The 115,343-nt window shown below is 68.8% G+C and carries 89 protein-coding genes and 14 pseudogenes (1 of these 103 running past the window's edge); 53 read left to right on the top strand and 50 right to left on the bottom strand.

Annotation, left to right across the window (positions count from 1 at the left end; translation table 11 throughout):
- Positions 1 to 230 (top strand): annotated as a pseudogene (locus tag ACZ69M_RS46300) (IS3 family transposase); its annotated part reaches 349 nt to the left of the window's first position; the annotation flags it as partial.
- 209 nt (positions 231 to 439) lie between these two features.
- Here ACZ69M_RS46300 and ACZ69M_RS46295 read toward each other — a convergent pair.
- The 6 genes and pseudogenes from ACZ69M_RS46295 to ACZ69M_RS46270 all read right to left on the bottom strand — a co-directional run.
- Entirely contained in the window at positions 440 to 1,669 is a 1,230-nt protein-coding gene (locus tag ACZ69M_RS46295; RefSeq protein WP_470059742.1) for a M20 metallopeptidase family protein, read from the bottom strand.
- A complete protein-coding gene (locus tag ACZ69M_RS46290) occupies positions 1,666 to 2,871 on the bottom strand; it encodes an amidohydrolase family protein (protein ID WP_470059741.1) in 1,206 nt (401 codons plus the stop codon). The genes ACZ69M_RS46295 and ACZ69M_RS46290 overlap by 4 nt, the downstream gene beginning before the upstream one ends.
- Positions 2,861 to 4,222, bottom strand: coding sequence for a glutamine synthetase family protein (locus ACZ69M_RS46285; RefSeq protein WP_470059740.1), 1,362 nt, complete (start codon positions 4,220 to 4,222; stop codon positions 2,861 to 2,863). The genes ACZ69M_RS46290 and ACZ69M_RS46285 overlap by 11 nt, the downstream gene beginning before the upstream one ends.
- Positions 4,219 to 5,676 (bottom strand): APC family permease, encoded by a 1,458-nt coding sequence (locus ACZ69M_RS46280; protein WP_470059739.1) that lies wholly within the window; start codon positions 5,674 to 5,676, stop codon positions 4,219 to 4,221. The genes ACZ69M_RS46285 and ACZ69M_RS46280 overlap by 4 nt, the downstream gene beginning before the upstream one ends.
- Before the next feature lie 149 nt (positions 5,677 to 5,825).
- On the bottom strand, positions 5,826 to 6,665 hold the full coding sequence (locus ACZ69M_RS46275) for a MurR/RpiR family transcriptional regulator (RefSeq protein WP_470059738.1): 840 nt from the start codon (positions 6,663 to 6,665) through the stop codon (positions 5,826 to 5,828).
- 784 nt (positions 6,666 to 7,449) lie between these two features.
- Positions 7,450 to 7,945, bottom strand: a pseudogene (locus tag ACZ69M_RS46270) (IS5 family transposase); the annotation flags it as partial.
- A 187-nt stretch (positions 7,946 to 8,132) separates the two neighbouring features.
- Here ACZ69M_RS46270 and ACZ69M_RS46265 point away from each other — a divergent pair.
- Entirely contained in the window at positions 8,133 to 11,840 is a 3,708-nt protein-coding gene (locus tag ACZ69M_RS46265; protein WP_470059737.1) for an nSTAND1 domain-containing NTPase, read from the top strand.
- A 7-nt stretch (positions 11,841 to 11,847) separates the two neighbouring features.
- On the opposite strand, the gene ACZ69M_RS46260 is transcribed toward ACZ69M_RS46265, so the two are convergent.
- The 3 genes and pseudogenes from ACZ69M_RS46260 to ACZ69M_RS46250 form a co-directional block, all read right to left on the bottom strand.
- Positions 11,848 to 12,483, bottom strand: a complete 636-nt coding sequence (locus ACZ69M_RS46260) for a hypothetical protein (RefSeq protein WP_470059736.1) — start codon at positions 12,481 to 12,483, stop codon at positions 11,848 to 11,850.
- 90 nt (positions 12,484 to 12,573) lie between these two features.
- Complete coding sequence (locus ACZ69M_RS46255; RefSeq protein ID WP_470059735.1) at positions 12,574 to 13,230, bottom strand: hypothetical protein; 657 nt, start codon at positions 13,228 to 13,230, stop codon at positions 12,574 to 12,576.
- A gap of 581 nt (positions 13,231 to 13,811) precedes the next feature.
- Positions 13,812 to 14,623, bottom strand: a pseudogene (locus ACZ69M_RS46250) (IS701 family transposase); the annotation flags it as partial.
- A 21-nt stretch (positions 14,624 to 14,644) separates the two neighbouring features.
- Between ACZ69M_RS46250 and ACZ69M_RS46245 the strand changes: the two are divergent.
- From ACZ69M_RS46245 to ACZ69M_RS46220, 6 genes and pseudogenes are all read left to right on the top strand, one after another.
- The gene (locus ACZ69M_RS46245) at positions 14,645 to 15,109 is read left to right on the top strand and encodes a hypothetical protein (RefSeq protein ID WP_470059756.1); all 465 of its coding nucleotides are present in this window, start codon (positions 14,645 to 14,647) and stop codon (positions 15,107 to 15,109) included.
- 38 nt (positions 15,110 to 15,147) lie between these two features.
- Complete coding sequence (locus ACZ69M_RS46240) at positions 15,148 to 15,768, top strand: helix-turn-helix domain containing protein (protein WP_470059734.1); 621 nt, start codon at positions 15,148 to 15,150, stop codon at positions 15,766 to 15,768.
- Positions 15,769 to 15,852: 84 nt separating this feature from the next.
- Positions 15,853 to 16,065: a hypothetical protein gene (locus ACZ69M_RS46235; RefSeq protein ID WP_470059733.1), complete on the top strand. Its 213-nt coding sequence runs from the start codon at positions 15,853 to 15,855 to the stop codon at positions 16,063 to 16,065.
- 104 nt (positions 16,066 to 16,169) lie between these two features.
- Positions 16,170 to 17,171 (top strand): cellulase family glycosylhydrolase, encoded by a 1,002-nt coding sequence (locus ACZ69M_RS46230; RefSeq protein WP_470059732.1) that lies wholly within the window; start codon positions 16,170 to 16,172, stop codon positions 17,169 to 17,171.
- Positions 17,172 to 18,647: 1,476 nt separating this feature from the next.
- Positions 18,648 to 21,086 (top strand): SpoIIE family protein phosphatase, encoded by a 2,439-nt coding sequence (locus ACZ69M_RS46225; protein ID WP_470059731.1) that lies wholly within the window; start codon positions 18,648 to 18,650, stop codon positions 21,084 to 21,086.
- Positions 21,087 to 21,193: 107 nt separating this feature from the next.
- A pseudogene (locus ACZ69M_RS46220) lies at positions 21,194 to 22,003 on the top strand (IS5 family transposase).
- A 375-nt stretch (positions 22,004 to 22,378) separates the two neighbouring features.
- On the opposite strand, the gene ACZ69M_RS46215 reads toward ACZ69M_RS46220, so the two are convergent.
- Positions 22,379 to 22,999 (bottom strand): TetR/AcrR family transcriptional regulator, encoded by a 621-nt coding sequence (locus ACZ69M_RS46215; RefSeq protein WP_470059730.1) that lies wholly within the window; start codon positions 22,997 to 22,999, stop codon positions 22,379 to 22,381.
- A gap of 102 nt (positions 23,000 to 23,101) precedes the next feature.
- Here ACZ69M_RS46215 and ACZ69M_RS46210 point away from each other — a divergent pair, with 102 nt between their 5' ends.
- The 4 genes and pseudogenes from ACZ69M_RS46210 to ACZ69M_RS46195 all read left to right on the top strand — a co-directional run bounded on the left by ACZ69M_RS46210 (position 23,102) and on the right by ACZ69M_RS46195 (position 25,143).
- Positions 23,102 to 24,583, top strand: coding sequence for an aldehyde dehydrogenase (locus ACZ69M_RS46210; RefSeq protein WP_470059729.1), 1,482 nt, complete (start codon positions 23,102 to 23,104; stop codon positions 24,581 to 24,583).
- A gap of 145 nt (positions 24,584 to 24,728) precedes the next feature.
- Positions 24,729 to 24,863, top strand: coding sequence for a hypothetical protein (locus tag ACZ69M_RS46205; RefSeq protein WP_470059755.1), 135 nt, complete (start codon positions 24,729 to 24,731; stop codon positions 24,861 to 24,863).
- A pseudogene (locus ACZ69M_RS46200) lies at positions 24,860 to 24,979 on the top strand (hypothetical protein); the annotation flags it as partial. The gene ACZ69M_RS46205 and the pseudogene ACZ69M_RS46200, both read left to right, overlap by 4 nt.
- A 29-nt stretch (positions 24,980 to 25,008) precedes the next feature.
- Positions 25,009 to 25,143, top strand: coding sequence for a hypothetical protein (locus ACZ69M_RS46195; protein ID WP_470059754.1), 135 nt, complete (start codon positions 25,009 to 25,011; stop codon positions 25,141 to 25,143).
- Positions 25,144 to 25,239: 96 nt separating this feature from the next.
- Here ACZ69M_RS46195 and ACZ69M_RS46190 read toward each other — a convergent pair whose 3' ends face one another.
- The 3 genes and pseudogenes from ACZ69M_RS46190 to ACZ69M_RS46180 all read right to left on the bottom strand — a co-directional run bounded on the left by ACZ69M_RS46190 (position 25,240) and on the right by ACZ69M_RS46180 (position 27,232).
- Entirely contained in the window at positions 25,240 to 25,962 is a 723-nt protein-coding gene (locus tag ACZ69M_RS46190; protein ID WP_470059728.1) for a S1 RNA-binding domain-containing protein, read from the bottom strand.
- A gap of 161 nt (positions 25,963 to 26,123) precedes the next feature.
- Positions 26,124 to 26,611: pseudogene (locus tag ACZ69M_RS46185) on the bottom strand (helix-turn-helix domain-containing protein); the annotation flags it as partial.
- Between the two features lie 240 nt (positions 26,612 to 26,851).
- Positions 26,852 to 27,232: a MerR family transcriptional regulator gene (locus ACZ69M_RS46180; protein WP_470059727.1), complete on the bottom strand. Its 381-nt coding sequence runs from the start codon at positions 27,230 to 27,232 to the stop codon at positions 26,852 to 26,854.
- 140 nt (positions 27,233 to 27,372) lie between these two features.
- Here ACZ69M_RS46180 and ACZ69M_RS46175 point away from each other — a divergent pair, with 140 nt between their 5' ends.
- Positions 27,373 to 27,837 carry a nuclear transport factor 2 family protein gene (locus ACZ69M_RS46175; protein WP_470059726.1) on the top strand — a complete coding sequence of 155 codons (465 nt, stop codon included), beginning with the start codon at positions 27,373 to 27,375 and terminating at the stop codon, positions 27,835 to 27,837.
- Positions 27,838 to 27,883: 46 nt separating this feature from the next.
- Here ACZ69M_RS46175 and ACZ69M_RS46170 read toward each other — a convergent pair whose 3' ends face one another.
- The 3 genes and pseudogenes from ACZ69M_RS46170 to ACZ69M_RS46160 all read right to left on the bottom strand — a co-directional run.
- Positions 27,884 to 28,147 (bottom strand): hypothetical protein, encoded by a 264-nt coding sequence (locus ACZ69M_RS46170; protein WP_470059725.1) that lies wholly within the window; start codon positions 28,145 to 28,147, stop codon positions 27,884 to 27,886.
- Between the two features lie 295 nt (positions 28,148 to 28,442).
- Positions 28,443 to 29,238: pseudogene (locus tag ACZ69M_RS46165) on the bottom strand (SDR family oxidoreductase).
- 16 nt (positions 29,239 to 29,254) lie between these two features.
- Positions 29,255 to 29,893: pseudogene (locus ACZ69M_RS46160) on the bottom strand (phytanoyl-CoA dioxygenase family protein); the annotation flags it as partial.
- Positions 29,894 to 29,897: 4 nt separating this feature from the next.
- On the opposite strand from ACZ69M_RS46160, the pseudogene ACZ69M_RS46155 reads away from it, so the two are divergent.
- Positions 29,898 to 30,503: pseudogene (locus tag ACZ69M_RS46155) on the top strand (substrate-binding domain-containing protein); the annotation flags it as partial.
- 206 nt (positions 30,504 to 30,709) lie between these two features.
- Here the strand turns inward: ACZ69M_RS46155 and ACZ69M_RS46150 are convergent.
- From ACZ69M_RS46150 to ACZ69M_RS46110, 9 genes are all read right to left on the bottom strand, one after another.
- Entirely contained in the window at positions 30,710 to 31,726 is a 1,017-nt protein-coding gene (locus ACZ69M_RS46150) for a zinc-dependent alcohol dehydrogenase (protein WP_470059724.1), read from the bottom strand.
- 92 nt (positions 31,727 to 31,818) lie between these two features.
- Positions 31,819 to 32,583, bottom strand: coding sequence for a sugar phosphate isomerase/epimerase family protein (locus tag ACZ69M_RS46145; protein ID WP_470059723.1), 765 nt, complete (start codon positions 32,581 to 32,583; stop codon positions 31,819 to 31,821).
- 180 nt (positions 32,584 to 32,763) lie between these two features.
- Positions 32,764 to 33,480 (bottom strand): SDR family NAD(P)-dependent oxidoreductase, encoded by a 717-nt coding sequence (locus ACZ69M_RS46140; protein ID WP_470059722.1) that lies wholly within the window; start codon positions 33,478 to 33,480, stop codon positions 32,764 to 32,766.
- Positions 33,481 to 33,544: 64 nt separating this feature from the next.
- Positions 33,545 to 34,591: an ABC transporter permease gene (locus ACZ69M_RS46135; protein WP_470059721.1), complete on the bottom strand. Its 1,047-nt coding sequence runs from the start codon at positions 34,589 to 34,591 to the stop codon at positions 33,545 to 33,547.
- Entirely contained in the window at positions 34,588 to 36,150 is a 1,563-nt protein-coding gene (locus tag ACZ69M_RS46130; RefSeq protein ID WP_470059720.1) for a sugar ABC transporter ATP-binding protein, read from the bottom strand. Before ACZ69M_RS46130 ends, ACZ69M_RS46135 begins: the two co-directional genes overlap by 4 nt.
- Positions 36,147 to 37,214, bottom strand: a complete 1,068-nt coding sequence (locus ACZ69M_RS46125) for a sugar ABC transporter substrate-binding protein (protein WP_470059719.1) — start codon at positions 37,212 to 37,214, stop codon at positions 36,147 to 36,149. Before ACZ69M_RS46125 ends, ACZ69M_RS46130 begins: the two co-directional genes overlap by 4 nt.
- A gap of 49 nt (positions 37,215 to 37,263) precedes the next feature.
- Entirely contained in the window at positions 37,264 to 38,337 is a 1,074-nt protein-coding gene (locus ACZ69M_RS46120) for a zinc-dependent alcohol dehydrogenase (RefSeq protein ID WP_470059718.1), read from the bottom strand.
- Entirely contained in the window at positions 38,283 to 38,831 is a 549-nt protein-coding gene (locus tag ACZ69M_RS46115) for an SDR family NAD(P)-dependent oxidoreductase (protein WP_470059717.1), read from the bottom strand. Before ACZ69M_RS46115 ends, ACZ69M_RS46120 begins: the two co-directional genes overlap by 55 nt.
- Positions 38,832 to 38,947: 116 nt before the next feature.
- On the bottom strand, positions 38,948 to 39,805 hold the full coding sequence (locus ACZ69M_RS46110; protein WP_470059716.1) for a sugar phosphate isomerase/epimerase family protein: 858 nt from the start codon (positions 39,803 to 39,805) through the stop codon (positions 38,948 to 38,950).
- A gap of 532 nt (positions 39,806 to 40,337) precedes the next feature.
- On the opposite strand from ACZ69M_RS46110, the gene ACZ69M_RS46105 reads away from it, so the two are divergent.
- Complete coding sequence (locus ACZ69M_RS46105) at positions 40,338 to 41,279, top strand: hypothetical protein (RefSeq protein ID WP_470059715.1); 942 nt, start codon at positions 40,338 to 40,340, stop codon at positions 41,277 to 41,279.
- A 112-nt stretch (positions 41,280 to 41,391) separates the two neighbouring features.
- Here the strand turns inward: ACZ69M_RS46105 and ACZ69M_RS46100 are convergent, their stop codons facing one another.
- Entirely contained in the window at positions 41,392 to 42,288 is an 897-nt protein-coding gene (locus ACZ69M_RS46100) for a LysR family transcriptional regulator (RefSeq protein ID WP_470059714.1), read from the bottom strand.
- Between the two features lie 188 nt (positions 42,289 to 42,476).
- Between ACZ69M_RS46100 and ACZ69M_RS46095 the strand changes: the two genes are divergently transcribed.
- The 8 genes from ACZ69M_RS46095 to ACZ69M_RS46060 all read left to right on the top strand — a co-directional run bounded on the left by ACZ69M_RS46095 (position 42,477) and on the right by ACZ69M_RS46060 (position 51,050).
- Positions 42,477 to 43,649, top strand: a complete 1,173-nt coding sequence (locus ACZ69M_RS46095) for an iron-containing alcohol dehydrogenase (RefSeq protein ID WP_470059713.1) — start codon at positions 42,477 to 42,479, stop codon at positions 43,647 to 43,649.
- 73 nt (positions 43,650 to 43,722) lie between these two features.
- Positions 43,723 to 44,616 (top strand): intradiol ring-cleavage dioxygenase, encoded by an 894-nt coding sequence (locus ACZ69M_RS46090; RefSeq protein ID WP_470059712.1) that lies wholly within the window; start codon positions 43,723 to 43,725, stop codon positions 44,614 to 44,616.
- Positions 44,613 to 45,686 (top strand): maleylacetate reductase, encoded by a 1,074-nt coding sequence (locus tag ACZ69M_RS46085; RefSeq protein WP_470059711.1) that lies wholly within the window; start codon positions 44,613 to 44,615, stop codon positions 45,684 to 45,686. The genes ACZ69M_RS46090 and ACZ69M_RS46085 overlap by 4 nt, the downstream gene beginning before the upstream one ends.
- A gap of 39 nt (positions 45,687 to 45,725) precedes the next feature.
- Positions 45,726 to 46,103 (top strand): nuclear transport factor 2 family protein, encoded by a 378-nt coding sequence (locus tag ACZ69M_RS46080; protein ID WP_470059710.1) that lies wholly within the window; start codon positions 45,726 to 45,728, stop codon positions 46,101 to 46,103.
- Between the two features lies 1 nt (position 46,104).
- On the top strand, positions 46,105 to 46,860 hold the full coding sequence (locus ACZ69M_RS46075; protein ID WP_470059709.1) for a CoA transferase subunit A: 756 nt from the start codon (positions 46,105 to 46,107) through the stop codon (positions 46,858 to 46,860).
- Entirely contained in the window at positions 46,860 to 47,507 is a 648-nt protein-coding gene (locus tag ACZ69M_RS46070) for a CoA transferase subunit B (RefSeq protein WP_470059708.1), read from the top strand. Before ACZ69M_RS46075 ends, ACZ69M_RS46070 begins: the two co-directional genes overlap by 1 nt.
- Before the next feature lie 8 nt (positions 47,508 to 47,515).
- Positions 47,516 to 48,718, top strand: coding sequence for a thiolase family protein (locus ACZ69M_RS46065; protein ID WP_470059753.1), 1,203 nt, complete (start codon positions 47,516 to 47,518; stop codon positions 48,716 to 48,718).
- A gap of 31 nt (positions 48,719 to 48,749) precedes the next feature.
- Positions 48,750 to 51,050, top strand: a complete 2,301-nt coding sequence (locus tag ACZ69M_RS46060) for an ATP-binding protein (RefSeq protein WP_470059707.1) — start codon at positions 48,750 to 48,752, stop codon at positions 51,048 to 51,050.
- Positions 51,051 to 51,480: 430 nt separating this feature from the next.
- Here ACZ69M_RS46060 and ACZ69M_RS46055 read toward each other — a convergent pair whose 3' ends face one another.
- The 9 genes and pseudogenes from ACZ69M_RS46055 to ACZ69M_RS46015 all read right to left on the bottom strand — a co-directional run bounded on the left by ACZ69M_RS46055 (position 51,481) and on the right by ACZ69M_RS46015 (position 62,971).
- Positions 51,481 to 51,663 (bottom strand): hypothetical protein, encoded by a 183-nt coding sequence (locus tag ACZ69M_RS46055; protein ID WP_470059706.1) that lies wholly within the window; start codon positions 51,661 to 51,663, stop codon positions 51,481 to 51,483.
- Between the two features lie 59 nt (positions 51,664 to 51,722).
- Positions 51,723 to 52,898: pseudogene (locus tag ACZ69M_RS46050) on the bottom strand (DUF4158 domain-containing protein); the annotation flags it as partial.
- A gap of 344 nt (positions 52,899 to 53,242) precedes the next feature.
- On the bottom strand, positions 53,243 to 54,013 hold the full coding sequence (locus ACZ69M_RS46045) for a hypothetical protein (RefSeq protein WP_470059705.1): 771 nt from the start codon (positions 54,011 to 54,013) through the stop codon (positions 53,243 to 53,245).
- 55 nt (positions 54,014 to 54,068) lie between these two features.
- Entirely contained in the window at positions 54,069 to 54,515 is a 447-nt protein-coding gene (locus tag ACZ69M_RS46040; RefSeq protein WP_470059704.1) for a DUF6262 family protein, read from the bottom strand.
- Positions 54,505 to 56,781 carry a tyrosine-type recombinase/integrase gene (locus ACZ69M_RS46035; protein WP_470059703.1) on the bottom strand — a complete coding sequence of 759 codons (2,277 nt, stop codon included), beginning with the start codon at positions 56,779 to 56,781 and terminating at the stop codon, positions 54,505 to 54,507. Before ACZ69M_RS46035 ends, ACZ69M_RS46040 begins: the two co-directional genes overlap by 11 nt.
- The gene (locus tag ACZ69M_RS46030; RefSeq protein WP_470059702.1) at positions 56,778 to 57,893 is read right to left on the bottom strand and encodes a tyrosine-type recombinase/integrase; all 1,116 of its coding nucleotides are present in this window, start codon (positions 57,891 to 57,893) and stop codon (positions 56,778 to 56,780) included. The genes ACZ69M_RS46035 and ACZ69M_RS46030 overlap by 4 nt, the downstream gene beginning before the upstream one ends.
- A 113-nt stretch (positions 57,894 to 58,006) precedes the next feature.
- Positions 58,007 to 58,168, bottom strand: a pseudogene (locus ACZ69M_RS46025) (DUF4158 domain-containing protein); the annotation flags it as partial.
- 535 nt (positions 58,169 to 58,703) lie between these two features.
- Positions 58,704 to 61,028 carry a pectinesterase family protein gene (locus ACZ69M_RS46020; RefSeq protein WP_470059701.1) on the bottom strand — a complete coding sequence of 775 codons (2,325 nt, stop codon included), beginning with the start codon at positions 61,026 to 61,028 and terminating at the stop codon, positions 58,704 to 58,706.
- 80 nt (positions 61,029 to 61,108) lie between these two features.
- Complete coding sequence (locus tag ACZ69M_RS46015; protein WP_470059700.1) at positions 61,109 to 62,971, bottom strand: LamG domain-containing protein; 1,863 nt, start codon at positions 62,969 to 62,971, stop codon at positions 61,109 to 61,111.
- 546 nt (positions 62,972 to 63,517) lie between these two features.
- On the opposite strand from ACZ69M_RS46015, the pseudogene ACZ69M_RS46010 reads away from it, so the two are divergent.
- A pseudogene (locus ACZ69M_RS46010) lies at positions 63,518 to 63,646 on the top strand (IS5 family transposase); the annotation flags it as partial.
- Between the two features lie 586 nt (positions 63,647 to 64,232).
- Here the strand turns inward: ACZ69M_RS46010 and ACZ69M_RS46005 are convergent.
- The 3 genes from ACZ69M_RS46005 to ACZ69M_RS45995 all read right to left on the bottom strand — a co-directional run bounded on the left by ACZ69M_RS46005 (position 64,233) and on the right by ACZ69M_RS45995 (position 67,181).
- Positions 64,233 to 64,916, bottom strand: coding sequence for an ISAs1 family transposase (locus tag ACZ69M_RS46005; protein WP_470059699.1), 684 nt, complete (start codon positions 64,914 to 64,916; stop codon positions 64,233 to 64,235).
- Positions 64,917 to 64,925: 9 nt separating this feature from the next.
- Positions 64,926 to 65,114, bottom strand: a complete 189-nt coding sequence (locus tag ACZ69M_RS46000; RefSeq protein WP_470059752.1) for a response regulator transcription factor — start codon at positions 65,112 to 65,114, stop codon at positions 64,926 to 64,928.
- Between the two features lie 654 nt (positions 65,115 to 65,768).
- The gene (locus ACZ69M_RS45995) at positions 65,769 to 67,181 is read right to left on the bottom strand and encodes an ATP-binding protein (RefSeq protein WP_470059698.1); all 1,413 of its coding nucleotides are present in this window, start codon (positions 67,179 to 67,181) and stop codon (positions 65,769 to 65,771) included.
- A gap of 694 nt (positions 67,182 to 67,875) precedes the next feature.
- Here ACZ69M_RS45995 and ACZ69M_RS45990 point away from each other — a divergent pair.
- The 8 genes from ACZ69M_RS45990 (at position 67,876) to ACZ69M_RS45955 (ending at position 75,831) form a co-directional block, all read left to right on the top strand.
- Positions 67,876 to 70,143 carry a LuxR C-terminal-related transcriptional regulator gene (locus ACZ69M_RS45990; RefSeq protein ID WP_470059697.1) on the top strand — a complete coding sequence of 756 codons (2,268 nt, stop codon included), beginning with the start codon at positions 67,876 to 67,878 and terminating at the stop codon, positions 70,141 to 70,143.
- Positions 70,144 to 70,325: 182 nt separating this feature from the next.
- On the top strand, positions 70,326 to 71,300 hold the full coding sequence (locus ACZ69M_RS45985) for a hypothetical protein (protein ID WP_470059696.1): 975 nt from the start codon (positions 70,326 to 70,328) through the stop codon (positions 71,298 to 71,300).
- 71 nt (positions 71,301 to 71,371) lie between these two features.
- Positions 71,372 to 73,036 (top strand): LamG domain-containing protein, encoded by a 1,665-nt coding sequence (locus ACZ69M_RS45980; RefSeq protein WP_470059695.1) that lies wholly within the window; start codon positions 71,372 to 71,374, stop codon positions 73,034 to 73,036.
- A 19-nt stretch (positions 73,037 to 73,055) separates the two neighbouring features.
- Positions 73,056 to 73,358 (top strand): TIGR02391 family protein, encoded by a 303-nt coding sequence (locus ACZ69M_RS45975; protein ID WP_470059751.1) that lies wholly within the window; start codon positions 73,056 to 73,058, stop codon positions 73,356 to 73,358.
- Positions 73,359 to 73,395: 37 nt separating this feature from the next.
- On the top strand, positions 73,396 to 73,524 hold the full coding sequence (locus ACZ69M_RS45970; protein ID WP_470059694.1) for a hypothetical protein: 129 nt from the start codon (positions 73,396 to 73,398) through the stop codon (positions 73,522 to 73,524).
- Between the two features lie 73 nt (positions 73,525 to 73,597).
- Entirely contained in the window at positions 73,598 to 73,756 is a 159-nt protein-coding gene (locus ACZ69M_RS45965; RefSeq protein ID WP_470059693.1) for a hypothetical protein, read from the top strand.
- A 4-nt stretch (positions 73,757 to 73,760) separates the two neighbouring features.
- Positions 73,761 to 74,441: a DUF6308 family protein gene (locus ACZ69M_RS45960; protein ID WP_470059692.1), complete on the top strand. Its 681-nt coding sequence runs from the start codon at positions 73,761 to 73,763 to the stop codon at positions 74,439 to 74,441.
- Between the two features lie 688 nt (positions 74,442 to 75,129).
- Complete coding sequence (locus ACZ69M_RS45955) at positions 75,130 to 75,831, top strand: hypothetical protein (RefSeq protein ID WP_470059691.1); 702 nt, start codon at positions 75,130 to 75,132, stop codon at positions 75,829 to 75,831.
- Between the two features lie 328 nt (positions 75,832 to 76,159).
- On the opposite strand, the gene ACZ69M_RS45950 is transcribed toward ACZ69M_RS45955, so the two are convergent.
- The 5 genes from ACZ69M_RS45950 to ACZ69M_RS45930 form a co-directional block, all read right to left on the bottom strand.
- Positions 76,160 to 76,468, bottom strand: a complete 309-nt coding sequence (locus tag ACZ69M_RS45950; RefSeq protein ID WP_470059690.1) for a CocE/NonD family hydrolase C-terminal non-catalytic domain-containing protein — start codon at positions 76,466 to 76,468, stop codon at positions 76,160 to 76,162.
- Positions 76,469 to 76,588: 120 nt separating this feature from the next.
- Positions 76,589 to 77,287, bottom strand: coding sequence for a response regulator (locus ACZ69M_RS45945; RefSeq protein ID WP_470059689.1), 699 nt, complete (start codon positions 77,285 to 77,287; stop codon positions 76,589 to 76,591).
- A gap of 60 nt (positions 77,288 to 77,347) precedes the next feature.
- On the bottom strand, positions 77,348 to 79,363 hold the full coding sequence (locus tag ACZ69M_RS45940; RefSeq protein ID WP_470059688.1) for an FtsX-like permease family protein: 2,016 nt from the start codon (positions 79,361 to 79,363) through the stop codon (positions 77,348 to 77,350).
- A gap of 19 nt (positions 79,364 to 79,382) precedes the next feature.
- Positions 79,383 to 80,066 carry an ABC transporter ATP-binding protein gene (locus tag ACZ69M_RS45935; RefSeq protein ID WP_470059687.1) on the bottom strand — a complete coding sequence of 228 codons (684 nt, stop codon included), beginning with the start codon at positions 80,064 to 80,066 and terminating at the stop codon, positions 79,383 to 79,385.
- Between the two features lie 17 nt (positions 80,067 to 80,083).
- Positions 80,084 to 80,455, bottom strand: coding sequence for a DUF4333 domain-containing protein (locus tag ACZ69M_RS45930; RefSeq protein ID WP_470059686.1), 372 nt, complete (start codon positions 80,453 to 80,455; stop codon positions 80,084 to 80,086).
- Positions 80,456 to 80,606: 151 nt separating this feature from the next.
- Between ACZ69M_RS45930 and ACZ69M_RS45925 the strand changes: the two genes are divergently transcribed.
- Together ACZ69M_RS45925 and ACZ69M_RS45920 are read left to right on the top strand one after the other, a co-directional pair.
- Positions 80,607 to 81,788, top strand: a complete 1,182-nt coding sequence (locus ACZ69M_RS45925; RefSeq protein WP_470059685.1) for a sensor histidine kinase — start codon at positions 80,607 to 80,609, stop codon at positions 81,786 to 81,788.
- 502 nt (positions 81,789 to 82,290) lie between these two features.
- Positions 82,291 to 83,835, top strand: coding sequence for an alpha/beta hydrolase (locus ACZ69M_RS45920; protein ID WP_470059684.1), 1,545 nt, complete (start codon positions 82,291 to 82,293; stop codon positions 83,833 to 83,835).
- Between the two features lie 38 nt (positions 83,836 to 83,873).
- Here ACZ69M_RS45920 and ACZ69M_RS45915 read toward each other — a convergent pair.
- Positions 83,874 to 84,767, bottom strand: a pseudogene (locus ACZ69M_RS45915) (MFS transporter); the annotation flags it as partial.
- Between the two features lie 174 nt (positions 84,768 to 84,941).
- On the opposite strand from ACZ69M_RS45915, the gene ACZ69M_RS45910 reads away from it, so the two are divergent.
- The 4 genes from ACZ69M_RS45910 (at position 84,942) to ACZ69M_RS45895 (ending at position 89,881) form a co-directional block, all read left to right on the top strand.
- Complete coding sequence (locus ACZ69M_RS45910) at positions 84,942 to 86,288, top strand: AAA family ATPase (protein WP_470059683.1); 1,347 nt, start codon at positions 84,942 to 84,944, stop codon at positions 86,286 to 86,288.
- A gap of 103 nt (positions 86,289 to 86,391) precedes the next feature.
- On the top strand, positions 86,392 to 88,032 hold the full coding sequence (locus tag ACZ69M_RS45905; RefSeq protein ID WP_470059750.1) for a Mu transposase C-terminal domain-containing protein: 1,641 nt from the start codon (positions 86,392 to 86,394) through the stop codon (positions 88,030 to 88,032).
- Positions 88,029 to 88,772, top strand: coding sequence for an AAA family ATPase (locus ACZ69M_RS45900; protein WP_470059682.1), 744 nt, complete (start codon positions 88,029 to 88,031; stop codon positions 88,770 to 88,772). Before ACZ69M_RS45905 ends, ACZ69M_RS45900 begins: the two co-directional genes overlap by 4 nt.
- Positions 88,773 to 88,789: 17 nt before the next feature.
- Positions 88,790 to 89,881 (top strand): hypothetical protein, encoded by a 1,092-nt coding sequence (locus ACZ69M_RS45895; protein ID WP_470059681.1) that lies wholly within the window; start codon positions 88,790 to 88,792, stop codon positions 89,879 to 89,881.
- A gap of 20 nt (positions 89,882 to 89,901) precedes the next feature.
- On the opposite strand, the gene tpg (ACZ69M_RS45890) is transcribed toward ACZ69M_RS45895, so the two are convergent.
- Complete coding sequence (gene tpg / locus ACZ69M_RS45890) at positions 89,902 to 90,456, bottom strand: telomere-protecting terminal protein Tpg (protein WP_470059680.1); 555 nt, start codon at positions 90,454 to 90,456, stop codon at positions 89,902 to 89,904.
- A 1,051-nt stretch (positions 90,457 to 91,507) separates the two neighbouring features.
- Between tpg (ACZ69M_RS45890) and ACZ69M_RS45885 the strand changes: the two genes are divergently transcribed.
- From ACZ69M_RS45885 to tpg (ACZ69M_RS45845), 9 genes are all read left to right on the top strand, one after another.
- Positions 91,508 to 92,863 (top strand): AAA family ATPase, encoded by a 1,356-nt coding sequence (locus tag ACZ69M_RS45885; RefSeq protein ID WP_470059679.1) that lies wholly within the window; start codon positions 91,508 to 91,510, stop codon positions 92,861 to 92,863.
- 82 nt (positions 92,864 to 92,945) lie between these two features.
- A complete protein-coding gene (locus ACZ69M_RS45880) occupies positions 92,946 to 94,781 on the top strand; it encodes a transposase (protein WP_470059678.1) in 1,836 nt (611 codons plus the stop codon).
- Positions 94,778 to 95,530, top strand: a complete 753-nt coding sequence (locus ACZ69M_RS45875; protein ID WP_470059677.1) for an AAA family ATPase — start codon at positions 94,778 to 94,780, stop codon at positions 95,528 to 95,530. Before ACZ69M_RS45880 ends, ACZ69M_RS45875 begins: the two co-directional genes overlap by 4 nt.
- Positions 95,531 to 95,615: 85 nt before the next feature.
- Complete coding sequence (locus ACZ69M_RS45870) at positions 95,616 to 96,245, top strand: hypothetical protein (RefSeq protein WP_470059676.1); 630 nt, start codon at positions 95,616 to 95,618, stop codon at positions 96,243 to 96,245.
- A gap of 184 nt (positions 96,246 to 96,429) precedes the next feature.
- Complete coding sequence (locus tag ACZ69M_RS45865) at positions 96,430 to 96,813, top strand: hypothetical protein (protein ID WP_470059674.1); 384 nt, start codon at positions 96,430 to 96,432, stop codon at positions 96,811 to 96,813.
- Positions 96,814 to 96,831: 18 nt separating this feature from the next.
- Positions 96,832 to 99,042 carry a telomere-associated protein Tap gene (gene tap, locus ACZ69M_RS45860; protein WP_470059672.1) on the top strand — a complete coding sequence of 737 codons (2,211 nt, stop codon included), beginning with the start codon at positions 96,832 to 96,834 and terminating at the stop codon, positions 99,040 to 99,042.
- 15 nt (positions 99,043 to 99,057) lie between these two features.
- Positions 99,058 to 99,615 (top strand): telomere-protecting terminal protein Tpg, encoded by a 558-nt coding sequence (gene tpg / locus ACZ69M_RS45855; RefSeq protein WP_470059670.1) that lies wholly within the window; start codon positions 99,058 to 99,060, stop codon positions 99,613 to 99,615.
- A 345-nt stretch (positions 99,616 to 99,960) separates the two neighbouring features.
- Complete coding sequence (locus ACZ69M_RS45850; RefSeq protein ID WP_470059668.1) at positions 99,961 to 101,211, top strand: hypothetical protein; 1,251 nt, start codon at positions 99,961 to 99,963, stop codon at positions 101,209 to 101,211.
- 132 nt (positions 101,212 to 101,343) lie between these two features.
- The gene (tpg, locus tag ACZ69M_RS45845; protein WP_470059667.1) at positions 101,344 to 101,823 is read left to right on the top strand and encodes a telomere-protecting terminal protein Tpg; all 480 of its coding nucleotides are present in this window, start codon (positions 101,344 to 101,346) and stop codon (positions 101,821 to 101,823) included.
- Positions 101,824 to 101,969: 146 nt separating this feature from the next.
- Here tpg (ACZ69M_RS45845) and ACZ69M_RS45840 read toward each other — a convergent pair whose 3' ends face one another.
- The 3 genes from ACZ69M_RS45840 to ACZ69M_RS45830 form a co-directional block, all read right to left on the bottom strand.
- A complete protein-coding gene (locus ACZ69M_RS45840; RefSeq protein WP_470059665.1) occupies positions 101,970 to 102,215 on the bottom strand; it encodes a hypothetical protein in 246 nt (81 codons plus the stop codon).
- Positions 102,216 to 102,273: 58 nt separating this feature from the next.
- Positions 102,274 to 103,050, bottom strand: coding sequence for a hypothetical protein (locus tag ACZ69M_RS45835; protein WP_470059663.1), 777 nt, complete (start codon positions 103,048 to 103,050; stop codon positions 102,274 to 102,276).
- A 199-nt stretch (positions 103,051 to 103,249) separates the two neighbouring features.
- On the bottom strand, positions 103,250 to 104,218 hold the full coding sequence (locus ACZ69M_RS45830; RefSeq protein ID WP_470059661.1) for a hypothetical protein: 969 nt from the start codon (positions 104,216 to 104,218) through the stop codon (positions 103,250 to 103,252).
- A 97-nt stretch (positions 104,219 to 104,315) separates the two neighbouring features.
- Here ACZ69M_RS45830 and ACZ69M_RS45825 point away from each other — a divergent pair.
- The 4 genes and pseudogenes from ACZ69M_RS45825 to ACZ69M_RS45810 all read left to right on the top strand — a co-directional run bounded on the left by ACZ69M_RS45825 (position 104,316) and on the right by ACZ69M_RS45810 (position 109,596).
- Positions 104,316 to 104,545 (top strand): annotated as a pseudogene (locus ACZ69M_RS45825) (hypothetical protein).
- 474 nt (positions 104,546 to 105,019) lie between these two features.
- Positions 105,020 to 105,649: a hypothetical protein gene (locus ACZ69M_RS45820; RefSeq protein WP_470059659.1), complete on the top strand. Its 630-nt coding sequence runs from the start codon at positions 105,020 to 105,022 to the stop codon at positions 105,647 to 105,649.
- Positions 105,646 to 107,583: an AAA family ATPase gene (locus ACZ69M_RS45815; RefSeq protein WP_470059657.1), complete on the top strand. Its 1,938-nt coding sequence runs from the start codon at positions 105,646 to 105,648 to the stop codon at positions 107,581 to 107,583. Before ACZ69M_RS45820 ends, ACZ69M_RS45815 begins: the two co-directional genes overlap by 4 nt.
- 66 nt (positions 107,584 to 107,649) lie before the next feature.
- On the top strand, positions 107,650 to 109,596 hold the full coding sequence (locus ACZ69M_RS45810) for a hypothetical protein (RefSeq protein WP_470059655.1): 1,947 nt from the start codon (positions 107,650 to 107,652) through the stop codon (positions 109,594 to 109,596).
- Between the two features lie 77 nt (positions 109,597 to 109,673).
- On the opposite strand, the gene ACZ69M_RS45805 is transcribed toward ACZ69M_RS45810, so the two are convergent.
- Positions 109,674 to 112,328 carry a helicase associated domain-containing protein gene (locus ACZ69M_RS45805; RefSeq protein ID WP_470059654.1) on the bottom strand — a complete coding sequence of 885 codons (2,655 nt, stop codon included), beginning with the start codon at positions 112,326 to 112,328 and terminating at the stop codon, positions 109,674 to 109,676.
- A 1-nt stretch (position 112,329) separates the two neighbouring features.
- On the bottom strand, positions 112,330 to 113,121 hold the full coding sequence (locus ACZ69M_RS45800) for a hypothetical protein (protein WP_470059652.1): 792 nt from the start codon (positions 113,119 to 113,121) through the stop codon (positions 112,330 to 112,332).
- Between the two features lie 224 nt (positions 113,122 to 113,345).
- On the opposite strand from ACZ69M_RS45800, the gene ACZ69M_RS45795 reads away from it, so the two are divergent.
- Positions 113,346 to 113,822, top strand: a complete 477-nt coding sequence (locus ACZ69M_RS45795) for a PDDEXK family nuclease (RefSeq protein WP_470059650.1) — start codon at positions 113,346 to 113,348, stop codon at positions 113,820 to 113,822.
- 87 nt (positions 113,823 to 113,909) lie between these two features.
- The gene (locus ACZ69M_RS45790) at positions 113,910 to 114,944 is read left to right on the top strand and encodes an HNH endonuclease (RefSeq protein ID WP_470059648.1); all 1,035 of its coding nucleotides are present in this window, start codon (positions 113,910 to 113,912) and stop codon (positions 114,942 to 114,944) included.
- The last annotated feature ends 399 nt before the right edge of the window (positions 114,945 to 115,343 follow it).

Below are 115,343 nucleotides of genomic sequence, written 5' to 3'. Positions count from 1 at the left end.
GCGTCGGCTCAAGTTATGACAACGCCCTCGCCGAATCGTTCTTCCAGGGCCTCAAGCGCGAGTTGCTGCACGGAAGGCGCTGGACCTCGAAGGCGCAGACACGGCTGGAGCTGTTCAGGTGGCTGTCGTACTACAACCGGCGCCGCCGCCACTCCGCCCTCGGCTACCTCGCGCCAGCTGAATACGAACAGCAATTGATCACGTCACATACGCTGTCACTCGTCGCGTGAAACCCGGTGTCCACCCCCGGGGACCAACCTCAGTTGTGTGCTGCCCTTCCCATGCATGCCTGTGGGAGGGCACGTGCCGGCCGGCAGACGGACAAGACAGTGACGGGACCTTTGGCCGGGCTCCCATGAAGTCACAGACGCCCGACCGGCCACGTGCCAAGCGGTACCGCTCGGCAGGCCGACGATTCCCGAGAGGGACAGCCGAAGCGTCAGTCAGTCGAGGAGTCAGCCCCCCGAGCGATGCCATCGCCAATCCTCACTGTCAGTCGACCAGCGGCTGCGACGTATCCGGCCAGCAGGGCGTGGGCGACGTCGTGGACAGCCTGGTCCGGGGGCAGGAATGTCGGTGAGTGCAGCCGCTCGGTGCCGCCGTGAGTGCCGACGAACATCATCAGTGACGGCATGCGCTCGGAGAAGTAGGAGAAGTCGTCGGAGCCTGCGGACCGCAGGGCCGGCACGACGGTGAGGCCCAGCGAGCTCAGCAACAGTCCGGTGGTCGCCGCCAGTGCGGCGTCGTTGTCCAGCACCGGCTCGCCGCGGATCACCTCGACCTCGGCGGTGCAGCCGTGGGTGCGGGACACCAGGTGCGCCGTGTGCGCGAGCCGCTCCAGGAGGGTGTCGCGGTCCGCCGTACGCATGGCCCGTACGGTGCCGCGGGCGACCGCCTGGCCCGGTACGACGTTGGCGGCCGTGCCGGCTTCGAGCGTGGTGACGCTCAGCACCACCGAGGACATGGGGTCGATGCCGCGGCTGACCACGCTCTGCAGGGCGACCACGACATGGGCCAGGGCCGCCACAGGGTCGTGGGTGAGGTGGGGGTATGCGGCGTGACCGCCGGTGCCCCGGACCGTCACCGTGAACTCGTCCGAGGAGGCGTTGACGACTCCCGGGGTGCAGGCGACCGTCCCCTCGGGCAGCAGTGGCTGCACGTGCGCGCCGACGGCGGCCCGGCACTCCTCGCGCTCCAGCACACCGTCCGTGGTGATGTCCTTGGCGCCCGACGGGTAGGTCTCCTCGCGCGGTTGCAGGACGGCCAGCAGCGGCGCGGGCCCACCGACGTGGTGCACGGCCCGGGCCAGGGCGACGACGGCTGCGAGGTGGACGTCGTGGCCACAGGCGTGCATCACGCCCGGACGGCGGGACGGCCAGGGTGCGCCGGTGCGCTCGGTGACTTCCAGGGCGTCCAGCTCGCCGCGTACGGCGATGGCCGGTCCGGGGCCGCCCACTCGGACGATCGCGCCGGTGTCGGCGACTTCGGTGACCCTGCTGGAGGCCGGCAGCGCGGCCAGCACGAGGTCCCGTGTGGTGCTCTCGTCGCCCGACAGGCGAGGTTCGGCGTGCAGCCGGTGGCGCAGGGTGACGGCGTCCGGGAGCTCGCGCGCCAGCGCGGCCCGCAGGACGTGCTGGATGCCGGTGTCCATGGCGGTGTCGGTGTTCATCGGCCGGCTTCCGTTTCTCCCGCTCCTGGTGTGTCGGCTTGCAGTCGATAGACCCGGCGGGCGTTGTCGCGCCCGATCATATGGGCCACCCGGACGGCGTCGCTGACGGTCCATTCGCCGCTGTCGACCCAACGTTCCAGGGCCCGGAGCATCCCCCGCCGCCACAGGAGGGCACCAAGGTGGTGCAGCTCCGGCGGCCCCCAGGCGTCGGAGGAGAAGAGGATCTTCGCGAACGGTGCCAGCTCCAGCGACTCGGCGACGACCGCGTCGGAGCGCGCGCCGGTGTAGTTCACTCCGAGGCCGACGTCGAAGTAGACGTGCGGGAACACCTGCGCCAGATAGCCGGCATTGCGGTGGAAGGGGTAACAGTGCAGGAGCAGCAGGTCGGTCCCGTGCGGCTCGACGTTCTTGATGAAGCGGGTGAGCAGCAGCGGGTCGCAGCGGTGCAGTTCGACGTCCGGGTCGCCGTAGCCGGCGTGCAGTTGAATGGGCAGGCCGCGGTCGACACCGCACCACAGGGCGAAGCGGAGCAGCACCGGGTCGTCGACGCGGGCCGAGCCTGTCGCGTCATGCCTGCGCAGCCAGCCACCGGCCGCCCGCACCACCTCCTCGTCCGTCGGCCGCTCGGGGTCGAAGTCGAAGCCGTGCCGGTAGGCGACGATGCTCTTGAGGCCGACAGCGTGGGCGGCGCGGGCCGCCAGCGTCCGCCGGAACCGCTCGGGTACGTCGCCTGCGGATACGCCATCGGCGGCGAGCTTTTCCAGGACCGCTTCGAGCCGGACCACCTCGTCGACGCGGCGCTGCGAGACCTCCGCCATCTGTGCGACGTCGAAGATCTCGTCGCCCTTGTAGCCGGTTTCCAGGAGGTAGTGGTCGATTCCGCTGGCCGCAAGCAGCCGACGGGCGACCTCACGGGCGCCCAGTTCCCGGCGCGCGGCCACATAGGCGTCCGGGTCGGCGTGCGGGTGCAGGCCCAGCACGGGGGCGCACCAGCGTCGTACCGCGAAGCCGATCTGGGAGTCGAACTGCGTCATCCACTGCGGTATTGGGCGGTCGGACTCGGTGAGCATCTCCTCCAGGGCCGTCCGGCCGACGTCGTTGCGCAGGGCGCCGTGGACGTGGTGGTCCACCAGGGGGAGCGACCCGATCGCGGTCGCGAGTGGGCCGGCGGGCGCGTCGCCGACGAACGCATCAGTAGACATCGCAGACCTTCCGGATACGTGCCGGTTCGTCGAGAGCGTCGAGTTGCGCCAGTTCGTGGCGCTTGACGGACAGGTGGGTGGCGAGCAGGTTCGGGTCGAACCAGGAGCGGACGACGTCGTCGGACTCCAGTGCGTCCAGCGCCAGCTCCAGGGAGGCGGGCAGAGCAGGTACGTCGGCCAGGTCGGACTCCTTGGTGTCCTCGGGCCACACGGTCGGTTCCGGGTAGTCGCGGGTCAGGCCCTCCAGGCCGGCGCGGACCAGAACGCCCAGGGCCAGCCACGGGTTCGCGGTTGCGTCGGCGGCCCGGTACTCCAGGTTGAACTGCCCGGCGGGATCCGCGCCGCCGAGCCGGGTGGTCGGGCAGATCCGCAGCAGCGCCTCGCGGTTGCGTTCGGCGAGGAAGACCCCGCCCGCGCTCCAGCGGTGCGGTGTCAGGCGCAGGAAGGACACCGCGCTCGGTGCCGTCCAAGCGGTCAGTGCCGCCGCGTGGCGCAGGATGCCCGCGGCGAACTTCGCCCCGAGTGCGGAGAGCCGTCCCGGGCGCTGCGGCGCGTACAGGACGGGCCGGTCGTCGCGGTCGCGCAGGCTGAGGTGGAGGTGGACGCCGTTGCCCACGCCCGCCGGGTCGAGCAGGGGTGCAAAGGTGACAGGCAGCCCCCGGCGGCGGGCCAGATCGCGGACCAGCTCCCTGAGCAGGACCGCCCGGTCGGCCGCGATCAGCGCGGGTGCAGGCCGCAGGGTGATCTCGAACTGGCCGTCTCCGTACTCCGGCAGCCAGTTCTCCGGCTGCAGCCCCGTCTGCTGGAGGAGCTCGACCAGGTCGGAGCCGAACGGCTCGGCGTCGCGGAAGCGTGCCAGGGAGAACGGGCTGCTGTCGGGGAGACCGCCGAGGACGAACTCGTGCTCCACGGATGCCACGACGGTGAGACCGGTCCGCTCCCGCAGTTCCGCCAGAGCATCGCGCAGAAACGTACGCGGGCAGCAGGGCCAGGGGCTCCCGTCCGGGAGGACCTGGTCGGCGAGGTAGAGGCGCAGGCCCGGGTGCGGGCCGTCGGCCGGGATGTCGACGCCGGTCGCGGCGTCGGGGAGCAGCCGTAGGTCTCCCAGGGAACCGAAGACGTTGTCCGGGGCGATCGTGCCGAACGCCGAGATGGCCAGGTCGGCAGGCACCCACCCGGTGCCGGTCCGCAGGACGCTGGCATGGTCTGCGAAGGGCGCGGCCCGGCCCCTCACCTGTCCTGCCAGGTCGCAGGTCGCGACGAAGACCGAGGCGGGATGGTCCATCCGGGACTCCTGGGGGTGAGGGGCGGGGGCGGTGAGGGTGCCGGGGGTGGCCGAGCGAAGGCTCACGACCCTGCTCCGGCGATCTCCCCCGCCGGGGCAGAGGCCGTGGTCTGGCCGAACTCTCCGGCCAACCGGGCGCCGATGCGCCGGGTGAGCGACGGGGCGAAGACCACGACCGCCACTCCGGCCAGGCACCACACCGCCACGATCCACGGGAACCAGCTGTAGGGAGCGGACTGGCCGGTGCACTGTTCGTAGAGGACGAAGGCGAGGTACCCGAGGCCCAGCACTGGCAGCACCAGTTCGTAGCGGGGGATGTGGCCGCGTCCGGAGACGATGAAGGCGATGACCCCGGCTCCGGCGACGGCGTACGCGACGAGGACGCACAGCACACCGATGGTGGCGTACCAGTAGTAGGCGTCGAAGGCGCCGGTGCCGACGGCGTACATGACGGCCGTGATGACCGCGGCCACAGTGCACACCAGCCACAGAGCGGTCGTGGGGGAACCGGTGACCGGGTGCGTGCGGGCCAGGGTCCGAGGGCCGAAGCCGTCCCGGGCGAGGGCGTAGACGATCCGGGACGCGGCGGCCGCGGAGGACAGTGCGGCGGCGAACGCGGAGGCCACCGCGCTGAACGCGACCACGAGCGCGAACCAGGTGCCGATGTACTGCCCCGACAAGGTCGACAGCGCCGACTGGGCCGACCCGAAGGCGGCGATGCCCTTCGCGTCCGTTCCGAAGCCGATCGTCTGGGCGAACATCACCAGGATGTACAGAACCCCGGTCAGCAGGACGCTGCCGGCCAGCGCCCGCGGGATGTTGCGCCGAGGGTTGTCGGTCTCCTCGCCGAGCGACGCACACGCCTCGAATCCGGCCCAGGACAGGAAGGCGAACACGGTGGCGGTCATCGCGGTGTTGACCGTGGTGCCCTGGAGGCTGAACACCGACAGGTCGAAGGTCTGGCCGCGTGGCGCGGAGCCGCTCGCCGTGCGTCCCAGGACGACCGCGGTGAGGACCAGCATCGCCAGGATGCCTATGCCCTCGACGACGAGCAGTGTCCGGGCGGTGACCCGGCCGTCCCGGGAGTTGAGCGCGCCCACTCCCGCGGCCGCGAGCACCGCGGTGATCACCCAGGAAAGGGACAGGGACACACCCAGGGCACCCAGGAACGCCTGTGTGAAGACAGCGGTCGCGGCGAGCGAGCAGGTGAGGAAGGCCGTGTACGAGCCCAGCAGGGCGAAACCGCCGAAGAACCCCGCGCGCGGGCCGATCGTCACCCCGGCCAGCGCGTACACCGATCCGGCGTGGTTGAAGTGCTGGGTGAGCCGCCAGAAGCCGTAACCCACCAGCCCGACACCGATCAGCCCCAGCAGGAAGACCAGTGGGACCGCCTTGCCGACGGTGGCCGCGACACCGGCCCCGTTCAGGCCCATGGCCAGGGTCGGGCCCATCAGGCCCACGGACAGCGCCAGAGCTTCCCACAGGCGCAACTTACGAGGGGCGCGAAGGTAATCCGACATGGAGCGCTCCGAACGGAGACGGGGGCGCGTTGTGCCGCGGCCCGAGTCAGGCAATGAAATATTCATTTCAGACCGACGTCAATAGGTGATCCGATATGAAACATTCATTTCATCGACTGGGTGGCGTCGCGTCGCGCTGATCTCCCGGCTCACTCGGTGGTCAGGTCCCCCGAAGCCTCCTCCGCGGCCTTCATCCGCGCTTCGGCGGATGGCCCAAGTTTCCGGTGGACGGCGGCGACCAGAGCTTCCACCAGGGCAGTCGGCGCCACGATGCTGTCGAACGGACTTGGGGCCTCCACGCGTGTCGGGAGGACGACATCCGCGAACTCGGCGACCGGTGACAACCAAGGATCCGTGACCAGGACGACCTGTGCGCCACGCGCGTGGGCGAACCTGGCCAGCTCGACCGTGCTGCGCTGGTAACGGCGGAAGTCGAACACCACGCACACATCGCGTCGGCCAAGGTCTACCAGGAAGCCCGCATCGGTGCCCGGCGACTGGGTGTGCACCAGCGTGCCCGGCCTCATCAGGCGCAGATGCAGGTCGAAGTACTGAGCCAGGAGCTGCGAGAACCGGCCGCCGAAGCAGGCGATCCGCCGGGCGGGGTCACAGATCAGCTCCACCACCCGGTCGAACTGATGCTCCGGCAGCGACGCGAAGGTCCGCTCCAGTACGGACCGCCCCACCTCGGCCGTCGCAGCCGCCAGTTCGGAGGTGCGCGTGACCTCGTCGACCAGCGCTGCGAGGGTCAGCGGGGACGCGCGCCTCGCCTGCACCTCATCCCGCAAGGACTGCTGGAAGTCCCGGTAGCCCGAGAACCCGAGCCGCACCACGAACCGGACGACCGTGGGCGGGCTCACCCCCGCCCGAGCCGCCAGCTGCGACGTGGACTCCAGGCCCGCTGCGGGATAGTGCGCCAACAACGCTCGGGCGATCTTGTGTTCGGCGGGCGACAGCACGCCCTGGGCCAGCCCTAGCCGCTCGGCCACCGTCCTGTCCTGACTTTCCTCAACCCCGGCTCCCTCTCTCGGCCCCGCCCCGTGGTCCTCGACCCCCGGCTGCGGACCACTCGGCCCAGCCCGCCGCGGTGACGCCTTCGACACCCTCTGCTGCCCGGCCATCCTGCCTTCTCTCCCTCCAGGCCATCTGTCACCGCCGATCGTGGCATGCCGGCCTGAGGGCGCCGTCCATGGCGGCACTTCATCCACGGGCTCGCCGAGGGCGCCGGCACATAGGAGCAGGCGGCGCGACAGCGTACGCAGTTGATCGCGGACAGTTGATGGTGTCACAGGCTGGCGCCCACAGCCGACGTGATGTCGATGCTAGGCAGGGGGGATCCGGCGCCGGGGCTGCCAGTGAGCCGCTCCAGGAGGGCCCGCAGCTCGTCGCGACGGATCTCGGGGTGGGCCGGTTCAGGACCGGGAAGCCGCAGAGCAGGGATGACGGACAGCCAGGGCATGGAGGGCGGCCGGAACGCTGCTTCCTGGCACCAGGCTGCCGCTCCTGTCGGTTCTAGGGTGGCTGCGGCAGTCGGCCCCGCGCGCCGGGGAGAGCATGTTGATGCAGCAGCACCGGTTTCCCTGGCAGCGGCGGGTGCTCATGCTGGACGAGCCGCCCGCTCAGGGCCGTTCTGGATGGCCGCCCAGTGATACCAAGGCCGGTGTGCTGCTGCCGCAGGAGCGGGCCACTGCGGTCATCGTCCTGCGCGGCGAAGGCGGCATGGGCAAGACGTACGCTCTGCCAGGTCAGCGAGTGGGCCCGGTCGTCGGACAACAGATGGACCTTGCTGGTCAGTCCGCCCCGCGAGCGCCCCAGCGCCTCCCGCCCATCCGCCTCCACACGCGTACCGCCCCCTTTTGCGGAAAGTTGCGCGGCGGCTGGTGACGAGCCCCGGCCGCATGCTGGTGCGCCAGGCAGGACGTGGAGTCGATGTTCACCGCCCACGCCTGCCCGGGCTGTGCGTTCTGCGTTTCCACCGCCTTGGCAAGTGCCCCGTCGGGATCGCTGGCATCGGCCTCGACCTGTAACCCGCCCAGGATCTGCCGCCTGGTGCCGTCCGCCGCCCATCGGCGGTGCCGCTCGTAGACGGTCTGCCAAGGACCGAACCGTTCGGGCAGGTCCGGCCAGGGCACGCCGGTACGGGCCCGGTACAGCACTCCGTTGATCACTGTGCGGTGATCGGCCCACTGCGCGCCAGGATTGCCGTTGGCGGGCAGTCACGCTCGGTCTTCTGCCACTGCGCGTCAGTCAGCTCATGCCGTCGCACCATGAGGCGCATTTGCCCAGACCATGCACTGATCCACCCATACCAGCAAGAACCATCAGAAACGACCTGACCGTCGGACTCCTCTGATCTACCTCAAGTTCTCCGGGGTGAAAGGCAGCGCTGCATATGGTCGTCATCTCTGACGCCGCACTTGTGAAGTGGCTCGCCACGCGTATGGAGGTACTTGTCCGTGGGACGTCCGGAAAGACCGCTGGATCCGACCGCCGGTCCCGTTCAGTGGCTCGCCCACGAGATGCGGGAGCTGCGCCGGGCCGCCGGAAGCCCTTCATACCGGGGGATGGCCGAGGCGGCGGGTTTCTCGGCGACGACGCTGTCGCAGGCTGCCGCCGGGGAGCGGTTGCCGTCTCTCGCCGTCGTCCTGGGGTATGTGCGCGCCTGCGGGGGCGATGCGGGCGAGTGGGAGGTGCGCTGGAAGGAGGCCGAAGCGCAGACACGCCGGGCTCCTGCCGAGGACGTGCACGACGTGCCCGCGCCGTATCGCGGTCTCGCCCGGTTCGAGCTGGACCACCGGCACCTGTTCTTCGGGCGGGACCGTGTGGTCGACGAGGTCGGCAAGCTGGTGTGCGGGCACCAGTTCGCGGTGCTGTTCGGCCCGTCGGGCAGTGGGAAGTCCTCGCTGCTGCGAGCCGGACTGATCCCGCAGCTGCGGGAGGAGATTGCGGCGCGCGGGCGCCCGGCGAGTCTGCGGATCCTCACCCCGGGACCAACGCCCGCCACGACCTACGGCCGTCTCCTCGCCCCGGCCGACGACGAGCCGGAGAGCTGGGTCGTGGTGGACCAGTTCGAGGAGGTCTTCACCCTCTGCCACAATCCGCAGGAGCGCTCCCGCTTCCTGGACATGCTGCTCGCTGCGCGCGACCCGGCCGTCCGGCTGCGGGTGCTGGTCGCCGTACGCGCCGACTTCTACGTCCGCTGTGCCGAGCACCGAGGCCTGGCGGACGCGCTGAGCGGCGCCGCGCTGCTGCTCGGCCCGATGACCGCGGCCGAGCTGCGCGAGGCGGTGGCCGGACCGGCGCAGGCGGCCGGGTGCCTCGTGGAGCGGACGCTGACCTCCCGCCTGGTGGACGAGGTGCTGGACGAGCCCGGCGGCCTGCCGATGCTCTCGCACGTCCTCCTCGAAACCTGGCGCCGCCGCAGAGGACGGATGCTCACACTCGCCGGATACGAGGCGGCCGGCGGCGTGCGCGGCGCCATCGCGGCGACCGCGGAGGAGGTCTACGGCAGTCTGTCGCCGGCCCAGGCCCGCGCCGCCCGGTATGTGCTGCTGCGGATGGTCGTACCGGGACAGGGCACCCCCGACACCCGCCGTCCCCTCACCCGCGCCGAGCTGGATGAGTGGGCGGACCCAGACGTGCCGGTCGTGGTGGAGCGGCTGACCGGTGCCCGGCTGCTGACCGCCGACGAGGACGGCGTCCAGCTCGCCCACGAGGTGCTCATCACCTGCTGGCCCCGGCTGCACGGCTGGATCGAGGAGGACCGCGAACGGCTGCGCCACCACCAGATGCTCGCGGACGCGGCCCGCACCTGGCTGGAACACGACCGCGACTCCGGCGACCTGTACCGGGGCATTCGCCTGGCCCGCGCCGAGGAGCTCATCCCGGACCACCGGGCCGACCCCGCGCTGACGGTGACGGAGCGGTCCTTCCTCACCGCTGCGCTGGAGGCCCGCGAGGCGGAGCGCCGGGTCGCCGCCCGGATCAGCCGCAGGCACCGGCTGCTGACCGTGTCGCTGTCCGCCGTCCTCGCCATCGCGCTTCTGACGGCCTTCGGCGGCTGGTACGAGTACGACACCAACCAGCGCAAGCTCACCCAGGACGCGGCCCGCCGGGTCGCCGACGTCGCCGACGCGATGCGCACCACCGACCCCCGCACCGCGCTGCTGCTCGGCGCCGCCGCCTGGCGCATGGCCGAGCTGCCTGAGACCCGCCGCGCCCTGCTCGGCTCCCTCGCCCAGCCGGAGACGGACACCTTCACCGACCCCGCGCCTGGCGACGGCCTCCGGCGCGCCCTCGCCCACGGAGGTCACATCCTGCTCAGCTCCAGCGGGAGCACCTGGAGCACCTGGGACGTGACCACCCACCGTCGCACCGGCACAGGCCGGCTGCCGTCGGGCACCGCCACCGACATCGGCGGTGGCGGCCGGGTGCTCGCGGTCGCCGGGAACGACGGCGTGCGGCTGTGGGACACGGCTGCGGGCCGGTGGACCGGCGGCTCCACGCCGCTGCAGACCGACGACCCCCACTTCACCGGCGACGGCCGCGCGCTGCTGGCCGCCGAAGGGGACCAGGTACGGCTCCGCGCGGTCACCGACGGCCGTGTGCTGTTCGAGGCCCAGGCATCGAACGTAGCGGTGACCGCGCTGAGCGAGGACGGACGCCAGGCCGCCGTCTGCCCCACCGGACAGGCCCCGCAGCTGTGGGACATCTCCACCCACCGCGAACTCCCCGGCGCCTGGCAGCAGGACCGGGTCTGCGACGCAGACACCGCGCTCCTCGCCCTTGGCCCCGGCCGCCTCGCCGCCGCCAAGGGCAGCCAGGTGCTCGTCTGGGACACCACGACGGGCAAGCAGATCGCCGATCTGAACGCCTCCACCGCGCAGTACGTGTCCTTCAGCCCGGACGGCGCCTTCGTGGCGTCATGCGACCGCGGGGAGATCCGGGTGTGGCGGCTCACGGCCTCCGGGGAACCCGTCCTGAGGCAATCCCTGAACAACCAGTACCTCTACGGCGGCCTGCACTGGGACCGCAACGGCCGCACCCTTCGCTACCTGGAGGGCGGCACCGTCCACACCCTCGACCTGGGGCCGTCCGTCACCACAGCCTGGAGCTCCGGCGCGATGGACGACGTACGGATCAGCCCCGACGGCCGCACCTACGCCACCGCGCAGCGCACCGGCGACCACTACGTGTTCCGCCTGAAGGCGACCGCGGACAACCACGTCCTGCGCACCCTGCCTCCGATGCCCGTCCCCGTCTCCAGCGACCCCACCCTGCCGGTGGTGCCCGGCGACACTCTGCCCCTTCAGGTGTTCAGCTCCGACGGCACCCGGTTCGTGTACGGGGTCTCGGCACCCGGCCGGGACGCGGTGCACCAGCCGTTCACGGTCTGGGACGTGCCGCACGCACGGGCCGTGACCTCGCTCGACCTGCCGGGCGGCGCGGTGATCGGCACGGTGCTCGGTCCGCAGGGCCACATCCTGTCCGTCGCCCGCACCACCGACGCGGGCGACGTGGTGGACGAGGTGTGGGACACCGGCCGGGGGCGCCGCATGACCCGGCTCACCGGCGTGACCGCCGGACACCTGGCCGTCCGCCCGGACGACTCCCTGCTGGTCGGCGACGGCCGGGTGGCCCGGCTGCCCTCGGGCCGGGCGACCGCGCACGACCTGGTGCAGGGCGACGAGGTCGGTGCGCTGGCGTTCGCCGCCGACGGCTCCCTGTTCGCGGCCGGCGACCAGACGGGCCGGGTCACCCTTTGGGGCGGAAAGCTCGGGCGCCGCCTGGGCATCCTGCAAAACGTCTTCCCCCGCCCCCTCGGCACCGACCCGGAGGGCGTCAGAGCCCTCGCGTTCAGTCCCGACGACCGCACCCTCGCGGTCGCCGGCACCACGGGCGGACTGCAACTGTGGGACGTGGCCACTCAGCAGCGCTTGGGCGGCGAACTGACCACACCAGGCGAGGAGATCGACTCGGTGGCCTTCAGCCCCGACGGCGCGGCCCTGTACGCGGGCAGCGTGCACGTCCCGCTCCAGCGTTACGTCGTCGACCCCGGCCGGGCCCTGACGCAGGTGTGCACGCGGGCCGGCGGCAGCGGGCTGACGCCGGATCAGTGGCGGACCTACGTGCCGGACGCGCCGTACCGGCGGATCTGCGGATGAGAAGAGTTTATCGACCGGCAGGCAGTTTCGCGGTGATGGACCGGGCCACCTGGACCACCTTGTCGTCCGGCGCGGTGGCCGACGTGGCCGAGGTGGCCGCCGTGTGCGCGTAGGTCAGCACCCAGGTCCGGGCTCCCGCGTTCCACACGACGAAGGTGATGTGCTGCCGTGCCTGTGCCTGATAGGCGGTTTCCTGGAAGGCCTGTCGGCCCAAGCCGCTCACCGGGTCGACCCGCACGTCGCGCATCCCCGCCGGGGCCGGGTTCGCCCGCAGGCTGTGGGCGGCGGCCAGTTCGGCGTCGTAGGCGCGGGTGGCCGGGGTGAGAGACAGCGTCGATGTTCCGTCGACGGTGGCGTAGTTGCAGACGTCCGGGGCGTCACCCTTGTCGGGGCTGACCCGGGCCACGGGCCGGGCGTCGGCGATGAGCCGCTGGGCGGCGCTTGCGGACAGGGCGGTGCACAGGTGCGACGGTGGCAGCGTCTTCACCGAGCCAGTGCCGGAGGTGCCGGCATCGGCGACCGGGGCGGTGGAGCCGTCGGCGGCCGAAGGGGTGGAGCGGGCCGGGCCGCTGCAGGCGGTCAGCAGACCGAACACGAGCGCCGCGATCGAACCGGCGGCTACACGGGAAAAGCGACGCACCATCAAGATCGAGTCCTGTTTGTCGGGTGAGTTCGGGAAGTGTGCGAGCCTGAGGAACCCCGCCGGCCGGCGGGGTTCCTCAGCGGACCGGTGTCACTTCCAGACGTTGTACGTCCCGTAGTCGCTGACCTTCAGGTTGGTCGTCCAGTCACCCCAACGCTCGTTGGACCAGGTGAACTCGTACGCATTGTGGTTCGGGTTGCTCGGGCTCGGCAGGCACTGCTTCCCGGTGGAGTGGTAGATGCCCTGGTAGACGCCCTGCGTCCAGCGGCGCTCCACGACCTGGATGGGCTGGGCGAACTGCCCCGGGGACAGGTTGGTCGTGAAGGTGTACGAGGTGGTGGTAGACCCGCTGCGGTTGTATGAGGGGGTGAGGGCGGCGAGCTCGCTCCAGGCCTTGCTGAGGCCGCTCGGGAGCTTGAGGTTGAGGCCGACCTGCCACTGCCAGCCCGTCGTCTTCGACTGCTGCCAGGCATAGGAGCAGCTGGGAACGTTCCAGGGGCACTGGAACGTGGGGCCCCGCCACACCCAGTCCTGCCAGGTGTTAGACGCGTGCTGGACACCGATCGACTGCGTCTTGTTGGGGGTCGACCAGTTCCCGGCGATATCGGTCTGGGAACCGTCCGAGTTCTGCAGGCACACCGTGCTGGCCGCCGAGGCCATGCCAGGGGATGCGATCACCACCAGCGGGGCCAGCGCCATCGCTGACAGCCCCATCCACTTGCTCCCCAGGACACGCTTTGTCTTCACCTTTGTGTCTCCTTCGTTTTCGGCGCCGTTCGACCGAATCGAGTGAACGATTTCGGAGAAGGAGGTCATCAGCAGCGCGCGGGCGCGCGTCGGCCGAGCCACACGCCTGGGATTGCGCTTGAACAGCTTCATGAACGTTCTCCTGATCGTGCGCCGGCAGAGTGCGACCGGCTTCTGGCTACGAGATTCACCGCCGAGGAGTTGTTCGGACAGCCGTCCCCCGGCACCAATCAATTGCCCGACCCGCATCTGTGGCAGCTCGCCCATGCCCGGGCAACCGCCAGATCGCGTGAGAGGGCAGGAACCGGTTCCGGAGCAGCCCTCAGCAGACGCCCGTCAAATCCGCGAGAGCAAGCTCGATAGGCCGACGACCTGAACCGGAGCGCTGACTTGTCATGTAAGAATCAAACGCGGCTTCTTGTGCTGCAACAGTGCTTGCTGTGACTGCTGGCCAGCTCAGGGGCTGTGTCCGCGTCGTTTGTAGTGACTGACGCGAGCTTGGTGCTTGCGTCGGCGACGCCATGCTGACCAGTGCACGATGTGGTCGACCGGGGCGGGGTGGCGGCGGGTGAGGCGGGTGATCAGGCGTCGGATCTCGGCGAGGCTGAGGTGGACGCGCTGGGAGGATCCGTTTCTGCTTTGCCGGTGTCGAGTTCACGGGCGCGCAGGACGGTGAGGCAGGCGTGGGCGGCCATGGCGAGGGTCATGCGGCGGTGCCAGCCGGGGTAGCGGCGGACCTGGTAGTCGTCCGGGACGTACTCCCGCTTCGCGCTCTGGAAGCACTCCTCGACCGCCCACCGGCTTCCGGCGAGGCGGACGAACTCGTCCAGCGTGGTGTCGGCGGGGCAGTAGGCGGTGTAGTAGGAGACCTCTTCGGGCCGACTGACACTGCGGCGGGCGACCACCCAGTGCCGGCGGTCCTCGCGGTGCCAGGGCCGCACCTCGACACGGGCCCAGTCGCAGACCTGCCGTTCATGGGCGCCCTCGTAGCAGGAACAACATTTCCACTTCTGTCGTGGCAGACCGGGGAAAAGATCGTGGACGGGGTGGTCGAGTGCCCAGCGGGTGACGACCGTGTCGTGCCGGGTGGTGGCCATGACGTGGAAGACGTCCACCTGCTCCAGCTCGAACCGCCAGCCCTTGCTGAAACCGTCGGCGGCATCCGCGGTCACCCAGCCGAACGGAGTCCCGTCGGCGACGCCCGGCGGACCATCGTCTTGGCCATGGCCACCTCCGTCTCGAACGCGACCTCGTCACCGGTACCAGCCCGCCGACATCGTTCCCGGTCGTCCGTCCAGGACGTGGGCAGATACAGCCGCCGGTCGATCAGCGTGCGTCCACGGCCGGTGGCGTAGGCGAGGAACACGCCGATCTGGCAGCTCTCGGTGCGGCTGGGGGATCTGCCTCCCGCGCCGTGCGCTCCATCCTCCTGTACGGCATCGGCTCCTTCGCCCAGCGCCCATGCATGGTCACCGGCACCACTCCCAGCACCTCGGAACGCGACGTATCCGCCGGTGCCGAAATCATCGGCCTCGACGACGAGTTGATCACCTGGCAGAAGCTCACCGGCTTCGCCCGTGACCCCAACGCCCACCCCGAATGGGCCGCCGCTCGCGCCGCCCTGCTCACCCAGCGCCACCGCGACGACGACACCTACGCCGAAGCCCTGCACACCCCGCCCGGCACCGTCGTCGCCTTCCGCACCGACGCCCTCTACCTCACCCAGCCGTACAACTGGCCCTACCACCATCAGCCCGGCGGCTACCTCCTCAAAGGCCACCTCACCGGCCCCTTGACCGCCCCCACCACTGAAGAAGAACTTCTCACCCTGAGGGACGCGGGACGCGCCGATCTCACCGCCACCGGTCAGGAGGCCTAATGCCAGCCCGACGCCGTACCCCCCGACAGCAAGGGCAGTTGAACGAGGCAGCCCGTCCCGCAGACCGGCTTCAGCGGGCCGGCTACACCGAACGCGACATCGCCCGCATCATCAACCGCGGCCCCTCCCCAGTCTCGCAGTTCTACACCAAGAACAAGGGGGCGGCCTTCATCCCCGCTCTTCAGCAGGTCCTGGATGCCGTCGAAACCGGCGGTATCACCGAGGTCCCCGAATTGGCCTCCATCGCCGCCCGCCACACCACCGCCTCCGGCACCGGCCGTGTCGCGGCCCAGGCGATCGCCCCCGGCTCCGCCCGCCAGCGCCCCCTGATCGCCGAAGCAGCCCGCCTGGGCCTGCGCCTGGCTCTCACTGTCCGCCTCGCCAGGACCGGCTACGTGCACCCCTCGGGCAGCCGTACCGATTCCCCGGGTATCCGCCGCGAGGTCGTCCAGCGCACCGACCACACAGAGGAACGCTCCTACGGTTCCGCTCAGACCGGCGGTTTCGACGCCGCCGACTTCGCCCGCCGGGTCGACACCGCCGGCGGAGACGTCATCGCCGCCGTCCATCAATGGCTCGTGGAGACCGGACGGATCCACCCCGACGCACAGTTCGTCCACCTGGAAGTCCGCACCTGGCGGCCCGCACCATGTCGCTGAGGCCTCAATGCTGTGCGGTGTGAAATTTCTCCGGTGAGGAACGCGACGCCGTGCCGGCCGGGTCGCGGAGGACCACCGGCCTCGATGGCCTCGCCGACCGGGACACTCGCTGCGGTGGAGGCGGCAACGCAGGACGAGCAGGTGAGGAGCGGGCTGCTCACCGAGCTGCGCAGGATCGTACTGCGCGGCGACGTGGTCGATGGCGCCGGGGACAGGCTGCCCTTCGATCAACTGCTGGAAGATTCCGGGAAGTTGCCACTCACGCGACCGCCGACCGGTTCTTGTCCGAAGGCTTGACGGAGCAGGACGAAGCCCTCAACCTTCCGACAGGGTCGCGCATCCTTCAACAACATTCCATCACAGTTTCCCCCGGGACGGGGCCTCGTAGCCGCGGAGCAGCCATGTCCACTCGCACGTTCACCCGGAAGACGCTCGGCTGTCTCCTCGCGGTGGCAGCCGTGATCTGCGCCTCCCAGTTAGTCGTCGGTCCGGCGCAGCCGGCCGCGGCCGCCACCAACCAGTTCAAGGGCGTCAACTGGGCGGACACCCGGGACAACTACAACACCGGGTGGGTGATCCCGGACGGCCTGGCCGCATCAAACAGCTACGCGCAGGTCTACTCGACCGCCAACAACTACATCAAGGCGTTCCAGTCCAACCTCGGCGCCAACACCGTGCGCCTGCCGATCAATCCGCCCAGCGTCAGCCAGTCCTGGTGGAGCGCCTATCGCGGTGCGATTGACGCGGCGCTCGCCGACGGCATGAAGGTGATCATCAGTGCCTGGACCGAGAAGACCAGCGTCGGTACCGTCACCGACATGACCGCCTGGAAGGCCATGTGGTCCACCGTGGTCGGCGCCTACGGCAGCAACACCAACGTGTACTTCGAGCCGCTGAACGAGCCCTACGGCTACTCACTGAGCCAGTGGGTCTCGGTCTGCTCCTCCTGGCTCTCCCAGTTCTCCAGCGTCCCCAGAAGCCGGGTCGTCATCAGCGGCACGGGCTACAACGACAACGTGACCGGCGTCGGATCCTCCTCCGCCCTCAGCGGCACACTGCTTTCCCTGCACTACTACGGCTACTGGAACAGCTACACCAAGGAATCCTCCTGGGTGTCGGACCTCAACAGCCGTATCGGCAGCTACACCAGCCGGACAATCATCGACGAGTTCGGCGCCCCGATGACTACCGGCACCAACTACCTGACCAACCACGACAACGGCCAGTACCAGTCCTACCTCGCCGCGGTGACCGACACGGCCCGCTCGGACGGGATGGGCAGCTCCTACTGGCCCGCACTGCGCACCGGTGACTCCTACTCGCTGCAAGCCCACAACGGCAGCGGACTGTCGAACACCAACTCCTCCGGCGTCACCCAGGTCCGCTGGGGCTGGGGTTACTGACACCCGCGCGGCTGCCCCTGCCGACACTCCGGCAGGGGCGCTCCATGACCACCAGGTCGCTCATTGCAGGACGCCCGGCTCGGCACCTCGGCACCCGCCAGGTCGCCGATCGGTTCCATTTGCGGCAGGGCCCGGGCCGGGCCGTGCAGAGCTGCGTCACTGCCCGCCGCGAATGCCTGTGCATTTCGGCATGATCGAAGGCGACGAACGTCGACACGCCGCCGAACAACTCAGCGCCGGGCCCCGACGTCCGGCTCAGCTCACGAAGACCGCGCACGCCCTGGTCCACGAGTTGCTCGCCCGAGGCCACTCGCGACGGGCGGTGATCCAGCATCTGGGTTGGGGGCTCAGCACCGGGCTGCCCCGGCGGGCGCCACGCACTGGCAGGACCCCCGCCGGGAGAATCGCCCGGGGACATCTGCCCGGAGAATCGCCCGGGCCGACAGGCTGGACCTCATAGGCTTTACCCGGAGTGACGGTTCGCCGCCGGATGCGAGAGCATCACCCGCCTGCACCGCGAGCTGCTTGCCGAGAGTGCCCCGGTCACCTGCCAGATGGCCCGCGCCGGCATCGCTGCCCTGCGCGCCGCACCGGCAACAGCGCCTCCTCCGCCGACAGCGCGATCGTCCGGTTCCTGGTCGGCGGCGGTGTCCGGGGCCCCTCCCGCGATGCCGGGTCGGCCAGGGCCGCGAACGCGGAGAGGAAGAAGGCCCGTTTGTGCTGCGACCGACGCTTTCCACTAGAACGTCACTCTCAACTCCTCATGTCTGTCCGAGGCGCTCGTTGACCTTCGTGACGATCTGGCACGCCCACCGGCACGTAAGTGCGGTACGGGACTTCCTGCTCCTCACTGCACAGGTACGTGCGCGTCCTTGCACCACGCGTGCGTCGACCATGGTGAACACCGACTCGATGCCGGGCTGGACGAGCCAGGCTTCTACCACAGCGTGCCAGTCAACTTCCGTGAGCGTCTCACCCCACGGCGATCGCGCCGACCTCACGGCCCGCTGCGCCAGCCGGGGACCCTCGCAGGAAGGGAGGCGTCGCCCATCTCGCCGAAGCGTGCATCCTCAAGGGCGCCAACGTGATCACGGACGTGGCCGCCACCGATGCCACCACGAACGCCGCCCAAGTGCTAATCGGCATCCACACACGGCCGAGGCACCCTCGTCTGCTGCGCGTCGAGCATCTGGCCGACTGCGGCTACACCTCGCTGGCCCCTCCCCGGAGGGCGGGACGCCCGCAAACAGCCGGTCACGCTCACGGGCCCGCTGCCGGACAACCCCATTCGTCAGCACCCCGGAACACGTCCAAAGACGCCCAGGCACGTCCTCGGCGGTGTTGCCTGAAGGCTTGCTGGTCCCCGACGTGCCGCATTGCACGAGGGCTGGACGCGGGAGCATGCTGGTAGGGGCTGGTCATCCTCTGTGTGCTCCCGATGGCGGCAGGAAGGCGTGGCCCGGATTGTGAACCGCCATGAACAACGATCCAGTGCCCGTGCTCGTCGACGTCGGTGCCATCGGCGTGGTGGCGCCTTCCGGGGAGACGAAGGCGTGGGCATCCGGTTCCGGCGATCCGCTCGGGTTCGCACCACAGCAGATACTGGGCAGCAGCGTGTGGGAACTGTTCGCCGAGCCCGTCCCTCATGACCTGAGTCGATGCTGGCAAGAGGGCGAGCCGTGGAGCGGAGGGGCGATCCTTCGGCGCGCCGACGGCGGTTCTGTACGGATTTTGCTGCGTCTGCGCCCGGTGCATGATCGTGTGGGCGGTGTTCTTTGGCTCGTGCAGGCTGAGCCGGCCCCGACCGCTCTAGCTGCGAAGGCGAGGCCTCCCGCGGCCGCCGTTCTCAAGCAGTGGGCGCTCGAACAGGTACCGTTGCCCATGGCGCTCTACGACCGCAACGGGGTGCGTGTGGCCGTGAACGCGGCCACGACCGGGGCGCTGAGCAGCTTCGCGCCAGATCTGCTTGGCCTGTCCCTCGGAGTGCTGGGGCCCGGACGGTCCCTGCCGGACCCCGAGGGGATCGGCGTGGCGGCAGACCGTGTGTTGTGTACCGGCGAAACGGTGACCTTCGAGGCGTGCGTCCAGGCTCCAGGCGAAAGAGAGCCTCGCGCCTGGCTGATCTCGCTGTACCCGGTCAGGGCCCCGGCAGGCCGGATCGAGGGTGTCGCGCTCGCCGCTGTCGATACGACTGGGCAAGATCGCGCACGTCGGCGGCTCAGCGTGCTGGTCGAAGGAAGCGAGCGAATCGGCACCACACTCGACCTCACCCGCACGGCGGAGGAGCTGACCGAGGTGGTCACGGACCACTTCGCCGATTTCGCGGTCGTGGATCTGCTGGACCGGGTGCTGGACGGTGACGAAATCCGCAGTACCCAGCAGAGCGAGTCACTGGTCTTCCGCCGGGCCGCCCAGCGCTCCGTCCTTGCGGGCTGCCCGGAGTCCGTGGTGCCCCTCGGTGACCTCCACAGTTATGCCAGCCAGGCACCACACGGGCGGGCGCTGGCCCTCGGCCGACCTTTGCTGGTTCCGACCGACGCCGCGTCGTTGGAGGAGTGGGGCAGAGGCCGACCCGAGCGTGCCGAGTCGATACGCCGGCATGGAATCCACTCGAACATGCTGGTGCCGCTGCGCGCCCGAGGCCTGACCCTGGGCGTGGCCGTTCTCTGTCGTCACCGCACGCCGGACCCGTTCGAGGATGAGGATCTCTTGCTGGCCGAGGAACTGGCGAGCAGGGCTGCGGTGTGCATAGACAACGCACGCCGGTACACCCGTGAGCGGGGCACCGCTCTGGCCCTGCAACGTGCTCTGCTGCCCGAACACGCTCCCCGTGAGGCCGGTGCTGCTGTAGAGGTGGCGTCTCGCTATCTGCCTGCCGAGCCGGAGATAGGGATCGGCGGGGACTGGTTCGACGTCATTCCGTTGTCCGGAACCAGGGTGGCTCTCGTGGTCGGCGATGTAGTGGGGCACGGCATCCAGGCATCTGCGACGATGGGTCGGCTGTGTACGGCGGTGCGTACGCTCGCGGATGTCGACCTGTCTCCTGACGAACTGTTGACGCAGCTGGACGACCTCGTCCTGCGCCTGGACCGGGGGGAGCCGATAAGCGGAGACCGAATGGAACCTGGTCGCGCCGAGGTGGGTGCTACGTGTCTCTACGCTGTGTACGACCCGGTGTCCGGCCGTTGTGTCATGGCCCGGGCAGGCCATCCCGTGCCGGTGATGGTACGGCCGGACGGCACCGCAGAGTTTATGGATGTGCCGGCCGGACCGCCGCTTGGGCTGGGCGGCCTGCCGTTTGAGGTCGCGGAGTTCGAGCTCCAGGAGGGAACCGTGCTCGTCTTCTACACCGACGGCCTGCTGGAGGGCGTGAACGGCGACGACGAGACCGGGTGTCAGGTGTTCCGGGAGGTTCTCGGCGGGCGGGAACGCCCCTTGAAGGCCGCTTGCGACACGCTGTTGAAACGGCTGCTGCCCGAACGCCGGACGGACGACGCGGCGCTTTTGCTCACTCGCACCAAGGTTCTTCGAGGCGATCGTGTGGCCACCTGCGAGCCTGGTGGCAACCCAGCCGCTGTGGGCCACACGCGTAAATGGGTGACTGAGATACTCACGGCCTGGGACTTGCTGGAGTTGCAGTACGTCACGGAACTGGTCGTCAGCGAACTGGTGACCAATGCGATCCGGTATGGCCGTGCCCCAGTGCAGCTCCGGCTGATCAATGACACCGAGCTCATCTGTGAGGTGAGTGACGCCAGCAGCGCTACCCCCCATCTGCGTCGCGCGCGTGCCTTTGACGAAGGCGGCCGGGGCCTGTTCATCGTCGCGCAACTCACCCAACGCTGGGGCAGTCGACAGACCTCCACAGGCAAGACCATCTGGGCTGAGATCCCGAATTCGGTGCTACTCGAGTAGGTATTGTCCCCGACAGCGCACCCGCTCCCTAAAAGCTCGTAACAAGATCTTGTTGAAGTGCCCCGGTCCGGCGTGACCGATGTGACGATTCGGCCGTTCCGGACGGTGTGAGCACTCGGCCGTGGATTGTGGACGACGACTTGTGGGCGCTGATCGAGCCGCTGCTGCCGCCCTGGCCGGAGAGGGCACCGAGCCCGCGGCCGGTGGCGGACCGGCTGTGTCTGCAGGGCATTCTGTACGTGCTCTACAACGACATAACCTGGCAACTCCTGTCCCTGGAGCTGGGGTTCGGCTCCGGGCAGACCTGCTGGCGGCGCCTGGACCGCTGGCAGCAGGCCGGGGTCTTCGGCCGGCTGCACCGCATCCTGCTCGCCGAATTCAACGCGGCCGGGGAGCTCAACTGGTCCCGCGCGTGAGTGGACGGCTCCCACATCCGCGCGAAAAAAGGGGGAGCCGACACCGGTCCGTCGCCGGTCGGCCGACGGAAAACGGACAGCAAGCACCGTTTGATCTGCGACGGACGCGGCACCCCGCTCAAAGTCATCACCACTGCGGCCAACTTCAACGACGTCACCCAGCCCCTCGCCCTCGTCGACGGCATCCCGCCCGTGGCCGGACAGCCCGGTCGCCCGCGCCGCCGCCCCGACTCACTTCTCGGTGACAAGGGCTACGACTCCAACCCCAACCGGCGTGAGCTGCGCAAGCGACGGATTCTGCCGGTCATCTCCCGCAAGGGCGCCCCGAACATCAAGGGTCCGGGCAAGCTCCGCTACGTCGTCGAGCAGACCTCCGCTCTGCTCCACCAGTTCAAGCGCCTCGCCGTCCGCTGGGAACGCCGCACCGAACTCCACGACGCGTTCACTTCGTTGGTCTGCAGCCTCATCTGCTGGAGACGCCTCAAGAAACACCGCTCATGATCCTGTTACGAGCTCTGAAGTGTCGAAAAAGAGAAAGACGGCCATGGATGCCCGGGTGTGGCCGCCGTGGAGCACTGCCGGTCCGCGCTGAGCAGTTCGGTTTGGTGGACCCTCGGCATGAGCGGGGCGATGCCAAGGCCGCCCCCGCACTGAACAGGTGCTTCTCCGGCGGCGCCGGAGGGGAGTGGTTGTCCCATCGGTTCCCGCACAGCGGGCAGTACCGGATCATTCCCTCGGTCAGCACCACATCGATGTGGGAGCCGGGTGTCCGGTCCGGCAGCCGCGCGCCCGCCGGATGTACGAGGGTCGGTGCGGCGACGCCTTCGGTCACGGTTTTCCTGGTGGAGATCTCCAGAGTGCGTGCGTCCGTCGTCTTCAGTGTGGGGGATCGACGGCGTGTGCTCGCAGGGTGAGGAAGATCGCGTCGAGTGCGTCGAGGAGTGGCTCTTCGGTGCGGGTCGTCTTGGTCATCAGCAGCCCGCCTTGCAAGATCGCGAGAATCGAGCGGCCGAGCCGCTGACCGTCGGTGCCGGCCCGGAGCAGACCCCCGGCGATCATGCGCTCGATCCCGGCCTGGAGCAGACGCTGCCATTCGGCCCACACGTTTTGGACCGCCGCGGCGACCTGGTCGTGGCTGCCGACGAGCTCATTGACCATCGAGCCGATGGGGCAGCCCCAGCAGGGCTGCTCCCGGTAGAAGGCCGCGATAGCCTCCCGCCACTTCTGCCACGACTCCCAGGAGCCGAGTTCGTCCAGGTAGGGCCGTTGCGCGTCAAGCACCCGCGCGCCCTGCCATTGCGTCAGCGAGCTGACGAGGTCGGGCTTGCCTTCGGGGAAGTAGTGGAAGAGCTGACTCCTGCTGGTCCTCGTCGCGGTCCGGACGTCCTCGAGCGTCGTCGCGTTGACGCCTCGTTCCAGGACGAGTTCCGCGGCGGCTTCCACGATGCGGGCGCGGGTGGCCAGTCCCTTGCGCGTGAGGCCCTCTGGAGTGCTCATGTGCTCAGTCTACTGATTCTGGACGGTTCCGTCTGTTACTTTGGACATGCGCGTCCAATTGGATGGATGCGTCCAAAATATTGCTGGCTATAGGAGTTCTCCATGGCAGTGCAGGGTCAACCGGCGCCTGTGATCGAGCGGGATCTGTTCATCGACAACGAGTGGCACCCGGGCGCGGACGGCCGCTCGGAGTCGCTGATCAATCCGGCGACCGAAGAGCGGTTCGGCAGGGTCGCATTGGCGTCGAGCGGTGACGTGGATGCCGCGGTGCGGGCCGCGCGGACGGCGTTCGACGTGGGGCCCTGGCCCCACCTCTCCCTGAAGGAACGAGCCGGCTACATGCTCGCGCTCGCCGACGAGATCGAGCGGCACGCGGATGCCATCGCCGAGCTGGTGATGGCCGAGACCGGGCTGGTCATCGGTGCGGCCCGCGGAAACCCGCTGGCCTTTGCCGGCCTGTTGCGCTACTACGCGAGCCTCGCCGACTCCACCGAACTCGACGAGGTCCGCACCGGCCTGAGCGGCGTCACCGCGCGCATCGAGAAGCGGCCCGTCGGTGTCGTGGCCGCGATCGTGCCGTGGAACGCGCCGCTGGGTCTTGCCGCCTTCAAGCTTCCGCCGGCACTCCTGGCCGGCTGCACGGTCATCATGAAGCCGTCCGACTTTTCACCCCTGAGCGCCGGCTACATCGCGGACGCCGCACTCAAGGTCGGCCTGCCGGCCGGTGTGATCAACGTCCTCACCGCCGGTCCTGAGCAGAGTCAGCAGCTCGTCAGTCACCCGGGCGTGGACAAGGTCACGTTCACCGGCTCGACGCCCGTCGGGCGCGCGATCGCCGCGGCCGCAGCGCCGACACTCAAGCAGGTCACACTCGAACTCGGCGGCAAATCGGCGGCATTGATCCTGCCGGACGCGGATCTGGAGCGGGTCGTCTCCACGGTGCCGATCAACGTCTGCAACAACAACGGCGCGCAGTGCGTGACTCCGAGCCGGCTGATCGTTCCGGAGAGCCGCAAGGACGAGATCGTCGGGGCGCTGGCCGAGGCGTTCGCACGTTTCAAGGTCGGCGATCCGGCCGACCCGGACGTGATGGTCGGTCCGATGATCAACAAGGCGCACTACGAAAGGGTCCTCGGCTTCTTCGAGACGGCCCGGCAGGAAGGCGCGACATTCGCCGTCGGCGGTGATCGCGCGCCCGGGTTCGACAAGGGCTACTACGTTTCACCGACCATCATCACCGATGTGTCGCCCGACTCCCGCGTCGCACAGGAGGAGATCTTCGGCCCGGTGACCGCGGTGCTCACCTACCACGACGAGGCCGAGGCGATCCGGCTGGCCAACCACACCGAGTTCGGGCTCAACGGCGCCGTCTACAGCAGTGACGAGCAGCACGCGCTCGAGGTCGCCCGCAAGATCCGCAGCGGCACGGTCTCGATCAACAACGGCATCACCGTCGACCTCGCGGTGCCGTTCGGCGGCGTCAAGCAGTCGGGCTACGGGCGCGAACTCGGCCCCGAAGGTCTCGACGCGTACTTCAACACGCACGCGATCTTCCTCGACGGCGAGCCGGTCCTGACGCTCTAGCCTCCTGCGGACGCCCCGGGTCCGACGACACGAGGACGAACCCCGGCTGACCCACGCCACCACACCGGAGGCTCCTTGCTCCGGAGGCCTCCGGTGTGCCCGGCGAGGGATCGAAAAGACATGACATCGAGCAGGACGAGGAGCCATGCCCAAGGAATACGTCCTCACCCAGTACGGCGGTCCCGAAACACATTCCTTCATCGACCTGCCCAGGCCCGTTCCCGGACCGGGGCAGCTTCTGGTCGCGGTGCACGCGGCCGGGGTGAACGCGGTCGACTGACTGGAAGGTGTGCGCCGGCTACCTGCGGGAGGTCCTTCCTGGCCCTGCCCGCAGTCTGCGGCACAGAGATCTCGGGCGTCGTCGAGGACATCGGCAACGGGGTCGAAGGGTTCACAATCGGCGACGAGGTCTTCGGGCCCTGCCGTTGGCCGGCAGCTACGCCGAATACGCGCTGCTGCCGGCCCGGGCCGCGGCGCACAAGTCGGCCAGCGTGTCGTTCACGGACGCCGCAACCCTGTCGATGGCCTACGCGGCCCAGATGCAGATCGCAGTGCTGTGACCGCATAGCCCAACCGGGTTGGGGCGGGGCCTCGCCTTCATCAAACAGGCTGAGGGACTGAAGCACTCGCGCAGGGGAGACAGCGGCACGCAGGTGTCACCGGAGGCCGGGTGAGACCTCACGTCGGGAGAGTGCCAGCCTGCGTCGTTGTCGGTCGATTTCTGTGACGACGACCGTGACCTCGTCGCCGACCTGAAGGACGTCCTCCGGAGTCTGCACAGGCATCCGGGTGAGCTCTCGTAGATGGACCAGTCCCTCAATGCCGTCGGCGACCTGAACGAAGGCGCCGAACGGGACCACCTTGGTGACCTGTCCGTGCAGCGTCTGGCCCACCGCAGTCCCTTCGACGAACGCCGCGAAAGGGTCCGGCTGCATCGCCTTCAAGGACAGCCTTGCCTCCCCGTTCCAGTCGTCGAACTGAAGGAACTCACATGAGACGTGCTGTCCGACCCGAACGACGTCCGAAACCGCGTCGATGTGGCGCCACGACAGTTCGGGGATGGTGATGAACCCGACGCCAGGGAAGACCGGGTGTTCAGGGCCGTCGTCCAGCGACACGAACACGCCAAACCGCTCGATCGCCGCGACTGTCCCGGAAAGGATCTCTCCGCGGTGACGTGATTTCAGGAACGCCCAAAGTTCCGGATTCTCGGTGGCGGTCATCGCCAGCCGGACCCGGCTCTTATCCAGATCAACGGCCATCACCTCAGCGGTGATCCGCTGGCCGACCGCCACGGCCGCAGCCGTATTCCAGCGCCAGGAGACGTCGGCCGGCCAGACGGTCCCCAGCGGGCGCACGGAGAACCCGTCCAGGGTCACCGCCACCCCCCCCGAGACCGCGTGACCTCTGCGACCGTCCCGCTGCAGAGGTCGCCAACGTGGATCCCTGCCAAGAACTCCTGGGAAGTCTGATCGTCCGGCGCCGCCCCCATGCCGTCCAGCCTCTCATGGGGAGGCGTGCGCCGGGCCCGGAGATGGCGTTTGGCGTCGGGCTCGGGATCGGGGGACTCCTTCCACGTCTTGGTGCGCTGGAAGGTGACGCCACGGTGAGCGAGCAGGCAGCGTAAGGTCTCGCGGCCGATGCGGATGACCCGGCCGTGGACACGGGGCAGGTAGATCAGAAGCCTGCGGATCGACCAGCGAGTGAAAGGCTGGCCGAGCTTGGCCGGGCGGGTGGTGGCCGTCTGGACGACGAAGTCCTCGTCGTCAGGACTGAGCAGGCGGGGACGGCCTCCCGCCCACCTGGGGTCCAGGCAGGCCAGGCCGATCTCGTTGAACCGGGTGGATCACGTCGCGGACGGTGTCCTCGTCGGCCTGCACCAGCTGGGCGATCACCGGCACACGGTTCCCGCCGGCCGAAGCCAGCAGCATCGTCGCGCGCCGAACTCTTGCTGCCCCGACGCGCGATCTGCTGCAGCCGCTGCCCTTCCCGGTCGGTCAGTCTGCGCACACGGACCGGCTCGGCCACCGCACCTCCAGCGGCCGGATCGGACGTCACCGCACATCCAACCGCCACGACCACCAACCCGGTGAACCTATGAGGTCACAGCACTAGCCTCACTGTCGCCCACGCTCCCTCTGGCGCAGTAGACCGGACGGCTATCTGAGGCCGGGGCCACCCCATTACCGACGCAGGGAAGTCATCAGTGAGCGAACCCGGCAGGAAGGTCGCTGATCCGCGTGCCGGGGAAGGGCGGCGCGGCAGTGGTCACTCACCTGGGGCCGACCGGAACCGCTGCCCATGAGTGCGCGCAGAGGCGGCGATCAGTGTGTCGAGGGTGTCTCGGGTGTGGACGAGACCGGCGATGTGCTCGGTGAGCCGGTCGCGTTCCTGTGTCAGTCGCTTCAGCGCGGCGGCGGAGTTTTCGGCGTTGGGGATGTCGACGCAGGGCAGCATCTCGGCGATGGTGCGACTGGACAGACCTGCGGCGTACAGCCACTGGATGAGCTCGACCCGCACGACCTGGTCGTCGGTGTAGTGCCGCTGCCCACTGGTGCTGCGGGTGCTGGTCAGCAGCCCCTGCTGCTCGTAGTAGCGCAGAGACCTGACGCTGACCCCCGCGCGTGACGCCAGTTCACCGATGCGCATGCCGCCCTCGCTCCTATGACCTGTGACACAGGACTTGCCTCTGACATTGGTGTCAGGTTTTAGCGTAACTGATGTGCCTGGCCACCGGGCGTTGTGGGCCCCTGGTGACCGGCTTAGCGGACCAACAGAGAAGGAAATCGATGATGACCGACCTCCAAACCCTCCTGGACGAGCGAGAGATCACCCAGACGCTCTCTCGCATGACGCGGATCCTGGACAAGCGCGACTGGGACTCCCTCGACACCGTGTTCGCCGAGGACCTCACCTTCGACTATGGCCTCGGAGAACGCGCCGGTATCAAGGAGATGCGAGAAGAAGTCAGCGGCTTCCTGGCCAACTGCGGACCGACATTGCATCTCCTTGGAAGCGCTCTCATCGAGGTCGACGGTGACACGGCCTCGACGGAGGTGTACGTACTGGCACGTCACCAAGGGGCCGGGGAGCGCAGTCACTTGTACTTTGACGCCACCGGCCCGTGGATCGACAAGTGGGAGCGCCGTGCTAACGGTTGGCGCATCGTCCGGCGTGACATATCGCTGAATGTCATGCAGGGCGACCCGGCCGCGCTCGGCTCACACGCCCTGCCCCAGGTGATGTCCGAGTAGCAGGAAGTCTCCACCCAGGACGAGGGCCTTTCATGGGCGGGCGGCGTCACCGGGCATTGGATGCGACATGAGTCCAGGCGGGGCCCTCTACGACAGCATGGGGGACATCATTGCAACCCTCGGCCGCCAGCGCCCGCCCGTTCTCGATCCTCGCCTCGGTGGCAAGCCGGGCGGTCGAGGCGGCCTGGGTGAGCTTCTTCTTGTCGGCCCGGGAGAACTCATCGACCTCCTCGCCCTGCCTGCGTGGCGAACGCCAAATCACCAGCCAGCTCACCCTCACCGTGCGGTACGCCGACAGCAGTCCCACCACACGTGCACGCACACTGCTGGAACCCGCTAATTACTCACCCGCCCTCGGACAGCCGCCCTGGGTTTGCTGAACGCCCGCGGGCTGCAGCGGGCGAGGGTTGGCGCCTTCGTGATCCGTGCCTACGCCCTGCTGCCGGCCGGCAGCGCCTACCGCCAACTCTCTATGGATCCTGGCGACGATCGCGCCCCCGCGGCCGAAGCGGCCGGCTGACTGCTGCGCACCGCGCCTGTGCGCACGAGAATGCTGCTCCTTCAGTTCGAAATGGGTGCGGTTCAGCCCGGCAATGGAAGACGGCTCACTCCTGGCCGCCGAAAACGATCTGGTCCCAGTCGACGACCGAGCCGGTCACCACCCTGCTGCGATCGGAGAGCAGGAAGACGACGAGGCCGGCGGTCTCGTCGACCTGTCCGAGCTTGCCCATGGGCAGTGATGCGGCGGCCTTCTCCCGTCAGTCGTCTCCCGCGCCGTGGAAGGCGCGCTGGGTCGCGTCCTCGCCCTCGGTGTCGGTCCAGCCGATGTTGAGGCCGTTGATGCGGATGCGGTCCCAGCGGTGGGCGTGGGCGGCGATGAGGGTGCCCCCGCGCGAGCGAAGTCGAGCGTGGGGGAGGGGCAGTCCGGCCAGACCGGCCTTGGCAGCGGAGTAGGGGGCCAGGTAAAGCGGTCCGCCATGGGCGCAGTTGGAGCCGATGTTGACGATGGTGCCCGGCGCCTGGCGGGCCTTCATGTCGGCCACCGCTGCCTGCATCGAGAAGAACGGCGCTCGCGGGTTGATCGCCATGTGCTGGTCGAACAGCTCCGGCGTGTGTCCAGGAGCGAGCTACGTGACGTCAGCCCGGCCGCGTTGACCAGGCAGTCGACGCGCCCGTGAGCGTCCACGGTCTGTACGACACTGTCGCGTGCCTGTGCCGGATCGGCGAAGTCCGCCTGCACGAAGTGCGTGCCCGTGTCCGCGGCGAGTTTCTCGCCCACCTCGACCCGGCGGCCGGTGAAGATGACGGTTGCGCCCTCCCGTACGGCCGCCCGTACGATGCCATCCCGACGCCCTGGCTGACGCCGTTGACCAGGACGATTTTTTCCTGAAGAAGTGTCATGAGTGCGGTGTCCCTTTCAGCCGCGGCGGCGCTTGGCGCCGGCCTGCAGTTCCTGGCGCAGCCGGTCGGTGGCCCAGCCCTCGGTTACGGCTTGCCAGACGGTGTCCGTCTGGGAGGGCAGTGCGAGACCGTCGACCGGGGGGTCGAGGTCCAGGTTGGTGGGAAAGGGGTAGCCCTCGGCGGTGGCGGCAACGACGCGGCGCAGCCAGTCCTGCGAAACCCCTTCGGTCTTGCGGCGCAGCAGCACCGGGAAGAGCGCGTTGGCCATCGCCTCGCGGTCCACCGTCTCCATCGCGCGTCCGAAGGCGGAGGAGATCTGCAGCAGGTTGGCCATGCGCCGGATGCCGGTCGAGCGGTTGTGCCCGGCAGCGTGGAAGAGCACGGGGTTGAAGAAGGCAGCGTCGCCCTTTTCCAGGGGGAGTTGGACGTGGTGGGCGTCGAAGTACTCGACGAATTGCGGGAGCCGCCAGGCGAGGTAACCGGGCTCGTACTTCTGTGAGTGCGGCAGGTAGAGCGTCGGGCCAGACTCGACGGGCATGTCGCAGTGGGCGACGGCGCCCTGGAGGGTGAGCACGGGGGAGAGGCGGTGGACGTGCGCCGGGTAGACCGCGGCGCGTTCCTGGGTGAGGAAGCCGAGGTGGTAGTCGCGGTGCACGTTCGTGATCCTCAAGGCCCCTGACGTACCGGAGATCGCGGCCGCAGTCGGACGGCTCGTAGCGGGCGGCATCCCCGTCGTCACTTTGGTGACGGATCTGCCCCACAGTGCACGCCTGGCCTACATCGGCATCGACAACCGCGCGGCCGGCGCCACCGCCGCCTACCTCCTTCAGCAGTGGCTCGGCGACCGCCCAGGCAACGTGCTCACCACCATCAGCCGGGGCTCCTTCCGCGGTGAGGAGGAACGCGAGATGGGCTTCCGCAGCGCGATGCGCCTCACCGACCCCGGACGAACTCTGGTCGAGGTTACGGACAGTGACGGTCTGGACGCCACCCAGCGCGATCTCGTGCTGGAGGCTCTCAAACGCGACGAGGACATCGCGGCCGTCTACTCCATGGGCGGCGGCAACCGCGCCACTCTGGACGCCTTCGGTGCCCTGGGCAGGACGTGCGCCGTCTTCATCGCACACGACCTCGACCACGACAACACCCGCCTCCTGTGCGAGCGCCGCCTCTCCGCGGTCCTCCACCACGACCTGCGCCAAGATGTGCGCCGCGCCTGCCAGACCGTCATGCGCGCCAACAAGGCCTTGCCGGACGACGGTCCGATTCGGGCCGCCGTTGCTGAGGCAGCTCATCGATCTGCAAAACAGCACGGTGCCGACAAGAGTCGGAGGATCGCCTCGGCCCTGTTCTGCTCCGGTCAGCCATGCTCCGCCCGCACCAGGTGCTCGGGACGGGCGACAGGGAGTCACGTGACAGGGGGTTGGCCGTCAGAGCCGGACCGGTAGAGGCTGGCCCCTCGTTCTCAGTGCTACTCCCTGGCGAACTCCAGCAGGTACTTCGGGCGCGTCCTGGTGACGCCGCCTGCGGTCGCGTGAAGGGCCTGGGCGGCCTCGCTCGGCCTCACCACTTCGGCGATCAGTTGTGTTGGGTCGACGGCGCCGCTGGCGTAGAGGGCCGCCACCTCTCGGTAATGGCTCAGCCCATGCAGGACCCCGAAGATGCTGAGGTCCTTGAGCGCGATCTTCTCTTGGTCAACATCGCGTGAACCGTTCACCGTCAGGCCGACAAGGCCGATCCGGGCGCCGCTGTCGGCAAGGTCTGTGGCCAGAGCGAACCCGATGGCCGCGCCCGAGGTTTCAATTACCACGTCGTAGGCGTTGCGCGGAGCGTCGTCGACGTGCAGCACGTTGCGGAAACCGAGCGTGCGCGCGAAGTCGAGTTCGGACTCGGCGACGCCCAGCACGTCGACCTGCGGGCTGGACAGCTTGGCGAACTGGCCCGCCAGCAGGCCGAGCGTGCCGGTGCCCAGGATCGCGACGCGGTCGCCGGGGATGATGTTCGTGCGCCGGCAGGCGCGATAGGCAGTGACGCCCGGCTCGATAAGAGGAGCGGCTCGCAGGGACAGGTGCTCGGGCAGCGGTGTCACGGCGGTGTGCGGAACGGTTACGTACTCGGCCGCGGCGCCTTGGATGTGGCGCAGCCCGACCTCGCTCAGGGAGCGGCACTGATTGGCTCGCCCCTGCTGACATCGGTCACAGGCGCCGCACGGCACCATGCAGTGGCCGACCACGCGGTCTCCGACCTTGATCTCCCGCACCTCTGGTCCGACTGCGCTCACGACTCCGCTGTACTCGTGACCGAATGCGAAGGGGTAGGTCAAAAAGCCGTGCTCGATATAGAAACTGTTGCCCTCGTAGAGGTGCGCATCGGTGCCGCACACCCCGACGTATGCGGTGCGGACCTCGACATCGTTTGTACCGAGCGTCGGCCTCGGGATCTCACCGATCTCCAGTGCCCCAGGGCCAGTGATCAATACTGCCTGCATCGGCGTTTTCCCTTCGTGTCCTGATTGTCGCGGGCGAGTGCGGACTTTCCGGCCCGGGGCGCTTTGCCGGCGCCCCGGCCGGCCCCGGATGATCAGGAGCTGGGCGTGAAGAACCGAGCAGTGGTGTCGTGAGCCCGGCGCACCGCCTCACCCACCGGCAGCCGACGGAACTCGGTGGACAGCATCTCCACGCCCCAGGTGCCGGAATAGCCGGTCCTCACGACGGCGTCGATGAAGCCCTTAACGTCCAGCACTCCCTCGCCCGGGAATTTGCGGTTGTTCATGGTGTCTTCGAGCAGGGTGCCGCGGATCTCGGCGTCGGAGTCGTCGAGTTCGACCCCAACGATGTACTGGGCTGGAATCTCGGCCAGGGTGGCGACGTCGACTCCTGCCCGCTCGACGTGCCAGACGTCGAGGAACAGGCCGCCGGCCGCGCGGACCACCGCCAGGCCCTCCTGCGGGGTGCGAATGTCGGCGAAGAGCATCGGTTCGAGACCCACCACCGTCCCGACCGCGTGCGCCTGCTCAGCCAGGACGGCGAACTCCTCGGACACCCGGCCGATGTCCAAGGCGCCTCCGGCCAGATGGCCGCCGACCTTGATGCACCTCGCGCCTAGCTCTCCAGCCGCGCGGAGAAGGTCCTCACGAGCAGCGTCAGACTTGGCGCGCACCTCGCCGTCGGCATACCAGCCCTTGAGAAACTCCAACTCCACATGCCGTAGTCCGTGCGCGTCGAGCAGGCGCCTGAATGCCGCGAACCCAAGCTCCTCCTCCACGACGAGCAGGTCGCTGTGTCGGATACCGAACCCGGCAAAACCTGCCTGTGTCATGGCCTCGATCCGGTCCTGGACCGGCAACGGGCTCCGGTCGTCTGGGCCCAGCGGGTCGCACGCGCCGGCACTCGTCCAACAGGCGATGATCAATTCAGGCTCGGACGTGGGGCTTCTTGAGCCGAACGGTTCTTGTCCGCAACAAGGGCCCTCTCACAAGGTCGCGCAGGGGCCGGGGCGTTCCGTGTGGTCAGGTCTTTCGGCCTGTCATGGGGTTGTGTACCCGCCGTCCACCATGTACTGCGCCCCGGTCACGTAGGACGCCTCGTCGCTGGCCAGGAAGAGGATGACGTTGGCGACCTCCCCGGGTTGCCCGATGCGTCCGAGCGGTGTCACGGCGATCACGGCGTCGGAGACGGCCTGGTCCTGCGCATCGATCATGGGAGTCGCGATGAGCCCGGGGTGTACGGAGTTCACGCGGACCTTCTGTCCCGCGTAGGTGAGTGCCGCGTTCTTCGTCATCTGCGTGACCGCGCCCTTGGACGCGGTGTAGGCGGCGACGCCCGCCGCGCCTACCGCGCCCCATATGGAGGAGACATTGACCACGGACCCGCCGGTCTTGGTCATCTGCGGGATGAACGTCCGCATCCCGTAGAACACCCCGGTCTGGTTGATCGCAATGATGTTGTCCCAGTCCTTGAGGTCGATATCGGTGATACCTGCGTAGGTCCCCACCGTGCCGGCGTTGTTGACCAGGATGTCGGCGCCTCCCGCCGCGGCGACTTCTTCCGCGAGCTCTTCCCACGAGGTGAGGTCTCGCACGTCGAGCGGGCGGTGGTGGATGGTGCCCTCGTCGTAGGGAGAGGTGTAGGCGACGTCTGCGGCATACACCTGCGCGCCCTCGGCGGCGAACCGTTCGGCGGTGGCTCTTCCGATCCCGGCCGCTGCGCCGCTGATCACGGCGATCTTGTGTTCGAGTCTCACTGTCTGCTCCTCGGGAGTCTGGTTCCGGTAGCGGCCCGGCCGTGCGGACCGCTACGGGTGTCGCTCACGCGCCTTTGTCTGCTCCGCTGACCTTGCTGATGAGCAGGGCGATCAGGATGATTGCGCCGGTGGTGGCGCTGATCCAGTACGCGGGGACGTTGGAGAGGACGAGCACGTTCTGGATGAGGACCAGCAGCAGGACGCCGCCGCAGGCCCCGGCCACCGTGCCGCGGCCGCCGTTGAGGCTGACACCGCCGAGGACGGCGGCGGCGAAGGCGTTGAAGATGAGGTTCTGCCCGAGGGAGGACGGGATGGAGGCGATGCGTCCGGCCTGCAGCAGGCCGGCGAGTGCCGCAAGGACGCCGCCGACGATGAAGACGCCCATGATGACGCGTTCCACCCGGATGCCGGCGACCCGGGCCGCCTGCGGGTTTCCGCCGACCGCGTAGAGCATCCGTCCGACGCGGTGCCGGGAGAGGAACAGCGTCAGGGCGATCAGCACCACCAGCGCGATGAGGAAGGAAAGCGGCAGCTGCGCGACGCTGGCCTGCCCGGGGATGGTCATCACCGAAGGCAGCCCGGACAGGGTGGCGCCGTGGGTCAGCCCGAGGCTGACGCCGCGCAGCAGGATCAGGGTGGCGAGGGTGGCGATGAAGGCGTTGAACTTCAGGCGCACGACGAGCATGCCGTTGAACGCTCCGATGATCGCGCCCACGACGAAGACGGCGAGGAAGGCCACGATGGGCGAGTTCATGAGGCCGAGGCTGCCGCCGGCGACCTGCAGGAAACAGTAGGCCGCGACCATCGGTGCCAGCCCGAAGATCGACTCCAGTGACAGGTCGAACTTGCCGGTGATGAGCACCAGCGTGAGCCCCATGGTGAGGACCGCCAGTTCACTGGTCTGCTGCAGGATGCCGTAGATGTTGTTGTAGGAAAGGAAGGTCGGGTTCAGCACGGCGCCGACGACGATGACGACCACGAGGACCGGCAGGACGGCCCATTCGGGCTTGAGGAAGTCGGCGAGCGTGCGGCCCCGGGCGTCGTGTGCGGCGGCAGGTATGCCGCCACGCTTGGGTGGGGCGACGTCGTTGTGGTGGGTGCTGGTGGTCATGATCCCTCGCTGGACAGTTCGGAGCCTTCCATGGCGGCGACGAGTTCGCTCTCGGTCATGCCGCTTCCTTCCGTGGTCTTCCTGCCGCGGACCCAGACCTGGATCCGGTCGCAGAAGGCGAGTTCCTCCGGTTCGTCGCTGACGAGGAGGACGGCCAGTCCTTCTTTGCGTCGTTGCTCGACGATGTCGAGGATCGTGGCCTTGGAGGCGATGTCGACGCCGGCGGTGGGGTGCAGGAGCACGAGCACGGCCGGGTTGGTGCTGAGTGCCGAGCCCAGCAGGACCTTCTGCTGGTTGCCGCCGCTGAGTTCGCCCACGGGCTGGGACACGGAGGAGCACTTCACGCCGAGGTCGGTGCGGTTGGTCTCGGCGAACCGGCGCCGGGCACGGCGGTCCAGGAGCACACGCTTGGTCAGCTTCTTCAGGGCAGGCATGGTCATGTTGTCCTCGATGGACATCTGGCCGACCAGGCCGGTGTTGATGCGGTCCTCGGGCAGCAGGCTGACGCCGGTGCGCACTGCCGTGTAGGGGTCCCATTTGCGGGGCACCGGAGTGCCCTGGACCGTGATCGCGCCCTCCCAGTTCCGGTGGTGCCCGGCCAGGGTCAGGGCCAGGTGGCGTGTGCCCGACCCGAGGTGCCCGGCCAGGCCGACGACCTCGCCGGCCCTCAGCGACAGCTCCATCGAGTCCTGGTAACCGTCGACGCGCACCGCGGCGTCGAGCACGACGGGAGCGTCTTCGGGCAGCGGCGGCCGGACTATCTGCTTCTTGGCGGTGAGGACGGTGCCAGAAGCCTCGTCGCCGACCATCGCCGAGACCATGTCGGAGGTGGTGAGCTTGTGCGCATCACCGCTCAGGACATGTCTGCCGTTGCGCAGCACGGTCACCGCGTCGCACACCTGCGGAACCTCGTCCAGGTGGTGGGAGATGAACAGGAACGTCACTCCACGTTCGCGCAGCTGGTTGACGCGAGTCATGAGGATGTCGATCTCGCTGGCGACGAGCTGGGCAGTCGGTTCGTCGAGGATGACGAAGCGCGAACCGTGGCTGAGGGCCCGCACGATCTCGATCATCTGGGCCTCGCCCACGCCGAGATCCATGACCTTCTTCGTCGGAGAGATGGGGATGTCCCAGTTCTCGAGCTCCTCCGCAGCGGCCTTGTTCAAGGCGCTCCACGAGATCATCTGCTTGTTCTGGTAGGTGCCCAGGTACAGGTTCTCCGCGACGCTGAGGCCGGGCACCAGAGTGCGGTGCTGATAGACGCAGCTGACCGCGGACAGCCATGCCTTGCGGTCCGAGCGCGGTGGCGGCTGCGCCCCACCCAGCAGGAACGTGCCGGAGTCGATCTCGTTCAGTCCGGTCAGGACGGACACCAGAGTGGACTTGCCGGCGCCGTTGCGGCCGACGAGTCCGTGCGACTCGCCCCGTCGCACGGTGAGCGAGAGGCCGTCGAGCGCCGTGGTGGCGCCGAAGCGTTTGACGGCGTCCTTGATCTCCACGAGGGGTTCGCCTGCGCCGAGCAGGTCGTGCGTGTCGGCGGTCTGGCTGGGGATCGTCATGACTTGTTGCCCCACAGGGTGGAGTCGTCGACGTTCTTCTTCGTCACCACAGGGGCGGGCAGTTCGTCGATGAAGTAGGCACCGTTCTTCACGACCGTGCTGTTGTGGTCGCTGGCTCCGGCCTTCATCTTCTTGCCGTCCAGCGCGTCCTGGAGGTAGTCGACGCCGTACTTGGCGTAGTCGAGCACCGGCTGCGAGATGGTGGCGTCCAGATAGCCCTTGCGGATCGCGTTGAGCGATTCCACGCCGCCGTCGATGGCGACTATCGGCAGGTGTCCGGACTGCCCCACGGGTGCCAGACGGCCGCGTGCCTTCAGAGTCGCGGCGACCGGGTCGTAGTAGAGCGTGTCGGTTGCAAGATAGACGCCGCTCAGGCCTGGGGTGCTGCTGAGCACGGCCGACATGACGTTCGCGCTCGTCGGGCCGTCCCACTCGGCGGACTGCTGGATGACCTTGACACCCGGTGCCTTCTTCTTGAACTCCTGGTCGAAGCCGGTCTTGCGGTCCTGTCCGTTGGTGGTGGTCAGGCCGCCCATGATCTCCAGGATCTTGCCGGTCTTGGGCACCTTCGTCGCCAGAACATCCGCGGCCTGGGCTGCCATCGCCTTGTTGTCCGCCTTCACGACGGCATACACATCGCCCGCGGCGGGCGCGTCATCGACGATGACCACCGGGACGTGCTGGCTCTTGGCGTAGTCCAGAGCGGGCTGGATCGCCGACCGGTCGACCACGCCCGCCAGAATGACGTTGGCGCCGGCGGCGATGAGATTGCGGAAGTCGTTCACCTGCTGGCTGGCGTCACGGTTGGCGTTCGTCGTCTGCACGACCTTGCCGCCCTTGACCTTCGCCTCGGCCGTCGCCTCGTTGACCAGGACCGTGAAGAAAGGCGTGTTGAGCGTCGGCATCGACAGGCCGAGCTTCATCTTCGACCCCTTAGCGGCGCCGGAGGCGGTGGGACCAGTGGCGCTGCATGCCGTGGCACCGCCGATCAGGGCCGCGCTCAGGCATATGGCGGCAAGGCGCCGCGGGGTCGTGATGGTTCTGGTCTGGGTGAACGGAGACATCTGGCGACTCTTTTCTGGCGGTGTGCTGAGCGGATTCCAGAACAGGCGATCAAGCGGAGGCTGCGGTCTTGATCAGTGCCTTGATGGTGAATTCAGGCTGACGAAGCGCATCGAACGCCGCCTCGTGTTGATCGAGCGTTACGACCGTCGAGGTCAGTGAGACAACATCGACGGCGTCCCGGCGCAACAGCTCGATGGCCTGGTCGAACTCCTCGACATAGATGAAGTTCGCCGAAATGGTCACTTCCTTGATGAGCGCGTCCATCGCGGAGAATGCGACCGGTGCCGCAGCGACCCCGATCAGCTGGACCCTCCCGCCCGGCGCGGTCAAGGTGATCGCGGTCTGTACCGCGGTCGGGTGCCCGGAACACTCGTAGACCCGGTCGACCGGCCGGAAGTCCCCGGAGGCGACGGCCTCGTCAAGCGACCGCGGGGTGTAGACCGCATCCGCGCCGACCCGCATGGCCACGTCACGGCGGAAACTGGACGGTTCGACGACCTCGACCCGCGCGGCGCCGGCGCGACGCAGCAGCTGCACGGTCAGCAGGCCGATGGGACCGCCCCCGATCACCATGGCGGAGTCACCGAGCCGGATGCCTGACCCGCGTACGGCGCGGCTCGCGACGGCGAGCGGCTCGGTCCACGCACCACGCTTGCTGTCGACAGAGTCGGGCAGCCGGTGCAGGTGGACCGCGGGGATCGTGGCGTACTCGGCCATGCCCCCGTCGCGGCGGACACCGAGGCCGTTGTCGAAGACCGCGGACTTACACAGGTTGGTGCGCCTGGCACGGCACGCCTCGCACACGCCGCAGATGTTCCCGTTGGGGTTCACCGCAACCCGGTCGCCGACATTCCAGCCGGTGACACCATGCCCGATCGCGGCGATCACGCCAGAGAACTCGTGCCCGATGGTGACTGGCGGCGCGAAGAGGTCCAGCTCAGCGGCGTGCAGGTCGGTGCCGCAAATACCGCAGTACTCCGAAGCGACCAGTACTTCGCCCCGGCCGGGTTCCCGGACCGGCCGGTCCTCCAGCGCGAGCTTGCGGTCCGATGAGAGCACGACCGCTTTCACGACGCCACCGCCTGCGCGCGGGATGCTGTGTTCATGGTGATCTCCGTCCATGCACTGGGGAGGGGCGCGGGCCCCAATCGGGCGCCGGTCTGCGCCGACCGGCAGGGCGGGGCAGGTGCCGCGGTCACAGCAGACTCCGAACGCTGCCGCCGTCCACGCCCCAGACCGACCCGGTCACAAAGCGCGGCATCGCTGGCGAGGAAAGTGATGACCCGGGCGACCTCCTCGGGGGTACCAAGGTCGGCGATATGCCGTACGGCACCCGAGCCGACGTTGTTCGCCAGGGTGTCCAGGCCGCCGAGTGCTTCCAGGGCCTGGGCCGCTCCTTCAGAACACCCTGCCGCGCTCGACAGGTCGGCCAGTACGGCGATGACCGAATCGGCAAGTTTCCCGGTGGCCTCTTCGAGGTCGTGCAGCGCCGTCACATCGATGTCGAGTGCGGCAACCATGCAGCCCTCGGCGGCCAGGTGTTCCGCGGTGGCACGGCCGATGCCGGTGGCGGCACCGGTGACGAGGGCCTGGCAGCCGTCCAGTTGCAGATCCATGTGAGTCATCCGTCCAGACGGGTGCGGTTTGGGCAGACTCGATCAGGCCGAGGGGAGTCGGCCTGATCGAGAAGGACGAACATCGGGCCACCGCGATGGGGATTGACCTGGCGCGCTCAGTCGACCGGCCGGTCGAGGAAGCGCAGTGTGGTCGCGTGGGCCGCGTTCACCGCCTCCTCGAGGGGCAGCTTGCGGTACTCCGCACCCAGGATTTCCACGCCCCACGGCCCTTGGTAGCCGGTGCTCTTGATGGCGTCGATGAAGCCAGCCACGTCGAACTCGCCTTCACCGCACAGTCGCCGTCCATTGAAGGTGTCCGCCAGGAGGTCGCCCTCCCAGGTCAGCGGTGCGTCGTCGAGCTCGATGCTGGTCAGGTGTTCGGCCGGCAGATCGCGCAGGGTGGCGAAGTCGACGCCGGCGCGTACCGTGTGCCAGATGTCGATCAGGAGCCCGCCCGCTGGGTGTCCGGCCCGCTGGACCACCTCCAGCCCCGCCTGGGGGGTCTTGACGGCGCCGAAGGGCATCGGCTCGAGCGCGATCCGCGAACCCGCGTTGGCGGCGTCGGCCGCCAGCCCGGCGAAGCTCTCGGCGAGCCGGTCGACGGTGACCGTGGCACCGGTGTGGTCGCCGACCTTGATGTGGCGGGCGCCGACCGCTTCTGCAGCGCGGAGCATGTCAGCGCGGATTTCATCGGAGCGCTTCCTGTCCTCGCCGGTGGTGAACCAGTTCACGAGGAACTCGATCTCGAAGTGCTCGATGCCGTTGTCGGCGAGCATCAGCTTCAGGTCCGGGAAGCCGACGCTGCGTTCCGCCTCGAGCAGGTCGAGGTGGCCGATGCCGAAGCCCTTGAAGCCGGCCCGACCCGCGGCTTCGATGCGCTCACGAACGCCGAGCGGGCTGCGGTCGTCCTCCGCCCCTGCGGGCGCGTCCCCCGCGGTGACCCAGCAGGCTGCGATCAGTTCGTAGGTGCTCAACGGAAGTTCCTTTCGATTGCTGCTTGACGGTCGCCCGGTTGGCGAAGAACGTCCGGCTCATTGAGAGCGAGGCTGTTATCGGCGCGCCTGGAAGGGACAGTGATGACCGTTGATGCAGATGGGGACGCTTTGTGGGCGCCGTCACGGTGTGTGCCGAACGCTGACTGTCGCCAGCGAGGGCGAGGCCCGGCGGCTCGTTTGCCGACGGTCGGCGTCCGATCTCTTGCGACAAGTCGTTGTAGGAACGCCGTAAACTCTGCGTTACATACTTGGGCGCGCTACTGAGACTGTCCAATACTTGTTCTTCGAATGATCTATACGACTGACAAATAGATGGAGCGGGTGTTGGCCGAACCGGCGGTTTGCGCCACCCTGGCGGCGTCGCTCTGCGCTCCGGCGGGCGGCAACCTCGCCAGGCACTTCTCTTAAGGGGCCCGCTCGACAGCGGCGGCGTTACATTGAAGGCGGGGTCGGCGCTGTGCGCCATGCGGACTCGGACGCCGGTGTCCTTGGGGCAGATCCGCTGAGGGAAGTGATCCAGGTGACCGACAGCCTGAACGGTTCGCTCAGGTCCATGGCGCTGTTGCGGGAACGGTACCTGGCCGGTGAAATCGTCGTCAAAGGCCCGCGCAGCGCGATTTTGCAGTCGTGGGACCGCTCCCGGACCCTGGCTGTCGCCCCCGCCCGGTGTGAGCCCGCCTACGACCCGGATCTCGATCTGGACACCCCGTTCGTACGCGCGGCCGCACCAGTCCTCGACTGGCTGGAAGCCAAGATCTCGGGCACCCGGGTGAGCGTTAGCCTCGCCGATGCCCAGGGCCGAAAGGTCCAGCGCCGCGTCGGCGACCCCTTCGTGAGTCGGCGCCTTGACGCCCTCCCGGGTGCCGCACCTGGGTTCTCCTTCGCCGAAGAAGTGGTCGGCACGAACGGCATCGCCCTGGCTTTGGTGGAGCGACGGCCTTGCCGTGTGATCGGGGCCGAGCACTTTGCCGAGTGCTTTCAGCAGTGCGCCTGTGTGGCTGTTCCGGTCCGCGACCCCCTCAGCGGTCACATCCAAGGCGTCGTCGACTTCGCCGGCGAAGCGGCCGATGCCAATCCTCAGGCCGAGGCCCTGATGCGCGCGGCAGGGGCCGCTGTTGAGTGGCGGATGCTGGAGGAGGCCACGCAGCGGGAGCGCCTGTTGCTGGAGGCATACCGCCAGGCCCAGAGCCGAACCCAGGCGTCGGCCGCGTCTGCAGCGTCACGGACCGGAATCAAGGCCCCGTCCGACAGCGCGATCGGACGCGCCGCCTGGCTTGTCCTGCAGGAGAAAGCCGTTGAACTGATCGCACTCGGCCAGCGCGCCGCCATCGAGGTGCCGCTCCCGCACGGTGAGACCGCCACGCTGGTGTGCCGGCCCGTGGAGGCTCACTCGGGGCTGTCCGGCTTCGCCGTCGAGGTCGTTCTCGCGGATGATCCACCCCGCCGCCTCTGACGAGCTCCATCTCGTTCAGGCGGGCAGCCCATCGGGCTCCCACGTACCGCGCACGGCTACCCAGAAGGTCGACGACCGCGTGATCGCCGAGGCGTCCGGCAGAAGCGGCTCCTCATCTGGCCGCCGTCACGCTGCCGGTGAAGCCGGCCAGCACGGGACTGTTGTTCTCCCGCATCCAGATGAGCCCCATTTCGACATTGAGGGGCTCGTTCTGGAGCGCCCGATAGGTGACACCGATCTTCTGGATGCGGCGCACCGACGCGGGAATGAGCGCGACTCCGACCCCGCTGGCCACGAGTCCTGCAATGGTCTGGATCAGCGCCGCCTCCTGAACGATCCGGGGCGCGAATCCGCCCCGACGACACTGCTCCAGAATGATCTCGCGCAAGCCCTGGCCGCAGTGGCCGCTGACCGTCACGAACGGTTCCTCGGCGAGTTCACCGACGTGGATCTTCCGCTGGGCGGCAAGGCGGTGACCGGGCGGAAGCGCCGCCACCAGGGGTTCACGGGAGATGGCTGCGGACTCGAGGTTCCGGTCGCCGAACGGATTCATTTCGGCGAACGGGAGGTAGAAGCAGGCGCAGTCCAGCGATCCGTCGCGCAGTCCAGAGACCTGCCGCTCCGGGGTGAGTTCATGCAGGTCAAGGCGCACATTGCTGAATCTCTCCCGGAAATCGCGAAGGATGGGGGGGAGGGTCTCTATGGTCGCTGATGGAACGAAGCCCAGTGCCAGCTTGCCCCACTCGCCTTTCGCCGCTCTCCTTGCGTCCACGATGTTCGAGTCCAGCTGGCCGAGGAGCTCCTGAGTGCTCTGCTGAAAGTGACGTCCCGCCGTAGTGAGTTTCACCTTGCGCGTGGTCCGCTCGAAGAGGACCACATCCAGCTCTTCCTCGAGCTGGCGGATCTGGGCGCTCAGGGGCGGCTGAGTCATGTTGAGCCGGTCCGCCGCCCTGCTGAAGTTCAGCTCCTCGGCCACGGCCAGGAAGTACTGGAGTTGTCGTAGTTCCACCCTTTCGACCCACCCTCTGTTGCTCGGCGCAGGCAGCGCCGAGGTTGATGTATTCGCCAGCCATATAGATCAAGAGCAAAACGAGTATTGGACAGAATCAATACTGCAATACAACCATGTGACGCGACGTTCACAAGAGCGCGGAAGCGGTCCGTCCCCGGACAGCGGCACAGACGGAAGGAGGCTCGATGGTCACCATCGACCCCCTCGCCGTGCCGATGAGCTCGGGGCAGCCGTGCGGCGCCGAGCGGAAGAAGGTCCTGGTGACGGCGAGATCGATGTCGGAGGTCGTCGCGGGCTTCACCCACGACGTACACGCGGTCAGGGTCGTGTTCGCGGTTGACGCGCACCGTACATCATTGCTGCCGGAGCTCGAACGCCTCGGCGCCAAGGTACCCCTCGTTTTGGCCTCCGCCTCCCAGAAGGCTGTGGCGGGCGCGCTCATGGCGGCGCTGCCGGGTGGCGGTGCACAGCCGGTGGCGTTCACACGGGGCCGATCGGCGGCGGGACAGATCTCCCGCGCGCATGAGGCTGCGGTGCGCGAGCAGGCCGACTGCCTGGTCGCCGTCGGGAGCGGTGCGGTGATCCACGCTGCCCGACAGGCTGCGCTGCGCGCGGAGCTCCCCCTGGTGGCGCTGCCCGCCTCATACGCCGGCGCGGAGTTCGTTTCCCCGCCGGACCCCCCGCCCGGCAGGACCGGACCAGCCGTGTACCTGTCAGCGGCGGCCTCACGGGTGGTGATCTACGATCCGGCCCTCACCGTCGGGCTTCCGGACCACGTCACGGCCCGGTCCGGGATGCGCGCGCTTGCGCACGGCGTAGACGTCCTCTGTACACCGGATGCGAGTCCGGTCGCCGCGATGATGGCCGAGGAGGGAATCTGTCAGATCGCCGACGGCATGCCGGACGCGATGCTGCATCCGCACGGCCTGGTCGGCCGGTCCCGAACCCAGTACGGCGGATACCTCACCGCCGCCTCGCTCGCCGTAACCGCACCGGGAGCTCATCGCATGCTCTGCGAGGCCGTGGAGCGGGCCTGTGGGCTGCGCCACGCCGATGTGCGCCCGGTCGTCCTGCCCCACCTGCTGGCGGCGACCGGTGTGAAGCGGCCGCTGGCTCTCGCCCGCGTCGCCGAGGCTCTCGGCTGCAACGATGCTGTGGAGGGCATTGCCCACCTCGCGCATGAAGTCGGTGCCCCGCAGAGCCTGCGGGAACTGGGGATGGGGCTCGCCGGGCTGGACGCCGCCCTGGAGGCCGTGCGGGGCGACGAGACGACCGCCCAGGACGCCGAGTTGGAGCCGGATGTGCTCGCCGCCGTCGTGGAGAACGCATTCCATGGGCGGACTCCCCTCGGGCCCTGACATGGCTTCGCCGGCCTAAGCCCCACCGGACGCCAGACGCACACGCTACGCATGAAAGGTTGGTGAGGGTCCCATGAGTGCGCCTTCGCTGTTCACCGAGGACAGGTCCGCGGAGATCGTTGTCGAGAGTTTCGGCTCGGACACCGACCCGAGACTGCGGCAGGTTCTGGGCTCCCTCGTCCGGCATCTGCACGCCTTCGTCAAGGACGTGGAGCTCACCAACGAGGAGTGGGAAGCGGCCATTGCTTTCCTCACCGAGACCGGTCAGGCATGCACCGATGTCCGGCAGGAGTTCATCCTTCTCTCGGACGTACTGGGTGTCTCCATGCTGGTCGAGACGATCAACAATCGCTCTCTGGAACTGGCCACAGAGTCCACTGTGCTCGGCCCGTTCCACATGGTCGAGTCACCGCCCAGGAAGCCGGGCGACCTCATCGCCCTGGACGGCAAGGGCGAGCAGTGCCTGGTCACCGGGCGCGTCACCGACGAGAAGGGCGAGCCGATCGCGAACGCCGCAGTCGACGTCTGGCAGGCGAATGCGGAGGGCTTTTATGACGTGCAGCAGCCCGGCATCCAGCCCGAGCGCAATCTCCGTGGCCTGTTCACCACGGACGACAACGGCGAATTCTGGTTCCGCTCCATCGTGCCCCGCTTCTACCCGATCCCGGTCGACGGGCCCGTCGGCGGCCTGCTCAAGGCCACGCACCGTCACCCGAACCGTCCCGCGCACTTGCACTTCCTGGTGACTGCCCAGCACTACCGGCCGCTGACCACCCACCTGTTCGTGAAGGACTGCCCTTACATCGGCTCCGATGTCGTCTTCGGTGTCAAGGAAAGCCTCGTACGCGACTTCGGTCAGGTCGACGACCCCGCCCGGGCGGCCGAACTCGGCTTCGACAACCCGTACCGCGCCGTCCATTTCGACATCTCTCTCCTCAGCGACGACGACCAGGAGGCCAAGCGATGAGCCAGGCCCGAAATTTCACCTACCAGTCGCTGCCCATGCGCGTGGTGATGGGACCTGGTGTGCTCAGCCAACTGGCCGACGAGGTCGACAGGGCCGGGCTCAAGCGCGTCCTCGTTCTGTGTTCGCCGCCGCAGCAGGCGCTCGGCGAGGCCGTAGCTCAGCTGCTTGGCGACCGTGCCGTCGGAGTTCACCCGCACGCCCGCATGCACGTTCCGGTCGAGTCCGCTGCAGCGGCCCGTGACCGGGCGGCCGAGCTGGGGGCGGACGGCTGCGTCGCGGTCGGCGGCGGCTCGGCGATCGGGCTCGGCAAAGCCATCGCCCTGGAAACCGGCCTGCAGATCATCGCTGTACCCACGACATATGCCGGCTCCGAGATGACCTCTGTGTGGGGGCTGACCGAGCACGGCCGCAAGCGCACAGGCAAGGATCCCCGAGTCCTGCCCGTCAGCGTGCTCTACGACCCCGAGCTCACGCTCAGCCTCCCGGCGGCTGTCTCCGTGACCAGCGGCATGAACGCGATTGCGCACGCCGTGGAAGCCCTCTATGCCCCGGACGCCTCTCCGATCATCAACCTGATGGCCGAGGAAGGGGTGCGTTCGCTCGCTGCCGCTCTCCCCGCAGTGGCCGCAAACGGCAAGGATCTCCTGGCGCGCTGCGACGCCCAGTACGGGGCGTGGCTGTGTGGGGCCTGTCTCGGCGCCACCACGATGTCCCTGCACCACAAGCTGTGTCACGCCCTCGGCGGCACGCTGGACCTGCCGCATGCCGAAACGCACACCGTGGTCCTGCCACACGCCCTCGCGTACAACCAGCCCGCTGCCCCCGACGCCGTCGCCGCACTCTGGCGCGCACTGGGCGGAGCCGCCGATCCAGCCACGGCATTGTGGGAGCTCGCCCGGCGTTTGGGCGCCCCTGGCTCGCTACGCGAACTCGGCATGGAGAAGGACGACATCAGCCGGATCGTCGAACAGACGCTGGCCCACCCGTACGCCAACCCGCGGCAGGTCACCGCAGACGGCCTCACCCGCCTCCTAAGCCGCGCCTGGGCCGGCAAACAGCCGGCCTCGTGACCTTCCTTCTCCAACTCAACCGCACCGAAGGAACCACCCATGAACGCAGACGACGCGGAAACCATCCGTACGCTGGAGAACCGCCGCTTCGACGCCATCGTCACGCGCGACTACGACAAGTTCGCCGAGCTCGCTCACCCAGACCTCGCGTACACCCACTCCAACGGGGCCCTGGACACGCTGAATTCATACCTGGAGAAGTGCAAAACCGGTTACTACGTCTACCACCGGATCGACCACCCCATTGACACGATCACCGTGGTCGGGGACACCGCAGTCGTCATCGGTGAGATGAACGCCGACCTGACCGCCGGAGGCGTTCGCAAGCAGCTGGCGAACCGCTCGCTCGCGGTGTGGACGCGAGCGGACGGCACCTGGAAGTTCCTCGCCTACCAGCCGACCGTCAAGCAGGGCTGACATGGACAAGGTGGTCGCCTCCGCCGCCGAGGCCCTGGCCGATATCTCCGACGGCGCGTCCCTCGCCGTCGGCGGGTTCGGCCTCAGCGGCGTCCCGAACGTACTGATCAACGCACTGTACGAGCTGGGCGTGTCCGGCCTGAAGGTGGTGTCGAACAACTGCGGCGCGATGGACTCAGGACTCGCCGTACTGCTGGCCGCAGGGCGGATCGGCCGGGTGACCGGCTCCTACATCGGAGCGAACAAGGAGTTCGCCCGGCAGTACCTCGCCGGGGAGCTGGAAGTGGAACTCATCCCGCAGGGCACGCTCGCCGAGCGCCTGCGGGCCGGCGGCGCCGGGATCCCCGCCTTCTACACCCCGGCCGGGGTCGGCACCCAGGTCGCCGAGGGCGGACTGCCCTGGCGCTACGACGGTGAGGGTGGGGTCGCGCTCGCCTCGCCGCCCAAGGAGGTGCGGGAGTTCGACGGCGTGGAGTACGTGCTGGAGCACGGGATCCGAACCGACTTCGCCCTCGTGCGGGCCGCGAAGGGCGACAGGTACGGGAACTTGGTCTTCGCCAAGTCTTCGCGGAACTTCAACCCCCTCGCCGCGATGTCAGGGCGGATCACCATCGCGGAGGTCGAGCAGCTGGTCGATCCGGGAGAGCTTGACCCGGATGCAGTGCACCTGCCGGGAATCTTTGTGCAGCGGGTCATCGCCCTGACTCCGGAGCAGGCAGCGGACAAGAAGATCGAGCAGCGGACGGTGAGCAGCTGATGGCCTGGACACGTGAGCAGATGGCCGCCCGGGCTGCGCGTGAGCTGGAGGACGGCCAGTACGCCAACCTTGGCATCGGGCTGCCGACGCTGATCCCCAACTACCTGCCCGAGGGCGTCGAAGTCGTCCTGGAGTCGGAGAACGGCATCCTGGGCACCGGGCCGTATCCGGCCGAGGACGCAGTCGACCCGGATCTGATCAACGCGGGGAAGGAGACGGTGACGGTCCTGCCGGGCGCCGCCTTCTTCGACTCGGCGCTGTCCTTCTCGATGGTCCGGGGCGGGCACATCGACGTCGCCGTGCTGGGCGCGATGCAGGTGTCCGAGAAGGGGGATCTGGCGAACTGGGCCATCCCCGGGAAGCTGATCACGGGGATCGGCGGGGCGATGGACCTCGTCCACGGGGCCCGCACGGTCATCGTGGTGATGACGCACACCGCCAAGGACGGCTCGGCGAAGATCCTCGAGGAGTGCGCGCTGCCGCTCACAGGGAAGGCGTGTGTGGACCGCATCATCACCGATCTCGCTGTTCTCGACGTCACCGACGACGGCCTCGTCCTGGTCGAGACCGCGCCCGGGGTGAGTGTGGAGGAAATCGTCGCCAAGACCGACGCCAAGGTACGTGTCCCCGAGGAGAAGCAGTCATGACCAACGGCCTGAAGGACGTGTACATCGTCGACGCGGTCCGCACGCCGATCGGCCGCTACAACGGCGGCCTCGCGAGCGTGCGCCCCGACGATCTGGCCGCCCACGCGATCCGCGAACTCCTCGGCCGTACGCCCGCCCTGGACCCGTCCCGGATCGAGGACATCTACGTCGGCAACGCCAACGGAGCCGGCGAGGAGAACCGAAACGTCGGCCGGATGGCCGCGCTGCTGGCCGGCCTGCCCACCAGCGTGCCCGGCGTGACCGTCAACCGGCTCTGTGCCTCCGGCCTCGAAGCCGTCATCCAGGCGGCTCGCGCCATTGCGACCGGCGACGCGTCGATCGCCGTGGCTGGTGGCGTGGAGTCGATGACCCGCGCCCCCTACGTCCTGCCGAAGTCGGACAAGCCGTTCCCGGCCGGGCACGCCGAGCTGTACTCCACCACGCTCGGCTGGCGGATGGTGAATCCCAAGATGGACCCGCAGTGGACCGTCCCGCTGGGCGAGTCGGCCGAGCTGATCGCCGAGAAGCACAAGATCAGCCGTGAGCAGCAGGACGAGTTCGCGCTGGCCTCCCACCAGAAGGCGACGGCGGCACAGCAACAGGGCCTGTTCGAGCCCGAGTTGGCGCCGGTGTCGATTCCTCAGCGCAAGGGCGACCCGGTGGTCTTCGCCGCCGACGAGTCGGTCCGGGCGGACGCCTCCCTCGCCGCGATGGCCAAGCTGAAACCGTCCTTCCGCAAGGAGAACGGCACCGTCACCGCGGGCAACGCCTCACCGCTCAACGACGGCGCCGCCGCCCTGCTCCTGACCGACGAGGAGGGACTCAAGGCCACCGGCCGCGAACCGCTGGCCCGCATCACCGCCACCGGTGTCTCCGCCACCGACCCGCACTACTTCGGCCTCGCCCCGGTCGAGGCCGTCAACCGCGCTCTCGCCACGGCAGGCAAGGGATTCGGCGACCTGTCAGTCCTCGAACTGAACGAGGCTTTCGCCGCCCAAGTCCTGGGCTGTGTTGCCGAATGGCCCGAGTTCGACCCGGCGATCCTCAACCCGCAGGGCGGCGCCATCGCGCTGGGCCACCCGCTCGGCGCCTCTGGTGCCCGCCTCGCCGGCACCGTCGCCCACCAGCTCGCACGCAAGGGCAGCGGCACCGGCGTTGTCACCCTCTGCATCGGCGTCGGCCAGGGCCTCGCCCTCGTGCTGGAACGCTGAGCCCGGCCCGAAAGGCAGCGCGGTGGCTGGTGTGAGCCCAGACGCGGGGAATCTCCCGGCGGTCCCCGCCCTTGCCGCGTTCGTGGGCCGACGCGGTGACATCGCCGCGATCCGCGGCCGCCTGGGTACGGCGCGGTTGTTGACTCTGACCGGCGTGGGAGGTGTGGGCAAGACGCGGCTGGCACTGGAGGTGGCCTGTGCGTCCCGGCTGGCCTATCCCGACGGGGTGTGGCTGGTGGATCTGGCCTCGGTGCGGGAAGCGTCGGGGGTGGCGGGTGCGACTGCCCTCGCGCTCGGGGTGCCGGACCGGGGGACCAGGTCGACCATCGACCATCTCGCGGCGCATCTGGCAGAGCGCCGGGCGCTGATCGTGCTGGACAACTGTGAGCACTTGGTCCACGCCAGCGCCGAGCTGGCTTACACGCTGCTCCGCGCGGCTTCTGAGGTACGCATCCTGGCGACCAGCCGCCACCCGCTGGACATCGTCGGCGAGTACCTGTTCAGTGTCCTCCCGCTGCCGGAGGACGAAGCGATGGAACTGCTGCGAGTCCGGGCCGCGGCGATTGACCAGAACGTTCGGTTCAACGGCGCGACCGTGGCTTCACTCGCCCGGCTGTGTGCGGATCTGGACGGGCTGCCTCTGGCCATCGAGCTGGCAGCTTCGCGGCTGCGGATACTCACCGTCGAGCAGTTGGCTGAGCGGCTGGAGGACCGGTTCGCGCTACTCACCTCCGGTAACCGTGTCGGGCCGCCACGGCAGCGGACCCTGCGGGCGGCGATCGACTACAGCTATGAGCTGTGCGGTCCGGCCGAGCAGCTGCTGTGGAGCCGGCTGTCGGTGTTCGCCGGCGGCTTCGGCTTGGACGCGGCTGAGGAGGTGTGCTCCGGCGACGGCATCACCAAGGCGGAGGTGCTGGACCTGCTCGACCGGCTGGTCGCCCAGTCCGTCGTGCTCCGCTGCGAACTCGAGGGCCAATCCCGCTACCGGCTGCTGGAGACCATCCGCGAGTACGGGCGGGAGCGGCTGGCCGGCTCCGGGCAGGAGCAGCGGCTGTTGCGTCGTCACCGCGACTTCTTCCACACGCTGGCCGAGGGCATCGCCGACCGCTGGTGGGGACCGGGACAGGAAGAATGCCTAACCCGGCTGCGCGCAGAACACAGCAATCTGCTCGCCGCACTCGACTACCGCGAGGCTCCACAGGCCGTACTGGCGCTGGCCGTCGCACTGCGCTACCACTGGTACGTCGGTGGGCATATCGGCGAAGGCCGCCGCCAGCTCGACCGGGCCCTCGCCGCCGCCCCGGAGCCCACACCGGCCCGGGCTGCCGCCTTGTGGGCCGGGGCCTGGGTTGCCGTACTGCAGCGCGACTTCGCCGCTGCGGAGGCGTGGCTGGCCGAAGCCGGGCACCTGGCCGAACACCTGGACCTCCCCCCGATCGTCCACGCCCACATCCAGGGCGTGCGCGGCGTCTCAGCAGCCTTCCAGGGCCGGTTGGAAGAGTCTCGTGCCCTCCACGAAGCAGCGATCGACACCTACACTGCGCTGGGCGAGGAACGAGCAGCGATCTTCGCCCTGTTCCGCCTGACGTTCAGCCTTATCCAACTCGGAGACCACCGCGCTGCGCAGACCGGCCGACGGTCGCTCACCATCGCGCAGGCACACGGTGAGCGATGGGGCCGGGCCAATGTCCTGTGGGCCCTGGGCCTTGAGGCCTGGACACGCGGTGACCTGCAAGAGTGCAGGACTCTCGCCCGTTCCGCGCTGGAACTCCAGCACGGCTTCAACGACTACATCGGTGCCGGCTTCAACCTGGAACTGCTCGCCTGGGCGGCCGCCGCCGACGGTGACCACCAGGAGGCGGCACGACTGCTGGGAGCGGTCGATGCGCTGGGCCGGGCAGCAGGCATCACCATCCCGGAAATCGGTCTCCTGACCGCAGTCGACCATGCGCGGTGCGAGGAAGCGGTCCTCCGCACCCTGGGATCCGACGTCTATCGGAGGGCGCTCGCCCAAGGCGCCCGCCACGACACCCCAGCCAAAGCCATCGCCTATGCTCTGGGTGCGGGCAGCAGCACTGATGACGCCTCCACCGTTACCGACGAACCTGCCGCACCTGCCCCGGCACCGCCCCCGAGCCCGCTGTCCCGCCGGGAGCGCGAAGTGGCCGCGCTGGTCGCCGAGGGAATGAGTAACCGTCAGATCGCCGCCGCACTCGTGCTTTCCACGCGTACGGTCGACGGCCACGTCCAGAACATCCTTGCCAAGCTTGCCTTCCGCTCTCGCAGCCAGATCGCCGCCTGGTGGACTGCGAATCGGGTACCTACTCCGTAGGACCCCCCTTCGAAAGTCCAGAAGCCGCTCAGCCGAGCAGGCCGGCCCGGGGGGCGGGAGGTGCTGACAGTGCTTGGTGCCGCTGGGATCTTCCACTGGGCGACGCCGGGTCAGCTGTGGTGGATGCTGCGCCTCCTCAAGGGGGACGCGCAGTCCGGCCGGGGACCCTGTACGCCACCACCGGGCGGCTGTGGGTTGCACGGGCGGAACAGGTGCTTCTTCGACGGCGCCGGAGGGGAGTGGTTGTCCCATCGGTTCCCGCACAGCGGGCAGTACCGGATCATTCCCTCGGTCAGCACCACATCGATGTGGGAGCCGGGTGTCCGGTCCGGCGGCCGCGCGCCCGCCGGATGTACGAGGGTCGGTGCGGCGACGCCTTCGGTCACGGTTTTCCTGGTGGAGATCTCCAGAGTGCGTGCGTCCGTCGTCTTCAGTGTGGGGGATCGACGGCGTGTGCTCGCAGGGTGAGGAAGATGGCGTCGAGTGCGTCGAGGAGTGGCTCTTCGGTGCGGGTCGTCTTGGTCATCAGCAGCCCGCCTTGCAAGATCGCGAGAATCGAGCGGCCGAGCCGCTGACCGTCGGTGCCGGCCCGGAGCAGACCCCCGGCGATCATGCGCTCGATCCCGGCCTGGAGCAGACGCTGCCATTCGGCCCACACGTTTTGGACCGCCGCGGCAGGCCGCGTACCCCGGCCAGGACCCGTTTCCCGGCGCTCGCCGCGTCCAGCGCCTTCGACTCGCCCAGCAGGGACAGGAACGGGCGCACCGTGGCGTACCGGTTCGCGAGCGCGGCCCGCATGGCGACCTCGGCCGAGTTCTCGTCCTCGGGCACCAGGGTCACCACGGTGGCCGCCGCGCTCAGCACGGCGGCGCGCGGCGCGACCTCCTCCACCGCTGCCCACAGCGCGGCCACGTCCAGGTCCGCCTCCTGCTCCTCGACCAGCTCCAGCTCCTCGAACAGCACCTTCGCCGCCCGCGCGAGCACCCGCGACGCCTTCTCCAGCTGCGGCAGCGTCGACAGCCGCTCCTTCTCGGTCTTCCGCTTCGCCGTGTTCAGCAGCCGGGTGGCCATCAGGACCTGGAACAGGTCCAGAGCCTCGTCGATCGCCTTCGCCTCCAGGTGCCGCATCACCGCGGTGAGCATCGCCGTGCGCTTCGGCTCCGCCGCCCGCTCCAGCAGCGGCGCCTTCGACCCCAGCGCGTGCCGGGCCAAAGCGGCCATCCGGTTCGGCGGGATCTGCGACAACTTCAGCCGCCCCAGCCGGTACGCGCCGATCTCGTCCACCCGCTCCAGCGCACGGGCGAACGCCGTGCCCGTCGTCCGCGTCGGCGGCCGGCGCAGCCGCTCAAGCTCCGAGAACCGCGAGCCCTCCGGCGTCTTCAACGTCGCCACCAGATCGCCGGGCAGCGCCGGGTCCGCGCGGCGGGCGGCGCCCGCGACGGTGGCGTGCAGCCGCTTCTCCGCGACCTTCCGCGCCTCCGACACCTGCCGGGCCAGCACCGACACCCCAGGCAGCAGCACCCGATGACGGCGCAGCCAGCCCACCGCATGGTCGAACAGCGCCTTCGGGCCCTCGGCGTGCGTCCACGCCCGCCCGTGCAGGAACGTACGGAACCGCCGGCCCCACTCGGCATCCTCGTAGGGGTGGTAGCCGTAGGCGTCCCGGATCTCCCACGCATGGTCGTACAGCGTCTGACGCCGCTCCGTGTACCTCTTGACCACCGATGGGTCCTCGATGCCGAGCTGCACGGCCAGATGCTCGACCACCGGCCACGGCACCGCGAGCGGGTCCTCCAGGAACAGACCAACGTACCGCACCGTGCACATCTGGAGCGCGAACCTTATCTTCAGCCGCAAGACCGGACATGGCTCTGAGCTGGGCCGTTTCGTGGTGGCCGGTGTCGATGACGGTCGGGATCAGTAGGGGCCAATATTCTTCGCTGAACGGCGGCCACTGCTGCTTGTTTCACCCGCAGAGGTGACCTCAGCCGTTACTGATCCAGTCTCCTCGCGCAGGTTTTTTTGATATCGGCCCGGAGGCCAAACTGGGTGTAGGGCCAGGCAGCAGGACCGCGAGGCGCCAGCCTCTCTGGCGCGACGCCACCTCGGAATGGCCTTGGCGACGAGTTGCGCCCCTCGACCTGCGGCCAGCCGATGAGGTGTGACTCTGGCGCCCGGTCCGGTCGAAAGCCTCAGCCGTGTTGGAAGACGGCCTGGAAGATGGCAAGGAGGGTGCTGATTACGCCGGCGACGCCGCCCAGGATTGTCCAGAACAGTGCGGCACCACCGAACCAGGGACCGCCGGCGGTGCGGTGGTTCGCTCGGCGATGAGCAACGAACTTCAGGAGTCCCTTCGGGTCGTTGATCAGCATCGTCCGGGCAAGATATTTCTCGATCTTGTAAATGATGAAGGCCATGATGGCGGCCCCAAGGCCGACCCAACTGCCAGTCGAGTGGAAGTAGAAGACAATGCCAATGACCGCAGTGAAGATGAGGGCCGACTGAATGGAGCTGACCCACCTGTCCAGGCGGGGACCCAAGAACCACGCTTTGCGGAAGATGTCCCCGAGACGGCCCGCAACTCCTAGTTGCCAGGCGTCCGTTCCGCCGTTCACGTTGGCATACGTTCGGGCATGCGTGCCACCTGGGCGCCAGGACTTCGCTGTCTCACCGATCTCGATGCAGATGTGTCGCCCGTCAGGTGCCGGTCCGCGCTCGATTACAAGATCATGGAGTGCGGCGTCCCCCGCCACGTCTGTATTGAAGTCTGTGAGAGTGGTCCAGCGTCGTATCTGCTGGGTCTTGGTGGTCACACCGTCTTGGGTGGACTCGCTCGTCACAGAGTGCCGAATCTCCAGCTGGCCGTATGGGACTTCCTCCTCCAGCACCTGGATGATGTCCTCAAGGTTCCGCCACGAGAACCAACAGCCACGGCGTCCGAGGCGCCTCCCCCACTCGATCATGGCTGACAAGATAGCGGCCACTGCCAAGTGCGCCGCAAGACCGCATTGTGTTGGATCAGCAGGGGCCGATGGTCTTCATCGACCGATGGCCAGTGCTGCTGCTTTCACCCAAAGAGGTGACCGCAGCAGTCCGCTGCTGTCCGAGGGCGCGGGCGAGCTGGTCCCTCAGTTCGCGTACTTCCGCCTCCAGTTGGCGGTTGCGGGACGTCGCGACTTCCAGCCGCCGAAGTAGTGAGGCGCCCGATGCGCGTTGCTGATCGGGGACTTGGGGTGCCGAGGGTACCGGGCCGTGTCGCTCGCGCAGGTGGTTGATCTCGGTCCGCAGGTCGGGCTGGGTGTAGAGCCAGGACCGCGAGACTCCGGCCTCGCGGGCGACAGCGTCGAAGGAGACAGGCTGCCCGGAAGCGTCCATGCGCCGGAGGGCGGCGACGGCCCGTTCTCTGGTCGCCGCCGCCCGCTGACGGGCCGCGGCGATGACGTGCCGGGAGTTGTCAGCCCGCATCGGCAGCCTCCTGTGTGCCGGCGGCTTCAAGTTCAGTGATCATCCGGTCGAGGTTGGCCGCGACCTGCTCGTTCATCTCGGCCACCCGCTGATGGCCGCAGCCCTTGGCGTTGTCGATGAGCGTCAGCGTCCGCCTGTGCTGAGCCTTCAGCTCGGGCAGAAACTCCGGTCCAGTGAGGAAGACCGGGCAGGTCAAGCAGGCGTTGGCATGCGGACAGCTCTTCTGAACAGGCAGCCCGCAGTAGCCGTTGGAGAGGGTCTGGGTGGCGAGACCGTAGCGGGTCTTGGCCCACTCCGCCTGGGCCAGCGGCCCCTCGGGGTCGAGGGTGACGCGCTCGCCTTGGATGTTGACCTTGGCGGCGGCTTCCCATCGGCGCCGGACAGTCTGGTCGGTGATCCGAGCATAGTGGGCCGTCATCTGGTGGGAGTCGTGGTCGAGGAGGACGCGGACGACTTCTTGTGGGACGTCGCGGTTGATCAGCCTGGTGGCAAAGGTGTGCCGCCATTGGTGCGGGGTGAGGTGGACGGGCAGCCCGTTCTCGTCCCGGACGTCGCATTGGGCGAGCCAGCGCTTGAGCATCTGCCGGTAGGTGTCCGGGGAGAAATGCCGGGTCCCGTCGGCGTTGCCCTTCAGCCGGGGGAACAGATGCGGGTTGCCGTCCGGCCAGCGCTGAAGGACGCGCTGCTGCTGGGCCCGGATCTCGGCCTCGATCTCCTCGTCGATGGGGACGGCGGCCTCCCGGCTCATCTTGTTGTTGAAGTAGCGCAGGTAGGGGGCGCCCTGGCCGTCATGGAGCAGGCAGTCGAACCGGATGGTGCAGGCGTCGGAGACCCGCAGGCCACAGCGCATCAAGACGACGGTGATCAGCCGGGCGGCGGCGTCGGTCCACCGGTCGAGGTTCGCGGGCTGCTCGACCTGGGTCATGATGTGCTCCGCGAGGTGGCGAGCGAGCCGAGTGCGGCGCCGTGGGCAGTCGCCGGTGAAGAACGCGGCGCTGGTAGGCAAGGAGTCGTCCCAGCCGTGTTGGCGGATGGCCTGGAAGAACAGGTGCAGGCCGTTGACGCGGCTCTCGTTCGAGCTGAGCCCGCCAGGGAGGTCGGTCAGCCAGGCCAGGTAGCGCTCCAGCAGGGCCCGGTCGACGTCGCCCAGGCCGCGGACGGCGTTGGGGCCGACGCCGGTGAGGAACTCGCTGAACCGGGTCAGGGCCTGCATGTAGCCGGTGACCGTGCTGACGTTCAGGCCGGACGACAGTCGCAGCCGGATCCACCGCTTCGCCAGCACCCGCAGCCAGGGCTGAGCGATGCGGTCAAACCGCAGCTCGCTGCGGGGGCGGGGACGGCTGGCGCTGCGGTTGAGCCCGGTCAGCTTGCCCAGCCGCCAGATGTCGCGAGCATACTCGACCTCCCAGCCGGCGCCGTCGCGCAGGGTCTCGACCGCGTCCCGGGCATAGAGCAGGAACGCCGCGACGCGCTTGTCGTAGCCGCCGGACCCGGCCCGGCGGTAGGGGTCGGCGACCCGCTGCCACCGTTCTGCGGTGTAGTCCAGCAGGGAGTTGACCCGCTCCTCGCGGGCCCAACGAATGGCGGCTGCGATCATGCGGGCCGGGGCGGTGACGGTCTGCTCATCGCGGCGGGCCTGGACGGCGTACTGGAACTCCAGCTTGAGCTGCGGCGCCAGGCCGCGGAAGTCCACTCGGGGCAGGCCGAAGGACTGGCACTCGACGATGAAGTCCTTGACCGGCGGGGCGCCGTCCTGGCGCCACCGGACGTGGTGGCTCTTGCAGAACGTGTTCGACGCGTTCTCCACCCACAGGGTGCAGTCGGGCAGAGCGCAATCGGTGCGGTCGGTGCCTGGCAGCGGCGGTGCGGAGGCCGCCCAGGCGGCGGGATCGGTACTTCCGGAGCGGGACCACTTGTCGCGGTGCCGCGAGCACAAGCCCTTGCCGGCGGCGCCGAAGCGGCAGCCGGGGACGGTGCAGTGCGTGAGCTCGCCCAGACCCCGGAGCGGAGGACCGGGGTCGGCGAGGAACACCGCGGGGTCAGGGCGTCCGTCCCGGCGCCAGCGCTGGGCATGGCCGGTGCACATGCCCTGCTCGTGCGCGGCGCGGTTGCAGCCCGGGACCGGGCAGCACTTCCAGCCCAGCACCGGGTCGTCGGCGTCGGGGACCAGGACGTCGACGCGGAACTCCGGACGGACGGCGGCCAGCAGTTTCTCCAGCAGCCCGGACCGGCCGAGCGGGCCCGTGGGCAGGGGTGTGACGGTCACAGTCGCACCTCCCGGCCGGTGAACCAGCCCGCCGCCTCCAGCGTCCGGCGGGCGTCCTCGACGGTAAGGTGCCCGTACGTATCCATCGTGGTGGTGATCGAGGCGTGTCCGAGGAGTTCCTTCACGCTCTCCATGCCAGCGCCCTTGCGCAGCAGCCAGGTCGCGTAGGTATGCCGGAACTGGTGCGGCTCGAAGTCGATGCCGGTGCGGCGGCGCAGCCGTTCCACCAGGTCATAGACGGCGGAGTAGGTGAGCGGGCGGCCGTGCGGGCGGCCCCAGAGGTTGACGAACACGTAGTCCGAGTCGAGGACGCCGTACTCGCGGTTGAGGTAGTCGGCATACAGCCGCATCAGCTCCGCGCTGGCCGGAACCTCCCGTGAGCGGCCCGCCTTCGCCCGCACCCGATTCGCGTTCGGCCGCGGGATGACGTTCACCTGCCGCTCGGCGAGCGCGATGTCCTCGTGCCGCAGGCCCAGGGCCTCCCCGATCCGCAGCCCGGTGTCCAGCAGCAGCGCGAACAGCAGCCGGTCCCGCAGATGCTCGCACCCGTCCAACACCGCCTGGGCGTCCCCGGCGGACAGCACGACCGGTCGCCGCCGCGGCTGCCGCAGCCGGATCGTGCGGGCCTTCTGCGGACGGCTCTTGGCGATGTGCTCCAGGAACGGCTTGTAGGAACTGCCGCGACCACGGCGGCCGGCGGGCCGCATCGTCACCATCAGCTCCCCGAGCGGCACCCCATGGCGGGCGTGGAACTCGCAGAACGACGACAGCGCGGCGAGCTTGCGGTTCACGCTGGACTCTACGCAGTGGTGGTCCGCCGTGGGCAGCACCGCGACCTTCCTGTCCCGGGCCTGCGGCGGCAGCCGCAGCCAGCCCACGAACCCGGCCACGTCCTCCAGCGTCACCGACCGCCAGTCCAGCCCCCGACCGGCCAGGTAGACGAACCAGTCCTTCAGATCGTGGGCGTACGCCTTGACCGTGTTCGGCGACTTCTCGCCCCAGGCCAGGTAGGCCAGGTACCGCTCGATCGGCGCGACCGGCACGTGGTCATCCCCGAGCACCGTCCACGACTCGGCCTCCGAGTCCGGCATCAGCACACGCTGCACCCGCATGAAACCTCCCGCTCATCCGTGGTGGATGACGGAAGGTAATCCCATCCAGGACGAGCCGAAGTGGCCTTCACCCGTACGTGCTGGACGTGATGGACAGTGCCTCAGCGACTCCAGATAACGAACCCGAGCCGGTGATGCTCCGTCCGCCGCAGGGCGATCAGGTCCCGGTCCACGTCGTCCAGGAAGAAGAACCGCTCCAGCTCGGGCCTCGTCGGCTCCGAGGCGAACGTCCCGTACGCCTCGGCCTGCTCATCGCTCAGAAATTCCACCGGCACGAGCCGGACCGTAGCCAGCCCCGGCCCGGGCCCGGAGGCGTTTCACCGAACCCCAGCGCCGAAGTGGATCACTGTGCTAGACGGCCGTGATCGTTCTCACCGATAGCCGCTGTACCGATGTTCCCCGAGGCCGAAGCAGCCCTTGGGAAACGCCAGCCGGGCTACCTCGGCTGTCTGCTCCGGCACCTCGCCGGGAACACGGGGATGCAGCGACACAGTGCTCACCTCATCGCGACGTCCCCGCACCTGGTCGCTCCATCATCCCTCCACCGGCGGCCAGTTGAAACACACCGTCGAATTCGCCAACGGTGTCCTCCACGGGACGTGACGTCGGCGGGCGCATGACCGCCGGCCCCGCCCGAAGAGTCACGGGTCGCCTTTCGACGTCTGGCCGGCGATTCCTTGCTCAGCTGTGACGAATCCCAGGGCGGGCCGGGACGGTCTGGTTGCGCCGTTCCGGTCCGCCCTGGGTTAAAAGCGCTGCGAGACTAGGGGCCGCCGCCAGTGGGCGGTGCATCAGTCACGGCGCTTACGGTCACCAGACGGGGTTCCATCCGTCGGTGCCGGCCAGGTACTTCTGGGCGGTGTAGTCACCGGCCTGGGCCTCGGTCAGCTTCGGTCGGGTGCTCTGGTTCGTGAACGCCACGGTTCCGGGGCCGTAGTTGTGGTACTCGAAGAACCGCGCCTGCTGCCAGGTGTAGGTGGTGTCCATGTTGGTCCAGGGCTGGGCGGCAGTGATCGCGGCGGGCAGCGAGCTGTCCCGGATCACCGTCTGGGGCTGGGCGGTTGTGGTGTTGTGCCACGGCCGGCCGAGGTACATGGTGTTCGCCCCGGCCGAGGAGGTGATGCTGCTGTTGGTGATGAGGAGTCCGTACTTCTTGGCCTGATCGGTGTTGGGCGCCACGATCGTGCCGCCGGGCCAGGGCACCAGCTGGATGTTGGCTCGGTCGAACACCGCGGTGGCGTTGCCGAAGATGAAGTCGATCGAGCCCTGGATGAAGACGTTGCGGAAGTACTGCCGGGTCTGGTCGGTGGCGACCGGCGACTTGGCGAGCACGGTGTCCTGGCGGCCGAGGAGGCGGACGTTGGTGTACACCTGCCGGTCGCCCCTGGCGACCAGCGCGACGGCCTGGGTCGAGTACTGGTCGATCTCCGGGTGTTGGCTGGGGTTGAAGGAGTTGGCGATCGTGAGACCCTCGACCCTCAGGTTGGAGGGCTTGAACGTGGCGGTGGCGCTGCCCTCGGTGCCGTACGGTGCGTTGGTCGCGGGATTGGTCATCCCATGGGCGCGGCCCGCGGTGATGACGACATCCTCAGGCTTGCCGGTGGCGCCCTTGATGGTCAGGTTGGTCAGGTTGCTCGGGACGCTGATGGCTTCGTTGTAGGTGCCCTTGTTGACGATGATGGTGTGCGGGTTCCCGTCTGCGGGGACGGCGTTGATGGCGCCCTGCACGGTCGCGTACTGGGCGGAGCCGTCGGACGCGACCGTGAACGTGGGCGATACCTGCAGATGGACAATGGGTACTGGCTGCGCGCCGGGACCGGGGTCGTAGTCGAACCGGATCTTGATCCCGGCCCCGCCGTCGCTGCAGCTGGCCGTGGTCGTGAGGAGATATTCGCTCGGCGACTGCCCCTTGTTGCCCGCTCCTACGCAGGTATCCCTCACCACCGGTTGCAAGTGGAACAGTCCCTTGCTAGTCAAGTCGATGTTGAACTGCTGCCAGGGATTCGAGCTGTCACAGGGCTTGTCCATAAGCGGCGAGGCGGTGGCATCCATACAGTCCCCGGTCTCGTTGTTCATGATCAGGTACCGGCCGAAAGCAGCTGGCCGGATTTTCCAGCTCACATCGAGCCAATGTGATGTATCGGTGTCCCAGGCCGTTACCGTGTCTGATATCTCACCGGCAAACGTGGCGCCGTCCTCGGCGGGCAGGGAGAACTGCACGTCCGCGTTCGCGCGCAGTGTGTAGTAGAAGACGGCGCGATGGTCGGAGCCGAGGTCTGTGGTACCGGGGACGAAAGACGGGACCAACTCGTTCGTGACCATGTAGTCGAGTTCGCGGTTGGTCCCAGCCCCGCCGTAGTGGGTGGCCTGGCCGGTCGAGTAGAGGAACATGTCCTGCCGGATCGTCAGGCGCTGCGGCTCGCGGTTGAAGTCGCCCATGGCAGCCCACGGGTGGGCGCCCGAAGAGGCATCGATGTTCACGAGCAGCTGACGGGCGTCGTTCCCTCCCGAGGACAATGCGTGAACGGTCCAGAAGTACGTGTTGCCGATCCTGACCCCCAGAGCCGGCCGGGAGGTGGCCTGGCCGTTCGCATCGGTGAAGGCCGGTCGGGCGACGTTGACTGCTGTCGCCTCATGGCTGGTGGCGATGGCGAGGTTGACCCGACCGTTCCCGCCGCTGCGAGGGAAGTCGGTTTGCATGAAGTAGATGTACCAGAGCGCTCCATTGCGTCCGTTGGGTCGCCAGTGGTACTCCTCCACCGTCCAGCCGACGCCGTTGCGCAGGCTGGCATAGAACCCCGGCTCAGTCTGCGCCGCTCCCGGCACGATGTTGCCGTTGCCGTCGAGGTGGCCTGCGGAGGGTGGTGGCGCGCCGGCTTCCTGCAGGGCGATGACGTCGTGACCCTGGTTGATCAGGCGACGGACACCGGACTGCCACTTGTTGTCCTGTTCGTTCTGGGCGCCCTGCATGTTCCAGTTGGCGGGGCTGAAGTCCTCGACCAGGGCGGAGGCCGACGGCGCCGTCCAGAGGAGGACCGCACTGATGGCGCTGGCGATCATGGCGAAGACCACCATGAGGCTGGGGATCTTCTTCCGATGCGTGCTGCGGCTCGCCCTGAAGAGGCGACATCTCATCGATTGTCCTTTCCTGCCCCGCTGTCGAGCGGGGCGGATGGTCCTGGTCGTCATCGGCTCGTGGTGGGGCGTGACGCGCCCTAATCCATGAGTTGTTCGGCTTCCGCAGGGGCGGCTGTGGGCTGCGTGTACGGCTTGACGGTGATCTGGTTGGGGTAGGCGGTCACCAGCGGATCCGTGGCCGAGGCCGGTGCGTCGGTCTCCACCACCACCCGGTCGGACGCGCCGTCGTAGGAGACCCCAACGCTGTACGACGCGGCGCCCTCGGAGACGCCTTGGGGCGACAACTGCCGAACGGCCGCGCCCTGGATGTCCTTGATCTGGGCGAGGGTGAACTGGGCACTCTTCTTGGTGGTCGGCTTCGGCCACGACGTGGGCTTCTGCCCGAAGGGGGAGGTCCAGTCCGAGGGGTTGGCCACGGTCAGGTCGGTGCGGTCCGAGGGGAAGACGAGGACCGGGCCGGTGTTGGGGTCGTCGTACGCGGCGAGGGCGCAGTTGTAGTCGCGCAGGGCCTCCACCTGCTGCCACTGCAGATCCGTGCGGTCGCTGTCCAGGCCTGCGGCCGGGACGGGGGTGAGCTCCGACGCCTTGCCTGCGGTTCGGGTGGCGTCAGTGCACTTGTCCGCCGGGGTGGTGTTCGGGAGCGCCTGGATCGTCACCTTGCCGGGGTAGGCCGTCTTCAGCGGGTCGGTGACCGATGTGGGGGCGTCGGTCTGCACCACGACTTTGTCGCTCGGGCCGTCGTAGTGGTAGTTCAGCTGGTAGGTGGTGTCGCGGACGAGCGTGTCGGAGGTGGGCTGCACCTGGTCGACGACCGCGTCCTCGATGTCGTTGATCTGCTGCTGGGTGAACTGGCTGCGGATCAGGGCGTCCGGTTGGGGCCAGTCGGTGGGCTCCACCCCGTAGGCGGAGGTCCACCCCGTCGGGGCCGTCAGGCACCAGTTGCAGTACTTGTCGGTCGGGTAGTCCGCGGGGACGATCATCGATGCCCCGTTCCCCCCGGTGATCCCTGTGTCCGATTGCCACATGGCCAGTACGCCGTTGTTGTCGGCCAGGGCCTGCAGCTGCTGCCACTGCACGTCGCGCCAGTTGGCCCGCTCAGCCACCTCGTTCGCGGCCAGGGCTCGGTCGTAGATGCGGAAGTCCCGCATCCGGCCCTTGAAGTACTGGTCGGTGGAGTACAGCGACCGGCCGATGTAATCCGCGGTCGTTGTCCCGTTGCCGATCTGGCTGGGGGTGATGGTGATGTCTGTCTTGCGGGCCTTCTCCACGCCGTTCTCGTACAGGATGCCGGTGCTGCCGGTCTGGGTGTACGTCACGTGCTTCCACATGCCGCGCGCCAGCTGGTACGAGGCGCCCGGCTTGGTGTTCTGCTCGGCGTGCCAGTCGCTGGTGGTGAGGGCGGTGCGGAACTGGTTGCCGGTGGCGAACAGGTAGCCGTTGCCGTTGCCGCCGCTGGTGTTGCCCAGCCCGTAAAAAAAGTACGGCTTGCCCATGGCGGGGTCGATCCACGCGTCGAAGTCGACGGTGATCGAGCTCAGCCCGGCCATGAGGTTGTCGGGCATCTTGATGTAGGTGTCGGAGCCGTTGAAGGCCAGGCCTTCCTTCCCGCCCCAGCTGCCGGTGCCGTTGACGGTGCCGTCGCGGTGGTTGCCGGAGGAGTCGTAGGCCACGTTGCCGGTGAACTCGTCCAGCGGGTAGTCGAGTATCAGGCCGCTGGTGACGTCGGCCTGGGCCGGCGCAGTGGCGCTGAGCGTCAGCCCGCCGACCGTCGCGACGACGGACAGGGCGGCGCTGACGCCGGTGACGACCCGCCGCCGGCGCGGCGAGCCGCCCGACCTGGCCGGGCTGGGCTCGGTCGAGGCGGCCGGCGAGGCCGGACCACGACCGAGCGCGGCCACCGCACGGGCACGCACGGCCCTGACCACGTTCGTTCTTCGCATGCTTTTCCCTTCATTGCGCCATGCGTCGGCAGGCAAGGCCTCCCGCCTGGCTCACAAGGCGGGGGATTCCGTGATCGGGAAGCTCGGGCCCGCGACGTCTCTTGCCCCCCACTGAGCCGGCAGATCACCGCGAATCGGATGTCACGCGACGACGCCGAAGCCCTGGACATTCTTTGCTTCTCGCGCCGACTGCCGTCTCGAGGTGCTCGCGCCCGAAGCATGACTGCGGGAGGCGGCACGGGACCAGCCGGTACTTTTACGCAGGTCCGGCACAGGCGCGCGGGGGGCGTAGGTACTTTCCCGGGGTAGGCCTTACGGGGTGGGTACCTGGTTCCCCGTCCGCCAGAGGGCGATCTGAGTCCTGGCGCAGCAGGCGAGTTCGGCGAAGACGTCCCGGACGGGGCCGTCGGCCGTGCGTGGAGAGAGCCGGAGTGCGGCGGCGATCTGGCGGTTGCTCTTGCCTTGGGAACAAGAGCAACGCGACCTGCCACGGCAGGCACCTCGCCGCGCGGCCGGCCCACAGGCCGGTTCACGAATCACCGCAGTCACGGCCGCCTCGCCCGCGACCACGAAGCCCACCCCCACTGCTCCGAAGCCATGATCCGCGTCGCGATGATCGGCCTGATGAGCCGCAGACTCACCCGGGAGACAACTCCGAACTGGAGGGACGCGTAGTTGTCAGCCCATGCAGGACGTACTCAGACAGCGCTATCGGGTACGTCGCTGTCACCCGCGCCCGCCGCGACCTCGACCCCGCGGGCCTGGCCTGGATCGCCGAACACCCCGATGATCCGGGTTTGTCCTCCTGCGGTTCCGGCCCCCGCCGCTCAACAGACGGCGGCAGCGAACGACAACACCAGCCCACCGGCGAGGCCGACGTCCACCAAGAACCACGGCAGTCCCAGGCTCCCCGCGATGGTGAAGAAGATCAGCATGCATGACGGCAAAGAGCGACCGAGCACGCCCTGACGCGACGGGCCCACGGCCCCTACGGGGCCCGATCCACCGCATCCGCGCCCGGTGGCAGCCGTCAGGACTCTTTGGCATGTCGCCGTTCTCCTGGGCCCCCGTGCAATTCATCGCCTCAGGCGTGCTGCTGGTTCACCACAGCCCCGCTACCCGTCGCCACGTTGTCGCTGTCGGCCCTGCGTCGGGAGTGTAAATCTAACGGCTCTGCCCCGTAATCGGTGGTAACGAGGGGTGACGATTGTCGTTGACGGTGCATGGAAGATGTCAACTGGCCGCGGACGAGTTCGGCGAGCTAGGCCGCGGTGGCCTGCTTGGCGGTCAGGCTGGTGACGGCGTAGACCGTCTTGACGGTGGTCCTGCCAGTCTTGCGGTTGGTGCGCCGGCGCTTGATCTGAACGGCCTGGCGGGCCCCGGGAAGGAGGAGGTTGTTCACGGTGGCGACCTTGATCCGGCGGATCTCCGCGCGGCCGTGGCCGATGCCCCGGGTATGTCCCTGAAGCGGGATGTCCTTCCACGGAAGAGATCCCAACCGGCGGCGCAGCTTCTTCTGGTTGCCCTTGACGATCACGATGTAGTGGGCGCCCTTGCTGAGGAGGTAGTCGGCATGCTCGCGCTGGGTGTGCATCGCGTCGCTGGTGACGACGATGCCGGCCAGGTCGGCGACGGTGTCCGGCAGCGGCTGGAAGCAGGTGATCTCGTTGGTCTTCTCGCCGACGTCCAGCTGGGCCGGGACCAGGCCGGTGGCGTGCTCCAGTGCGGCAAGCAGGTGGATCTTGCGGCCCTTCGCCTTGGCCGCGCCGCGCAGGCTCTTGCCGTCCACCGCGAGGCCGCACGGCCCGGTCGTCTTCAGACGGCGGTCGGCAAGCCAGCTCCCGACAGCCAGGTCCAGCGCGTCGCCGTCGATGCGGGCCAGCAGTCGACGGACCGTGGTCTCGGAAACGACAGGGCCATTCGTGCGGGGTGGATACCTGGACACCGGGCCCGGTTAGGGGGTGGGTGCCTGATTTGCCCACCAGTTCGCAATCTGGGTGCGTCGGCCGTAGTCGAGTTTGGTCAGGATGTTCTCGATGTGGCTGTCGACGGTACGCGGCGACAACACCAGCTCAGCGGCGATCTGCTGGTTGGTCATGCCCTGGGCGACGAGTGCGGCCACTTCCCGTTCCCGGCGGGTCAGCAGGCTCGGTGGGGCGGCCGGGGCAGCCGGTTCGGTGTCGGCATTCAGGGCGTAGGCGATGGCCAGGCCGGGGCAGTTGTAAGCGGCGCCCTCTGCCAGCGCCTTCCTGTACGCCTTCGCGCCCAGCGCGTGCAGGACCGTTCCCTCGCCACCGGGCGTGCTGCTCGGCCATATGTACGCTGAGGTCGGACACCTTGGTACCGGCCTCCCCGCACAGTGCGCTGACGGTGCCGAGCAACCGTGCAGCTTGCTGGTGATCGCCGGCGGCAGCGGTGGTCCAGGCGAAGAGTTCCAACATCAGCGGCGTACCGATGTGGTCGTTGATGCCCTGCTGGACCTCCAGCCCGGACCGGACGAGTGCCGTACTCGCCTTCACGTCGCCACGCGTCCAGTTTTGATAGGCCATTGCCCACAACACATGGGCACGGCCCCATCTCTCACCGGACATCTCTGCCATGGCGACCGAGTTTGGCCGGTCTCCTGCGCGCGCGGATCCCCGAGGGCGCCCTGCGTGACGCAGAGCTGGAAGAGTGCGAACAGTGCTCCCGCCCGCTCGCCGAGCGCCGTATGGGCAGCCACCGCGGACTCCAGTACAGGCGCGGCCTCCGCCAACCGCCAGCGGTAGATGGCAAGACTGCCACGGTATGTACGAGCCTACGCGGCCGTTACTGGGTCGCCCAACCGCCCGCCCAAGGCGTCGGCCTCGTCGAGCCATCGTTCAGCGCTCGTGTCATCGAGCTGGAGCAGCGCCACCCATGCGGCAACGCACAAAGCTCTGGCTCGCGTTGGCTCCGTCGCGGCCGCGAGCGCCCCTTCCAGCCTGCGACGCCCCTCGCCGAGGAATCCTCCGACGCACCAGTGGAAGCGCAAGGCAGCGGTTAGTGCGAGTTTGGCTTGCGGGTCGTCACCGAAGGCCAGCGCGGTCCGAAGGTTGTCGTGTTCGGTACGCAGCCGGGCCAGGTCCTCCTCCTGGCGCGGGCCGAACCATCCTTTGTTGATGCGCTCGGCAAGTGAGAGGTAGAAGTCGCGGTGCCGCTGCCGCAGCTCGTGTTCCTTCCCGCGCTCGGCGAGCCTGGCCATGCCGTACTGGCGGATGCTCTCCAGCAATCGGTAGCGGGCGTGCCCATGGGGCGCGGTGGTGAGTACGACAGACTGGGCAACCAGCCGGTCCAGGAGGTCCAGCACCTCATGCCGGGCAATGCCCTCGCCCGAGCAGACGTCCTCGACTGCGTCCAGCCCGAAGCTGCCGGCGAACACGGACAGCCGGTTCCACAGCAGCCGCTCGGCCGGGGTGCACAGCTCCCAGCTCCAGTCGATCGTCCCGCGCAGCGTGCGCTGGTGAGGCAGCGCGGTCGGGTCGCCGCTGGTGAGCAGCCCGAAGCGGTCCTCCAGCCGGTCCGCAATCTGCTCCACGGTGAGGGTGCGCAGCCGGGACGCGGCCAGCTTGACCGCCAGCGGCAGCCCGTCCAGATCAGCGCACAGGCGGGCGGCCGCGGCCCGGTTCCCCTCACTGAGCCGGAAGCCGGGCCGGGCCGCGCAGGCCCGGTCTTCCAATAGGCCGGCCGCGTCGTCCGGGGACAGCGGGGGCACGGTGAAGACGTGCTCGCCCATGAGGCCCAGCACGCGGCGGCTCGTGGCCAGGATGCGCAACTCGCCGGAGGCGGAGAGGAGGGTGTCCGCCAGCTCGGCGCAGACTCCGACGAGGTGCTCGCAGTTGGCCAGCACGATCAGCGCCCGCCGCTCAGCCAGGTAACCCGCGAGCTGCTCCAGCACTGGCTGGGTGCCCAGGTCCGGCATCCCCAGCGCGGTCGCCACGACCCCTGCCGCTGCCTCTGGTTCCAGCTCCGGGGCCAAGTCCACCAGCCATGTCCCGTCCGGGAAGGTCTGCGCCGCCCCGGCGGCCCCCTGGAGTGCGAGCCGGGTCTTGCCGACCCCGCCCGGCCCGGTGAGTGTGAGCAGCCGGGTTCTCTGCAGCAGGCTGCAAATCCTGGCGGCCTCGGGCTGACGGCCGACGAAGTTGGTGAAAGCCTCAGGCAGGTTCCCCGCCCGCGACCCGGCGTTGGCCACGCCATTCGCCTCCCAACCGCCCACACGGCGAATGGCGGGGGACCGTCAACCAGCGGCCCGTACGAACACAGAACGGCTTCCGCTATCACCATAACGGCGGCTGAAGGCGCCGTACCATCGATCCCGGCGACCTTCACAGTGAGTAACCAACCTGTGTATTCCAGCACACAGTCGGATACTTGTGCCGGGTTGAGCTGGACCGGCTCGGACGCGTACAACAACGACACCAGGGACTCCCGGCATTGCTTTGAGCTGGATTCGCATCCCCGGGCTACCGAGAGGTCCTGATCTTCATGCGCCTACAACGGGAAGATCACCCCGGCAAACCTGTTCGAGCCGCTCCAGGAGCCAGCACCTGTTCCGGGCTGGTCGCAGTAAGCTCGATTGCTGCAGTGTGCAGCCAAAGCTTCGGGCCGAGTCGCCCGGGACTCCGCTTGAGTCGGTGATCACCCTGCTCAATGTGGGTGAGAGGCCTTGACGGTCACTTGCTAAGCCTTGCGCTGACCGTCGACCATCTGGATCCCGGGATCCGTAGTTATCCTGCGAGGCGGCAGCTGTCGGAGGCTCGAGGGCGAACCCTTCAGAGCTGGCGGGAGCCTGAGGTTTTATGCATTATTGACTGCAAATTCTTCTTGCGGGTGTTCGCGCCACTTTGGGCGCTGTGGACGGCGCCGTGGGACCGGGAGGCGGGGACTTGGCCGTCGAGGCGTTGCGTGGGGTGAACCTGCCTGCGGCCTTCACCAGGTTCGTCGGCAGGCGGCAGGAGCTGGCCGAGGTCCGCCGCCGTCTGGCCGGCGCGCGGTTGCTGACGGTGACCGGGCCGGGCGGGGTGGGCAAGACCCGGCTGGTGCTGGAGGCCGCGGCCACGCTGGCAAGGTCCTTTCCGGGAGGGGTATGGCTGGTGGACCTGGCCTCGGCGGAGGACCCGTCGATGGTGGCGAGCACGACCGCTATCGCGCTGGCGATGCCGGACCTCGGCACCAAGCCCATGCTGGAACAGCTCGCCGGATACTTGGCCGGTCGACGGGCGCTGATCGTGCTGGACAACTGCGAGCATCTGGTCGACGCCTGTGCGCACCTGGCGGTGGCGCTGCTCTCGGCCACCCCCGGACTGCGCATCATGGCGACGAGCCGTCAGATGCTGGGCGTGGTCGGCGAGCACGTCTTCGGAGTCGGGCCGCTGCCGCCGCAGGACGCGGCGGAGCTGCTGCGGGACCGGGCCACCGCGATCCATGAGGGTGTCCAGATCAACGACGCGAACAGCGCCGCGGTCGCCCGGCTGTGCACCGATCTGGACGGGCTCCCGCTGGCCATCGAGCTGGCCGCGGCCCGGCTGCGTACGCTCACCGTGGAGCAGATGGCGGACCGGCTGGAAGACCGGTTCGCGCTGCTCTCGAAGGGGAGCCGGACCGCGCAGCCGCGCCAGCGCACGCTGCGCGCCGCGATCGACTGGAGCTACGAGTTGTGCAGCCCGGCCGAGCAACTGCTGTGGAACCGGCTGTCGGTCTTCGCGGGCGACTTCTCCCTCGATGCCGCGGAGGCGGTGTGTGCGGGCGAGGGAATCTCCCCGCATGAGGTGCTGGACCTCCTCGACCGGCTGGTCGTGCAGTCCATCGTCCTGCCCGCCGAAGCCGAGGGGATGCCTCGTTACCGTCTGCTGGAGAGCATCCGGCATTACGGGCGCGAGCAGCTCGTCGAGTCCGCCGAGGAGGAACGCCTGCGAAGCCGGCATCGGGACTTCTTCCTTGCCCTGGCCGAAGGTGTCGCCGCCACCTGGTTCGGCCCGGATCAGGTGGCGGGCCTGGCCCGGCTGCGCGCCGAGCATGGCAACCTTCAGGCGGCTCTGGCCTGCCGGGACGATCCGCAGGCCACGCTGGCGCTGGCGGCCGCGCTGCGCTCCCACTGGTGTGTCGGAGAGTTCCTCGGCGAGGGGCGTCACTGGCTGGACCGCGCACTGGCGGCTGCGCCCGGGCCCACCGTGGCCAGGGCGCAGGCCTTGTGGGTCTCCGCCTGGATCGCGTTGGCCCAGGGCGATCCGGACGCGGCCGACCAGCGGCTGAGGGAGGCCGACGAACTGAGCGACGTGCTGGATGACGCTCTGGTGCGCGCAAACATCCGGGGCATGCACGGCACCGCAGCCCTGTATCGCGCGCAGGCGGAGCAGGCCGTGCCCCTGTACGAGGAAGCGGTGGCCGCGTTCCGGACAGTGGGAGCGGAAGACTCCGCGGCCGAGTGGCAGTGCTCACTGGCCATCGCGCGGGCCTATGCTGCAGACCCGTGTGCGGACGAGGCCGGCCAGGATGCGCTCACCGCCGCCGAGGCGCGCGGTGAGCGCTGGGGCCGCGCGCACGTGCTGGCTGCTCTGGCTTCTCGCGCGCGGGAACACGGCGACATTGCCTACGCCCTGGAGTCGATCCGCGCCGCGCTTGAGCTGTTGCGGGGCTTCAACAACCACATCGCGGCCGCGCACAGCCTGGAGCTGTTCGCGTGGTTCACCGCTGCGCACGGCGACCACGAACGGGCGGCCCGGCTGCTGGGCTCCACGACTGTGCTGTTCCGGGATGCCGGCACGACGATCTACACGTTTCCCCATCTGGCCGAGCAGCGCAGGCAGTGTGAGGAAGCCCTGATGCGCGCCCTGGGCCGGTCACGCTACGAGAGGGCGCTTGCGGAGGGCGGCCGGATCGACGGTCCCGCCCACGCCGTGGACATGGCGTTGGACGCCGGGAGTGCAGCGCCTCCAGCGCCCCCCGTGCCCCCGCCGCCGACCGTGGCTGCCGGCCCCCTGACCCGCCGCGAACAGCAGGTGGCCGCCCTGGTAGCCCAGGGCATGAGCAATCGGCAGATCGCCGCTGAACTCGTGTTGTCCCCGCGCACCATCGACAGCCACATCGAGCGCATCCTGACCAAGCTCGGCGTCGGCAACCGGGCCCAGATCGCGGCCTGGTGGGCATCGAATTAGGTATCCGTTCCGTAGAACCACCCACGACACACACCCGGCCCCGGCCCGATGCTGTGCGGCATGGGCGCCCCAGCACGCGGGCTGCTCGTCATCGGGCAGCCGGCAGGCCGGAGACCTCACCTCGCGCGTACGAGACTTCGATCGCGGGTGACTGCTTGGCCTGAGCAAGTCCGCTGCCCCGTGTGCTTTCCAGCGTGTTCACCCGGTTCGGAGGAAAGATGATCAGGCGAATCGCAGTGTTCATACCAAGAAGAACCAGATCCAGGAAATCCGCGTTCGCGGCGTTCGTGACGGCTGCCCTCGCGATCGCGCTCCTGCAGGCGTTCCTGTCAGTCGCCCCGGTGCAGGCAGCATCGGTCAACGACTGCCCCGGAGGCTCCACATCGGGACAGGGGTCGTCGAGCTGTCCCAATCTGCACAACAACGACCTGGTGAGCCAACGGAGGTTTCCGAGCGTCCTGTACCGCGGGGATTCGCGCATGCCGTACGACATTTTCACCAACGGCTTCGGCTCGCGGGGCAGCAATGACGACATCGTCTCGCACGTCCAGGGTGACCGGGCCGGGAACAGCAACTACATCTCGACCACGGGCACACTGGGTGTGGCCGAGCCGTTCGCGCGTAGCCAGGGCTTGCGCAACCTGGAATCCGTGGCGACGCAGCGGCGCTGCACGACCGGTCGGATGGCGTTCTACGCAGCCATCCCGGTGTTCGGCCAGTATCTGCTGGAAAGCTGCGTCCACGGCACGGTGACTGCGGAGACTTTCGTCTACCAGATCGATCCGGTATGGGCGGCAAACGCGGTTTATGTGCCGGATCAGATCCGCGGTAACACGGCCCTCTACAACCACTATGCCTCCCAGGACGAATGGGCCTACGTCCACCGGATCCCGAACTACGCGATTGTCGGTGTCCGTGTCTACCGGATGACTGCGCACGCCGACCTCGGCGGCCTGATCTCCACGCGCACCATCACCTTCCGCTACGAACGCTTCCTCGGCAATCCCCACCACACGGAAGCCCGCATCGTCTACGACCCGGAAAGCGACGCGAACTCCCACTGGTCCTACACGTCCTTCCTGAACACTCCGCCCATCCCCGCGAACTCGTGGACCCGGGGTTGCGAGGCGTTCCTCAGGTGCAGGAGCGGGGGCTGATCGCGGTGTTCACCTTCGAAAGAAGACATATGGGTGGCGAGAGAGTCCACCACCGACAGGGAAGCGAGCACATGCCGGAACACGACACATCGAGGGTGACGCCGCGGGGGGCGGCCCCATCGCGCACCCCGCGGTGGCGGCGGATACGCTTTGGCCTGCTCACCGTCCTGCCCCTGCTGGCAGGCACACTGATCCCTGCCTCTCCGGCGCTCGCCGACAGCAACTCCGACGGTCTGGTGCTGTGGTACCAGCTGAACGAGACCTCCGGTACGGTCGCCAACGACGCCTCCGGCCTGGGCCATGACGGCACCGTCAACGGCACCGCCGGCTGGGGCGGGGACCAGGGCCTGACCTTCGACGGCTCCGACACCTACATCAAGGTCCCGGACAACATCATGTCCGGACTCACCTCCATCACCGTGTCCTACGACGTCTGGATCGACCCGAGCCAGTCCGGCTCTTACTTCACCTACGGGTTCGGCAACACCAGCGGCGGCAGCGGCAACGGCTACCTCTTCGGCACCGGCAACCCGATGCGCGCCGCGATCACGCCCGGCGACTACACCCACGACCAGAACACCATCCCGGCGGACAACCACGCCCTGCCGCGCGGCACGTGGAAGCACATGGCCTACACGCAGACCGGCACCACCGGCGTCCTCTACGAGGACGGCACCGAGGTGGCGCGCAACACCTCGGTGACCACCACCCCCGACTCGATCGGCAACGGTACGACGACCGCGGACTACATCGGCCGCTCGCTGTTCTCCTCAGACCACTATTTCAAGGGCAAGATCCGGGACTTCCGCGTCTACAACCGGGCCCTGTCCGCCACCGAGGTGCAGTCCGTGGCAGCAGCGGACTGGGAGGAGGTCCAGGCCCTGGCCACCAACAACGGCGCCATGGACGCCTTCGAGGACCCCAACATCGGACCGGTCATCATCTTCCCCTCGGACTACACCGGCGACATCAACAACCTCCAGCCCCCGACCGGCTGGAAGGACTCCAACGGGAACACGCCGACCAGCTGGCCCACCCCCACCACCGCCCGCAGCGCCCTGTTCACCGCGGACCAGATCAGCGCTCTGCAGGACGCTCTGTACCAGGCGATCCAGCCAGACGGCGACACGACGTACAACCTGTCCGTCCGCTACGACGGCATGAGCGACCGCATGATCGCACAGACCAACGCCCCGGCCTCCATCACCGACCCCCTGGCCACCCAGTACGCCGGCCAGCTGGTGATCAACACCTCCGCCTCCACCCCGCAATCACCGCCCTCCTGCACCCCGGCGGACGGCCCCACACCCACCGGCGACATCGCCGACCCCGTCACCCAGCTGCAGGAGCTGGCCGACTACAACTGCGCACTCGCGTACTTCGAGGACCCCAACATCGGACCGGTCATCATCTTCCCCTCGGACTACACCGGCGACATCAACAACCTCCAGACACCGACCGACTGGAAGGATTCCAACGGGAACACGCCGACCAGCTGGCCCACCCCCACCACCGCCCGCAGCGCCCTGTTCACCGAGGCCAAGGTGAAGAAGATCACCGACGCGGTCTACGCACAGGTCGCACCCAACGGCGACCAGACCTACAACGTGTACACCTTCTACGACGGCACGTCCGACCGAATGATCGTGGCCACCAACGCCCCGACCTCGGTCACCGATCCGCTACTGGCCGCATACCCCGGCCAGATCACCCTTAAGGCGTTCCCGACCTCATAAGCGGCCCCGGAACGGCTGACTGAACACCGGGAAACCGCAACCAACCCCGGGCACGGCCCGCAGCACGCCAGTTCGCTGCGGGCCGAGCGCGCTGCCGCTCCCCGTATCCGAAGGCGCTGCACCACTGCACGCTGGAGATGTTGGTCAAGATCCCTTCCGCGTCATCCTGGAAGCGGTCAAGTCGGTGGCCGACCGGCTGCGGCAGCTCACCGGGCAGCGCTTGGATGGGGCGCGGCTGGTCGACGCGGTGCTCATGCCCGGCCGGGGCACCGCCCGGGTGGCCGTCAACGCGAACGTCAGCGGGCCCGAACTGGAGGAGTAAAAGGGGGCTGGCGAACCTGGTCAAGGGTTTGTTCGGCATGTACCGCAACCCGGCCACGCACGAGCCGCGGCTTCACCGCACGGTCACCGACGAGGAGTTGCTGGAGCTGCTGACCACGTTGGCGATGGTGCTCCGGCGGCTCGACAGTGCGCGCGTGACGCTCTGATATCGGTCGTGGTGCCACCAGGCCACCGCGAGCCGACGAGGTCGACTGGAGCTGGGGCAACGTCGCCGAGGCGATGCGCCGCGCGGTAGGCCACTACCAGGAGTCCGGAGCTGCTGATCCTGCCTTCATCGTTGCCCAGGTCGGCGACGAACCCTGGGACAAAGCCGAGGTCCGCTCCCTGCGAATCGCTGCCCAGCACGCCCTCGCGCTCAACAACCGCCTCTCGGAGTAGCCCCGTGTCCACACCTGGCCTGCAGCCGTTCACCCGCCGACTGAACAGCCTCATCACCTCTGATCAGGCATCCTCGGATCTCCGACGCTACTTCGGCATCGATCTGCAGCCAGGGGTTGTGCCTTTCACGGGAAGCCGGTTCGAGCACCTGGCCGGCGGGGGAGACCGCCCGGCAGTCGCCAACGCAGTGACCGCCGACGACCTCATCGCGGTGCAGACCTTGTCGGTCAAGATTCCCGCGCAGGCCTCCCTGGACCTTCTCGAAGGCGATCTGGGGGCACAGCTGTCCAAGCTGCTGAGCAGCATCCCCTCCGACGTTGACATGGCCGAGGCCGACGCTGCCGATCTGGCCCCTGGATCACCGGCGGACAGCGCCTGGCACCTTCTCGACGACCAGACCGGAATCGGCTGGGTCACGGCCGGCAAAATCCTTGCCCGCAAGCGCCCACGCCTTCTACCCGTCTATGACCAGGTTGTTCGTTGCATCTTTGGTCAGCCCCAGTTCTTCTGGCTCACCTTGCACGCTGCGTTGCGCACCGACGACTACGCCCTCCACCGCAAGCTGCTGGCGCTGCGCGAGTTGGCCGGCGTGCCCGAGACTGTCAGCGCTCTACGGGCCTGTGACGTCGTGCTCTGGATGCGGCACCACACGGAGCATCGAGAGACGAACTGCGTCTGGCAGTGACACCACCCGGTCGGCCTGGACAGGGAAGAGCGATGCAGGTCGCCGGCAGATGCGTCACTACCCTCTCGCTTCACTTGGTGGCAGTCGGCGGCTGTTCATCCTCGCTCGCGTTCTGGTCGCTCTGGTTGTCTGCCGGTGGCGTGGTGTTTCTGGAGGGCGGTGGGAACGTCGCCGATGAGGTTGATGGTGGTGACGCGGGGGCGGGATCCGATGCCGTTGAGGGCGATGACCGATGCCATTCCCCAGGCAACGGCGGGCAGAGCTGCCGCTGTCGGGCGCGCGACGGCGGGTGTGCCGTACTGGTGAAGAGGCGGTGTTCTGACCCTGCGCTATTCGGTCACTCCCGACCGTGGCCACGGGCTACGACAACCACCCCTACAAACAGGTGAAGAGGCGTTGTTGCGGGCGCCCCCCTTCGGGGGCGGCTGCCTGGACCGCGTACACCCTCCGGTGCAGATGACACAATTAAGGAAAACGAAAGGAGTTTCCCTGGCTGCTCAGTCATCTGGGACACGAACTGTGCTGGCGGCTGGCGGGAAAACGCTGGCAGCCCGCCAGCCGCCCTACGCCTCCTGACCCGAGGGCACAATCAACAAGCCCATTCCAGGAAGCGATACCGACATCCTAGGCAACGGCCAGGCTTCACCTGGCGATGCTGGTGCGCCGTCTCGGCCCCTTCACCCGCCAGATGGGAAAGACCACCGTGACAACACTTGACGGCCGTGAGGTCTACACCCGCCGTGAGCTGATGACCAAGTACGGCATGGCACTCTCCGCATTGGAAGAGTGGTATCGCAACCGCCGGTGGACCGACCACCCGGAAGCGGTCGGCACAGCAGGTCGTGAGCTCGTCTGGGACGCGGCCGAATGGGACCACTGGTACCAGGAGCGGCAGAACACGGCAGGCCTGGTCACACGCGCCGACCTCGAAGAACGCCACGGCCTTGCCCGCAGCACGCTCGAGCGCTTGTGGGCACTAAGGGTAGAAAACGAACATCCCGCACCCGCCAAGACACTGGACCGCGTCATGTACTGGGACCACGACCGGTGGGAGGCCTGGTATGCCGACTACAAGAAGCGCACCCAGCGACGCGAGATCCACGTCGACCGCAGCGGGAACCCCGATGACCTGCTGACCCTGGCAGAGGCCGCCCGCGTTCTTGGCGTCACACCCGTCAGCATCGCCCACCATCCCAAGCGCATGCCGCGCGGCTGGCCCCAGCCAGCCGAAGAGGAGCAGCTCCCCAGCGGCCGCCTACGGCGCTGGTACCGCCGCGCCGACATCTGGACCTACGCCGACACCCGCACCGCCGCCGGACCCCACCGCGCCAAACACCCCAGCAGGAAGCCCCGTCCTGACGGCAACGTGCAGGACCACGCCCCGGGCTAACCGACCAACCCTGTAACAATTTTGACCGTGCGTTATTCGGTGGCTCTGAGGGCCGCGAGGTAGCCGGCCCAGCTGTCCTGGGCGAGCGCCGCCCACTGATTCGCGGTATTCCTGTGGACACCGAAAAGGTCGCTGATGATGATCGACGGTAGTTCCCCGGCCATGCCGAACAAGGCCGTGTTGCGGGTGGCGATGGTAGGCAGCGCTGATTCCTCAGGCGAGTATGGCCACGAAGGTTCGTAGAGGGGCGACCAGTTTGCTGCTTCGACGAAACCTGCTCGACTCGGACAGGCCGCGAAGGCTACCGCGCGTCAGACCCTCAAGCCCGTTACCGGCGGTGACGGGTCAGTCTCCCGCCATCGCCACCCTTGGTCAGTTGGTGTGTGTGGGCAGGACGGTGAGGCGGAGCCAGGAACCGTCTATGGGGCCGGTGTTGCAGGGTCTGAGTGCTCCCCTTGTATGCAGGCGTGAGCCAGGGGCCCTCGGTGGTACCGGAGTTGGGAAGGTAGTTCGGGAAGTCACTGCTCGCGACCGGAAGTGAGATGCGGTGCCCCGGCCGCATCCGGTAACCGGTGTGTCCGAGATGGATATGTGCCGGTGCTCCGGCACGGCGGCGGGCGCTGCCGCGGACGATCATGCGGGCGCTTCAGCCGGGGGCCACGTCGAGGAGTTTCACGCACGAGGTGCAGGCCGCCGCCCTCCGCGTCGTCCAGGCAGTGCCGACATCGCCCGGGCCGCCGGACCACATGGCGGCGCCTCAGGCGCCGGGCTGCGCGTGCCGGTGCTGCCAGGCCCAGGCCGCGATCTCGACGCGGTTCCGGGCGGCCAGTTTGAGCTGGACGCTGCCCAGATGCGTCTTGACCGTGGACAGGGAGACGTACAGTTCGGCAGCGATCTCGGCGTTCGTACGGCCGAGGGCGACCAGGCGGACGACGTCGAGTTCCCGGTCGGTGAGCGGCTCCTTGGGCGAGGCGGGCTCCACCGGAGCAGCGGGGGCGGGCTGGGGGGCGGTGACGTGCTTGAGCAGGCGGACCGTGACCGACGGTGAGACCAGTGCGTCGCCGGCCGCGGCGGCGCGGACCGCCTCCGCGAGGAGGGTGGGTCCGGAGTCCTTCAGCAGGAAGCCGCACGCGCCGCCGCGCAGTGCCCCGTACACGTACTCGTCGAGGTCGAAGGTGGTGACCACGACCACCCGCAGCGGGTCGGCCACCTCGGGCCCCGCCAGCAGCCGGGTCGCCTCCAGACCGTCCATCCTCGGCATCCGGATGTCCAGCAGGCACACGTCCGGCCGCAGCCTCCGGGCCAGCGCCACCGCCTCCTCGCCGTCGGCGGCCTCGGCGACCACGGTGATGTCGGGCTGGGCATCGAGGAAGAAGCGGAAGCCAGTACGGACCATTTCCTGGTCGTCGGCGATGAGGACCCGGATGGGTGCTCCGGACGGATGGGGAGTGGTCATGGCTCGATCATGCCTCAACGGTATGGGGCCTCGGGGTGCGAGTCCGCCGTGGGTACGGTGTCAGTCCGCCGTCTGTGCCGGACCCGCCGTCACCCTGCGCAGCAGCGGCCTGCTGCCGGCGATCGCGGCGAGCATGGCCAGCGCGCCGACGGCCACACAGACCACCAGTTGCACGACACCGGAGGTGTTGATCGTGGTGCCGGCCGCCTTGTTGAGCTGCATGGCACCGAAGGCGCCCATCGCCGTGGTGCCGCCGGCCAGGACGGCCAGCGGAATCACGGTCTCGCGGATGCGGGCCCGGTCCAACACTTCCAGCGGGGTGCCGGCCAGCCGCAGCAGGCCGTAGATCCGGCGCCGGTCGAGGACGTTCGCGGCGGCCGTGAGGCCCGCGGAGGCGGCCGCGACGACGAAGCCCAGGACCAGGGTGGCGGTGCTGACGGTGGCGACGCGGGAGGTGACGGTGTCGTCCGACGCGGACACGTACTCCTGGGTGATGGGGTACCTGCCCGAGCCGAGGGGCGCCAGGGCGGTGACGGCGGTGTCGATGCGTTCCTGGCCGCCAAAGACGTGGGCGGTCACGCCGGGGACACCGCCGAGCAGGCTGTCGTAGGCGTCCTCGCTGGTGACGGTGACGGTCGCCGTGACGCCCGCGCGGTGCAGGAGCGCACGGGCCTCGGTGGCGGTGCGCCGGGCGTCGGCGGCGCTTGCGGTGATCACGGCGACCTGGCCGTGGTGGCTGGTTCCCTCGGAGCCCAGGGTGCTGACGGAGAAGAAGCCTGCCACGAACCCGGCGAGCACCAGGCCGCTGACGGTGCGCCAGGCTCCGCGCGGGTCGTCGCTGAGCCGGCGGGCGGCCAGCAGCGTGGCCGGGCGCTTGGCGCGGCGGCCCACGATCCGGCCCAGCCGGTCCACCACCCAGGGCCCGAACAGCCAGAACGCGCCGTAGAACAGCGCGAGCAGGGCGAGGAGTTGGCGGGTCTTCAGCTGGCCGCTGTCGCCCGTCGTCATCCAGATGTAGAGCAGGACCACCACGAACAGCACCACGCGGACGGCGCGGGTACGGCGCGGGTTGGCCTGCTGCGCCACGCCCAGGGGCGAGGTGGCCACCTGGCGCAGCATCGTCACCGCACTGACGGTGATCAGCGCGGTGACGGCCAGCACCACGGCCGCCAGCCACGGAAGTCCCACCCACAGCCGGCCGGTGTACCAGGAGCCCACGCCGTACGGGAGTTCGGCGAGCGCGGGCAGCAGCACCGCGTAGGCGAGCGCGCCCGCCAGGGCCCCGGCCGCGCCGACCGCGGCCGCCTCGACGGCGGTCATGGCGAGGATCTGCCGCGGGGTCGCCCCGGCCAGCCGCAGGGCGGCGAGCCGCTGTTCGCGCCGGGCAGCTCCCAGCCGTCCGGCGGCCGAGGCCAGCACCACGACCGGTACGACGAGCAGCACCACGCCCAGCAGCACGGTCCCCTGGTCGATACCGGTGAACACGCTCGCCTTGATGCCGGCGAACCCGGAGACCAGTGCGCGTTCGGTCAGCCCGTCGTCGTAGTAGTACTGTTCGCCGGCCGCCTTGGAGACGGCCGCGTCGCCGGGTGCCCGTCCGACCACCGCGACCAGTTCGTCGGGCGAGGCGAGACCGGCGGCGCCGATCGTGCCGTACGACGTCACCTTCGGCAGGCGGTCGGCGAGCTGACCGGCGGGGAGCCTGTGCAGCAGCTCGGCCAGGGCGGGAGAGACGAACACCCGGCCCTGTTCCGGGAAGGCGCTCAGGCCGGGTGGTGCGGGGGTCTGCGCGCGGCCGGGCAGTCGGGCCAGGTTCACGACGGTGACGGGTTCGTGGCGTACGTACGTCGTGGTCGTCGTCTGGACCGCCGTGGCTTCCTTGGCCGGTACGGCGTCGGGGGTGCGCCAGGTGGTGTGATCGGCGCGGGCGCCGGAGCCGAGGGAGACGGCGATCATCACCAGCATGAGGAAGGAGCCGACGGCGGCGGCTCCTGCCGCGAGCAGCTGGGAGTGCAGGCCGCGACGGCCGGAGGACTTGGCGAGGTGCCAGGTCAGGGGCAGGACGGGGGAAGGCATGGCAGCGACTCCTGCTGGCTCAGGCGACGGTGAACTGGCTGTGGCCGCCGATGCGGCCGTCGCGGACCTGGAGGACGCGGTCGCAGTGGGCGGCGACGTCGGCGTCGTGGGTGACCATCACCAGGGCGGCACCCGTTTCCCGGGTCGCGAAGGTCAGCAGCTGGACCACCTCCGTGCTGGTGCGCTGGTCCAGGGCGCCGGTGGGTTCGTCGGCGAAGACCACGTCCGGCTCGACGGCCAGGGCGCGGGCGATGGCGACGCGCTGGGCCTGACCGCCGGAGAGCTGACCGGGCCGACGGCGCTCCAGGCCGTCCAGGCCGAGCGGCGCGAACCAGCGGTGGGCGCGGGCGACGGCCTCACCGCGCGGTATGCCCTCCAGCATCAGCGGCAGGGCCACGTTCTCCTCGGCGGGCAGCTCCGGCAGCAACTGGCCGAACTGGAACACGAACCCGAACCGCTTGCGGCGCAGTGCGCTGAGCCGGTTCTCACCGAGCTTGTCGATGCGCTCGCCGCGCAGCAGCACCTGCCCGTCGTCGGGGCGGATGATCCCCGCCAGGATATGCAGCAACGTCGACTTGCCGGAGCCCGACGGGCCCATGATCGCCAGCGAGTCACGCTCGCCCACCTCGACGTCCACGCCGGCCAGGGCGCTGGTGGAGCCGTACTTCTTCACGAGGCCGTGCCCGGCCAGAACCGTGCTCATGGTGTCGTGTCTCCTTCTCAGCGCTCGAACTTCCAGGTGACGCTCTTGGCGCCGACCTTGGTCACCTGCACGGGGATCTGGACGGTCCCACCGTCGCTCTTCTTGCCGGTGCAGGTGAGGGTGGCTCCGGCCACGGCCTTCAGACCGGTCGGGCAGGTGACGTCGGAGACCTTGTCGCCGACCCAGGGCAGCGGGTGGTACTTGCTCTCGGTGCGGCCCGCGACGACGTTCGCGGCGAGCGCCCGCTGGCCGTCCACCGTCACGGTGGTGTAGTCGTCCAGCCCGGTGGTCGACTCGGTGCCGGCGAGCAGATACGTGCCCAGGCCACCCAGGGCGACCACGGCGGTCACGCCGCCAACGGCGCCGACGAGGAACTTGCTGCGCTGCATCGCGTACTCCTGATGTCCGTGGTGAGGATGCGGCACCACACTCGCCCGCCGGCCCGGGCCCTCGCCTCAGCTGAACGGCCAGAGTCGCGGGCCCGGCCCATCGGCCGTTCGGCCGATCCCGCCGCCGGGCTTCTGGCCTACGGTGATCGGCATGAAATCCGTCTCTGCCCGGGGCTGCGGCCACGGCCTCGCCGTCGGTGTCCTGGTCGCCGCGTGCGTCGTCGACGTTCTCTACGCGGGCTCCGACGGGACGAGTGTGCTGCCGACGGCGAGCCCCGTCTGGCAGACGCTGGCCGTGGTGCTCGTCGGGCTGGCCGCCGTACTGTGGCCGGCCGGGCGGCAGCCTGAGTGGCTCACCCCGCAGGTGCGCACCGCCGTGCCCGCGCTCGCCTCGGCCCTCCTCACAGCCACGTCGCTGGCGGTGCGAGGGCCGGTCGTGTTCGGCCCGGGGGAGATCACGATCCTGCTGAGCCTGCTCTTCATCGCGGTACGGCACTGCCCGCCGCGCTGGGCCGTGTGGTGCGGCGTCCTCGACGCGGGCGCGCTGCTCATCCTGCCGGTCCGCGGCGACGTGTCGCCGAGCAGCGACGCGATGGGCCTGGAGGTGATCGGGCTGCTGCTGGTCGGCCTCGTCGCCGGGCTCGCGGGCTATCTGCGCTCGATGGACTACCGCCGCACCGTCGCCGTCAGCGACACCCGCCGCAGCGAACGCCTGGCCATCGCCGCCGACCTGCACGACTTCGTCGCCCACCACGTGACCGGCATCCTCGTGCAGACACAGGTGGCCCGCATGATGGCCACCACCCAACCCCAGGAGTTGGACCCCGTCCTGGCCGGCATCGAACGCGCCGCGACCGAGGCCCTCGCCTCGATGCGCCGCACCGTCGGCGTGCTGCGGGACACGGGTCCCGAAGCGGCCGACCGCCGCCCGGTCGGCGACCTCGCGGGCATCGCCGAACTGGTCGAGGGCTTCGCGACCCCGGGCCAGCAGGTCGTCCTGCGCCGGGACCCCGCCCTGTCCGACGGCCTCCCGCACGAGGTGCAGGCCGCCGCCTTCCGCGTCGTCCAGGAAGCGCTGACCAACATCCGCCGGCACGCGGCCGACGCCACGCGCATCGAGGTCCGCCTGCGCGACGACACCGGCCGCCTCGCGGTGACGGTGGCGGACGACGGACGCGGCGGCACCCACCTCCCGGCGGCCGCCCACGGCGGCGGCTTCGGCCTCATCGGCCTCAAGGAACGGGTGACCGCGCTGGGCGGCGAACTGAACGCCGGGTCGCGGGACGGCGGGGGTTGGGAAGTGCGGGCGGTATTGCCGGCGCGGAAATCCTGAAGAGAACCGCTTCCCTTCGCACGGCTGTGTGTCCTCCAGCAGCCCGCGCGGGCTGCTGGAGGACGGGACCGGATCATCAGAAGAGGCCGTGAACCGCCGACGGCACCGGCTCCGGCTGCGGTGCCGACGAGCCGACGGCTCCCACGGGTACCTGTCCGCGGTTGGCGGCCCGCTGCTCGCGACCCGCGGGTCGGTCCATGGCGTTCTCAAGGGCGGCACGGCGACGAGCCAAGGCGCCGGCCGGCGGCGACATGGCTCGCGGGCCTTCGGTACGACCGCCGTTGACATCCGGTACGCGCCGCTTCGAAGCCACCGCCGCGGGCGTGGCGCGGTGGCCGGGCGTCGGCGGTCGGCGGGCACGAGGTCGGCCGTTCGGCCGAGGACGGCGCCGGGTCTCTGGCCGTTCGGCCGAGGCATCACCGGCCCGGGTGATCAGAGAGTGGCGCAGGGCGCCGTCGCACCCCCGCTCCCCAGCGGTCCGTAGCCGAGAAGGACGTTTCCCATGACCCGTACCACCCGCGTCGCCGCACTGGCCGCCGCCGGTGTGCTCGCCGCCCTCGCCCTGCCCATCGCCCAGGGAGCAACCATGCCCACCGCCAAGTCCGCCGCGGACCACCCCTCCCGCCTCGACCGGTACTACGGCCAGCATCCGGCGTGGCACAGGTGCAACTCCCAGGACCCCGCCTCCTACGAGTGCGCCACCATCAGCGTCCCCGTCGACTACGCGCACCCCGAAGGCCGGACCCTGCGCCTGCGGATCTCACGCATCCGCACCAGCACCCCCGGCAAACGCCACGGGGTCCTGCTGTCCAACCCGGGTGGCCCCGGCAGCACGGGGCTGGGAGACCCCGTGCAACTGAAGGAGACCCTGACGCAGGGCGTCCTCCAGCGCTACGACCTGATCGGCTTCGACCCGCGCGGCCTGGGCGCCGGCAGCCCACTGCGCTGCGGTCTGACGCAGGACGAGGCGGACTCCACGGAGCCCTACCGCCCCTACCGCGACGCCACCTTCGGCAAGGACACCGCACGTGCCCGTGACCTCGCCGCCAAGTGCACCACCCGCAACGGGAACCGGCTGCTGCCGTACATCAACACCCGCAACACCGCCCGGGACATGGACGTCATCCGAGGCGTGCTGGGCGAGAAGAAGCTCTCCTACCTCGGCTGGTCCTACGGTACGTATCTCGGCGCCGTCTACACCCAGCTCTTCGCCCGGCACAGCGACCGCATCGTCCTCGACAGCGCAGTGGACCCGAACCGGTTCGGCAGGGGCACCGTCCTGGACATGGCCGCCGGGGCGGAGGCCGCGTTCGCGGACTGGAGCCGGCTGATCGCCCGCCGCCACCGCACCTACCACCTCGGCGACACGCCCGCGAAGGTCCGCGCCGCCTTTAGGCAGCTCGTCGCGCGCGCCGACCGCACGCCGCTGCTGTACCAGGGCGACGACCTGGAGCACCAGGGTGACGCCCTCACCGGCGCCGACATCCGCTCCTGGCTCCGGTGGCCCTTCGGCGCCGAGCCCTACCAGGCGGCGCGCGAGATCGTCGCCCTTCGCAGGTCCCGCCCCGCCGACGCCACCACGCGCCCGGACACCGGTGCCGCGGACCCGACGGACGACAACAGCGCCGGCCTCAACTGGGCCATCACCTGCGCCGACGGCACCGCGTCCTGGCCCCGCGACCCGGCCCGCTACCAGCGTGACGCCCGCCGCGAGAGTGCCCGCCACCCCCTCTACGGAGACTTCGCCGCCAACATCACCCCGTGCGCCTTCTGGCCCCGCGGCGCGGAACCGGCCACCCGCATCGACAACACGGTCGGCGCCCTCGTCGTACACAACCAGTGGGACCCCCAGACCCCGCTGCCCAGCGGCCGTGCCATGCGCCGCGCCCTGCACGGCTCCCGCATGGTCTACGTCCGCGGCGGCCGCGGCCACGCCGTGTACGCCCTTCCCGGCGCCCCCGCCTGCGTCACTCGCACCGTCGACGCCTACCTCACGGGCGGACAGCTGCCGAAGACCGACATCACCTGCGACTCCTCAGCCCGGTGAGCGCAGTGCGCACTCGCACGACGGGCGCTGTGGCCCACTCACCGGCTCCTCGCGGTGACCGCGATCGCCGGGAGAACGGCGAGGGCCAGGATGCCGCCGGTGAGGGCGAGGACGGGGAAGCCGGCGGCAGCCATGACGAGTCCGGAGGTGAGGCCGCCGGTGGCGCCGGCGACGGCGATGGAAACGTCGACCATGCCCTGGGACATGGTGCGGGTGGCCAGTGGCACGGCGTCGGTGATCATCGTGGTGCCGGAGACCAGGCCGAGGTTCCAGCCCAGCCCAAGGAGGGCGAGCGCCAAAGCCAGCAGGGCAACGGAGTCGGCGGGCGCCGCGGCGCCGGTGATTCCGGCGGCGAGGAGGGTGAGACCGGAGGCGGCGGCGACGAAGGTCGGACCGATGGGGGTCCCCCCGCGCGAGCGAAGCCGAGCGTGGGGGAGGTCGACGAGCCAGCCGGTCAGCGGTGAGGGCAGATACATGGCGCCGACGTGGATGGCGATGACGAGGCCGGAGGCGGCGGTGCCGTGGCCGTGATCGTGCATGTGCACGGGGGTCATCGTCATGATCGCGACCATGACGAGCTGGGTGAGAATCATCGTCAGCGCGCCCGGTATCAGCCCCGGCCCGCGAGCCTTCGCCGCGGCGGCCTTCGTCGGCTGCTGGAGTTCGAGGCTGCGGGCGAGCAGCAGGGAGTCGGGACGCAGCCAGACGGCCAGCACGAGCGCGGCCAGCGCGTAGGCCACGTCGGCAAGCAGGAACGGCCCGGCCAGGACGGGGATGCCGAGGGTGTTGGCGAGGTGGCCGGTGGGTGCGGCGAGGTTGGGGCCCACGACCCCGCCGAGGGTGGTGGCGACCAGGACGGTGGAGACGGCGCGGGCGCGGTGGGCGGGGGCGGCCAGGTCGGCTCCGGCGTAGCGGGCCTGGAGGTTGGTTGCGATGTGCCGGTTTGGTGTCAGTGGGTGGGTGTCAGTGACGGGGTGTCAGATGTCGGTGTTTGTGCTGGTGGGGTGTTGAGGTCGGGGCGGGGTTGCTGACGTGGGGTGGTGTCTGTTGCTGATGCCACTGTCGTGGGGCGGTACACCCCATCTCGTGTCGCTGTCACGGGAACGGTGCTTCTGATCTTTTTGCGGGGCGGGCGGGTTCACGGTGGTCTTCTGTCGGGCGTGTGGCCGGGGGAGGACCGGGTGGGGGAGCGGGAGCTTGAGGGCTTGGTCTCGGTGTCGCGGCCGGTGTTGGTGGGGCGGTTGCTTCAGCTGGATGTGGCTGGTGGTGTGACGCCGGCGCATGTGCGGGCGGGGGCGCAGTTGGCGGGGGTGCATCCGCGGACGGTGTGGCGGTGGGTGGAGGCGGCGCGTAGTGAGGGCCGTGTGGAGCGTCGCAGGCGTGCCCGGTTCGAGTTGTCGGACGAGGCGTGGGAGGTACTGGCGCAGGCGGGCGGCAATGTGTCTGTGCTCTACCGGCATTTGGAGGAGTGCGGGGACGGGGATGCGGGGGTGTCGCTGGCTTCGGTGTACCGGGCGGTTCAGCGTGAGCTGGCTGCGGGGCGGGTGTTGCCGGACCGTGCCGTGGTACGCCGGGCGCGGGCTGAGCGGGAGACCCGGCAGGCTCTGTCGGACCTCGCTGTCGCGGGTGTGGGCACCGGTACGCCGTCTGCTTGTGCCGCGGGTGGTCCGGCCTCGCTGCTGACGTCTGCAGGGCGGGGAACCGCGCCGGCGGGGGACGTACCGGGCGTGGTGGTGCCGGTGGGGGCTCAGGCGGTGCGTACGGCGTCGGTGCGTGCGGTGGCCGAGGCGGTGGGGCAGGCGATGGCGGCCGGGGGCGCGGCGTGTGTGTTCGGGGATGCGGGGCGGGGCAAGACGGTGGCGCTGCGGATGGCGTTGTCGGATCCGCCGGTGGGCTGGGGCGTGTCGTGGGTGCGGGTGCCGGTGCGTCCGTCGGTGTCGGAACTGCGGCGGGCCGTGTTCGAGGCTCTGGTGTTGCCGGGCCGGTTTCCGCACCGTTCGGCCGAGGCCGATGAGCGGATCGTCGGCGCCCTGGACCAGGCCCGGGTACTGGTGGTGGATGAGGTACAACGGTTGCCGGTGCCGTGTCTGGAGTATCTGCAGTCGTTGTGGGACCACCCGCAGGCCCGGATGGCGCTGGTGCTGTGCGGGGCGGGCAGCGAGCGCGCGGTGGCGCGCGTGCCGCAGCTGGCGTCGCGGGTCTGCGCGTGGCAGGAGGTAGGGCGTCTCGCCGGGAGCGAGGTGGCTGCGACGGTGTCTGCCTTTCATCCGCTGTGGGCCGGCGTCGCTGGCGGGGAGGTGGCGTGGATCGACCAGTCCTGCACGCACGGTGTCTTCCGTACCTGGGCTGCCTTGACGACGCATCTGCAGAACGCGCTGCTTACCGTGCCGGATGCGACGGCGGACCGGGCGCTGCTGCGTCGTCTGTTCCGGCGTCTGAGCCCTCCGGCCTGAGCGAATGTGCGGACAGGAGGGGGAGATGGAAGACGGTGGTGCGGCTGGCGCCGCGCGGGGCGGGCTTCCGGAGGCGTCGCGTACCGCGCTGCGCGGTGTGGCGGTGCGCCGGCTGCTCGCTCTGCGGGTGCGGGGCGAGCTGACGACCGGCCATGTCCGGGTGGCGGCGGATGCGCTGGGGGTGTCGGAGCGCACCGTGTGGCGGTGGCTGGCTGAAGCCAGCCGCGACGAACGGGCAGCTGACGAGCCCGGGGCACGGGCCCAGACCGGCACGAGGTTCACGATCACACCGGAGGTCCGCGCGCTGCTGGCGTTGTGGAAGGGCAATGTCGCCGCGGTGCAGCGTGAGCTCGCTGTCCGCGCGGCCGGGCGCCCAGTAGCTGATGCCGGTACACAGGCCGGGCCGCCGCCGGATGTGCCGTCGCTGACGACGCTGCACCGGGCGATCCGCCGTGATCTGACGCCGGGGGAGCGGGCGGGGCTTGCGGGAGGGGAACGGGCGGCGCGCAAGCACGATGTGTTCCTGGCAAGGCCGCGGGGCTGGCGTAATCAGGTGTGGGAGACCGACCACGTCCAAGCGGCGGTGCTGGTCGACGTCGAGGGCAAGGCCCGCAGGCCGTGGATCACCTGGTTCACCGACTGCGCGACGAACGCGATCACCGGTGTCGCGGTCACGCCGGGGGATCCGTCGCGGGAGTCGGTGCTGGCCGCGCTGCGTTCCGCGGTCCTGCGTGAGGACCCCTACGGCCCGATCGGCGGCCTGCCCGAGAAAGTACGGGTCGACCGCGGCAAGGACTTCCTGTCCCGGACGGTGACCGCAGCGTTTGATCTCCTGGACGTGACGGTGGAGGACCTGCCCGCCTACACCCCTCACCTCAAGGGCACTGTGGAGGGCCTGAACCGTGCGGTGGAGAGTATGTTCCTGACCGCGCTGCCCGGCTATGCCCGCCAGCCGCGCCCCGGCAAACGGGCTTCCCGCCCGAAGGACGAAGTGCTGCTCGGCTTCGAGGACTTCACCACCCGGCTGCTGGCCTGGACGCTCTGGTGGAACACCGAGCACCGCCCGGCGCCGTTGCGGGGAAAGACTCCGCTTCAGGCGTGGCAGGACGATCCCACCCCGCTGCGGGACGTGCCCGCAACAGATCTGTGGACGTTAACCCTGGAGGACGCCGGCACCCGCTCGCTGACCACCCGCGGCATCCGCTTCAGGAAACGCGACTACGTGGGGCCGTGGATGACCGGCCAGACCGGGATCCAGGTCCGCATCCGCTTCATGCCCCACCACGACCACCGCATCGAGGTCTACCACGCGGCCACTGGCCGCTACCTGGGTCCCGCGGACCTGGCCGACCAGGCCACCGAGGAACAGGTCAGCGCCGTACGGAAAGCACGGGCCGCCCGCTCGCGCCGTCTCAAGAAGGACCTGGAGGCTTCCCAGCGCGAGCGCTACGCCGCCGCCATCCAGCCCGAGGCACCTCAGCGGCTCGGCGCGCTGACCACCGCGCAGGCCGAGGCCGAACTCGCCCAGACTGCCGACACCGACCTCGCGCAGCTCGCGATGCCGGACCTCATCCCGCCCGCCGCGCCCCCGGCCGACTGGCGCACCCCTGCTTCCCTGGCCGCGCTGACCACGCCAGGCCCGCGCGTCCTGCACCCGCCCGGCCGTGATGGCGCTTCCGCCCCGGACGGCCGCGACGGGCGGGCCGCACCTCCCACCACCGACGAAGACGGAGACGCCTCGTGACCGCGGCCACCTACCAGTACGTCGACCTGCCCGATGCGTCCGTGGTCACCACCCGCGCCCTGCTCACCGCCCGGGAGAACATCGCCGACACGGTCGCCGCCCGCGCCATGATGTGCATCCACGGCGGCGCCGGCTTCGGCAAGACCCTCGCCGTCAACACCTGCCTGCGCGCACTCGAGCCCGGCGAGGACGTCCGCAAGATCACCTTCCGGGCCCGGCCCACCGCCCGCGCGGTGCGCTACGAACTGTTCACCGCGCTCGACCTGGCCGGCGAACCGCCGCGCCACCCCAGCGAGTTCGACCGCCTGCTGAAAACCGCCCTGGCCGAACGCCCCCGCACTTTCCTGGTGGACGAGGCTCAATGGCTCAACGGGGAGGCGTTCGAGTACTTCCGCTACCTGTGGGACGAACCCTCAACCCAGCTCGCGATCATCTTCGTCGGCGGGGAGGGCTGCCACACCGTGCTGCGCCGCGAACCGATGCTGTCCTCCCGCATCTTCATCTGGCAGCACTTCACCCGTCTCACCCCCGGCGAGGTCCTGGAGGCCATTCCCCTGTTCCACCCGGTGTGGGCCGATGCCGATCCCGACGACATCGCTTTCGCCGACCAGCACGCCGCACACGGCAATTTCCGCGCCTGGGCCCAGTTGACCGCCCACACCCGCACCGCCCTGACCCGCACCGGCCGCTCCCGTGTCGATCAGGAGCTGCTGCGCTGGGCCTTCAGCCGACTCGCCTGACCACCACGCCGCCTGCCGTGTCGCCGACACCCGTTGCCGTGGTCATCGACCCGGGCGACGACGCGATCCACACGCACACCGCCCTGGCCGCCCACCACTTGCCGTCCGGGCGGATCACCCTGCACCCCGGCCCGGGCACCACCAGCGAGACCGGCCTCGCCCACGACCTTCTCGCCGCCCTGGGCAAACCGCCCCTGCTCCCGGGGCGTTTCCCCGCCGGCCGTCAGCCCGCCTGGGAAGTCGCCACCGCCTGGATCACTGCCCTGCCCGTCACCCGGCTGACCGTCCTGCGCGCCCACCGCCTCACCGCCCGCCGCACGACGCGCCTCCTGCAGTTGCGCGCCCTCACCGGCATCCGCCTGACGCTGGTCTGCCACCGCCCCCATCTGCCCGCCGCCCTGCACCAGGCGCTGCAGACGGCCGACTACGCCGTCACCACAGACTTCCAGGCAGCCCGCCGCCACTACTACGGCGCGACTGCTCCCGTACCCCCGCCTGCAGATGAGCCCGCCCGGTCGGCAGACCGGTGGCTCACCCTGCCCGTGCTGGACCGCCTCGTCTCCTACGACAGCCCCATCCCCTGTACCGCCCCGTGCACACCGCCGCCGATCACCTTCCGGCACCGCCCGCCACCCGCACCCCTCACCGAGCAGACAACCCGGGAAGTCGCCCGGCGCCTCTCCACCGTGACCGCACACCCCCGCCTGGCCGCCGCCCTCGCCGCCGCGCTCTTCACCGGCGCCTCCTTCCAGCAGCTCGCCACCGCCCGCCCCGGCGACTACGACGACGCCGCGGCCACCCTGGCCCTGCACGACCGCACCCGCTACACCGACGGCTGCGCCACTCACCGCGTGCCGCCGTGGGCACGCCTCTTCCTGAAGGCCGCCGTCTGCTTCGCCCGACTCGCGCCCGGCCAGGACCAGCATCTGCTGGCCGGCCCCCATGACCGCACCCACCTGCTGCGCGTGGCGGAGGCAGCCCGGCTCCGCCCGCCCCAGCCGCCCGCCGCCCCGCGCACCGGCCGTACCCAGTGGGACTGGCGCGAACGCAAGGAAGCACAGGGCTACGACGCGATGCTGACACGGCACCAGACCCCGCCCTCGTCTTGAGCCCGAACCCTGGTGCACCGTCAGCCGATGGAGAACTCGGCGAACTCCACGTCGGTGAAGGCGATCCCCAGACCGTGAGCACGCAGGCCTCCGTCCCGGAAGTAGGCATGCCCCAGAGCACGGGCGAGGATCACCATCTGCTGCTGCTCACCCCCGCCGGCCTCCCGGGCGGCGAACAGCTCGCGGGCCACTTCTCCCGACAGGTACTGGGTGATCAGCCGTACCCGCGGATCGTCCGACGATCCTGCCGGAGCAGCGAATCCGAACCGCGCCCTGGTGTGGAAGACAAACCCGTCGGACTCGGCGCGGGCCCGCAGACGGGCACGGACCAGGGGCTGCCACCGTGCCCTGACGGCCTCATCGATCAGCCCCGCATGCACAGCACTGGGACGCCGGCGCATTCCCGGCCGGGTGGTGACCCACCTCTGTACCGTGCGCCGGGAGATCCCCAGGAGGACAGCCACGTTCTTCGTGGAGCCCTTCTCCGCCCTGAGCAGGAAACGCACAGCGGCATCCCTCGTAGGCACGGGACGGGTCAGCAAGGCCCGCTCGAGCCCTTTGACGATCTTACCCATGCCCGCCCCCGAGCGCTTCTCCACCGCGATGGCTGGTGCACGGCGGCCGTCTGTTCTCCCAGATCTCTCACACCAAGCCGCTCTTCCCGGCCAGTTCAGGCATAGCCAGGACATCAGCTGCACCCCTCGGCTAAAGAAGCCAGCAGTAACCCAAGCCCGAGAACGCCCTTCCCGAAGCAACTGTGAGTGGGCGCGTTGGTGGCTTTGGGTGGGTGTCAGCAGGATGGGATGCTCGGTGCCCTGGTCATGGGGATGGTTGCGGCCCGGTCTGCTGTCATGAGGTGACCAAGTGGCTGCTTTTTTCCGGCCGGTGTGGGGTAGGTCGGCTGTCGTGGGGGTGGCTGTTCCTATGGTTTGAAGGACAATCGCAGTGACGCTCGCGAGACTTGGACTCGGCAGTGGGCCGGCGAGGGAGCTCCGATGAGGACGCCTGACGGGCTGGATGAGTTTCGTTGGCGGTGGATGCTTCTTCGCCGTCCGAGGACAGAGTGGTTCTTCCTGCTGCACGCCGCGACGGGGCCTGCTGGGTTCCAGGATATTCGTGTCTACGGGCGTGACGGGATATCGGATGCGCGGCTCGTGTGGAAGGTCTGTCATCAGTGCGAGCGGGGTGTCATTTCGAAAATCTCGCTCTCCCCGGAAGTGCAGCGGCAAGGTCTCGGTACACGCCTTGTGGACAGGGCACTTCTGGACGGTCCCGGGTATCGCTGGACGACCAGTAGCCAGTCCCCGGATGGGCTGGCGTTCTTCCGGGCGATGGCGTCACGCACCGGCGCCGAGTTCGCGGCAGGTGCCCGAACGTGCGAGCACATCCAGGAGAGTCGGCCCGGACGCCATAAGCCGGTACTGGACCGACGTCTCCATCGGGCACGTCGCTGACTGCCGGAGTCCCGGGTTCTGGCAGTAGTTCACGGGGCCGGGTCGTGGAACTGGTTGCTGTCATGGGGTGACCGGGTGGCTGTCACGGTGCGGCTAGCAGATCGCGGTCCGGCTGTGTTGGGTTTGCCGGTCTTCGTGTGGAGGGGGTGGCCGGGGCGGTGGGGTTGGCCTTGTGACGGGTTCGGGAACCTCGGTGGGGGAGTCGGTGCCGGGTCCGGCTGTTCTGGCGGTGGCCGGGCGGGTGGAGCGGGCGGTGGTGGTACGGCGGCTGCTGGCAGTGGACCGGGGTGAGGGCGGTCTGTCGTCGTTGCATGTGCGGATCGCGGCGGGTTTGGCGGGGGTGACGGAGCGGACGGTGTGGCGGTGGCTGGCCGAGGGACGTGAGGGGCGGGTGGAGGCGCGGCCGCGGCAGGGCGGGTTCACGGTGGGCGATGCCTTGTGGGAGGTGCTCACCCAGGTGGGCGGGAATGTCGCCGAGCTGCGCCGCAGGATGGTCCGGGCGCAGGACGAGGGAGTGCTGGAACACTGGGGAGCGGAGTGTGTGCCGTCCTTGGCGACGCTGCACCGCGTAATCAAGGACGAGTTGCGGGCGGGCCGGGTGCTTCAGGCCGCCTGCGCGGCGTCGGGCCGGGTGGAGCCGAGCCGGTACGACCGGGCACTGGCCGAACTCGGTTTCGTAGATGGTGCGAACGGTCCGGCGGTGGTGGACGGCCCGGATGCCGAGATGTCCGGTACGGGCGGTGAACAGCGGCCCGGCGCGGTGAAGACCGCTTCGCGTACCCGGGTGTCGGGTGGGGTGCGCCTGTACGCGCCGGGCGCGCGGCTGTTGTCGACACGGCAGGTGGCCGCCGTGGTGGAGGCGGTGGGGCACACGGTCGCGGCGCGGGGGATCGGCTGTGTGCACGGGGACACGGGGCTGGGGAAGACGGTCGCGGTCGAGCAGGCTCTGCATCTGCTGCCCGGCCGGGTGCCGGTATGGCGGGCGGTGGTGGGAGTAAGGCCGGGGCTGCCGCAGGTGCGGGCCGCGTTGTGCGAGGCACTGGGGCTGCCGTCGGGGGCCCTGACCCACCGGGCCAGACCGGCCGACCAGGCGCTGGCGGAGGCGCTGGCCGAGCCGGGCGTGCTGTTCCTCGACGACGCGCAGCGTCTGTCGCCGCCGGCGCTGGACTACCTGCGGCAGCTGTGGGACTCGCCGGGCTGTGCGGCTGCCCTGGTCTTGTGCGGGGCGGGCAGCGAGCGGGCGCTCGCCCGGGCAGCGGCGATGCGTTCCCGGGTCCTGACCTGGCACCAGGTCAGCCGCCTCGACACGGAGGATGTGTCGCGGACGCTGGGTCTGTTCCACCCGGTGTGGGAGGACGCTGATCCGGCCGACCTGGGGCGGGCGGATCAGCAGACCGCCCGCGGCAACTTCCGTACCTGGGCGAAGATCACCTCGCATGTCTGTGCCGCCCGAGGCCGCGACTCCGGTGCGGGCGTGGGGCGGGATGCGATCGACCAGGCCTGCGCCCGGCTCGGCCCGTACTCATGACGGCCCCTCTCACGTGCCCCGGGCACATTGGTGCCGACGGCACAGAACCTCACCCCGTTCGGCGAGGAGGAGAAACGGCGCGATGACGGACAACGCACTGCAGGACACCAACGGCGGCCGCGGCGTTGACGCTGGAGGACAGTGGCTGCCACCGCCGGGGGATCCGGCCGGCGTGCTCGGGAAGCAGTCGCTGGTTGCGCTGCGGGCGCCTGCGGTACGCCGCCTGCTGACGCTGCGGTCCAGGGGCGGGCTTTCGCGGCAGCACGTGCGGCTGGCGGGGGAGTGCCTGGGGGCATCGGAGCGCACGGTGTGGCGGTGGCTGGCCGAGGCATCCCAGAGCCCGGCGGCAGCTGCGCACCCCGGAGCCCGCCACACGAGCAGGTTCGAGATCACCGCGGAGATCCGGGTGCTGCTGGCGTACTGGCACGGCAACGCCTCCGCAGTCCACCGCCAGCTCATGGAACGCGCCGCAGCCGAGGCCAGGGGCCCACGAGCGCAAACGTCCAGCGCTGCCGTATCCGTCCCGCCGGATCTGATCGCTGTTCCGGGCGGGGCAGCCCTGTCCCAGGTGCCGCTGCTGGATCCGGTCCCGTCCCTGTCGACGTTCCTGCGCGCGCTGCGCCGTGATCTGACGGCGGGGGAGCGCGCCGGTCTCGCCATCGGACCGGAGGCAGCACGCGCCCATGACACGTTCGGCAAGCGGCCACCGTCATGGCGCAACCACGCCTGGGAGACCGACCACGTCCAGGCCCCACTGCTGGTCGACGCCGACGGCGACCTCGTGCGCCCGTGGATCACCTGGTTCATCGACACCGCCACCAAGGTCATCACCGGTACCGCTGTCACCCCGGGCCATCCCTCCCGTGCGTCGGTACTGGCCGCCTTGCGCACGGCCGTGGTGCGGGAGGAGCCCTACGGCCCGGCCGGGGGAGTGCCGGAGCAGGTGAGGGTGGACCGGGGCAAGGACTTCTTGTCGGTCGCCGTCATCACCGCGCTCGGCGCGATGGGCGTGACGGTCAAGGATCTGCCCGCCTACAGCCCGCACCTGAAAGGAACGGTGGAGAACCTCAACAGGGCTGCGGACCGGATGCTGTTCGTCGCCCTGCCCGGCTACACCGCCGGGCCCACCGGGCCCCGCCGGGCCCGCCGGGGGCACGCGGCCGGTTCCCAGGAGCCGGCATCTCCTCTGTCGTTCCAGGACTTCACCGCGGAGGTCCTGGCGTGGACGAACTGGTGGAACACAGCGCACCGCCCGAAATCCCTGTCGGGCCGTACGCCGCTGGAGGCATGGCAGGCCGATCCGACCCCTGTCACCGACATTCCTGCCGCCGACCTGTGGGCCTTCACCCTCGAGGACGATGGCCGGCTCCGGAAGCTGACCAGCCACGGCGTGAGCTGGCGCGGCCGCGACTACATCGCCGCGTGGATGACCGGCCAGGCCGGCCGTCATGTCCGCGTGCGTTACATGCCGCACCACGACCACGAGATAGAGGTCTGCGACGCCAACGGCCGCCACCTCGGCCCGGCGCACCTCGCGGACGCGGCCACTCCCGAGCAACTGCAGGCGCTGCGCGAGGCACGCGCGGAGCGCGCCCGGCGCCTGCGCGCCGAGGTGAAGGCCGCTGAACGCCTGCGCCGCGAGCGATTCGCCCCCGCCACCAGCGCGGAGCCCGCCCAGCGGCTGGGAGCTGTCACAGCCGCCCAGGCCGAGCGTGAACTCGCCGCCGCCGACTGCACCGACGTCGCCCGGCTGGCACTCCCCGATCTCATTCCGCCCGCCCCGCTGCCGGCGCACTGGCGCACCCCGGCCGCCCTTGCAGTCGGTACAGCGCTGCCCCCGCCCGCCTCCGCACCCGTCGACCCGTCGGCGGACGTTCCACCAGAGCCCGGCTCCCGACCCGCTGGAGACACCCTGTGACCGCGGCCTCCTACCAGTACGTCGACCTGCCGGACGCGTCCGTGGTCACCACCCGCGCCCTGCTCACCGCGCGGGAGAACATCACCGACACGGTCGCGGCCCGCGCGATGATGTGTATCCACGGAGGGGCCGGCTTTGGCAAGACCCTGGCCGTCAACATGTGCCTGCACGAACTCGAACCCGGCGAGGATGTCCGCCGGCTCGCTTTCCGTGCCCGGCCCACCGCCCGCGCGGTGCGCTACGAACTGTTCACCGCGCTCGGTCTGCCCGGTCAGCCGCCGCGCCACCCCAGTGAGTTCGACCGGCTGCTGAAGACGGCCCTGGCCGAGCACCCCCGCACCTTCCTCGTGGACGAGGCCCAGTGGCTCAACGGGGAGGCGTTCGAGTACTTCCGCTACCTGTGGGACGACCCCGCAACCCGGCTCGCGATCATCTTCGTCGGCGGCGAGGGCTGCCACACGGTGCTGCGCCGCGAGCCGATGCTGGCGTCGCGGATCTTCATCTGGCAGCACTTCACCCGCCTCACCCCCGGCGAGGTCAGGGAGACGATCCCGCTGTTCCACCCGGTGTGGGCCGACACCGACCCCGATGACATCGCCTTCGCCGACCGGCATGCCGCCCACGGCAACTTCCGTGACTGGGCCCGCCTCACCGCCCACGTGCGCCTGGCGCGTGCCCGTACGGGCCGGCCGCGGGTGGACCGGGAGGTCCTGCGGTGGGCGTTCGGCCGGCTGGGCGGCTCAGCCTGATGCCCGGCCGCACGAGGCCCGCGACTCACCGCCCGTACCAGGGGAGTAGCGGTGGAAGGCAGGGGGACGGACTGCGGTGGGACTGATGGACCCGATCAACTCGTTGGGTGAGATTGCCGTGGACGTGCTGGCGTGCGGCCCGGCCGCCTCTCCGCGTTGTCCGCCCCGCAAGGCGCTGCGCACGGCGGGGCGTTCGCCCTTCACCGTGGTCGTGGACCGCGAAGACGATGTGCGTTTTACCCGCACGGTGCTGGCCGCCCATCATCCGGCGGCGGGACGGGTTGCCGTCCACCCCACCGTCAGCGGGGGCGACCGGCTGCTGTGGCACGACGTCCTGCACGCGGTGGCCGACGGCCAGCCTCTGCGAGCCCCGTCCTGCGCAACCCGCGGCAGCGCATCCGCGCAGGAATGCTCAGCGCGCGCCGCCCTGAAGGCCGCGGCCGTACGTCAGCTGACCGTTCTGCGGGCGCACCGCATCGGATGGGGCGTATGGGCGGACCTGGTGGCCCTGCACCGCACCACGAGCACGGACGTGACCGCCGTGCACCATGCTGAACTCCCCTCAGACCTGGTACATCTGCTGCGCCACTGCGACCACCGCATCCTCACTGCCTACGACGCTGTGCAGGCGCTGCACCCGCCTGCGGGGACGGGGACATCGGGGCAGCCCGGGGCGGGGGAACGGCACTGGTGTCCTCCTGCTCCGGATTGGTGACCGCTGCGGGGCCGCAGCACAGTCTTCGTATCGTGCCCGGCACCGGCCCGTGGGACTCAGCCGCCGTGGCTGCAGGGGCAGTAGAAGCGGATCAGTCCACGCAGAGCTGGCACGCTCGGCTCCCGCCTGGATCAACTGAACAATAAATCGTTGTTTCATTGCCTGCGTGCGGTACGGTGAGGGTATGCCACGCGATTCCCGTCAGCAGGCCCGTGACCGCCTGTCCGCACTGGCCCCCGCTCCCGGGGACGACACCACGGCCGCGCGCCGTGTCGAGCAGGATGCATCGCTCGTGGGGCGCCTGCTGGCGGCCGTCGGCGAACAGGGTAACGACGGGCAGCAGTCAGGCGTGATCCCGGACGATGTGGGCGCCGCTCTGGGCCTGTTCGAAGACATGCGCGAGGAACTGGACCGGCTGGAGACCCAGGTGGTCATCGAGGCGCGGCGCCGCGGCATGGACTGGCGGCAGATCGCCGCCCATCAGGGCCTGAACTCATCCCAGGCAGCCTCCCAGCGCTACCAGCGGCTGATGACGCGGCTCGAAGAGATCCGCCAGGGCGTCCGGTAGCAGCAGGAAGAAACGCAGATGACGCATCAGCCCGACGAGTTGTTCTCGGCCGTCGACTCCCTCCTTGCCGCGGTCGACGCTGGCACCGTGCTGCCCGCCCCGACCGAGCGGGTGCGGTTGCGGGAGGCGGCCGGTCTGACCCCGGCTGCCGTCGCCCAGGCGCTGGGCGTGCGCGTACCGAGCATCACCGCGTGGGAGGCGGGTCGGGCCGAGCCGAAGGGGGAGCGCCTGGAGGCATACCGCAGACTGCTCGAGGGGCTCGCCCACCGATACCCGCCGCCCACCTCGCCTTCCAACACCGAGCCTGGCTTCCCGTCCTCCCCGCAAGCCGCACCCACTCACTCCGGACCGGCAGGCACAGACCCGCAAGCCCTGCCGGGCACCGCGAAGCCGGACGTCCCGCAACGCTCCGGTCAGGCTGCCCGCCCAGAGAGGACCCGGACGCCGCTGTCCCGCATGCCGGACGCGAAGGCGGCCGGTACCCCGGCGTACGTTGCCGACCCGCAGTTCGAGAACGGGCCGCTGGCGGTCGTGGACGTCGAGGACGGTCAGGTGCTGGCGTACTGCACGGGTGGCCTGATCCTGGACGTGCCCGCCAAGTCCCTGCCGTCCCTTGTGGACTGGACCCTGAAGGAAGCGAAGCTCGGCCAGCCGAGGCTGTCCGGCCCTGGCAAGGACGGCGACCCGCTGCTCGTCCTCACCGAGGCCGCCCTGGAACGCTATGCCCTGCCCGTCACCCTCGGCGACGCAGAGCGCCTCGCGGGACGGATCCCGGAGAGCCACAAGGTCGTCAAGCAGCTGGTGCGAGCCGAGTGGCAGCTGACCAAGCGCGGGTTCGGGCCGTGGGCGCGGATCTACCGCCCCGCGCGAGGCTCGGACCGTCAGTGCGTGCAGCTGTGCATTCCGTCCTGGCACGCGCTGGGCACCCGGCACTGGGGCGAGGTGGGACAGCTCGCGCCGGCCGAACTCGCCCGCGTCCTGGGCGTGTTCGCCTCCCGGGTGATGACGCCCCGCGGATCGACGGCCGTGACCGGCCTGGAGCTGATGACCGCCCTGCACCCTGCGACCCGGGCCTCCGAGCCGGACGCCGACGGCAAGCGGCACTCCGAGCACAACCCCGGCAGTCTGGGCAGGGATCCGGTCGACCCGGCGCCGTGCGAGGCCCCCGACGGCCACCCGCTCCTCAAGGACCTGCCGCGCTTCCACGTCCGGGGTCCGGCGGAGAAGCTGTTCGAGGAGGCCTACGACTGGGCGCGGCCGATGACCGACGCCGAATGCATGCAGCGGCACATGGTGGGCATCGACGTCAACATGGCCTTCGCCGCCGGCGCCAATGGCCTGATCGTCGGCCTGGGCGCACCGACGCACGTGACGGCGCCGGTGTTCGATGCGAAGCTGCCCGGATCGTGGCTGGTGGACCTCTCGCACGTCGACCTGTCCCGGGTGAAGGTCGGCAAGGACAAGTGGGCAGACCTGGACGCGAGTCTGCTGCTCAGCCCGTTCACGCCGAAGGGCGAGAGGCCCGAAGGGCCGGCCTGGTACGCGACGCCAACCGTCGCCTACGCGCAGGAGCTCGGCTACGATGTCACGCCGGTCGAGGCCTGGCTTCGGTACGACAACGGCCGCTATCTGGACGGCTGGTACCAGCGGCTGCGCGACGCGTACCTCGCCACGATGGCCGACCTCGGCGTCCACGCCGACCTCTCCCCGGCCGACTTCCTCACCGCGATGGACGGCTACAAGGACCGCGACCCGGAACTGGCGATCGTCGTCTCGGCCATCAAGGCCACGGTCAAGGGCGGCCTGGGCAAGCTGCGCGAGCGCCCGCGCGGGGAGGGCTGGAAGCCGGGCGAGCCGTGGCGGGCGCTGTCGCGTCCGACGTGGCGCCCGGACATCCGCGCGGCAGTCATCTCCCGCACCCGGATCAACCTGCACCGCAAGATCATCAAGCACGCCGCGTTCACCGGCCAGTACCCGGTCGCGGTCCTGTCCGACTGCGTCGTCTATGCCGCCGACGGGCCCTCCCCGCTGGACTTCCTGCCCTACCGCGACGGCAAGCCGCTGCCGGGCGGCTTCAAGCTCGGCGTCAACCCCGGCCTGGTCAAGCACGAAGGTACTCAGTCTGTGCTGTGGGGCGAGGAGGTTCGCGAGCGGTTCAACGCCCCGGAGCTCAACCTCGCCCGGTACATCAAGGACGGCACCGTCACCGACATCGACAACGGCGAGTAGGGGAGCAGGCAAGCGATGAGCATGTTCAGGGACGGCCTGGACAAGGCGGTGCAAAAGGCGTTCACCCGCCCCGCACCCAAGTCCGCGGGCCCGCAGATGCGGTACATGGTCAAGCAGCTCGGCGGCACGAAAGCGGTCGCCGAACTGCTCGGCATGTCCCAGCGGCAGGTGGAGCGGTACGTAGCGGGCACAGCCAAGAAGCCGCGCCCCGACCTCGCCGCCCGCCTGGAGCGCGAGGTAATCAAGCGCTGGCAGCCGCAGATCCGGGCTAAGGCCCGCAAGAAGGCCACGACGACCGGCGGCATCGTCATCGACGCCCGCGCCCGCATGGGCTACACCGCGCCGATCGGCTCGACCGACCAGGACCGCATCCGGCACCTGACCGTCGCCCTGCCGCCCCGCTACGCCGCCCGCCTCTTCGACGCCCAAGCGGCCGGCGCAAGCGACACCGAACTCCAGGAGATCGCGGCCGGAGCCCTCAAGGAGGTCTACTTCCAGGACGGCGGCCGCCGCGCCGGCAGCCTGGAAGAGGTCCGGTTCACCGACGTCGAACACCTCGAGTTCGACCTGTAGCAGCCCGCCCCGAACAGGCCGCGAGCCCGGCCCAGTTGGTCCGGGCTCGCTTGCGTATCCGTGGGGGCTCGGATGTTCATGCACACGTGCCGTGTCCAACGACCGCGGCCTCCACCAGCCACCACCCGAGGTGAGTACCTAAGCCTGATCCATGCATGACAAAACGCCTTCCAGGGGCGCGTGTAGAGATCGGGGATGCAGGTTGCACACGAACGTCCCGAGCGTCGTCGCCGACAAGCGCCTGCGGGACTACGGACAGTTGATCAGCCCATAATCGGAGTCAGTGCCGAGCGACCCGGCACATCGCACCCGCCCCGGGTGCGCTCACCGCGATCGGAGAGCATCGTGAAGAACAGCGCGTTGTGGCGAGTGGTTGACAACGAGAGTGGTAGCCAGTCCATCGTCAGCACGCCCTCCGAGGCGGTCGCGTTCGTCAACAGCCGGTTCGACACCGATGACGACGACGAGCCGTTCAGCATCACCGAGGTCGGTCCTCTCCTTCCGAAGCTGCTCGGGGTCATCACTGCATGGGCCGCCGAGAAGGACGGCGAGCGAACCGACGGACGTACTGCACCGATCACCATCAGGCCGGTTGTGACGGACAACGCCAGCGAGTGCGATGACGTCGTGCTCTGGGGCGACGTATACGTCTCCTGGGAGCACGACATGTACACCGTCGAGGAGCCGGAGAGCTCCGAGTACAGCGAGGCTTACAGCGCAGCCGAGTTGAGCGCGATCCTCGACGAGTACGCCGAGGACTACGAGTACGCGCCTGAAGGGCCTGAAGGGCCCGACAGCCACAGGTGGCCGAAACCGGAAGAGTTGATCACCTACGGCGCCCAGGAGTGTGCCAAGCGGTTCGGGCACCTCGACGACGACGCCCTGCTGTGGCTGGCCGCCACCCGCATCACGCTCGCGGTGTGGCGCAACACACCCGTCGAGAACTGGCATACCGGGAAGAGTCCGCTGCACGACGGCACAATGATGCGGATCAACACGGCAACCACCCGACTCGTGCGCTCGATGCTGTCGTTCGACTATGTCGACTGGATCGCTGTCGGTCTCGCGATCGTCAACCCGTCTCGGGTTCTACCGACCGCGCAGTCTGTGCTCGAGCTTGGGCTGTCCTGCCACAACCCTGACGACCCGGCGCACGAGGTTGATCCGCGAGAAGAACTCGCGGAGATGGCACAGGTCGCGATCTCATGGGGGCGAAGGTACTGCCTTCACGAGAAGGAGTTCGGCCTGCGAACCCTGATCGAATCCTTCTGCGCGTCCGACAACGGCTGGTTCGGAGCTCCGAGTTGGGGGCGCATCGTCGATCGGTTCCTTACGGCTGTCGACGACCGGGAGAATGCGCACTGGCGCATGCACCGGGACAAGCCTTGGTTCGACGATTGGTTCACCAACCGCCCGGCCGACATTGCGGACACCACGGAATTTCGTCGGCTGCTCCATGCCGGGCCCGACCTGCTGTCCGAGGAGGCCGCCGAATGGTGCGTGGACGGTGCCATCGGCTACGTCTGCCCGGACGACCACGCAAACGGCTGCCCGCGGTGCGGTATCCCGCTGGCAACGGAGTCCTCAAACGAGTGACGGCAGTGGCCAGCGATTCTCAATCCCGTGCCAGTTCGGCCAGTCACATGACACCGCGACTGAGAAAATGACACGGGATCTGAGAACAGGAGAGCTTTTACCCGTCCCGCGCCGAAATCCGCAACAGCCCAGATGAAATTCCTCCTCACGCGGGCGCAGGGCTCGACCAAAGTCCTGACGGAGCGCCTGGGCATCTCACGCCGCACCATCGAGCGCTACCGCTCCGGAACGCTGAAGACCCCGCAAAAGCGCCTGCAGGCCGCCCTGGTCGAGGAGACTCAATGCAAGGGGAAACCGCAGGTCAGGGATCAGACTCGGAAAAAGGCGTCGACCTCCAGCAGGATGATGGTGGAGGTGACGGCCTACTTCGGGTTCATCGCCTCGGGCAGCTCCGACAACGGCCGTACACGCACCATCACCACCCCGATCTCGCCCACCTCCGTGCAGCAGATCCTGGACCTTCAGGAGGCCGGAGCGACGGAGGAAGACCTGCATCCCCTCGTCGCGGAGGCCATCAGCGAGTCGTATTTCACTGAGTGGGGCACTCGCGCCCATGGTCTGCGTGCGGATTTTTACGCACGTTCAAGCTGTGGAGTGGATTTCCTGTTCTGACGCAGTCGAATTCCAGCCTGCTATAAAGAAATCCGGCGGGTCGCCTCAGAAGCGTTCTGGCGGCGGTCCGCTCTGATTTCTCACCACGAATGCGAGGTCGAAGACGACCAGGATATGGCTGCCCGACGGCGGTACCCGCCGACCGCTCACCCTGCCCCGCCGTCACCGGGCCCCGCGAGCCGACCGATCCGGCCCGCATCGGCCGCCGGGTCGTACGGCGCCGGGCCAAGGGCATGGACGCCGGCGCTGTTGCGGCGGCCCTCGAGGAAGCGCGGCTCGATGCCCGGCAGGCGTCCCGGCACGAGGACCCGGCCGACGATGTCCGGGGCCCGGCGGAGCTCGCGGACTGGGAGTTGTGTCCACCAGCTGCTCGCCGACGCCGTCCCGGGCACCGTCTACGACTCGACGACGTGTTCGGCACGGCCCGCGCCCACTCATCGCCCAGTCTGCTCAGGCGTTGCCCCAGGCTTCGAGGAAGCGTGTGCGGTCGTCCGTCCGCCGGCTGGCGAGTAGAACGTGCCAGGCACTGGTCTCAGCGTCGCGCAGCCACAGCCGCCCCAGGTACCGACTTCCGCCGGTGAACGTGTCACGCGCCAATGCGTCACCGAGCACGTCGGCTACAGCGTCGCGCTGTTGGTCGGAGAGTTCTCCCAGAAAGCTGAGTACGCGGTCTGCGATGCCTCCCTCGTTGCTTTCAAGAATGCGCTCGAAGAACGGACCACCCGCGTTGCCGGGATCGATGTAGAGAGCGGCGTCACCTCCCGCCTGCCCCAAGGAACGCCAGAACTCAGCACCATCGGGCGTGCCTGGCAAGGGAAGCGCGGCAAAGAGGTCGGCCAGATGTCCGTTGGCCGCTTGATCGTAAGAGACGTCGCAGGCCGCGGCAGACGCGATCCTCGCAACGTGCCCAGTACTCAGTCCCTCTTCCGGCCAGTCCAGTGGGGTGTTGAGTTCCTGAACAAGGTGCCGGGCCAGTTCGTCGTCCTTGCCCAGGAAGTGCCTGACGATCACGTGTTCCCCCCAGTTCCAGCTGGCGTGCACCGGCTCACCAGTCTGCCCAACTGGGCGGTGATCCGCCGGGGCCTGCAGACAACGTCCGGAAAATGCCTGCACCACAGCTATCACGACCACCGACAGCGTCGCCCAGGCCGAGCTCGCCGCCGAAGCCGCGGCCGCCGTACGCGAGGCGTAGCGGATCGTCCGCGCGCCGACGAAGGCGCTGCGCAAGTTCGGCGCCCTGAAGCAGACCGGCCCCGCGATGGGGACGAAGCCATCCGTGAGGAGCTCACCCCCGCCCAAGACAGCGCCCGTGCCTGCCGCATGAATGGGCGATGACCGGCCGTATCCAGACCACCGACGACCTGAGCACCAAGAGACCGCATCGCGGGCGATGCCTGGTACCCGTCGAGCAGGCCGGGCCTGGACCTCAAAAGTTGGCGAGGCGTATGTCGTAGCATTCATCGCACATGTCCGCTTCCGGGACTATGTACCCGCCGTTCCCACACCACTCGCAGATCCCTTCCCAGTCGCTGCCGCACCCGAAGCAGATGTACGAGTCTGCGGCGGGATAGCCCAGGGTGCGCACCGGAACAATGGCCGAGGCGGCGCAGGCCGGGCAGGTGGCCAGGTCGTTGCCACCCTGCTTGATGGTGATGTGCCGGTTCTCGCCGGTGAACTCCCAGGCTGCTTCATCTCCGGTGCCGTACGCCTTGTCGCAGAAGAAGCACTTCAGGTCGTGGGCGCCGCCGTCGAGGACCACGGCGTACTGCCCGCAGGAGCGGCATGCGGTGGTGGAGTGTTCATGGCCGGCGAGCTGGCCGGATATGGACTTCTGTCGCTGGGTGACGAAGTCGGTGAGGTGTTTCAACTGGCCGCGGACTTCGTCCATCTGCCGTGCTGCCTCCCAGTCCGCGGTGTACGGCAGGACGTCGTGGTTCACGAAGTCGAAGAGCAGGGTCAGGACGGGGAGGGTACGGGTCTTCACGGCTACGGTGGTGTCGCGCCAGCCGAAGTGCATGAGCCGGTTCCGGAGATTGCCGAGGTCCTTCAAGTCGCTGCTGGCGGGGTCGAGGGTGGTGCTGAGCGTGATGGTTCCGTCCTGGGCGAGAGCGTTGAGACGCTTGATCGCATCTTTGATGCCGCAGCTGGTGAAATCGCCGCTCTGGTGCTTGCCCTTGTCGTACTCCGTGGGCTTGGTCCATACGAGGTCAGGCTTGTACATCTCGAGGCGCGCCTTGAACAGGGTCTCGGCTGCGCACTGGAGATGAAGGGTGGCGTACTTCAGCTCGCGGGGGACGGGGCTGCCTTCAGCCGCGAGGAAGGTGACAGCACTGACGAGGAAGTCGAGCCCGTTGGTAAGGGGCGGGAAGTGAAAGTCCTTGCCGTCGTCGCGCACTGGGGGCCTCCGTCGTCCTGGCTACTTCTGTGAGGATCTGCGTCGAGCCGCAGGGCGGTCAACCGGATTCACCGACGTACCCCGGCTGCGACTTCGTTTGCGCCAGAGCCCCGACGACCTGGTGCAGACGCAAGCCGCTTGGAACGCCACCTACCAAGCAGTGGCCGCACCCCGCCCCCGCGACACCACCGCCCTGCGCCGCCGCCTGCTGCTCCTGTCCGTACGGCGGTGGTGGCACCCCTACTGGGAGACCGCCCCTCAGTGCCGGCGGCCCGGTCCGAGCTGCGCCACCTCGCCCGCGCCCACGGAGCCGTCCGGGCCACGTGACCGGCCGCCCCGGTCAATCAGGAGCACGAGGTTGCGCTGGAGATTGCGCCTATTCGTTGCGCTGGAGGTTGCGCCAAGGGTTGCGCTAGGTGTTGCGCGGCCCCCAGGACCGTCTCCATGTCCGCGCAGGTCACCACGTCGTTTTGCCGTGGTCGGATGGCTGACATCCCCGTTGCGGCTGCTCTGCCCATGTCCCTTGGCTGGAGTGAAGGAGGAAGGGGCGGGCGGGATGGGCGGCGCGGCCGCGGTCGGGGATCGGTTGCGCGCTCAGCCGGTTGCGCGTCGGCCGAGGCCGCCGCGCCTCGCCGCCGTCAACGCGGCTACGACTGCGGATTGTGCTGGATCACTTACGCAGGAGTGATGATTCGTGCTACTCGTCTACGGGGCGATGGAAGCGAGATCGGCGGGGGGGGGCGTATGACATCGGACGGCGTGGAGGTACGCACACGGAGGGCGAGCCGCGTTCAGGATGCTGTGCGCATCCTCTTCCTGTTGGATCACTGTCCGCACCCGGATAGCGGGTGCCCGGCCCATCCGGACGCAGTGGCGGTGCTACGCGGGCAGAAGAAGCTCCAGGCGCTCGACTTCTGGCTCCGCAACCCCGATTACCTTGCCGATGAACTGTTGAACGCCGCGGAGGTCGGCCGGAGCGTTCCGGGAGTCAGCCCGGTCGACAGGGCGGCTGCATTGCTGGAAGGCGATGAGCCGGATCTCGAGTCCTATCCCATGATCCGCTGGCGCTATGGCGCCTACGAGTCCCTCGATGACGCTCTGGCCTTGCTGGTCGCGCATGGACTGATCGGTATCGACGCCATCGGGACAGCGCCCGACATCGACCGCTGGGATTACTGCTTGCTGCCGGCGGGCCGACGGGACGCACAGGAGATGCGCTCGCAGGAGCCGGATCTGTCTTGGTACGACGAACGCGCCGCACTGGTGCTGGTACTGGCCGGGGACCGCAGCGGCAGTGCCCTGAAGGAGCTCCAGTACGCGCAGGGTGAGTACGAACGAACCCACATGGGCGCTGACATCGCTGGCATCCTCCCGCACGTCCGGGCCCGTTTGGCAGCGCTGCAGAGCAAGGTGAGCGAGGGGAGCGCATGAGTAACTTCACCGAGGCCGTTGCCCGCCGTGCCGGTGTGGACGTCGCGGAGGCCGTAGCAGTGCTCCAGCATCACCGGGTACGGGAGAGCGGCGTGCTGCCGCGACCGCACCGCCTTGCATTGACCTCGATCGAGTTCTCAGGAACCAAGGCAGGCAAGTTCACTGACGACTTCCGCTTCAGTTGGCGGCTTAGCGACGGGTTGTGGTGCCTGGCCGGCGACAACCTCAAAGGCAAAAGCACAGTCTTGGAAGTGATCTGGTGGTGCCTGCGAGGCAAGAACAAACGGCTGCAGGACACCGCACGCAGATGGATCTCCCACGTTCGGCTCGAAGGCCACATCGACGGTGAGCCCTTCGGCGTGGAGTTCCAGCACAAGGACGGCGTACCGACCGGACGCCTGGAGACCGGAAAGACCACCCCCAGTATCGGCTTCGCCGGCGAAGCCGAGTTCGCCTCCGTGATGAGCCAGTTCATGATGGACCGTCTCAACCTGGAGATTCTCCGAGGGTGGCACTCCGACGTCAAAGGCGAAGAAGACGGCAAGGCCACCGTCACCGACTGGGCGCTGTTCAGCCACGCACTGATCTGCCGCAACCGCAACGCTGAAGTCCTGCTCGGAGAGACCAGCGAGAACGGATCCGTCGTCAGCCTGCTGCAGATGTTCATCGGCCTTCCCTGGACCAGCACACGCCGGGACGCTGAGACCGCCCTGAAAACAGTCCGGCAGCAGCAGCGGGGCGAGAAGCGTCGGGCCACCGAAGACACCCAGGCCCGTGCGAGCTCCCTGCAACAGCTCAAGGATGAGATCACTGTTGCCGAGGCGGCCCTCGCCAACACTGGCGCCGCTCCCGCCCTGGAAGACCAAGCCTTGGCCATCGAGCAAGCCGCGGCCCACGTTGCGTCCTGCGCGGGACGCCATGCCACTGCCGTACAGGTGCAGCTAACCGTCCAGCAGAACTACACCGAGCTGCACCAGACACTCGTGGAAGACCGGAAGCGGCTACGCGACATGAAGGAGAACACGGCAGCCAAGCGCTACTTCGGGGCTCTCGCCCCGACGTGTTGCCCGCGTTGCACCACCCCCGTCGCTGACCTTGCTCAGGCGCGCGGCGACCAGGCTGCGGACCACTGCTCCGTCTGCGGCAGCACACCTCCTGAGGATGCTCCGGAGGACACCACAGCTATCGACCAGCTGAGTGAGAACATCGCCTCTCTGGCCGCTGCGGACGCCCGGATGCGCACAGCGCTGCGGCGCGCGGAGAAGGAACGGAAAGAGGCCGAAGCTCAGCTCGACGCGGCCCGCCGTGCGATGGCCGCTGCCCAAGCAGCACTACCGGATGCCTCTGTTCTGCGACGCCAGCTTGACCTGGAACGTCTGCGCGGCGCCCTGAAAGAACGCGAAGCCACCCACGCTCGCGCGGGAGGAACAACGCCGCCGGCCCCAGAGGAGAAGATCCTGGAGGCTGCGTACAAAGAAGCCGACGTGCGCGCCGGAAAGGCGAGTAAGCCCATCATGGACCGGGTCAGCAGCGAAATCTTCGACCTCGCCGTCCGACTGGGATACGACAACCTTCAGGGCGTAAAGCTGCAGGCAAACGGTCCCATGAAGCTCCAGTTGGACGATGGACCGTCCTGGTTCCAGAAGGTGACCGAGGGCGAACAGCTGCGTCTGCGCATGGCCACGCTGCTGGCCCTCCTCCGCGTCGGCCAGCAGCACGGCGGCCGTCATCCCGGCCTCTTCCTCATCGACTCGGCCGGCGCCCAGGAAATGATCCCGACCGACCTTGCCGAGACACTGCAGCAACTTCGGGCGATCTGCGAAGAGACCGACGGGCTGCAGATCATTGCCGCTACGGCCAACCGTGAACTCGCCCGTACGGTCATCCCTGCCGACCGCGCGAAGATCGCTGAAGCAGGGGTTTTCATGTGGTGACCATTACTCCGTCGACGCGTTAACGCGTCATTCCTCGCAGGCCGCCGCACGATAAGGAGGGCCCCCGTGACGCCGCTCGAGACACTCCTAGCTCGCCGCGGAGACGCCCCCACACTCGAAGACTTCGGCGGCGAAGACCGATTCTTTGCCCAGGCAGATGAACTTTCCACCTCTCGACTGTGGTTCCGCGCCGCCGAGACTCTCCTTGCTGCCTGGGACTGCCTCAACAGCCCAGACCGCGCCGCAGCCTTCATCGCCGAAACACTCACGGCGGAGAACCGGCCGGGCGTCGTCGGAGACCTCCTTGACCGACTGTGCGACCACCCCAGGTACCTGAGGGACCACTCCACCGCGCTGAATCGAATCGCCCTACGCCGGACCGAGCCCCACGCCACGGCCCTCGAAGCCGAGACCGCAGGCCTCTTCCTTGAAACCGCACTCCGCCTGGCACTCGCCGGAGGAGCCGTCAAGCGCTACGGAGTCCTTGACGTCCTCACTGACCCACAAGCCCCCTCCGCACCCATCGGGTACGCACGCCAAGTCGTACGGGCGCTCGGAGCAGGCTATGAACAATGGCGCGACGCAGACCTGACTAACGCACTCCACGCATTCCTTGACATACCGGTTCTACGGTCCGACGCTGCCTTCGAGCTGGCTATGTGCCACCTCTCCGACGCATTCAACGCCGCAGACCGCTCAAGCCTCCTCACCCAGCTCACCACCAGCCGCACCCACTTCACCGAAGCCATCAACTCCGACGAGGATCGCCCGGACGCCACCGCATACCGGGCCGCAATCAACGCCGTCCTAGCGTTCGAAGCCAACGACAACGAAGCCCTCAGCACCGAGGCAGCGCAACTACGCCGCTCCACCTCTGAACACGCGCTCTGGCTCACCGGTCTCCGAACAGGCTGGCGAGATGGCCGCTACGACACCGAAGCAGCGTGGTACACCCTCAGCGCCGATCTCGAGCACGCCGCCGCCCACCTCGATTCACCCCTCCCCACCTGGCCAAGCCAGACGATCCAGCACATCCTCGCTGCCTACACCGCTCACCGCTCCGTACGCCTCACCCCAACCGGCGACGCCCCTGCGCTGCAACTCCTCGTAGCTCCCCGCATCGAAGATGCCTTTGCCGCCCGCGAAGGACTCCTACTGCACGTGCACGCGCTGCTCGCCGACGCTCCACCCGACTGGGACAGGCAGGCTGCCGAGGAACTCCGGTCAGCAGTCGAGTCCCGGCTCGGGCTTCCGCCTGAAGAACCTGAGGACGGCCCGGGAAAAGACCGAGCGGCCGACGACTTGGCCGCCGAACTTGGTAGACAGGTTCTAGCGGCCCTGCCTCCCGACACACTCAACGGCCTACGTGAGCAGCTCACCGACGCATACAGCAGTCACATCAAGACACTGCCCAAAGCAGAGCAAGACCTCTTCAACGAGGTCATCAGAGGACTGCAACCTTGCCCGGACTTTCAGTCCTTTTCGGTACGGGAGCACTTCATCCGCCTCGTCACCGCGACAATCCGATTCCTGGCGAACAGGACGAACCGCGGCCGTGACAAGCACACGAAGAAGACTGCCTACCTCTTCGCGCCCAAGCCTGGAGAGAAGCTCCCGCTGGAGATCGAGCTACAGGAAGATCTGCACGACTACCTCGACAGCGCCTGCTTCGAAGTACAGATGGAAACCATCGACCGCAGCGGAGGCCGCGCCGACATCCTGGTGATCTTCCCAGGATTCAGCATCGTGATCGAGTGCAAGCGCGAACTCAGGAAGGCGGAACCTGCAGACCTCAAGCGCTATTTGGGGCAAACGGTGGCCTACCAAGCCGCAGGAGTCACACTCGGCATGCTTGCCGTTCTAGACCTCACACCGAAGCCCCAGTGGCTTCCCAACCTGCGGGACAACATGTGGATCGAACACATCCCCGCCTCCGATTCCAGACAGCTGGATCGATGGGCGGTTGTCATGAGGGTCCCAGGAAACCGCACTCTTCCCCACGAAATGTCATAACGAAAACAGCACGGAGCCCCAGACGTTTTTCGCCCAGGGCCCCGTGCGGTCCGGCTCACGGCCGGACGGAAGCGGCGTCATGCCCACTCCACGCCCAGCTCCCGCAGGGCGGCCAGCTGGTCCTGGGCGAGCTTGTCCCGCCTCGATTTGGTGTTCGAGACCCATACACCCAGCTTCACGATCACCGGCTCCGTTTCGCCGGCGACCGTGATTTCCTCGCTGTGGCCGCGGGGGACCGCCCGGTCCGTGCCTTCCCGCTCTACCCACTGCGCGAGGGCCGTCAGGCCTCGCTGGAACGCTTGTTGCGCCTTGCTCGGACCCTTCGCCGTACCCTTGGCGGCCGGTGCGGGAGGCCGTGTCTCAGCGGGTGTGATGCCCAGTTGGGACAGCCTCTCCTGTTGTTCGGGCAGGAGTCGCGCCCAGATGGCCGGCTGCTTCTGCTGCTGGAGCCATTTGCCGATGTCGTCGCCGTCCATGAGTACGCCAGGTGCGATGTTGGGCAGTTGGCCGTCGGCGTCGACCAGGTCGGCGAGCGCCCGGTAGTGGCGTTGCCAGTCGAGCGGCCAGGGGCAGTTCCAGTCTTGGTCGATCTCGGTGAGCTGCGCCGCGCGCATGGCGGCCCGCTGCGGGTCCTTGCCCAGGCCGCCCTTGCGGCGCAGGTTGGCGAGGTGCTGCCCGATGGGCACCATTGCCTCGCCCTCGCCCCACACCGCGTCCTGCCGGGGTGCGAGGTGCCCGGTCGCCCGCCGGTACGAGCGGAGCGCGGCCAGCTTGGCTTCCCACGCTTCCTCGCCCGGCTCCCAGAGCATCCCGGCCTCCGGGGCGTCCAGCAGTGTCTTGCGCCGTTCCTCCAGTTCCCCGGCTCGCAGCGCCTTGCGCTGCTGGTGCACCCACCGCCCGAGAGGGAAGTCCTTGGTGACGCCGACCTGGACCTCAGTGTCGTAGGGGACTGCGTAGAGGCCGGTGATCTCGTTCTCCTTCCGCCAGCGCTGGAGGGCCTGGTAGCCCTCCAGCCACACCAGTGACTCCGGCCGGTACACCCGGGTCCGCAGGAACGCCGCGATCGTTGCCGCGTCGCGCGGACTGGAGAAGTGCAGCAGCGCGGACTCGGCACCAGCGTCGGTGCCGTCCTGCTCCTGGTCCTCACCCTCTCTGCCGGCCTCGACGATCCGACCGTCCTCGTCACGCTGAACGTGGAGCTTGCGCTTGCCGCTGGTGAGGGCGCGGGAGGCGAGCTGCTCGACGAGTCGTTCATCGTGCGAGCGCAGGCCCTGGAGGACCGCTACAAGGGGGCGGAAGCTGGCGCTGGCGACCATGTCGGTCGGGTCCTCGTTCGGCTCTAGGAAGACCGGGAGGATGATCCTGGCGACCTTGGTGGAGCCGTCCTTGTTGAGGCGAAGTGCGCGGCCGATGTTCTGCACGATCTCCACCTGGGAGCCGCGGGTGTCGGCGAAGCAGACGGCCTCGACTCCCCGCTCGCCGGTGATGTCCACGCCCTCCCCGAGGACGCGAACGCTGGCGAGGAAGGCGCGGTGGACCCGGCGTCCGGCCGCGTCGATGCCGTTGGCGAACTGGCGCAGCACTTCCCGGCGTTCGGCTACGAGGTGGTCGCCGCACAGCCAGGCCGACCACACCCGGTCCGGGGGTACGTGGCGGCCGGCCTCCAGTTCGTAGAAGGCCGCGGCGATGGAGGATGCGGGGAGCTTGTCGGCGGCGGCCAGGTCGGCGCCTGTGGCGTCGTTCAGGTACAGCGCGGCAGCGGTCTCGGGCAGCTTGTCCGCGAACGCGCGGGCCTCTTCGACCTTCTGGTGGAACGTCATGACCGTACGCAGGTTGTACGCGGCGGCGTGTTCCAGGAGCGCGGTCTGCAACAGGGCCAGACGCCGGCCCCGCTGGGCCTCCTCCGACTCCCTGAGGACCGGTGAGGGGTCGCGGATCTCCAGGACGTCGATCTCGAATCCGGCGAGGACTTCGCGTTCGATGGCCTCGCTCAGACCGAGCTCTGCGAGCCACGCGCCGTAGGTGCCCTCCGGGTCGTCCGACATCGTCGCGATCTCCGCCTCCTGGCCGTCGGCGCCCTTCTGCGGGCGGGCCGCGGCGAGGATGCGCGGGGTCGCGGTCAGGTAGAGCCGGAAGTCCGCCGGGATCCGCTGGTTGTCGTGGATCGCTGCCCACGGACGGCCAAGATCACCAGCGGTTCCGTGGGCCTCATCGACGATCGCGAGGTCGAAGCCGTCCATGCGCTGGCCGTACAGGCGCTCCCCGCCCGCCAAAGCGGCCTCCAACGGCCCGCGCACCTTCCGTTGGCCCACGGGTGCGTCGATGTCCTCGCGGTCCACGAGAGAGGCGTACGTGGCGAACATGATGACCGGCCCGTGCCCGGCCCACAGGGCGAGCTGGATCGGGTTGGTGGTGGTCCGCACGCCCAGCGAGTTAAGGACCGCGTCGTTCTCCAGCGAGCAAACCGCGACCATCGGGGCCCGGTGACCGACCAGACGCCACGCCTGGGCGGTCTGCGCGAGCAAGTCCAGGGTCGGCACGGTCACGAGGATTCGTCCGTCCGAGAAGCACTCCAACGCGCAGGCAGCCGCAGTAAATGTCTTCCCTGATCCGGTCGCGGAAACGATCGTGCCTCGTGCCCCGTGAGGGGGCACGGATGACCTTGCGGGGAATCCGACCCACTTGCGGAAACTGGCCTTCTGGGCGACCTGGTGTTCTCGAAGATTGATCACCTCAGGCTCCTTGCGGGGCGTCGGCCGCTGGTCGAGGTGCGGCTGTTGTGGGTGTTGGCGGGTGGGTCAGCAGCTTGCGGCGGCGTCGTAGTTCGCGCTGTGCTTGGGAGCGGGCGCATTCGCGGGTGCAGTACTTGATGCCGCTAGTGCGGTGCTGGCCGTACTCGGCGCGGCCGCGCTGGCGGACGAAGGGGAGCTGGCAGGTTTCGTTGGCGCACTCGCGTACGGTCGCGCCTTCGGCCATGTGGTTGTAGAGCTGGAGGAAGGCCACCGAGTAGATGGTCGGGTGGCGGTCGGCGAGGCTGCCGATGCCGATGCTGAACGGCTTCAGTGCTGCCTGCATCGCGCCCTTCAGCTGGCTGAGCCGCGTCCAGAGCAGAAACCCGCGTAGCACCTCGAGGCTTTGGGGCCATCCGTCGTCCCGGTGAGCGTTTTGGGCCCGGAGCCGAGCGAGCTCGGCTTCGGTGACCTCGGGCTCGACAAGCTCATCGATCCCGCCTTCGCGGCTACATGCGAGCCAGGTCGTGATGGCCGCCTGGGCTTCCCGGATGTAGATCTTGAACAGGTCGCGGTGGATGCCGAAGCCGCCCGTGTGCTCGTTCTCCCGATCCGCCAATTCTCGGACCTCGTCCTGCTCTTCAAGGCTCCAGTTCGCGTCATCGAGACCGCCGCCGAACGAGCAGAACATCCCGTAGCTCCCGATCCAGCGGGCCAGGGTCGACAGATCGTCGGGTTTGAGCTCTAGCAGTTCGCGGAGGTAGAAGTCGTCGGGAAGGGGCGCCGTCTCCCGCACGGACGACGGGTCCTGTACGTCCCAGACGATCCAGTCTCCCTCGACACGGACTCCCGTCACGGGGGTCAACTGCGGTGCCGGGACTGGAGTCCCGGGCCAGAGCGTGGGACGAAAGCGTGGGTCAACGTATGCCGCCATGGAGAGATCCTAGCCGTTATCGTCATAGCACGAAGAGGATTGACTTCGTATCACTCACGATCCGGAGATACGCCCAAGGGGGAGCAGTGCCGCGCTGGCCAGACCGCAAGGACGTAGGAGACAGGCATGAGCAACGGGTCGCGCAAGCCCTGCAGCATCGGGGGTGGACCGTTCAATCCTGCGGCCAAGCCACCTATCCCACCGCCATCCAGGACGCCCTGCGCCGCACCCACTCAGCCCTGCGGCAATTCCCGGACCTGATCGCCGCCCGCGGAGCCGAGCTGGTCACCATCGACGCCAAAGACCGCATGCCCAGCACACACAGCGACCGATACGCGATCAGCTCCGCCACCGTGAACGCCGGCCTGCTCTTCACGGCCACCCACGCGCCTACACCGCTGTACTACGTCCTGGGCGACATGAAAGTACTCACCCCTGCCGAGGTCCTCCACTACACCGTGCACGCACTCCGCCACCACAGCGGCGCCTACCACCTCATCCGTACTGAGCAAGCCCACCCATTCGACCAGGTCTTCGGCAGCGCCATTGCTCAAACAGCCTGAGGGGCGGGGGATGTGGAACCGCGAACGGGGCTGAAGCAGTCTCTGGGTCAGGTGCCTCCGTAGCGGGGCGATCATGCAGGAGGCTCCATGACGCGTGCAGACGTGCGTTACCGCAACGGTGGCGACAACTCAGTTCTGAAAATGATTTTGCTCGAGCAGTGGCAGTACCGCTGTTACATGTGTGGCCGACCAAAAGATTTCACCGACACACAGATCGATCATCTCATCCCTCAGAGCTCCTCCGCCACAGAACTCAGAGTTGCCAAGAAACAGTACAACCTGACTTCCAGCTTCGACCTTCACAGTCCCGAAAACCTCGCTCCCATCTGCTCCAAGTGCAACCGAGACAAGAGCAACCAGACATTCGAAGGTGCGGGCGTCATGCTCCTGGCGCTCAGCAAAGCTGCAAAACTGCGCTCGGACGTGATTGCCGCATGCAAAAAATTCGGGTCGGGTACACAACTCTCCAAGCACCTGCTCCGCTCCATCGCGGCAGATCTGGCGCAGACCAAAACACGGGAAGCCTTCGAGACTTACGCTCCGGCGATTGTCCAGAAGCTCGCACTGCTAGGCGAGGGAAAAGCGGATTTCGTTACTTACCATGAGGTCATCCTCGATGAAATGCACCCCGATGATTTCCACGACATTTTCATCCCAGACGTCGGCCTGTCCCTGCTTGCCCGGGGGCGCACTGCCATGTCAATCCTCCAGGACGTATGCGGATTCCAGCTGGAAGACCTGCTGCAGCCCCGAGTGCACGACCTGATCGAACTCCTTCAGAACCGTGTACGTCACGATTTTGAGAGCATCACCGAACCGACGCGTATCAACGCGGGCCCAGCCGAGATATTCCGCCTCCAGGTGACCATCGAGACGATCGACTACCAACGCTACGAACCTGTCTTGGAGTTCACATTTCAGGGAAAATTCGATGCCTATCTCGGGGCTTCACTGGTTCAAGAATCCCTGAATGGAGACGGCATTCAAGACCGTCAAGGAGAAGCCGCAGTTACCGGTACCTTCTCCTTCACTGCCGACTGGTCCTTCTCGGCACAGCAAGGTTCGCTCGATATTAGTGAGTGCACCATTGAGGAATGGTCGAGCCAAGTCGAGGTCACCTAAAAATTTACAGTAGCTGCGGCATGCGTAATTTTTCATTCGTCGCGTGAGTGATGGGAACCGAATCTGACGCAGACCTAGCATTGAAAGATGACACCTCACTCGGATTGGCTCGGGGGTGTGCCGCTTTTTGGTCATCGGTACATGCTGCATCACGTTGATACACGCAGTACACTGAAACCCCGCACGAGCGATCCCCACCCCTAGCAGCCAGCCTGGCCCGCGGCAGCGGGCCTCAACGGTTCTGGAGGCGCAGCCGGAAGGACCGTTATGCGGGGGAGCGCAGCGGACCCGCCGGCCAGGCTGGAGCGAAGCGAAAGCCTGGTAGCGGGACATAGTCCCGCCGGTCCGGGAGCGCAGCGGACGGACCGTCACCCTGCTTGCGCAGCAAGCAGGGTGTGC

The sequence above is a fragment of the Streptomyces sp. NPDC107454 genome (assembly GCF_055582885.1).
This window is presented reverse-complemented; position numbering and strand designations above follow the sequence as displayed.

Coding starts and splice junctions, on each gene's coding strand:
- tap (WP_470059672.1), top strand. CDS start 96,832: ATGACGCATCAGCCCGACGAGTTGTTCTCGGCCGTCGACTCCCTCCTT.
- ACZ69M_RS45980 (WP_470059695.1), top strand. CDS start 71,372: ATGCCGGAACACGACACATCGAGGGTGACGCCGCGGGGGGCGGCCCCA.
- ACZ69M_RS45920 (WP_470059684.1), top strand. CDS start 82,291: ATGACCCGTACCACCCGCGTCGCCGCACTGGCCGCCGCCGGTGTGCTC.
- ACZ69M_RS46130 (WP_470059720.1), bottom strand. CDS start 36,150: ATGACGATCCCCAGCCAGACCGCCGACACGCACGACCTGCTCGGCGCA.
- ACZ69M_RS46045 (WP_470059705.1), bottom strand. CDS start 54,013: ATGATCGAGTGGGGGAGGCGCCTCGGACGCCGTGGCTGTTGGTTCTCG.
- ACZ69M_RS45945 (WP_470059689.1), bottom strand. CDS start 77,287: ATGACCACTCCCCATCCGTCCGGAGCACCCATCCGGGTCCTCATCGCC.
- ACZ69M_RS45965 (WP_470059693.1), top strand. CDS start 73,598: ATGCGCCGCGCGGTAGGCCACTACCAGGAGTCCGGAGCTGCTGATCCT.
- ACZ69M_RS46235 (WP_470059733.1), top strand. CDS start 15,853: ATGGCCTCGCCGACCGGGACACTCGCTGCGGTGGAGGCGGCAACGCAG.
- ACZ69M_RS46070 (WP_470059708.1), top strand. CDS start 46,860: ATGGCCTGGACACGTGAGCAGATGGCCGCCCGGGCTGCGCGTGAGCTG.
- ACZ69M_RS45870 (WP_470059676.1), top strand. CDS start 95,616: ATGGACCCGATCAACTCGTTGGGTGAGATTGCCGTGGACGTGCTGGCG.
- ACZ69M_RS45865 (WP_470059674.1), top strand. CDS start 96,430: ATGCCACGCGATTCCCGTCAGCAGGCCCGTGACCGCCTGTCCGCACTG.
- ACZ69M_RS46290 (WP_470059741.1), bottom strand. CDS start 2,871: ATGTCTACTGATGCGTTCGTCGGCGACGCGCCCGCCGGCCCACTCGCG.
- ACZ69M_RS45940 (WP_470059688.1), bottom strand. CDS start 79,363: ATGCCTTCCCCCGTCCTGCCCCTGACCTGGCACCTCGCCAAGTCCTCC.
- ACZ69M_RS46095 (WP_470059713.1), top strand. CDS start 42,477: ATGGTCACCATCGACCCCCTCGCCGTGCCGATGAGCTCGGGGCAGCCG.
- ACZ69M_RS46080 (WP_470059710.1), top strand. CDS start 45,726: ATGAACGCAGACGACGCGGAAACCATCCGTACGCTGGAGAACCGCCGC.
- ACZ69M_RS46210 (WP_470059729.1), top strand. CDS start 23,102: ATGGCAGTGCAGGGTCAACCGGCGCCTGTGATCGAGCGGGATCTGTTC.
- ACZ69M_RS46085 (WP_470059711.1), top strand. CDS start 44,613: ATGAGCCAGGCCCGAAATTTCACCTACCAGTCGCTGCCCATGCGCGTG.
- ACZ69M_RS46055 (WP_470059706.1), bottom strand. CDS start 51,663: ATGATCGCCGGGGGTCTGCTCCGGGCCGGCACCGACGGTCAGCGGCTC.
- ACZ69M_RS46230 (WP_470059732.1), top strand. CDS start 16,170: ATGTCCACTCGCACGTTCACCCGGAAGACGCTCGGCTGTCTCCTCGCG.
- ACZ69M_RS46205 (WP_470059755.1), top strand. CDS start 24,729: ATGCCCAAGGAATACGTCCTCACCCAGTACGGCGGTCCCGAAACACAT.
- ACZ69M_RS46015 (WP_470059700.1), bottom strand. CDS start 62,971: ATGCGAAGAACGAACGTGGTCAGGGCCGTGCGTGCCCGTGCGGTGGCC.
- ACZ69M_RS46225 (WP_470059731.1), top strand. CDS start 18,648: ATGAACAACGATCCAGTGCCCGTGCTCGTCGACGTCGGTGCCATCGGC.
- ACZ69M_RS46280 (WP_470059739.1), bottom strand. CDS start 5,676: ATGTCGGATTACCTTCGCGCCCCTCGTAAGTTGCGCCTGTGGGAAGCT.
- ACZ69M_RS46175 (WP_470059726.1), top strand. CDS start 27,373: ATGATGACCGACCTCCAAACCCTCCTGGACGAGCGAGAGATCACCCAG.
- ACZ69M_RS45925 (WP_470059685.1), top strand. CDS start 80,607: ATGAAATCCGTCTCTGCCCGGGGCTGCGGCCACGGCCTCGCCGTCGGT.
- ACZ69M_RS45930 (WP_470059686.1), bottom strand. CDS start 80,455: ATGCAGCGCAGCAAGTTCCTCGTCGGCGCCGTTGGCGGCGTGACCGCC.
- tpg (WP_470059670.1), top strand. CDS start 99,058: ATGAGCATGTTCAGGGACGGCCTGGACAAGGCGGTGCAAAAGGCGTTC.
- ACZ69M_RS45950 (WP_470059690.1), bottom strand. CDS start 76,468: ATGATCGTCCGCGGCAGCGCCCGCCGCCGTGCCGGAGCACCGGCACAT.
- ACZ69M_RS46120 (WP_470059718.1), bottom strand. CDS start 38,337: ATGGACGGAGATCACCATGAACACAGCATCCCGCGCGCAGGCGGTGGC.
- ACZ69M_RS46150 (WP_470059724.1), bottom strand. CDS start 31,726: ATGCAGGCAGTATTGATCACTGGCCCTGGGGCACTGGAGATCGGTGAG.
- ACZ69M_RS45935 (WP_470059687.1), bottom strand. CDS start 80,066: ATGAGCACGGTTCTGGCCGGGCACGGCCTCGTGAAGAAGTACGGCTCC.
- ACZ69M_RS46030 (WP_470059702.1), bottom strand. CDS start 57,893: ATGCGGGTGCAGCGTGTGCTGATGCCGGACTCGGAGGCCGAGTCGTGG.
- tpg (WP_470059680.1), bottom strand. CDS start 90,456: ATGGGTAAGATCGTCAAAGGGCTCGAGCGGGCCTTGCTGACCCGTCCC.
- tpg (WP_470059667.1), top strand. CDS start 101,344: ATGAAATTCCTCCTCACGCGGGCGCAGGGCTCGACCAAAGTCCTGACG.
- ACZ69M_RS45970 (WP_470059694.1), top strand. CDS start 73,396: ATGTACCGCAACCCGGCCACGCACGAGCCGCGGCTTCACCGCACGGTC.
- ACZ69M_RS45955 (WP_470059691.1), top strand. CDS start 75,130: ATGGGAAAGACCACCGTGACAACACTTGACGGCCGTGAGGTCTACACC.
- ACZ69M_RS46090 (WP_470059712.1), top strand. CDS start 43,723: ATGAGTGCGCCTTCGCTGTTCACCGAGGACAGGTCCGCGGAGATCGTT.
- ACZ69M_RS46075 (WP_470059709.1), top strand. CDS start 46,105: ATGGACAAGGTGGTCGCCTCCGCCGCCGAGGCCCTGGCCGATATCTCC.
- ACZ69M_RS46125 (WP_470059719.1), bottom strand. CDS start 37,214: ATGTCTCCGTTCACCCAGACCAGAACCATCACGACCCCGCGGCGCCTT.
- ACZ69M_RS46020 (WP_470059701.1), bottom strand. CDS start 61,028: ATGAGATGTCGCCTCTTCAGGGCGAGCCGCAGCACGCATCGGAAGAAG.
- ACZ69M_RS45790 (WP_470059648.1), top strand. CDS start 113,910: ATGACGCGTGCAGACGTGCGTTACCGCAACGGTGGCGACAACTCAGTT.
- ACZ69M_RS46260 (WP_470059736.1), bottom strand. CDS start 12,483: ATGGTGCGTCGCTTTTCCCGTGTAGCCGCCGGTTCGATCGCGGCGCTC.
- ACZ69M_RS45815 (WP_470059657.1), top strand. CDS start 105,646: ATGAGTAACTTCACCGAGGCCGTTGCCCGCCGTGCCGGTGTGGACGTC.
- ACZ69M_RS46115 (WP_470059717.1), bottom strand. CDS start 38,831: ATGGATCTGCAACTGGACGGCTGCCAGGCCCTCGTCACCGGTGCCGCC.
- ACZ69M_RS46295 (WP_470059742.1), bottom strand. CDS start 1,669: ATGAACACCGACACCGCCATGGACACCGGCATCCAGCACGTCCTGCGG.
- ACZ69M_RS46040 (WP_470059704.1), bottom strand. CDS start 54,515: ATGCGGGCTGACAACTCCCGGCACGTCATCGCCGCGGCCCGTCAGCGG.
- ACZ69M_RS46180 (WP_470059727.1), bottom strand. CDS start 27,232: ATGCGCATCGGTGAACTGGCGTCACGCGCGGGGGTCAGCGTCAGGTCT.
- ACZ69M_RS45880 (WP_470059678.1), top strand. CDS start 92,946: ATGACGGACAACGCACTGCAGGACACCAACGGCGGCCGCGGCGTTGAC.
- ACZ69M_RS46215 (WP_470059730.1), bottom strand. CDS start 22,999: ATGAGCACTCCAGAGGGCCTCACGCGCAAGGGACTGGCCACCCGCGCC.
- ACZ69M_RS46135 (WP_470059721.1), bottom strand. CDS start 34,591: ATGACCACCAGCACCCACCACAACGACGTCGCCCCACCCAAGCGTGGC.